Annotated in this window: 105 protein-coding genes, 2 pseudogenes and 1 riboswitch (1 of these 108 running past the window's edge); of the genes and pseudogenes, 55 read left to right on the top strand and 52 right to left on the bottom strand. The window is 72.4% G+C overall.

The genetic code is table 11. The features are described from left to right. The 3 genes in view from typA to ACT3TZ_RS09865 are tightly spaced (at most 10 nt apart) and all read left to right on the top strand, a layout consistent with a single transcriptional unit that may run on beyond the window. Positions 1-1,763 carry the 3' portion of a translational GTPase TypA gene (gene typA / locus ACT3TZ_RS09875; RefSeq protein ID WP_444583241.1) on the top strand. It extends 160 nt beyond the left edge of the window, so only the last 1,763 of its 1,923 coding nucleotides appear in the window; its start codon lies beyond the left edge, outside the window; the stop codon is at positions 1,761-1,763. A 10-nt stretch (positions 1,764-1,773) separates the two neighbouring features. Further along, on the top strand, positions 1,774-2,241 hold the full coding sequence (locus ACT3TZ_RS09870) for a hypothetical protein (RefSeq protein WP_444583240.1): 468 nt from the start codon (positions 1,774-1,776) through the stop codon (positions 2,239-2,241). Continuing rightward, positions 2,238-2,840: a CDP-alcohol phosphatidyltransferase family protein gene (locus ACT3TZ_RS09865; protein ID WP_444583239.1), complete on the top strand. Its 603-nt coding sequence runs from the start codon at positions 2,238-2,240 to the stop codon at positions 2,838-2,840. Before ACT3TZ_RS09870 ends, ACT3TZ_RS09865 begins: the two co-directional genes overlap by 4 nt. On the opposite strand, the gene ACT3TZ_RS09860 is transcribed toward ACT3TZ_RS09865, so the two are convergent. Continuing rightward, on the bottom strand, positions 2,785-3,069 hold the full coding sequence (locus ACT3TZ_RS09860) for a putative acetyltransferase (protein WP_444583238.1): 285 nt from the start codon (positions 3,067-3,069) through the stop codon (positions 2,785-2,787). The genes ACT3TZ_RS09865 and ACT3TZ_RS09860 overlap by 56 nt on opposite strands. Positions 3,070-3,215: 146 nt before the next feature. On the opposite strand from ACT3TZ_RS09860, the gene fdxA reads away from it, so the two are divergent. The 6 genes and pseudogenes from fdxA to pflA all read left to right on the top strand — a co-directional run bounded on the left by fdxA (position 3,216) and on the right by pflA (position 9,584). Beyond that, complete coding sequence (fdxA, locus tag ACT3TZ_RS09855) at positions 3,216-3,542, top strand: ferredoxin (protein WP_444583237.1); 327 nt, start codon at positions 3,216-3,218, stop codon at positions 3,540-3,542. Positions 3,543-3,546: 4 nt separating this feature from the next. Beyond that, positions 3,547-4,728, top strand: coding sequence for a succinyldiaminopimelate transaminase (gene dapC / locus ACT3TZ_RS09850; protein ID WP_444583236.1), 1,182 nt, complete (start codon positions 3,547-3,549; stop codon positions 4,726-4,728). Positions 4,729-4,742: 14 nt separating this feature from the next. Beyond that, the gene (locus ACT3TZ_RS09845) at positions 4,743-6,140 is read left to right on the top strand and encodes a citrate synthase (RefSeq protein WP_444583235.1); all 1,398 of its coding nucleotides are present in this window, start codon (positions 4,743-4,745) and stop codon (positions 6,138-6,140) included. Between the two features lie 180 nt (positions 6,141-6,320). Continuing rightward, the gene (locus ACT3TZ_RS09840) at positions 6,321-8,441 is read left to right on the top strand and encodes a pyruvate formate lyase family protein (protein ID WP_444583234.1); all 2,121 of its coding nucleotides are present in this window, start codon (positions 6,321-6,323) and stop codon (positions 8,439-8,441) included. 122 nt (positions 8,442-8,563) lie between these two features. Continuing rightward, positions 8,564-8,749: pseudogene (locus tag ACT3TZ_RS09835) on the top strand (glycine radical domain-containing protein); the annotation flags it as partial. A gap of 1 nt (position 8,750) precedes the next feature. Beyond that, entirely contained in the window at positions 8,751-9,584 is an 834-nt protein-coding gene (gene pflA, locus ACT3TZ_RS09830; protein WP_444583233.1) for a pyruvate formate-lyase-activating protein, read from the top strand. 7 nt (positions 9,585-9,591) lie between these two features. Here the strand turns inward: pflA and ACT3TZ_RS09825 are convergent, their stop codons facing one another. The 4 genes from ACT3TZ_RS09825 to dapD form a co-directional block, all read right to left on the bottom strand. Continuing rightward, entirely contained in the window at positions 9,592-10,176 is a 585-nt protein-coding gene (locus ACT3TZ_RS09825; RefSeq protein ID WP_444583232.1) for a DUF4276 family protein, read from the bottom strand. After that, positions 10,173-11,357 (bottom strand): AAA family ATPase, encoded by a 1,185-nt coding sequence (locus tag ACT3TZ_RS09820; RefSeq protein WP_444583231.1) that lies wholly within the window; start codon positions 11,355-11,357, stop codon positions 10,173-10,175. The genes ACT3TZ_RS09825 and ACT3TZ_RS09820 overlap by 4 nt, the downstream gene beginning before the upstream one ends. A gap of 378 nt (positions 11,358-11,735) precedes the next feature. Beyond that, positions 11,736-12,692: a hypothetical protein gene (locus ACT3TZ_RS09815; protein WP_444583230.1), complete on the bottom strand. Its 957-nt coding sequence runs from the start codon at positions 12,690-12,692 to the stop codon at positions 11,736-11,738. 27 nt (positions 12,693-12,719) lie between these two features. Further along, positions 12,720-13,709 (bottom strand): 2,3,4,5-tetrahydropyridine-2,6-dicarboxylate N-succinyltransferase, encoded by a 990-nt coding sequence (dapD, locus tag ACT3TZ_RS09810; protein ID WP_444583229.1) that lies wholly within the window; start codon positions 13,707-13,709, stop codon positions 12,720-12,722. Positions 13,710-13,868: 159 nt separating this feature from the next. On the opposite strand from dapD, the gene ACT3TZ_RS09805 reads away from it, so the two are divergent. After that, a complete protein-coding gene (locus ACT3TZ_RS09805) occupies positions 13,869-15,644 on the top strand; it encodes an FAD/NAD(P)-binding protein (protein WP_444583228.1) in 1,776 nt (591 codons plus the stop codon). A gap of 21 nt (positions 15,645-15,665) precedes the next feature. Here ACT3TZ_RS09805 and ACT3TZ_RS09800 read toward each other — a convergent pair whose 3' ends face one another. Beyond that, a complete protein-coding gene (locus tag ACT3TZ_RS09800) occupies positions 15,666-16,535 on the bottom strand; it encodes an endo-beta-N-acetylglucosaminidase H (protein ID WP_444583227.1) in 870 nt (289 codons plus the stop codon). A 216-nt stretch (positions 16,536-16,751) separates the two neighbouring features. On the opposite strand from ACT3TZ_RS09800, the gene ACT3TZ_RS09795 reads away from it, so the two are divergent. From ACT3TZ_RS09795 to ACT3TZ_RS09775, 5 genes are all read left to right on the top strand, one after another. Next, positions 16,752-17,489: a peptidyl-tRNA hydrolase gene (locus ACT3TZ_RS09795; RefSeq protein WP_444583226.1), complete on the top strand. Its 738-nt coding sequence runs from the start codon at positions 16,752-16,754 to the stop codon at positions 17,487-17,489. Then, the gene (dapE, locus tag ACT3TZ_RS09790) at positions 17,477-18,607 is read left to right on the top strand and encodes a succinyl-diaminopimelate desuccinylase (RefSeq protein WP_444583225.1); all 1,131 of its coding nucleotides are present in this window, start codon (positions 17,477-17,479) and stop codon (positions 18,605-18,607) included. Before ACT3TZ_RS09795 ends, dapE begins: the two co-directional genes overlap by 13 nt. 9 nt (positions 18,608-18,616) lie before the next feature. Continuing rightward, positions 18,617-19,378, top strand: coding sequence for an LOG family protein (locus ACT3TZ_RS09785; RefSeq protein WP_444583224.1), 762 nt, complete (start codon positions 18,617-18,619; stop codon positions 19,376-19,378). Continuing rightward, positions 19,375-19,779 carry a hypothetical protein gene (locus tag ACT3TZ_RS09780; RefSeq protein WP_444583223.1) on the top strand — a complete coding sequence of 135 codons (405 nt, stop codon included), beginning with the start codon at positions 19,375-19,377 and terminating at the stop codon, positions 19,777-19,779. Before ACT3TZ_RS09785 ends, ACT3TZ_RS09780 begins: the two co-directional genes overlap by 4 nt. Before the next feature lie 110 nt (positions 19,780-19,889). After that, on the top strand, positions 19,890-20,060 hold the full coding sequence (locus ACT3TZ_RS09775; protein WP_444583222.1) for a DUF3117 domain-containing protein: 171 nt from the start codon (positions 19,890-19,892) through the stop codon (positions 20,058-20,060). A gap of 127 nt (positions 20,061-20,187) precedes the next feature. Here the strand turns inward: ACT3TZ_RS09775 and ACT3TZ_RS09770 are convergent, their stop codons facing one another. Beyond that, positions 20,188-20,841 (bottom strand): O-methyltransferase, encoded by a 654-nt coding sequence (locus tag ACT3TZ_RS09770; RefSeq protein ID WP_444583221.1) that lies wholly within the window; start codon positions 20,839-20,841, stop codon positions 20,188-20,190. 172 nt (positions 20,842-21,013) lie between these two features. On the opposite strand from ACT3TZ_RS09770, the gene ACT3TZ_RS09765 reads away from it, so the two are divergent. Beyond that, a complete protein-coding gene (locus ACT3TZ_RS09765; protein WP_444583220.1) occupies positions 21,014-21,424 on the top strand; it encodes a twin-arginine translocase TatA/TatE family subunit in 411 nt (136 codons plus the stop codon). 105 nt (positions 21,425-21,529) lie between these two features. Here ACT3TZ_RS09765 and ACT3TZ_RS09760 read toward each other — a convergent pair whose 3' ends face one another. From ACT3TZ_RS09760 to ACT3TZ_RS09745, 4 genes are all read right to left on the bottom strand, one after another. After that, on the bottom strand, positions 21,530-22,666 hold the full coding sequence (locus ACT3TZ_RS09760) for an Mrp/NBP35 family ATP-binding protein (protein WP_444583219.1): 1,137 nt from the start codon (positions 22,664-22,666) through the stop codon (positions 21,530-21,532). After that, entirely contained in the window at positions 22,663-23,373 is a 711-nt protein-coding gene (locus tag ACT3TZ_RS09755; RefSeq protein ID WP_444583218.1) for a DUF1003 domain-containing protein, read from the bottom strand. The genes ACT3TZ_RS09760 and ACT3TZ_RS09755 overlap by 4 nt, the downstream gene beginning before the upstream one ends. A gap of 2 nt (positions 23,374-23,375) precedes the next feature. Next, positions 23,376-24,695 (bottom strand): magnesium transporter MgtE N-terminal domain-containing protein, encoded by a 1,320-nt coding sequence (locus tag ACT3TZ_RS09750; protein WP_444583217.1) that lies wholly within the window; start codon positions 24,693-24,695, stop codon positions 23,376-23,378. Positions 24,696-24,858: 163 nt separating this feature from the next. After that, the gene (locus ACT3TZ_RS09745) at positions 24,859-26,412 is read right to left on the bottom strand and encodes an aminopeptidase P family protein (protein WP_444583216.1); all 1,554 of its coding nucleotides are present in this window, start codon (positions 26,410-26,412) and stop codon (positions 24,859-24,861) included. A gap of 87 nt (positions 26,413-26,499) precedes the next feature. Between ACT3TZ_RS09745 and ACT3TZ_RS09740 the strand changes: the two genes are divergently transcribed. From ACT3TZ_RS09740 to ACT3TZ_RS09730, 3 genes are read left to right on the top strand one after another with little or no spacing between them, the layout of a single operon-like run. Continuing rightward, on the top strand, positions 26,500-27,384 hold the full coding sequence (locus ACT3TZ_RS09740; RefSeq protein WP_444583215.1) for a PHP domain-containing protein: 885 nt from the start codon (positions 26,500-26,502) through the stop codon (positions 27,382-27,384). Further along, the gene (locus ACT3TZ_RS09735) at positions 27,381-28,010 is read left to right on the top strand and encodes a MarC family protein (RefSeq protein WP_444583214.1); all 630 of its coding nucleotides are present in this window, start codon (positions 27,381-27,383) and stop codon (positions 28,008-28,010) included. Before ACT3TZ_RS09740 ends, ACT3TZ_RS09735 begins: the two co-directional genes overlap by 4 nt. Then, a complete protein-coding gene (locus tag ACT3TZ_RS09730; protein WP_444583213.1) occupies positions 28,007-28,723 on the top strand; it encodes a Type 1 glutamine amidotransferase-like domain-containing protein in 717 nt (238 codons plus the stop codon). Before ACT3TZ_RS09735 ends, ACT3TZ_RS09730 begins: the two co-directional genes overlap by 4 nt. 116 nt (positions 28,724-28,839) lie before the next feature. Here the strand turns inward: ACT3TZ_RS09730 and ACT3TZ_RS09725 are convergent, their stop codons facing one another. The 4 genes from ACT3TZ_RS09725 to ACT3TZ_RS09710 all read right to left on the bottom strand — a co-directional run bounded on the left by ACT3TZ_RS09725 (position 28,840) and on the right by ACT3TZ_RS09710 (position 33,527). Continuing rightward, complete coding sequence (locus tag ACT3TZ_RS09725; RefSeq protein WP_444583212.1) at positions 28,840-30,636, bottom strand: DEAD/DEAH box helicase; 1,797 nt, start codon at positions 30,634-30,636, stop codon at positions 28,840-28,842. Between the two features lie 179 nt (positions 30,637-30,815). After that, positions 30,816-32,513, bottom strand: a complete 1,698-nt coding sequence (locus ACT3TZ_RS09720) for a metallophosphoesterase (protein WP_444583211.1) — start codon at positions 32,511-32,513, stop codon at positions 30,816-30,818. Between the two features lie 19 nt (positions 32,514-32,532). Further along, positions 32,533-32,754 carry a DUF3107 domain-containing protein gene (locus ACT3TZ_RS09715; protein ID WP_444583210.1) on the bottom strand — a complete coding sequence of 74 codons (222 nt, stop codon included), beginning with the start codon at positions 32,752-32,754 and terminating at the stop codon, positions 32,533-32,535. A 122-nt stretch (positions 32,755-32,876) separates the two neighbouring features. Next, positions 32,877-33,527: a TetR/AcrR family transcriptional regulator gene (locus ACT3TZ_RS09710; RefSeq protein WP_444583209.1), complete on the bottom strand. Its 651-nt coding sequence runs from the start codon at positions 33,525-33,527 to the stop codon at positions 32,877-32,879. Positions 33,528-33,927: 400 nt separating this feature from the next. Between ACT3TZ_RS09710 and ACT3TZ_RS09705 the strand changes: the two genes are divergently transcribed. Together ACT3TZ_RS09705 and ACT3TZ_RS09700 are read left to right on the top strand one after the other, a co-directional pair. Beyond that, complete coding sequence (locus ACT3TZ_RS09705; RefSeq protein ID WP_444583208.1) at positions 33,928-37,236, top strand: PD-(D/E)XK nuclease family protein; 3,309 nt, start codon at positions 33,928-33,930, stop codon at positions 37,234-37,236. Beyond that, a complete protein-coding gene (locus ACT3TZ_RS09700; protein ID WP_444583207.1) occupies positions 37,233-40,646 on the top strand; it encodes an ATP-dependent helicase in 3,414 nt (1,137 codons plus the stop codon). Before ACT3TZ_RS09705 ends, ACT3TZ_RS09700 begins: the two co-directional genes overlap by 4 nt. A 60-nt stretch (positions 40,647-40,706) precedes the next feature. Here ACT3TZ_RS09700 and ACT3TZ_RS09695 read toward each other — a convergent pair whose 3' ends face one another. After that, the gene (locus ACT3TZ_RS09695) at positions 40,707-41,921 is read right to left on the bottom strand and encodes a phosphotransferase (RefSeq protein ID WP_444583206.1); all 1,215 of its coding nucleotides are present in this window, start codon (positions 41,919-41,921) and stop codon (positions 40,707-40,709) included. Between the two features lie 46 nt (positions 41,922-41,967). Between ACT3TZ_RS09695 and nudC the strand changes: the two genes are divergently transcribed. The 3 genes from nudC to ACT3TZ_RS09680 all read left to right on the top strand — a co-directional run bounded on the left by nudC (position 41,968) and on the right by ACT3TZ_RS09680 (position 45,897). Continuing rightward, positions 41,968-42,954, top strand: a complete 987-nt coding sequence (gene nudC, locus ACT3TZ_RS09690) for an NAD(+) diphosphatase (RefSeq protein ID WP_444583205.1) — start codon at positions 41,968-41,970, stop codon at positions 42,952-42,954. Positions 42,955-42,995: 41 nt separating this feature from the next. Further along, on the top strand, positions 42,996-45,173 hold the full coding sequence (locus ACT3TZ_RS09685; protein WP_444583204.1) for an ATP-dependent DNA helicase UvrD2: 2,178 nt from the start codon (positions 42,996-42,998) through the stop codon (positions 45,171-45,173). Between the two features lie 376 nt (positions 45,174-45,549). Further along, on the top strand, positions 45,550-45,897 hold the full coding sequence (locus ACT3TZ_RS09680) for a WhiB family transcriptional regulator (protein ID WP_444583203.1): 348 nt from the start codon (positions 45,550-45,552) through the stop codon (positions 45,895-45,897). A gap of 106 nt (positions 45,898-46,003) precedes the next feature. On the opposite strand, the gene ACT3TZ_RS09675 is transcribed toward ACT3TZ_RS09680, so the two are convergent. Beyond that, positions 46,004-46,162, bottom strand: a complete 159-nt coding sequence (locus tag ACT3TZ_RS09675; protein WP_444583202.1) for a DUF5679 domain-containing protein — start codon at positions 46,160-46,162, stop codon at positions 46,004-46,006. Positions 46,163-46,766: 604 nt separating this feature from the next. Between ACT3TZ_RS09675 and ACT3TZ_RS09670 the strand changes: the two genes are divergently transcribed. Beyond that, positions 46,767-47,276: a M48 metallopeptidase family protein gene (locus tag ACT3TZ_RS09670; protein WP_444583201.1), complete on the top strand. Its 510-nt coding sequence runs from the start codon at positions 46,767-46,769 to the stop codon at positions 47,274-47,276. A 25-nt stretch (positions 47,277-47,301) separates the two neighbouring features. On the opposite strand, the gene ACT3TZ_RS09665 is transcribed toward ACT3TZ_RS09670, so the two are convergent. Together ACT3TZ_RS09665 and ACT3TZ_RS09660 are read right to left on the bottom strand one after the other, a co-directional pair. Beyond that, positions 47,302-47,991 (bottom strand): NUDIX domain-containing protein, encoded by a 690-nt coding sequence (locus tag ACT3TZ_RS09665; RefSeq protein ID WP_444583200.1) that lies wholly within the window; start codon positions 47,989-47,991, stop codon positions 47,302-47,304. Further along, entirely contained in the window at positions 47,988-49,598 is a 1,611-nt protein-coding gene (locus ACT3TZ_RS09660) for a zinc-dependent metalloprotease (protein ID WP_444583199.1), read from the bottom strand. The genes ACT3TZ_RS09665 and ACT3TZ_RS09660 overlap by 4 nt, the downstream gene beginning before the upstream one ends. 239 nt (positions 49,599-49,837) lie before the next feature. Here ACT3TZ_RS09660 and ACT3TZ_RS09655 point away from each other — a divergent pair, with 239 nt between their 5' ends. The 7 genes from ACT3TZ_RS09655 (at position 49,838) to ACT3TZ_RS09625 (ending at position 59,580) form a co-directional block, all read left to right on the top strand. Beyond that, positions 49,838-50,956 carry a YlbL family protein gene (locus tag ACT3TZ_RS09655; RefSeq protein WP_444583198.1) on the top strand — a complete coding sequence of 373 codons (1,119 nt, stop codon included), beginning with the start codon at positions 49,838-49,840 and terminating at the stop codon, positions 50,954-50,956. An 8-nt stretch (positions 50,957-50,964) separates the two neighbouring features. After that, positions 50,965-51,651, top strand: a complete 687-nt coding sequence (locus ACT3TZ_RS09650) for an HAD-IA family hydrolase (RefSeq protein ID WP_444583197.1) — start codon at positions 50,965-50,967, stop codon at positions 51,649-51,651. Between the two features lie 198 nt (positions 51,652-51,849). Next, positions 51,850-53,532, top strand: coding sequence for an energy-dependent translational throttle protein EttA (ettA, locus tag ACT3TZ_RS09645; protein ID WP_444583196.1), 1,683 nt, complete (start codon positions 51,850-51,852; stop codon positions 53,530-53,532). 325 nt (positions 53,533-53,857) lie between these two features. Further along, entirely contained in the window at positions 53,858-56,428 is a 2,571-nt protein-coding gene (gene glgP / locus ACT3TZ_RS09640; RefSeq protein WP_444583195.1) for an alpha-glucan family phosphorylase, read from the top strand. Then, complete coding sequence (locus ACT3TZ_RS09635) at positions 56,425-57,288, top strand: carbohydrate ABC transporter permease (protein ID WP_444583194.1); 864 nt, start codon at positions 56,425-56,427, stop codon at positions 57,286-57,288. Before glgP ends, ACT3TZ_RS09635 begins: the two co-directional genes overlap by 4 nt. A 13-nt stretch (positions 57,289-57,301) precedes the next feature. Next, positions 57,302-58,132, top strand: coding sequence for a carbohydrate ABC transporter permease (locus ACT3TZ_RS09630; protein ID WP_444583193.1), 831 nt, complete (start codon positions 57,302-57,304; stop codon positions 58,130-58,132). 128 nt (positions 58,133-58,260) lie between these two features. Then, positions 58,261-59,580, top strand: a complete 1,320-nt coding sequence (locus ACT3TZ_RS09625) for an ABC transporter substrate-binding protein (protein WP_444583192.1) — start codon at positions 58,261-58,263, stop codon at positions 59,578-59,580. Between the two features lie 114 nt (positions 59,581-59,694). Here the strand turns inward: ACT3TZ_RS09625 and ACT3TZ_RS09620 are convergent, their stop codons facing one another. Continuing rightward, positions 59,695-60,609, bottom strand: coding sequence for an acyl-CoA thioesterase (locus ACT3TZ_RS09620; RefSeq protein WP_444583191.1), 915 nt, complete (start codon positions 60,607-60,609; stop codon positions 59,695-59,697). A gap of 18 nt (positions 60,610-60,627) precedes the next feature. On the opposite strand from ACT3TZ_RS09620, the gene ACT3TZ_RS09615 reads away from it, so the two are divergent. Then, the gene (locus ACT3TZ_RS09615) at positions 60,628-61,110 is read left to right on the top strand and encodes an acyl-CoA thioesterase (RefSeq protein ID WP_444583190.1); all 483 of its coding nucleotides are present in this window, start codon (positions 60,628-60,630) and stop codon (positions 61,108-61,110) included. A 171-nt stretch (positions 61,111-61,281) separates the two neighbouring features. Here ACT3TZ_RS09615 and ACT3TZ_RS09610 read toward each other — a convergent pair whose 3' ends face one another. Then, a complete protein-coding gene (locus ACT3TZ_RS09610) occupies positions 61,282-62,751 on the bottom strand; it encodes an MFS transporter (protein WP_444583189.1) in 1,470 nt (489 codons plus the stop codon). A 109-nt stretch (positions 62,752-62,860) separates the two neighbouring features. Between ACT3TZ_RS09610 and ACT3TZ_RS09605 the strand changes: the two genes are divergently transcribed. Continuing rightward, complete coding sequence (locus ACT3TZ_RS09605; protein WP_444583188.1) at positions 62,861-63,583, top strand: TetR/AcrR family transcriptional regulator; 723 nt, start codon at positions 62,861-62,863, stop codon at positions 63,581-63,583. On the opposite strand, the gene ACT3TZ_RS09600 is transcribed toward ACT3TZ_RS09605, so the two are convergent. The 6 genes from ACT3TZ_RS09600 to ACT3TZ_RS09575 form a co-directional block, all read right to left on the bottom strand. After that, complete coding sequence (locus tag ACT3TZ_RS09600) at positions 63,571-64,035, bottom strand: globin (protein WP_444583187.1); 465 nt, start codon at positions 64,033-64,035, stop codon at positions 63,571-63,573. The genes ACT3TZ_RS09605 and ACT3TZ_RS09600 overlap by 13 nt on opposite strands. Before the next feature lie 100 nt (positions 64,036-64,135). Next, a complete protein-coding gene (locus ACT3TZ_RS09595) occupies positions 64,136-65,071 on the bottom strand; it encodes a mechanosensitive ion channel family protein (protein WP_444583186.1) in 936 nt (311 codons plus the stop codon). Positions 65,072-65,253: 182 nt separating this feature from the next. Beyond that, positions 65,254-67,812, bottom strand: coding sequence for an aminopeptidase N (gene pepN, locus ACT3TZ_RS09590; RefSeq protein ID WP_444583185.1), 2,559 nt, complete (start codon positions 67,810-67,812; stop codon positions 65,254-65,256). Positions 67,813-67,846: 34 nt separating this feature from the next. Continuing rightward, a complete protein-coding gene (locus tag ACT3TZ_RS09585; RefSeq protein WP_444583184.1) occupies positions 67,847-68,500 on the bottom strand; it encodes a DUF402 domain-containing protein in 654 nt (217 codons plus the stop codon). A 213-nt stretch (positions 68,501-68,713) separates the two neighbouring features. After that, complete coding sequence (locus ACT3TZ_RS09580; protein WP_444583183.1) at positions 68,714-70,603, bottom strand: ABC transporter ATP-binding protein; 1,890 nt, start codon at positions 70,601-70,603, stop codon at positions 68,714-68,716. Then, a complete protein-coding gene (locus ACT3TZ_RS09575) occupies positions 70,600-72,375 on the bottom strand; it encodes an ABC transporter transmembrane domain-containing protein (protein WP_444583182.1) in 1,776 nt (591 codons plus the stop codon). The genes ACT3TZ_RS09580 and ACT3TZ_RS09575 overlap by 4 nt, the downstream gene beginning before the upstream one ends. Before the next feature lie 150 nt (positions 72,376-72,525). Here ACT3TZ_RS09575 and ACT3TZ_RS09570 point away from each other — a divergent pair, with 150 nt between their 5' ends. From ACT3TZ_RS09570 to ACT3TZ_RS09560, 3 genes are all read left to right on the top strand, one after another. Next, complete coding sequence (locus tag ACT3TZ_RS09570; RefSeq protein WP_444583181.1) at positions 72,526-73,134, top strand: mycothiol-dependent nitroreductase Rv2466c family protein; 609 nt, start codon at positions 72,526-72,528, stop codon at positions 73,132-73,134. Between the two features lie 97 nt (positions 73,135-73,231). Then, positions 73,232-73,705, top strand: coding sequence for a ribose-5-phosphate isomerase (locus ACT3TZ_RS09565; protein WP_444583180.1), 474 nt, complete (start codon positions 73,232-73,234; stop codon positions 73,703-73,705). Next, positions 73,698-74,795 (top strand): Fpg/Nei family DNA glycosylase, encoded by a 1,098-nt coding sequence (locus tag ACT3TZ_RS09560; RefSeq protein WP_444583179.1) that lies wholly within the window; start codon positions 73,698-73,700, stop codon positions 74,793-74,795. The genes ACT3TZ_RS09565 and ACT3TZ_RS09560 overlap by 8 nt, the downstream gene beginning before the upstream one ends. Before the next feature lie 10 nt (positions 74,796-74,805). On the opposite strand, the gene ACT3TZ_RS09555 is transcribed toward ACT3TZ_RS09560, so the two are convergent. Then, positions 74,806-75,351, bottom strand: coding sequence for a TspO/MBR family protein (locus tag ACT3TZ_RS09555; protein ID WP_444583178.1), 546 nt, complete (start codon positions 75,349-75,351; stop codon positions 74,806-74,808). 186 nt (positions 75,352-75,537) lie between these two features. Between ACT3TZ_RS09555 and ACT3TZ_RS09550 the strand changes: the two genes are divergently transcribed. The 3 genes from ACT3TZ_RS09550 (at position 75,538) to ACT3TZ_RS09540 (ending at position 77,713) form a co-directional block, all read left to right on the top strand. Next, positions 75,538-76,437 (top strand): SDR family NAD(P)-dependent oxidoreductase, encoded by a 900-nt coding sequence (locus ACT3TZ_RS09550; protein ID WP_444583177.1) that lies wholly within the window; start codon positions 75,538-75,540, stop codon positions 76,435-76,437. 16 nt (positions 76,438-76,453) lie between these two features. Continuing rightward, positions 76,454-76,927: a MerR family transcriptional regulator gene (locus ACT3TZ_RS09545; RefSeq protein WP_444583176.1), complete on the top strand. Its 474-nt coding sequence runs from the start codon at positions 76,454-76,456 to the stop codon at positions 76,925-76,927. Positions 76,928-77,023: 96 nt separating this feature from the next. Further along, positions 77,024-77,713 carry a metal-dependent transcriptional regulator gene (locus ACT3TZ_RS09540; protein ID WP_444583175.1) on the top strand — a complete coding sequence of 230 codons (690 nt, stop codon included), beginning with the start codon at positions 77,024-77,026 and terminating at the stop codon, positions 77,711-77,713. On the opposite strand, the gene ACT3TZ_RS09535 is transcribed toward ACT3TZ_RS09540, so the two are convergent. The 3 genes from ACT3TZ_RS09535 to ACT3TZ_RS09525 are packed head-to-tail and all read right to left on the bottom strand — an operon-like array spanning position 77,710 to position 80,251. Then, positions 77,710-78,594, bottom strand: a complete 885-nt coding sequence (locus ACT3TZ_RS09535; protein WP_444583174.1) for a metal ABC transporter permease — start codon at positions 78,592-78,594, stop codon at positions 77,710-77,712. The genes ACT3TZ_RS09540 and ACT3TZ_RS09535 overlap by 4 nt on opposite strands. Beyond that, positions 78,591-79,331: a metal ABC transporter ATP-binding protein gene (locus ACT3TZ_RS09530; RefSeq protein WP_444583173.1), complete on the bottom strand. Its 741-nt coding sequence runs from the start codon at positions 79,329-79,331 to the stop codon at positions 78,591-78,593. The genes ACT3TZ_RS09535 and ACT3TZ_RS09530 overlap by 4 nt, the downstream gene beginning before the upstream one ends. Next, entirely contained in the window at positions 79,328-80,251 is a 924-nt protein-coding gene (locus ACT3TZ_RS09525) for a metal ABC transporter substrate-binding protein (RefSeq protein WP_444583172.1), read from the bottom strand. Before ACT3TZ_RS09525 ends, ACT3TZ_RS09530 begins: the two co-directional genes overlap by 4 nt. Positions 80,252-80,432: 181 nt before the next feature. Here ACT3TZ_RS09525 and ACT3TZ_RS09520 point away from each other — a divergent pair, with 181 nt between their 5' ends. Both ACT3TZ_RS09520 and ACT3TZ_RS09515 read left to right on the top strand, forming a co-directional pair. Beyond that, positions 80,433-80,774, top strand: coding sequence for an ArsR/SmtB family transcription factor (locus ACT3TZ_RS09520; protein WP_444583171.1), 342 nt, complete (start codon positions 80,433-80,435; stop codon positions 80,772-80,774). Positions 80,775-80,776: 2 nt separating this feature from the next. Then, positions 80,777-81,073: a hypothetical protein gene (locus ACT3TZ_RS09515; RefSeq protein ID WP_444583170.1), complete on the top strand. Its 297-nt coding sequence runs from the start codon at positions 80,777-80,779 to the stop codon at positions 81,071-81,073. Between the two features lie 122 nt (positions 81,074-81,195). Here ACT3TZ_RS09515 and ACT3TZ_RS09510 read toward each other — a convergent pair whose 3' ends face one another. Then, complete coding sequence (locus tag ACT3TZ_RS09510) at positions 81,196-82,224, bottom strand: CobW family GTP-binding protein (protein ID WP_444583169.1); 1,029 nt, start codon at positions 82,222-82,224, stop codon at positions 81,196-81,198. Positions 82,225-82,444: 220 nt separating this feature from the next. Between ACT3TZ_RS09510 and ACT3TZ_RS09505 the strand changes: the two genes are divergently transcribed. Further along, positions 82,445-83,512, top strand: coding sequence for an alpha/beta fold hydrolase (locus ACT3TZ_RS09505; protein ID WP_444583168.1), 1,068 nt, complete (start codon positions 82,445-82,447; stop codon positions 83,510-83,512). Continuing rightward, complete coding sequence (locus ACT3TZ_RS09500; RefSeq protein ID WP_444583167.1) at positions 83,509-84,039, top strand: GNAT family N-acetyltransferase; 531 nt, start codon at positions 83,509-83,511, stop codon at positions 84,037-84,039. Before ACT3TZ_RS09505 ends, ACT3TZ_RS09500 begins: the two co-directional genes overlap by 4 nt. Positions 84,040-84,093: 54 nt before the next feature. Here the strand turns inward: ACT3TZ_RS09500 and ACT3TZ_RS09495 are convergent, their stop codons facing one another. Continuing rightward, the gene (locus ACT3TZ_RS09495; RefSeq protein ID WP_444583166.1) at positions 84,094-84,501 is read right to left on the bottom strand and encodes an ankyrin repeat domain-containing protein; all 408 of its coding nucleotides are present in this window, start codon (positions 84,499-84,501) and stop codon (positions 84,094-84,096) included. A gap of 91 nt (positions 84,502-84,592) precedes the next feature. Between ACT3TZ_RS09495 and ACT3TZ_RS09490 the strand changes: the two genes are divergently transcribed. After that, positions 84,593-84,796 (top strand): hypothetical protein, encoded by a 204-nt coding sequence (locus tag ACT3TZ_RS09490; protein ID WP_444583165.1) that lies wholly within the window; start codon positions 84,593-84,595, stop codon positions 84,794-84,796. Between the two features lie 120 nt (positions 84,797-84,916). Here ACT3TZ_RS09490 and ACT3TZ_RS09485 read toward each other — a convergent pair whose 3' ends face one another. From ACT3TZ_RS09485 to ACT3TZ_RS09465, 5 genes are all read right to left on the bottom strand, one after another. Next, positions 84,917-87,217, bottom strand: a complete 2,301-nt coding sequence (locus tag ACT3TZ_RS09485) for an ATP-binding cassette domain-containing protein (RefSeq protein WP_444583251.1) — start codon at positions 87,215-87,217, stop codon at positions 84,917-84,919. A gap of 110 nt (positions 87,218-87,327) precedes the next feature. Then, positions 87,328-87,981, bottom strand: coding sequence for an ECF transporter S component (locus ACT3TZ_RS09480; RefSeq protein ID WP_444583164.1), 654 nt, complete (start codon positions 87,979-87,981; stop codon positions 87,328-87,330). Between the two features lie 63 nt (positions 87,982-88,044). After that, positions 88,045-88,150, bottom strand: a riboswitch (TPP riboswitch). Positions 88,151-88,179: 29 nt separating this feature from the next. Continuing rightward, positions 88,180-88,782: a hypothetical protein gene (locus ACT3TZ_RS09475; RefSeq protein WP_444583163.1), complete on the bottom strand. Its 603-nt coding sequence runs from the start codon at positions 88,780-88,782 to the stop codon at positions 88,180-88,182. Positions 88,783-88,786: 4 nt separating this feature from the next. Continuing rightward, positions 88,787-90,805, bottom strand: coding sequence for a M13 family metallopeptidase (locus ACT3TZ_RS09470; RefSeq protein WP_444583162.1), 2,019 nt, complete (start codon positions 90,803-90,805; stop codon positions 88,787-88,789). Positions 90,806-90,897: 92 nt separating this feature from the next. Further along, a complete protein-coding gene (locus ACT3TZ_RS09465) occupies positions 90,898-91,743 on the bottom strand; it encodes a hypothetical protein (protein ID WP_444583161.1) in 846 nt (281 codons plus the stop codon). Positions 91,744-91,875: 132 nt separating this feature from the next. Between ACT3TZ_RS09465 and ACT3TZ_RS09460 the strand changes: the two genes are divergently transcribed. Continuing rightward, positions 91,876-92,955 carry an ADP-ribosylglycohydrolase family protein gene (locus tag ACT3TZ_RS09460; protein WP_444583160.1) on the top strand — a complete coding sequence of 360 codons (1,080 nt, stop codon included), beginning with the start codon at positions 91,876-91,878 and terminating at the stop codon, positions 92,953-92,955. A gap of 17 nt (positions 92,956-92,972) precedes the next feature. Then, complete coding sequence (locus ACT3TZ_RS09455) at positions 92,973-93,710, top strand: endonuclease/exonuclease/phosphatase family protein (RefSeq protein WP_444583159.1); 738 nt, start codon at positions 92,973-92,975, stop codon at positions 93,708-93,710. 18 nt (positions 93,711-93,728) lie between these two features. Here the strand turns inward: ACT3TZ_RS09455 and ACT3TZ_RS09450 are convergent, their stop codons facing one another. The 5 genes from ACT3TZ_RS09450 to ACT3TZ_RS09430 form a co-directional block, all read right to left on the bottom strand. Next, on the bottom strand, positions 93,729-95,768 hold the full coding sequence (locus ACT3TZ_RS09450; protein WP_444583158.1) for a glycosyltransferase: 2,040 nt from the start codon (positions 95,766-95,768) through the stop codon (positions 93,729-93,731). A gap of 9 nt (positions 95,769-95,777) precedes the next feature. Next, complete coding sequence (locus ACT3TZ_RS09445; RefSeq protein ID WP_444583157.1) at positions 95,778-96,566, bottom strand: DUF4184 family protein; 789 nt, start codon at positions 96,564-96,566, stop codon at positions 95,778-95,780. Positions 96,567-96,762: 196 nt separating this feature from the next. Next, positions 96,763-97,179 carry an SRPBCC family protein gene (locus ACT3TZ_RS09440; RefSeq protein ID WP_444583156.1) on the bottom strand — a complete coding sequence of 139 codons (417 nt, stop codon included), beginning with the start codon at positions 97,177-97,179 and terminating at the stop codon, positions 96,763-96,765. 56 nt (positions 97,180-97,235) lie between these two features. Beyond that, the gene (locus ACT3TZ_RS09435) at positions 97,236-98,744 is read right to left on the bottom strand and encodes a DHA2 family efflux MFS transporter permease subunit (RefSeq protein ID WP_444583250.1); all 1,509 of its coding nucleotides are present in this window, start codon (positions 98,742-98,744) and stop codon (positions 97,236-97,238) included. Between the two features lie 231 nt (positions 98,745-98,975). Beyond that, on the bottom strand, positions 98,976-99,482 hold the full coding sequence (locus tag ACT3TZ_RS09430; RefSeq protein ID WP_444583155.1) for a GNAT family N-acetyltransferase: 507 nt from the start codon (positions 99,480-99,482) through the stop codon (positions 98,976-98,978). A gap of 229 nt (positions 99,483-99,711) precedes the next feature. Here ACT3TZ_RS09430 and ACT3TZ_RS09425 point away from each other — a divergent pair, with 229 nt between their 5' ends. Together ACT3TZ_RS09425 and erm are read left to right on the top strand one after the other, a co-directional pair. Beyond that, entirely contained in the window at positions 99,712-100,308 is a 597-nt protein-coding gene (locus tag ACT3TZ_RS09425) for a class I SAM-dependent methyltransferase (RefSeq protein ID WP_444583154.1), read from the top strand. Between the two features lie 219 nt (positions 100,309-100,527). After that, complete coding sequence (gene erm, locus ACT3TZ_RS09420) at positions 100,528-101,319, top strand: 23S ribosomal RNA methyltransferase Erm (RefSeq protein WP_444583153.1); 792 nt, start codon at positions 100,528-100,530, stop codon at positions 101,317-101,319. Here erm and ACT3TZ_RS09415 read toward each other — a convergent pair. Beyond that, complete coding sequence (locus tag ACT3TZ_RS09415; protein WP_444583152.1) at positions 101,276-101,749, bottom strand: DUF1990 family protein; 474 nt, start codon at positions 101,747-101,749, stop codon at positions 101,276-101,278. The two genes, erm and ACT3TZ_RS09415, sit on opposite strands and share 44 nt — an antisense overlap. A gap of 233 nt (positions 101,750-101,982) precedes the next feature. Between ACT3TZ_RS09415 and ACT3TZ_RS09410 the strand changes: the two genes are divergently transcribed. Beyond that, a complete protein-coding gene (locus tag ACT3TZ_RS09410) occupies positions 101,983-102,384 on the top strand; it encodes a VOC family protein (RefSeq protein ID WP_444583151.1) in 402 nt (133 codons plus the stop codon). 139 nt (positions 102,385-102,523) lie between these two features. On the opposite strand, the gene ACT3TZ_RS09405 is transcribed toward ACT3TZ_RS09410, so the two are convergent. Both ACT3TZ_RS09405 and ACT3TZ_RS09400 read right to left on the bottom strand, forming a co-directional pair. Next, complete coding sequence (locus tag ACT3TZ_RS09405; RefSeq protein ID WP_444583150.1) at positions 102,524-103,150, bottom strand: FAD-dependent oxidoreductase; 627 nt, start codon at positions 103,148-103,150, stop codon at positions 102,524-102,526. Between the two features lie 334 nt (positions 103,151-103,484). Beyond that, positions 103,485-103,553, bottom strand: a pseudogene (locus tag ACT3TZ_RS09400) (hypothetical protein); the annotation flags it as partial. 221 nt (positions 103,554-103,774) lie between these two features. On the opposite strand from ACT3TZ_RS09400, the gene ACT3TZ_RS09395 reads away from it, so the two are divergent. After that, on the top strand, positions 103,775-104,326 hold the full coding sequence (locus ACT3TZ_RS09395) for a DUF2087 domain-containing protein (RefSeq protein ID WP_444583149.1): 552 nt from the start codon (positions 103,775-103,777) through the stop codon (positions 104,324-104,326). On the opposite strand, the gene ACT3TZ_RS09390 is transcribed toward ACT3TZ_RS09395, so the two are convergent. The 3 genes from ACT3TZ_RS09390 to ACT3TZ_RS09380 all read right to left on the bottom strand — a co-directional run bounded on the left by ACT3TZ_RS09390 (position 104,319) and on the right by ACT3TZ_RS09380 (position 106,356). Further along, positions 104,319-104,672: a hypothetical protein gene (locus tag ACT3TZ_RS09390; protein WP_444583148.1), complete on the bottom strand. Its 354-nt coding sequence runs from the start codon at positions 104,670-104,672 to the stop codon at positions 104,319-104,321. The two genes, ACT3TZ_RS09395 and ACT3TZ_RS09390, sit on opposite strands and share 8 nt — an antisense overlap. Positions 104,673-105,057: 385 nt before the next feature. After that, positions 105,058-105,780 (bottom strand): DUF899 family protein, encoded by a 723-nt coding sequence (locus ACT3TZ_RS09385; protein WP_444583147.1) that lies wholly within the window; start codon positions 105,778-105,780, stop codon positions 105,058-105,060. A gap of 210 nt (positions 105,781-105,990) precedes the next feature. Continuing rightward, positions 105,991-106,356 (bottom strand): hypothetical protein, encoded by a 366-nt coding sequence (locus tag ACT3TZ_RS09380; protein ID WP_444583146.1) that lies wholly within the window; start codon positions 106,354-106,356, stop codon positions 105,991-105,993. Between the two features lie 234 nt (positions 106,357-106,590). On the opposite strand from ACT3TZ_RS09380, the gene ACT3TZ_RS09375 reads away from it, so the two are divergent. The 4 genes from ACT3TZ_RS09375 to ACT3TZ_RS09360 are packed head-to-tail and all read left to right on the top strand — an operon-like array spanning position 106,591 to position 109,616. Beyond that, on the top strand, positions 106,591-107,430 hold the full coding sequence (locus tag ACT3TZ_RS09375; RefSeq protein ID WP_444583145.1) for an ABC transporter substrate-binding protein: 840 nt from the start codon (positions 106,591-106,593) through the stop codon (positions 107,428-107,430). Beyond that, positions 107,349-108,338 carry an extracellular solute-binding protein gene (locus ACT3TZ_RS09370; protein WP_444583144.1) on the top strand — a complete coding sequence of 330 codons (990 nt, stop codon included), beginning with the start codon at positions 107,349-107,351 and terminating at the stop codon, positions 108,336-108,338. The genes ACT3TZ_RS09375 and ACT3TZ_RS09370 overlap by 82 nt, the downstream gene beginning before the upstream one ends. Further along, entirely contained in the window at positions 108,326-108,739 is a 414-nt protein-coding gene (locus ACT3TZ_RS09365) for a carbohydrate ABC transporter permease (protein WP_444583143.1), read from the top strand. The genes ACT3TZ_RS09370 and ACT3TZ_RS09365 overlap by 13 nt, the downstream gene beginning before the upstream one ends. A 1-nt stretch (position 108,740) precedes the next feature. Beyond that, the gene (locus ACT3TZ_RS09360; protein WP_444583142.1) at positions 108,741-109,616 is read left to right on the top strand and encodes a carbohydrate ABC transporter permease; all 876 of its coding nucleotides are present in this window, start codon (positions 108,741-108,743) and stop codon (positions 109,614-109,616) included. Here the strand turns inward: ACT3TZ_RS09360 and ACT3TZ_RS09355 are convergent. The 3 genes from ACT3TZ_RS09355 to ACT3TZ_RS09345 all read right to left on the bottom strand — a co-directional run bounded on the left by ACT3TZ_RS09355 (position 109,594) and on the right by ACT3TZ_RS09345 (position 112,626). Beyond that, a complete protein-coding gene (locus ACT3TZ_RS09355; RefSeq protein WP_444583141.1) occupies positions 109,594-110,493 on the bottom strand; it encodes an ATP-binding domain-containing protein in 900 nt (299 codons plus the stop codon). The two genes, ACT3TZ_RS09360 and ACT3TZ_RS09355, sit on opposite strands and share 23 nt — an antisense overlap. A 15-nt stretch (positions 110,494-110,508) precedes the next feature. After that, entirely contained in the window at positions 110,509-111,816 is a 1,308-nt protein-coding gene (locus tag ACT3TZ_RS09350) for a hypothetical protein (RefSeq protein WP_444583140.1), read from the bottom strand. Positions 111,817-112,017: 201 nt separating this feature from the next. Further along, positions 112,018-112,626 carry a GrpB family protein gene (locus ACT3TZ_RS09345; RefSeq protein ID WP_444583139.1) on the bottom strand — a complete coding sequence of 203 codons (609 nt, stop codon included), beginning with the start codon at positions 112,624-112,626 and terminating at the stop codon, positions 112,018-112,020. Positions 112,627-112,640: the final 14 nt, after the last annotated feature.

Genomic DNA, 112,640 nt, shown 5'->3' with positions numbered 1-112,640 from the left:
GCGAGAAGGGCATCACGATCCTCGCCAAGAACACGGCGATCCGGTACCACGGCCCCTCGGCCGCCGCCAACGGCGAGCCCGACGGCATCATCATCAACGTCATCGACACCCCCGGCCACGCCGACTTCGGCGGCGAGGTCGAGCGCGGCCTGTCGATGGTCGACGGCGTGGTCCTCCTCGTCGACGCCTCCGAGGGTCCCCTCCCGCAGACCCGCTTCGTGCTGCGCAAGGCGCTCGCCGCGAAGCTGCCCGTGATCCTCGTGGTCAACAAGACCGACCGCCCGGACGCCCGCATCGACGACGTCGTCTCCGAGACCACGGACCTGCTGCTGGGCCTGGCCTCGGACCTCGCCGACGAGGTCGAGGGCCTCGACGTCGACGCCGTCCTGGACGTGCCCGTCGTGTACGCCTCCGGCAAGGCCGGCCGCGCGAGCCTGAACAAGCCCGCCGACGGCGAGCTGCCCGACTCCGAGACCGTCGAGCCGCTGTTCAAGACGATCATCGAGTCGATCCCGGCCCCCGTGTACGACGACGAGATGCCGCTGCAGGCGCACGTCACCAACCTCGACGCCTCCCCGTTCCTGGGTCGCCTGGCGCTCCTGCGGATCGTCAACGGCGAGCTCTCCAAGGGCCAGACCGTCGCCTGGGCCACCCAGCACGGCGACATCAAGAACGTCCGCATCACCGAGCTGCAGGAGACCAAGGGCCTCTCGCGCGAGCCGATGACCCGCACCGCGCGCCCCGGCGACATCGTCGCCGTCGCCGGGATCCCCGACATCATGATCGGTGAGACCCTCACCGACGTGGAGGACCCGCGCCCGCTGCCGCTCATCACGGTCGACGATCCCGCGATCTCCATGACCATCGGCATCAACACCTCGCCGCTGGCCGGCAAGAACGGCAAGGGCCACAAGCTCACCGCCCGCCAGGTCAAGGACCGCCTCGACGCCGAGCTCGTGGGCAACGTGTCCCTGCGGGTCCTGCCCACCGAGCGTCCCGACGCCTGGGAGGTCCAGGGCCGCGGCGAGCTCGCGCTGGCGATCCTCGTCGAGCAGATGCGCCGCGAGGGCTTCGAGCTCACCGTCGGCAAGCCCCAGGTGCTGACCCGCGAGATCGACGGCAAGACCTCCGAGCCCGTCGAGCGCATGACGATCGACGTCCCCGAGGAGTACCTCGGCGCCGTCACCCAGCTCATGGCCTCCCGCAAGGGCCGCATGGAGACGATGTCCAACCACGGCTCCGGCTGGGTCCGCATGGAGTTCGTCGTCCCCTCGCGCGGCCTCATCGGCTTCCGCACCCGGTTCCTCACGGACACCCGCGGCACCGGCATCGCCTCCTCCTACGCCGACGGCTACGAGCCGTGGCTGGGACCGATCGAGCTGCGGTCCTCGGGCTCGCTCGTCGCGGACCGCCCCGGTGCGGTGACGCCGTTCGCCATGATCAACCTGCAGGAGCGCGGCAGCTTCTTCGTCGAGCCCACGAGCGAGGTGTACGAGGGCCAGGTGGTGGGCGAGAACTCCCGCAACGAGGAGATGGACGTCAACATCACCAAGGAGAAGAAGCTGACGAACATGCGTGCCGCCTCGTCGGACGCCTTCGAGAACCTCGTCCCGCCGCGCAAGCTCACCCTCGAGGAGTCCCTCGAGTTCGCCAACGACGACGAGTGCGTCGAGGTCACCCCGCAGACCGTGCGGATCCGCAAGGTGGTCCTGGACCAGGGGCAGCGCGCACGCCTGCGCTCGCGGTCCAAGGCCTCGGTCTGATCGGCATCACGTGACCCGGCCGCCGGCTGCCGCCGACCGTGCCCCCGGAGCCCAGCGCCCCGAGGGCACGGATCCGGCGAGCCGGGCGGTGCAGGTCGTGGCCGCGATCGTGCTCGCGGTCATCTCGGTGCTGCTGCTGGTGACGATCCATCGTCTCGAGCTGCCGGTGGCCGGGATCGACCTGCCGATCGGGCTCGTGATGGGCGCCGTGTTCCAGCTGGCGGCCTCGCTGTTCCTCGTGGCCTCGACCGGGCGGCGCCTGCCGCTGGTGGTGCTGACCGCCGCCTGGGGCGCCCTCGTCATCCCGTTCTCGGGCAACGGTGCGGGCGGCGGCGTGCTCATGCCCGGAGCCCTCGGCGACCAGATCCAGTACCAGGGATGGATCGTCCAGCTGATCGGCGTGGGCGTCCCCCTGCTGGTCCTCGTCGTGATGTGGGCCGTCCGCATGCGGACGCTGCTCGCCGCGAGGGACCGGTGAACGATCCCGCACCCGCCGGTCCACGGGCCGGGGGAGGGCGCCCCGACTGGGCGACGATCCCCAATGCGGTGACCCTCGTGCGCCTGGTGCTGCTGGTCCCGGTGTGCGTGCTCCTCGTCGACGGCGGCCCCGACACCCTCTCCGTCCTGCTCCTGCTGGTCTGGGCGCTCACCGACTGGATCGACGGGATGCTCGCGCGGCTGCTCGACCAGACCAGCCGCTTCGGCCAGGTGCTGGACCCGGTGGCCGACAGGATCGGGCTGATCGGGATCGTGCTCGCCCTCGCGCTCGCGGACCTGCTGCCGTGGGCCGCGCTCGTGGTGGTGGCCGTCGTGGACGTGGTCGTCGCGATCGTGACCTCGCGCGCGGCGCTGCGCAGCACGATCGCCGTCTCCCTCGTGGGCAAGGCGCGCACGGCCCTGCTGATGACCAGCGTGTTCCTCCTGGCGGCCGCGGGAGCCTGGATGCCGGCGGCCCTCCCGTTCGTGCAGGCCCTCCTGTGGATCGCCGTGGCGCTGCACGTGTGCGCCGGGGCGGGCTACGTCATCGGGGCGCGACGCGGCGCACGGGCGCCGGAGGCACCTGCTTCGCCGCGATGACCAGGCCGCGCACCACCCGGTCCGCACCCCGGCGCGTCATCACGGTGACCGTCTCCGCGTCGACCGCCGCGATCGTGCCGAGGGCATCGGTCATCCCCTCGCCGTGCGGCGAGAGCGCGCGGTCGATCCGGTAGCGCAGGACCACCCGCACCCCCGGCTCCAGGAACGGCGCCCATCCGGGGCGCTCACGGGCGGGGCTCGGCCCCGCGACCTCGTCGCGCGCATCCATGGTCCGAGCCTAGCCAGGGGCCGGTGCTGTTCATCGCGTCACCCTCACGCCTCCTCCACGTCCCGGGGCGCCCGTCGTCCCCGGGGCAGTGCGATGATGGAGGTTCGCCCCCTGCCGTACCTGCGAGCATCCGGAAGGACCGCACCATGACCTACGTCATCGCCCTGCCCTGCGTCGATGTCAAGGACCGGGCATGCGTCGACGAATGTCCGGTGGACTGCATCTACGAAGGCAACCGCAGTCTCTACATCCAGCCCGACGAGTGCGTGGACTGCGGCGCCTGCGAGCCCGTCTGCCCCGTCGAGGCCATCTACTACGAGGACGATGTCCCCGACGAGTGGGCCGACTACTACAAGGCCAACGTCGAGTTCTTCGAGGACCTCGGCTCTCCCGGCGGCGCCGCGAAGATGGGTGTCATCGACAAGGACCACCCGCTCATCGAGGCGCTCCCGCCCCAGGGTGAGGGCGACTGACCCCGTGACCGACGCCGCGCAGCCCCGCCGCCGGTCCCTCGCCGCGCGCCTGCCGGAGTTCCCCTGGGACACCCTGGCCGCCCACCGCGCCCGCGCCCAGCAGCACCCCGACGGGATCGTCGACCTCTCGGTCGGGACCCCCGTGGACCCGACACCGCGCCGTATCCAGGAGGCCCTGGCGGACGGCGCCGACTCGCACGGCTACCCGACGACCGTCGGGACCCCCGCCCTGCGCGACGCCCTCGTGCGGTTCGTCCGGCGCCACCTCGCGGCCCCGCCCGAGACCGACCACGCGCACGTCCTGGCGACGGTGGGCTCCAAGGAGCTCGTGGCGCAGCTGCCGTTCCAGCTCGGGATCGGCGCCGACGGCGCGGTCGCCTTCCCCCACATCGCCTACCCCACCTACGAGATGGGCACGATCTTCGTGGGCGCCACCCCGGTGCCCGTGGATCTCGAGCGCCTGGCGGCCGAGGGCGACGCCGCCTTCGAGGGGACCGCGACGGCGGAGCTGATCGGACGCATCGGCCTGCTGTGGGTCAACTCGCCCGGCAACCCCACCGGCGCGGTGCTCAGCGCCGAGCAGCTGGCCTCGATCGTCGCCTGGGCACGGGAGCGCGGGATCGTGGTGGCCTCCGACGAGTGCTACGCCCTGCTGCCGTGGGACGTCACCGACGTGCCCTCGATCCTGGATCCGCGGGTCAACGGCGGCTCCCTCGACGGCGTGCTGTGCGTGTACTCGCTGTCCAAGCAGTCCAATCTCGCCGGGTACCGCGCCGCCTTCGTGGCCGGGGACCCCGCCCTGATCGGCGAGCTCACGGCGATCCGCAAGCAGGCGGGTCTCATGCTGCCCGGGCCCATCCAGACCGCGATGACGACGGCGCTGGACGACGACGACGCGGTGACCGCCCAGCGCGAGATCTACCGTCGGCGACGCGACGTTCTGCGCCCCGCGGTCGAGGCCGCGGGCGGCACGATCCCGCGCTCGGAGGCGGGACTGTACCTGTGGACCACGTTCGGGGAGGACGCCCTGACCAGCGTCGCCCGTCTCGCCGAGCTGGGAATCCTGTGCGCACCGGGGATGTTCTATGGTGGGGCGGGCGAGCGCCACGTGCGGATCGCCCTGACGGCCACCGACGACCGCGTCGCCGCCGCCGCCGCACGCCTCGCCTCCATCAGACCTGTGTGAACGGAGACCCACCCGTGGATCAGACGACGACGTCCACCTCCCTCCGGCACGGCGGCCACGAGCTCGAGCTCGGGACCGTCGAGGCCGTCGAGGGCAATGCCGGGATCGACATCGCCCCGCTGCGCAAGACCACCGGGGACGTCACGTACGACCCGGGCTTCATGAACACCGCCAACACCAAGTCGGCGATCACGTACATCGACGGCGACGAGGGGATCCTGCGCTACCGCGGGTACCCCATCGAGCAGCTGGCCGAGCACTCCAGCTACCTCGAGGTCTCCTACCTCCTCATCAACGGCGAGCTGCCCACCGCCGGGCAGCTGGACAACTTCGTCTCCTCGATCGAGCGCCGCACGCTCCTCGACGAGCGCTTCAAGCGCCTCTTCGACGGCTTCCCGCGGGACGCGCACCCGATGGCCGTGCTGCAGGCGGGTACCTCGGCGCTGTCGACGTTCTACCAGGACTCCCTCAGCCCCTTCGACGAGGACCAGGTGCGCCTGTCGACGTACCGCCTGCTGGCCAAGGTGCCGACGCTGGCCGCGTACGCGCACCGCGTGGGTCAGGGCCACGCGCTCCTGTACCCCGACAACCGGCTCTCGCTGATCGAGAACTTCCTGCGCCTGACCTTCGGGTTCCCGGTCGAGGACTACATCGCCGATCCCGTCGTGGTCCGCGCCATGGAGCAACTGCTGATCCTCCATGCCGATCACGAGCAGAACTGCTCGGCCTCGGCCGTGCGGCTCGTGGGCTCGGCCCAGGCGAACCTCTTCACCTCGATCTCCGCGGGGATCGGCGCGCTGTCCGGCCCCGCCCACGGCGGCGCCAACGCCGCGGTGATGGACATGCTCGACGAGATCCAGACCAGCGGGATGACCCCCGAGCAGTTCATGGAGAAGGTCAAGAACAAGGAGAAGGGGATCCGCCTGATGGGCTTCGGCCATCGGGTGTACAAGAACTACGATCCCCGCGCGCGCTTCGTCAAGAAGATCGCCGACGACGTCCTGGAGCGCCTGGGCGTCCACGACGAGCGGCTCGAGCTGGCGGTCAAGCTCGAGGAGATCGCGCTGGCCGACGACTACTTCATCGAGCGCAAGCTCTACCCGAACGTCGACTTCTACACCGGCCTCATCTACAAGGCGATCGGGTTCCCCACCCAGATGTTCACGGTGCTGTTCGCGATCGGCCGGATGCCCGGCTGGATCGCGCAGTGGAACGAGATGATCCACGATCCCGAGACGAAGATCGGGCGCCCCCGCCAGATCTACACCGGCAGCCCCAAGAGGGACTACGTGCCGATGCCCGCGCGCACCGGCACCACGGAGCTGCGCCTCGAGGAGCTGCAGGCCGAGCTCGACAAGGAGCACCGAGAGGTCCAGAAGCGCCGCGCCGCGGAGCGCCGTCTGGACCACTGAGTCCCTCCGCGCCAGCCCTGCACGAGCCCGAGGCCCCCGTCGTCACGACGGGGGCCTCGGCCGTTCCCGGGGGACCTTCGTCCGGTCGGAGAGCCTCGCGGCGCTCCTAGCCTGGTGTCATCACCTCGAGGCGGCGCCGAGCACAGGGCCCGACGAACCCCCGGGACGAGGAGGCTCACCATGTCGACCACGTTCACCGACCGGATGCCGGCGCACGACGCCACGACCCCGGATCCCTGGAGGGGCTTCCTCCCCGGGCCCTGGCACGAGCGCATCGACGTCCGAGACTTCGTCCAGCGCAACTACGAGCCCTACGGCGGAGGCTCCGCCTTCCTCGCCGGCCCGACCGCCAAGACCCTCGCCGTGTGGAGCACCCTCGAGCGCGACTACCTCTCCGTCGAGCGTCGCCGGCGCGTGTTCGACGTCGACACCCACACCCCCGCGGACATCGACGCCTTCGCCGCCGGGTACATCTGCCCCGAGGACGACGTGATCGTCGGCCTGCAGACGGACGTGCCGCTCAAGCGGGCGATGATGCCCAACGGCGGCTGGCGCATGGTCGAGACCGCCATCCGCGAGGCCGGCAAGGAGCCGGACCCGGAGGTCGCGAAGATCTTCACGCGCTACCGCAAGACCCACAACCAGGCCGTGTTCGACATGTACACCCCGCGGATCCGCGCCGCCCGCAGCTCCCACATCATCACGGGCCTGCCCGACGCCTACGGTCGCGGGCGGATCATCGGCGACTACCGGCGTCTGGCCCTGTACGGGGCCGACGCCCTCATCGCCGACAAGCTCCGGGCCAAGGACGCCGTCGCGGACCAGCCCTTCAGCGAGCACTGGGCCCGGTACCGCGAGGAGCACGCCGAGCAGATCACGGCGCTGACGAAGCTCGTGCGCCTCGGCGAGGAGTACGGACTGGACCTGCGCCGCCCCGCGGCGACGGCCCAGGAGGCGGTGCAGTGGACCTACATGGCCTACCTCGCCTCGGTGAAGAGCCAGGACGGCGCGGCCATGTCGATCGGCCGGCTCTCCCCGTTCCTGGACGTGTACTTCTCGCGCGATCTCGCCGAGGGCACCCTGGACGAGTCGGGTGCGCAGGAGATCATCGACCAGCTCGTCATCAAGTTGCGGATCGTGCGGTTCCTGCGGACCGTCGACTACGACCAGATCTTCTCCGGAGACCCCTACTGGGCCACCTGGTCCGATGCCGGGTTCTCCGAGGACGGCCGCTCGCAGGTGACCCGCACCTCGTTCCGCCTGCTGCAGACCCTGCGGAACCTCGGCCCCGCCCCGGAGCCCAACATCACCATCTTCTGGGACCCCTCGCTGCCCGAGGGGTACAAGGAGTTCTGCTCGGCCATCTCGATCGAGACCAGCTCGGTGCAGTACGAGTCGGACCGCCAGATCCGTGAGCAGTGGGGCGACGACGCCGCGATCGCCTGCTGCGTCTCGCCGATGAAGGTGGGCAAGCAGATGCAGTTCTTCGGCGCGCGCGTCAACGCCGCCAAGGCGCTGCTCTACGCGATCAACGGCGGCCGCGACGAGATGACCGGCAAGCAGGTCACCGAGGCGGGCGCGTTCACCCCCATCACCGGCGACGGCCCGCTCGACTTCGACGAGGTGTGGCTGCGGTACGAGGAGATGCTCGACTGGGTGGTCGGCACCTACGTCGAGGCGCTGAACATCATCCACTACTCCCACGACCGGTACGCCTACGAGGCCGTCGAGATGGCCCTGCACGACTCCGACATCGTGCGCACGATGGGCTGCGGCATCGCGGGCCTGTCGATCGTCGCGGACTCCCTCTCGGCGATCCGGTACGCGCAGGTCACCCCGGTGCGGGACGAGACGGGCCTCGTGGTCGACTACCTCACCGAGGGCACCTTCCCGGTGTACGGCAACGACGACGACCGCGCCGACGACATCGCCGCGACCATCGTCCACACGGTGATGCGCAAGATCGCCGAGCAGCCGATGTATCGCGACGCGATCCCCACCCAGTCCGTCCTGACGATCACCTCGAACGTCGTGTACGGCAAGGCCACCGGGTCCTTCCCCTCCGGCCACGCCGCCGGGACGCCGTTCGCCCCGGGCGCCAACCCCGAGAACGGGATGGACACCCACGGGATGGTCGCCTCGATGCTCAGCGTCGGCAAGCTCGACTACCAGGACGCCCTGGACGGGATCTCGCTGACCAACACCATCACCCCGCAGGGGCTCGGACGCACCAAGGACGAGCAGGTCACGAACCTGGTCGGGATCCTGGACGCCGGCTTCGTCATGGACGAGGACGCCTGAGCGCCCGACCCTCCCACCACCACCCATCAGCATCACCAGCACGAGGAGAACCCGAGATGACCGCCAAGACCTTCGACGAGCGCCTGGCCGACATGACCGCCAGCCGCGCCGCCCACCACATGTCCGAGGGGCTGTACCACGCCAACATCAACGTCCTGAACAAGGAGACGCTGGTCGACGCGATGGAGAACCCCGAGAAGTACCCGAGCCTCACGGTGCGGGTGTCCGGCTACGCGGTGAACTTCGTCAAGCTCACCCGTGACCAGCAGCTCGACGTGCTGGGCCGCACCTTCCACCACGGCGCCTGACATGCCCGCCGCCCCGACGCACGCACGGCGGGCCGGAGCCGGCGTCGAGGGCCTCCAGGAGGCCGAGCTCGGACACAGCGACCGTCTGGCCGCCGTCCGGGCCGGCACCCTGGCCTCGATCCACTCCTGGGAGCTGGTCACCGCGGTCGACGGTCCCGGCACCCGCCTGACCATCTTCTTCTCCGGCTGCCCGCTGCGGTGCGTCTACTGCCACAACCCCGACACCCTGTCCATGAAGGACGGGCACGACATCACCCTCGACGAGGTGGTCGCGATGATCCGGCGCTACCGCAGGGTCTTCCGTGCCACCGGGGGAGGGATCACCCTGTCCGGCGGCGAGGTGCTCATGCAGCCCGTCTTCGCCCGCAACGTCCTGGCAGCCGCCCAGGAGCTGGGCGTGCACACCGCGATCGACACCTCGGGCTTCCTCGGCGCCGCCGTGGACGACGCGTTCCTCGACCTCGTGGACCTCGTGCTGCTCGACGTCAAGAGCGGGATCCCCGAGACGTACCGGGCGCTCACGAGCCGCGAGCTCGCGCCCACGGTCGCCTTCGGGGACCGGCTCGCCGCCCACGGCACGCGCATCTGGATCCGCTTCGTCGTGGTTCCCGGATGGACCGAGGCCGAGGACAACGTCGAGGCCGTCGCCGAGATCGTCGAGCGCTGGCGCCCGGTGGTCGAGCGCGTCGAGGTGCTGCCCTTCCACAACATGGGTCAGGACAAGTGGGACGCGCTGGGGCTCGAGTACCGCCTGCGGGACGTGAAGCCGCCGTCGGCCGTGGTGGTCGATCGCGTCCGGGCGCAGTTCCGCGCGCACGGGCTGCCTGCGGCGTGAGTGCGCACTACAGTCGACCAGCGCTCTCTAGAGCTGAAGTCATCGCTTCAAGGAATCGCTTGAATGACGGAGACTTCGATGCTGCTTCGTCCAGGTCTAAGTGTGCGGTCAGGCTCGCTTGGTGAACCGTCTTCTTGTAGGACTCGGTCATGAGCTCTCGAAGCTTACCGGCAGCGTTTCTTGGCAGTTCCGGATCGCCAGCTAAAGAAGCATCGCCTTTTATCAAGTGAGAGTTCCGCAGGGACTGGATGCCGGCTAGGAGCCAGGCCTCGTACTCGCGGACGGCGACGAGAACAGTTGCCCTGCAAGAACTGTTGCCCAGCTGAGATTCAGTTTCTCTGGAGGCGACCGCAGGATCGTCGTCGTCACTGTCGTAGACGACGATAACTATGCCGTCTTCACCTACGGCGAGTCTTTGCATGCGCACGGCGGCGGCGACTTTTGGGCTCGTCATGTGGGGGCGGCCAATCCGGTGAGGTGTTCGAATGCTTATATCGAACACCCCACGTGTCATTGCAATTCTGCGAATGAGAATCGGGATTGCCTGAACCTCGCCGTGGCCTTCGACTACGGAAGCTATGCGAATGGTCAAATCAGCACCTGCTGCGAGTCGCTATCGCCTGGCTGGAGCTGATCGGTGCGAAGCAAGTCCCCTGCACTGAAAAGGTTCTCTTTCAAGGCCGTCTGGGCTGCCGCGTCGGGTCGTCCAACGTGGGTAGTCCCTTGGGTTGACCTGACTGCCAGGATTTCATATGGTCGAATTGATTCAGAGTCCAGGAGATCAGGGCTGTGACTGGTAACGAGTATTTGGCGCGATTCCGACGCGTCTCGTATCGCTTCGAGCAGCACTCCTGCGGCCGCCGGGTGGAGTGCGGTCTCGGGCTCTTCCACTGCGATGGGGCTTGGTGAGGCTCCGGATGTGTCAAGCATCGCAGTTAGTACGGCGAGTGCCCGAAGCGTGCCATCGCTCACCGATGTTGCCGGAAACTGCCACGCATGTACAGCTCCTTTTACCTCTTGCTGAAAAGTGAGCGTCTCCCATGCGCCCGCAGCTTCCCGCTTCACCGAATGGATACCGGGAACAATTGCGCGCAAATACTCCTCGATGCGCGCTTTCGTGCCGGGGGACTCGGAACCGATCCGCCCTATGACGCTCGCGATGTTTGAAGCGTCACGGTGTAGCGTGTCGCCGGGGTCTGGCGTCTGGGGGAGACGCATGGCGTCCGGGGATGGGCTGAACACCTCTACGCCGGTGAGGCCGTCGAAAAGTGGTCTGAATTGCTCCACACCAGAAAACGCGACGAGCGCAAGCCTGTCATCTTGAACTTTTGGGATCACCGATGCGATCGAAGAATCAACAATTTTTCCATCCTGGACGACGAAGAATGCGTCTTCGCTGCCAAACCCGGAGGTTCTAACTCGGCATGCCTCGCGCGTAACGCGATACCCTTTGTCTTTTGCGGATCCGATCGAGAACTCGTAGCGCATGCCAGCGCCCCGAGACTCGGCGTCGATGCCAATGGTGAAGTGAGCGGGGTGGCCGTTCGATCGACGGCGGACCTCAGCATTTCCTCCGCGTTGCCGAAGGGCGTTATCCAGGTTTTCGTTCAAAGCCTGGCTAATAAGGCGCAGGCTATCGACGACGTTCGACTTTCCGGAGCCATTTGGGCCAACCAGGAACGAAAGGTTGCCCAGCTGAAGATCGCAACTCTTGACACTCCGATAGTTCCTGAGTCGCAGTCTTGTGATAGTGAACGGCGTGACGTTCGGCATGTGGAGAGTGTAGCGGCCCACAACTTCTACTGTCTTCGGGCTGGGGGCTGACGGCAATGTGGTCCAGAACCGCGCCCCGAGCGATGTCCTTGCTGTCAAACGTCGAGCTGTATGAGTTGTGTCGCTGATGGGACGTGTGGATGCGGTCGCAGTCGCTCCGAGTTCGAGAGGCCATACGGGCGAAAGCGCGTCGTGCACGGGTGCTTCCGCGTAACAGGCCAGATGGGTCCCGCGCGGTGGATGCCGGCTTCAGCTGTGCGGGGGGGGGGGGGGCTGTTGCCTTGGTAAGTTGTCCTGTTTCGTCGTGAATCGTCAAATGTGGAAAACGGACTAGCGGTGTGGCTCGTCGCGATCTCCGGCTGGAGCAAGGTGCGCGAGTCAGGACCCCGCGACGAGCACGACGACCTTCGAGGCATCGCCGCCGGCCTGGGTGGTCCAGCTGCCGGGGGTCGTGTTCTCGGTGCCGGTGCGGCCCCACACCCGGCCGCCGTAGGAGACCTGGACGATGCCGTCCTGCTCGGCGCGGGCGACCGCCCAGGAGGCGAGCGCCCAGCCGCGCCCCTCGTCGCCATGGGGGTCGATGACCAGCGCCGTGGCCCCGGCGCCCGAGGGGACCGCGGGTGCCGAGCCAGCGGCGGGGGAGAGCGCGCTGGTCACGGTGCCCGCGGCGCTCAGCCGCGGGAACTCCCGGGCGAGCGAGGCCTGCGCGGTGCGCGGATCCCCGGCTCCCGAGGGTGCGTCGAGGTCGCACACCAGGTTCGCCCCGCTGCGGCCCGTCAGCGCCGAGGCGAAGATCCTGCCCTCGGTCTCGTGATCGGCGTAGGCCTCGGGGAACCCGGACCTCTGCACGGTCTGGGCGGCGTCGTTGAGCGACATCGTCTCGTAGCCGGGCACCTTCGCGAGGGCGTCGTAGAAGGCGTTGGAGGCGTAGACCGGGTCCATGATCTGATCGACCGTCCCCCAGCCCTGCGAGGGGCGCTGCTGGAACAGGCCGATCGAGTCGCGGTCCCCGTGGTCGATGTTCTCCAGTCGCGACTCCTGGAATGCCGTGGCCAGCGCGATCGATGCCGCCCGCGGCGGCATCCCGCGATCCAGAGCCACCGCGGAGATCAGGGCGGCATTGGCCGTCTGCTCCGCGGAGTACCGATGGCTCGTGCCCAGGCCCGAGGCCGTGCAGGTGCCCGTGCGCAGCGTGTCCCCGTAGCGGGACAGCGCCACCCAGGTCCCGCCCGCGATGAAGGCGAAGACGAGCACCAGCACGAGCGGCACCACCACGTGGCGGGTCCGCACGCCGCGCCGCGAGGGGGCGGCGCGATGCGTGGAGCGACCGCTCATCGGCGCCCGCGCGCTCGGCGCGCCCAGTCAGTCGTTGGCATGGAGGGCGGTGTTCAGCTCGACCGTGCGCCCCTCGCGCGCCACCACCTCGACCGCGCCGGTGACGGAGTTGCGGCGCAGCAGGAGGTTGGACACCCCGGACAGCTCGCGGGCCTTGACGATGGTGCCGTCGGCCTCGGTGCCCCGGGGGTCCACGACCGTGACCTTGGTGCCGGCCGTGACGTACAGGCCCGCCTCGACGACGCAGTCGTCGCCCAGCGCGATCCCGATCCCGGACTCCGCACCGAGGAGCGAGCGCTCGCCGATCCGCACCCGCTCGGTGCCGCCGCCGGACAGGGTGCCCATCGTCGAGGCCCCGCCCCCCACGTCCGAGCCGTCGCCCACGACGACGCCCTGGGAGATCCGGCCCTCGATCATCGAGGTGCCGAGCGTCCCGGCGTTGAAGTTCACGAAGCCCTCGTGCATCACGGTGGTGCCCTCGGCGAGGTGGGCGCCCAGCCGCACGCGGTCCGCGTCACCGATCCGCACTCCCGAGGGGACCACGTAGTCGACCATGCGGGGGAACTTGTCGACGCTCAGCACCGTGGGCGTGCGGCCCGCGGCGATCAGCCGCAGACGGGTCTCCTCGAAGCCGGGGACGGCGCACGGCCCCTCGGCGGTCCACACGACGTTGGTGAGCACGCCGAAGAGCCCGTCGAGGTTCTGCTCGTTGGGGCGCACCAGGCGGTGGGACAGGAGGTGCAGGCGCAGGTAGGCGTCGGCGGCGTCGGCCGGCGCGGCGTCCAGCACGGTCGCGGTGACGACCACCTCCTGGTGCGTGCCGCGGACCTCGTCGGCCCGAGCGGCAGAGCTCAGCTGCGCGTGCAGCAGATGGGCGGACGGGTCCTCGGGGGCCTCGCCGAGCTGCGGGGCGGGGTACCAGACATCGAGGGTCGAGCCGTCGGCGGCGAGGGTGGCCAGGCCGATGCCCCACACGGGGGAGTGCTCGGCAGAGGGTGCGGTCGCAGTCGTCGTCATGCCCGAGATTCTACGGAGCCGAGCCCGAGGACGGGCCGGGAGCACGACGTGATCCGGAACCGACCCGGGGCCCCTCGTCCCGCGGCAGGAGCCCGCCGACCATGTCGCGGCGTGACCGCCGCGACCGGGCACGGGACGTCCACGCCCGATACTGGGGGGATGACCGTCCCCTCCGAGCACCCGCCCACCGAGCCCGCGAGGACCGTCGTCGTGATCGGCGCGGGCCCCCGCGGGACGGCGGTCCTCGAGCGCCTGGTCGCCGCCTCGACGACGCCCGGATGGCACGGCCCGCTGGACGTGCACCTCGTCGATCCCGACGTGGGACGCGGCGGCGCCGTCTGGCGCACCGACCAGAGCCACGTGCTGCTGATGAACACCACGACGTGCCAGACCACGATGTACCCGGACGCCTCGTGCCGACCGCTGCTCCCGGTCCCGCACCACGAGACGCTCGCGGACTTCCTGGCCCCCGCGGGCTACGCGCCGGCCGACATCGCCCCGCGCGCCGAGCACGGTCGCTACGTCGCGGCGGTCCTGGAGCGGGCCGAGGCCGATGCGGACCCCGCCCGCCTGCGGATCCTCCGGCACGCCTGCGAGGCCCTCGACGTCTCCGGGGCGCCCGACGGACCCCAGCACGTCACGCTCTCCGACGGATCGGTGCTCGAGGCCGACGCCGTGGTCCTCGCGCTCGGCCACCTCGCGACCGCACCGTCGGCCCGCTCGCAGCGGATCGCGGAGGCGGCGCGGCGCTTCGGCCTCGCCCACCTCCCGGCCTCCAATCCGCTCGAGGTCGCCTACGGGGCGCTCCTGGGCCGCGAGCGCGTCGCCGTCCAGGGGATGGGGCTGAACTTCTACGACGCGATCGGCATGCTCACCGAGCTCGCCCGCGGCACCTTCGTCGAGGACGGGACCACGCCGTCGGGCCTGCGCTACCTGCCCGGCGGCGGCGAGCCCCAGCTCGTGGCGGGGTCGCGCTCGGGCATGGTCTACCGCCCCAAGCCCGACCTGCGCCCGCAGATGCCGTCGACCTATCAGCCGGTGGTGCTCACCGACGCGGTCGTCGCCGAGCTCGCCCGCCGGCCCGGGGGCCTCGACCACGAACGCGACACCCTGCCCCTGCTCGTCGGGGAGCTGGAGTCGGCGCTGACCGCCGCAGGCCACGACGGCCTCGCCCAGGAGGAGCAGATCCTGCGCCTGCTGTTCCCGCTCGGGCGGCGCGCGGTCGCCGTGCCGGATGCCCACGTGCGGACCCGCGCCGTGCTGCGCGAGGCGGTCGCCGCCGCCGGCGCGCCCGATCCGGTGTGGGTGCTCGTGTTCGAGGTGCTCTCGGCCCTGCGCATCCGGATCAACCGGCTCGCAGGGCTGGGCGCCTACACGACCGACAGCTTCACCCGCGACATCGATGGGTTCCTGAAGAACGCCTTCGCCTCCTGGGCCTCGGGGCCGCCCCTGCGGCGAGCCCGCGAGGCCCTGGCGCTCGAGGAGGCGGGACTGCTGGTGTTCACGGGCCCCGGGTTCTCGCTCGGGGTCGACGAGGACGCCGGACGCTTCACGGTGCGGGCCGGGGACGGCCCCGTGCACCGGTGCGACGCCGTGCTCGAGGCGCATCTGCCGGGGGTGGACCTCGAGGCGTACGCGAGCCCGCTGATCCGGGCCTGGCGGGAGCGCCGCGAGGCCGTCCCCGCGGTGCTCCCGGATCTGCACGGCGACGAGCCGCTGGTCACCGGCAGCATCGACGTGGGCCCGGACGGAGCCCTGGTCGCGGGCGACCGCACCCGCTACCGGCGGCGGATCCTGCTGGGGGTCCCCGTCAGCGCGTCCCAGCCCGGGAGCGCGATCTCGGCGGAGCCCCGCACCTCCCCGCAGCTGCTGCGGTACGCCGAGCGGGCGGCCGTCGAGGCCGCCACGCTCGCCGGGAGCCTCGACCGTCCGTGACGGACGAGGCGCCGCGGACGCTCAGGCGTCGCGGACGGCGGCGGCGCCGTACAGCTCCTGCGTGAAGGCCGACAGGTACTCCGAGCGGTCCTCGTCGTCGAGGTCGTAGGTGAGATACACGCCGTATCCCTCGGAGACCGTACGGCGCGCGTAGTCGGCGGCCGTGGACGCCGGGGTGTCGGCGATCTTGACCGCCGCGGGGGAGAGCTGACCCTTGCCCATCCCGGGGATCTGCGGCACGGCCCAGGTGGCGTAGTAGGGGTTCCAGGCGTAGTCGAAGGTGTCGCCCAGGCGCACGTCGCCGTCGACGGTGCGGGCCGCGGACTCGCCGATGTTGTAGAGCGTGATGAGCCGCTCCGTGCCCAGCTCCGCACGCAGGGCGGTCACGAGGTGCACGAACGAGGAGTCGTTGGGCTGTCCCGTGCCGTCGGCCCCGTACTCGGCGAATTCATCGTCGAAGTCGATGCCGTCGAGTCCGTGCTCCTCGACGACCTCGGCGAGCTGGCGGGCGAAGTCCGCCGCGGTCGCCTGGTCGGGGAAGTTCGCGAAGCCGGCGCCCTGGTGGTTCCCCAGCACCGACAGGAGTACCTTGATGCCCTGCTCCTGGAGCGGGCGGATCTGGTGGGCGGCGTCGTGGAGGGTCGCCCGGACCTTCTCGTTGAGGTGGAGGACAGCGTGCCCGTCCTCGCCGCGGTCGATGTTAGCCGCGAAGATGATCGCCACGTCGTAGACCGGCGTGGACGAGCCGCTGAGGGTGTAGCGGCCCACGCTGGCCAGCTCGTGGTCGTTGACCTCGACGTAGCAGATCGAGACGGGCCTGTTCTCGGGGGCGGCGTGCGCCGCGGCGGGCAGGGTGATCGCCGCGGCCCCCGCGGCGGCCGCCGGCAGCACCGCCAGCAGGAGCGGCGGGTGGGTCGCAGGACGGCTTCTCGATGTCCGGACATGGAATGGTCTCCTCGTCGTCGGGTGCGGCGGGAGGATCCCACCGCGTCGTGAGCGCCATCACTTTAGCGCTTCAGTGCCGCCCGAGGTCAAGGGCCGACGCCCAGAACCGGCGCCCTTCCCGCGTCGCGGACCGGTTCGGCGACCGCGTGGCACGATGGCTCCGTGCCCGACGAACCTGTCCTCCCCACCCCTCCGCACGATGCCGACGACGATGCCGCGACGCAGGCTCCGGCCCCCGAGGAGATCCCCTGGGCGATGCAGCTGGTGGTGCTCCGGGACCGCCACCACGACCAGCGCGAGGTCGACGTGTGCGAGACCGCGGCGCGGGCCGTCGTCGCCCTCGTCGACGACGAGCGCTCCCGCCCCGGTGGCCCGTGGCACGAGGCGGTGACGCACTGGACCACGGGTGGGCGGATCCGCAAGCTCGTGCGCCGCGCCGACGGCAAGCGCTGGGACGACGTGCAGGCGCTGCCCGGGGTGACCGTCTCCGACGAGCCCACCGACACCGCCGTGCGTGCCTTCGTGCCCGCCCCGACGCATCCGCTGCCCAAGGCCCTCGACAAGCTCCAGGTGGGCGGGACCACCTTCGTCCCCGGGGGCACCTCCGATGCGGACGGGGCGCACGTGGTCCTCGAGGTCAGCCCGCTCGCGGAGATGACGAGCGGCAAGAAGGCGGCCCAGTGCGGGCACGCCGCCCAGCTCGCCTACGACGCGATGGACACCGCCACCCGCGACGCCTGGCGCGGCGAGGGGTTCCGGGTGCGCGTCGTGACCCCGGACCGCGACGCCTGGGCTGCCGAGCAGGTGCAGGTCTCGGTCGTCGACGCCGGGTTCACCGAGCTCGACGGTCCGACGGAGACGGCTCGCGCGCGGTGGACGGTGGCACCATGGGGGCCATGAGCCCTTCCGCGCCCGCAGCCCTGGACCCGTACGCCGACATCGTCGACCTCACCGCCGCGATCGTCGACATCCCCTCCGTCTCCGGGGACGAGAAGGCGCTGGCCGACGCGGTCCAGGAGACCCTGCGCGTCCACGCCCCGCACCTCACCCTCGAGCGCGACGGCGACACGGTCGTGGCCCGCACGCACCTCGGGCATGCGCGCCGCGTGGTGCTCGCCGGGCATCTGGACACGGTGCCGCTGAAGGACAACCTGCCCTCGCACCGCCGTGAGCGCGACGGCGTGCAGGAGCTCGTGGGCCGTGGCAGCTGCGACATGAAGGGCGGGGTCGCGGTCTTCCTGCAGCTCGCGGTGCTCGCGACCGCCCCGCCCGTCGACCTCACGTGGATCTTCTACGACCACGAGGAGGTCGCCGCCGCCGACAACTCCCTGGCCCGGATCGCCCACACCCACCCGGAGTGGCTCGCGGGGGACTTCGCGATCCTCGGCGAGCCGACGCGAGCAGGGGTCGAGGGCGGCTGCAAGGGGACGATGAAGCTCGAGATCACCGCCCACGGCACGGCGGCGCACTCGGCCCGGGACTGGGTGGGGGACAACGCCATCCACAAGCTCGGCGAGGTGCTGCGCCGGCTGGAGGCCTACCAGGCGCGCACCGCGGTGATCGACGGGCTCTCGTACCGCGAGTGCCTGAACGCCGTGCGGATCGACGGCGGGATCGCCGGCAACGTGATCCCCGACCGCGCCCACCTGACGATCAACTACCGCTTCGCCCCCGACACCGATCCTCAGCAGGCGGAGGCCCACGTGCGCGAGGTGCTCGAGGGCTGCGCCGTGGACATCGAGGTCTCCGACTCCGCCTCGGGCGCCCTGCCCGGACTCGACTCCGCGCCCGCCCAGGAGTTCCTCGCGGCGCTCGGGGACGGCGTGCGGATCGAGGCCAAGCAGGGATGGACCGACGTCGCCCGCTTCTCGGCGCTCGGGGTGCCCGCGGTGAACTTCGGACCCGGGGACCCGCTGCTCGCCCACACCGACGACGAGCACGTGCCCGTCACCGAGCTCCGCGACGCCCTGACGAGCCTGGCCCGCTGGCTCGGAGTGGATGTCACCGCGGCGCGATAGTCTCCGCCCATGACGGACATCGACGAGCGCGACGCCCACCTCGAGGACGAGCGGGGGGAGTACCGCCGCGGACCGGTGACGCTGCGCGGATCCCTGCGTCCGCGCCGCACCACCGACCAGAAGCTCCTGGAGAACGCGGGACCGGCGGACTGGCTGCACACCGATCCCTGGCGGGTCCTGCGCATCCAGTCCGAGTTCGTCGAGGGCTTCGGTGCGCTCGCCGAGCTCGGCCCGGCCATCTCGATCTTCGGCTCCGCCCGCACCGCTCGGACCGACCCCAACTACGCCCTCGCCGAGGAGATCGCGCGACGGGTCAGCGAGCTGGGCCTCGCGGTCATCACCGGTGGCGGCCCCGGCATCATGGAAGCCGGCAACAAGGGCGCCAAGGAGGCCGGCGGCCTGTCCGTGGGCCTCGGCATCGAGCTGCCCTTCGAGCAGGGCATGAACGAGTACGTCGACCTGGGCGTGGACTTCCGGTACTTCTTCGCCCGCAAGACGATGTTCGTGAAGTACTCGAGCGGCTTCATCGTCATGCCCGGCGGCTTCGGGACCTTCGACGAGCTGTTCGAGGCGCTCTGCCTGATCCAGACCCACAAGATCTCGAAGTTCCCGCTCGTGCTCGTGGACACCGCCTACTGGAGCGGCCTGCTCGACTGGTTCCGCTCGACCGTCGCGGACTACGGCACCATCTCGCCCGGCGACCTCGACCTCGTGCAGGTGGTCGACACCGCCGACGAGGTGGTCGAGGTGCTGCGGGCCGTGCGCGCATGAGCGCCGCGAGCCCGATGGTCCTGGTGCTGATCGGCGTCGCGGTGCTCGTCGGCGTCGTGTTCGTCCTCGGAGGGCTCGGCAGGATCAGCCTGTCGATGGAGCCGCCCCACACCTCGCTGTGGACGGCCGTGCGGCAGCACCGGGCCGACCGTGCCCGGCGCCGCGCGCTCGCAGCGGACGATGCCGCGGCGACCGTCACCGCGACCGAGGCGCCGACGGATGAGTCGGGCGACGCCGTCGCCGCGGCCGAGGATCCCGGCGAGAGCATCGGCTCCGTGACGTCCGACGAGGTCGGGCCGCCGGTAGCGACGTCCGCTCCCGCACCGGCGGACGGGTCCCTCACGGGGCCCGGATCCGGGGCGGAGGAGGGCCCGGATCGGCCCTCTCGTGACGAGGTGTGACCGAGCCCTCGCGAAACCTGAGATAATGGGGGTCGTCCGACCTGTTGCGCAGACCCGGTCCGAGGGTCCGGAAGCCGCGGCAGCAGAAGATCCACTCAGGAGGCAGGCCGATGGCCGCAATGAAGCCACGTACGGGGGACGGCCCCCTCGAGGTCGTCGAGGAGAGCCGCAGCATCATCATGCGTGTGCCTCTCGAAGGAGGCGGCCGGCTGGTCGTCGAGATCTCCGCGGATGAGGCCGCGGAGCTGCGCGATGCGCTCGCAGGTGTCGCGAAGTCCTGATCGACGCACCACCTCGGCGCGGACGGGGACGACCGGGCTCACGCCTGGTCGTCCCCGTCCGCTGTGCCGGCCCCGAGGCCGCGGCAGGCGGTCATGCCGGCCCGTGTCATGGGCCGACGGCGGGATCTCAGGGGCGGCTGACGGCCGCCAGGACCCCGTCGCCGCTGGGCAGCAGCGCCGCCTGGAGGACCGAGGAGTCCCGCACCGCGTGCAGCAGCGCACGGATCTGCGTGGTGACCTGGTCCCGGGAGGCCGGGTCCGCGACCCGGTCGTGGTACAGCGCGTTGGTGACGACGAGGATCCCGCCCGGGCGCAGCAGCCGCTCGGCATGGGACAGCAGGTCCAGCGCGTGGCTGCTCTGGGCCGGGAACGTCACCAGGTCGTAGGCGTGGTCGGTGAGCCGGCCGATCACCTCGCGGGGAGCGCCCGCGATGGTCCGCACCCGGACGGACCGGATCCCGGCCTCGGCGAAGGACTCGCGGGCCACGCGCTGGTCCTCGACCTCGGGGTCGATGGTCGTCAGGACGCCGCCGGGGTGCATGCCCGAGAGCAGGTAGAGGGAGCCCACGCCCGCTCCGGTGCCGATCTCCACCGCCGCCCTCGCGTCGACGGCGGACGCGAGGAGGCGCAGCACCTGCCCCGCGCCGGGGAGCGTGGGGGGCAGGCCCAGCTCGGTGCCCCGCTCGCGCGCCCGGTCCAGGACGCGCTCGTCGGAGAAGAGCGAGGTCTCGGACACGAACTCCTCGCTGAACACCCAGCTGGCGATCTTCCCTGACGGCATGGGGACGCGGCCTCCCGGTCGATGTGGTGCGCAGACGCCCGTGTGGGCGGACGCGGCGCCCGCGTGCGCACGCGGGCGGCTCCCAGACTACGGCAGGGCATCGGATGTGCCCCGCTCCCGGCGGAGAATGCCATAATGGCCGCCGTCGTCAAGGACAAGGTCGGGTGTCGCGGTGGGTTCGTCGTTCTTCGGGATCGGTGGTTGGGAGTTCATCATCCTGGCCATCGTCTTCGTGGTGATCGTGGGGCCCCAGCGCCTGCCCGAGTACACCCGGAGCATCATCCGTCTCGTGCGCAAGGCCCGGACCTGGGTGGATCAGTCCCGTGACACCGTCGAGAACGAGATGGGCATCGCGGTCGACGACCTCAAGAAGTACGACCCGCGCCAGTACGATCCGCGTCGCATCATCCGCGAGGCGTGGGGCGACACGAACCCCATCGAGGATCTCGTGACGGACACCAAGGCGGCGATGACCGGGGGAGCCGCGGTCGCGGCCGCCAAGGCCGGCAGCGGCTCGGGTTCCTCGGGCACGGACGGCGCGGCCGACGACGGCCGCACCCCGTACGACCCCGAGTCGACCTGACCGTTCCTCCCGGGGCGGCGACGGAGCCCCGCGTTCTCCTGCCGTGCCGGGCGACTCCTCCGCCCCGCGCGCTCATGCCGTGCCGGGCGACGCCGCTCCGCGCCCTCAGCTGACGCTGAGCGAGAGCTTGCGCCCGGCGAGCCCGCGCGGACGCCGCGCGAGGGTGCGGGCGATCTCGCGCAGGGCCGCCGCGGCCGCCGAGCGCGGATCGCGGATCACGACGGGCACGCCCTCGTCGGCGCCCTCGCGCAGGCGCGGGTCCAGGGGCACCTGCCCGAGCACCGGGACGGGATGACGCACGTGCCCGGCCAGAGAGGCGGCCACGCGCTGCCCGCCGCCGGAGCCGAACAGCTCGGTGCGCGTGCCGTCGGGCAGATCCAGCCAGCTCATGTTCTCGACCACGCCGATCACGTCCTGCTCGACGGACTCGGCGAGCGACCCGACGCGCTCGGCGACGGTCGCGGCGGACGGCTGCGGGGTGGTGACCACCACCATCTCGGCGCGCGGGAGCAGCTGGGCCACGGAGATCGCGACGTCGCCCGTCCCGGGCGGCAGATCCAGCAGCAGCACGTCGAGGTCGCCCCAGTAGACGTCGGAGGCGAACTGCTCGATCGCGCGATGCATCTTGGGACCGCGCCACACGACGGCCTGGCCGGGCGGCACGAACATGCCGATGCTCATGACCTTGACCCCGTACGCCTCGGGCGGCATCAGGAGGTCGGAGACCTTGGTCGGCTGGGCGGTGATCCCGAACATGCCGGGGATCGAGAAGCCGTGGATGTCGGCGTCGAGCACGCCCACGTGCAGCCCGTCGGCGGCCATCGCGGCCGCCAGGTTGGCGGTCACCGAGGACTTGCCCACCCCACCCTTGCCGGAGGAGATCGCGAGCACGCGGGTCAGGCTGGAGGGGTCGTTGAAGGGGATCGCCCGGCGTCCCTCGCGCAGGCGGGCCGTGAGCGCACGACGCTGCTCCTCGGTCATCGCGCCCGTGTCGACCCGCACCTCCGTCAGGCCCGGCACGGAGGCGGCGGCCTCGGCGGTGTCCTTCTCGATGCGGTCCCGCATGGGGCAGCCCTCGATGGTCAGGAGCACGCGGACGCTCGCGACCCCGTCCTCGTCGACCTCGACGGTGTCGACCATGTCGAGCTCGGTGATCGGCCGATGGATCTCGGGGTCGATCACCTGCCCCAGGGCCTCGTGGATGCGTTCTGCGAGCGCGGTGCGCTCCTCGGACGAGATCATGATCGGTGCTCCTCGAGCGCCCGCCGGACCTCTTCGCGGAGGATGCTCCGCAGCTCCTCGGGGTCCACGGACACGGTCGGTGTCACGGGGTGGTCCGGAGCGGTCGGTGCCGCGGCGGGCGCGGTGCCGCGTCCGGCGGCGCGCGCCTCGGCCTCCTCCTCGTCGGAGAGGTCCTGCAGGAGGTCCCTCAGCTCGCCGCGCACGAAGTCGCGGGTCGCGACGTCGCCGATCGCCAGGCGCAACGAGGCGATCTCGCGGGTGATGAAGTCGGTGGTGGCGTGGCTGCGGTCGTTGGACTGGCGGTCCTGCTCTGCCTGGACGCGGTCGCGATCGGCCTGGCGGTTGTCCGCCAGCAGCAGCAGCGGAGCCGCGTAGGAGGCCTGCAGGGACAGGATCAGCGTCAACAGGGTGAAGTTCAGGGCCTGCTTGTCGAACTGCAGCTCCGGGGGTGTCAGGGAGTTCCAGGCCAGCCAGAAGGCACAGACGACCGTCATCCCCACCAGGAACGCGGGGGTGCCCATGAACCGGGCGAAGGCCTCCGCGCCGCGCCCGAAGGCGTCGCCCCGCATGGGGTTGGGCAGGGAGATCCGCCGACGCCGGGGCGCCGGATCGTCCAGGGACGCGGAGCGCTGGGTGCCGCGGTCGCGGCGTCCGGGCTTCCCGCCCCGGGACCGGGGACCGGGTGACGAGCTGGCGTTGTCGGGCATGCTCACCCCTTCCTCGGGCGGGACGACATGGCGCGGGCGATCTCGGACAGGTCGATCTGGCCGGTCGTGGTGACCGGCTCGTCCTGTTCTCGCCAGTCCTCGGGCAGGACGTGGTCCAGCACGTCGTCGACGGTGACGGAGCCCAGCAGGCGGCCCTCCTCGTCGCACACGGGGATCGAGACGAGGTTGTACGTCGCCATCTCGCGGGTGACCTCGCTGAGCATCGCGCTCGGGGCGATGACGTGGCGGTCGGAGTCGACGATCTCGCCGACGGGTCGGTCAGGACGCTCGCGCAGCAGGTGCTGGAAGTGGATGATGCCCAGCATCCGCCCGGTCGGCGTCTCCAGCGGCGATCGGCACACGTGGATGGTCGAGGCCAGCGCCGGGGAGAGCTCCTCGCGGCTGATCATGGCCAGGCAGTGCGCCACGGGCGTCTCGGGGGAGACGATGAGCGGCTCGGTGGTCATCATGCCGCCGGCGGTGTACTCGTCATAGGCGAGCAGGCGGCGGACGTCCTCGGCCTCCTCGGGCTCCATGAGCCCGAGCAGGCGCTGGGCCACGTTCTCGGGCAGCTCCTGGACGAGGTCCGCGGCGTCGTCGGGGTCCATGACCTCCAGGACGTCGGCGGCGCGGGAGGCCTCGAGGTTGGTGACGACCTCGACGCGGGTGTCCTCGGGCAGCTCCTCGAGGACGTCGGCCAGGCGGTCGTCGGACAGCTCCCCGGCGAGCTCGACGCGGCGCTTGGCATCGATCTCCTGGAAGATCTCGCCGAGGTCGGCGGGCTTGAGGTCCTCGTAGGACGCCAGCAGCAGGGCCGCGGACTGCTCGGCCTGGGTGCCGAACAGCCCGGTGACGGCATGGGGAGAGACGGTGAGGGTCTCACCGCGGCCGCCCACGAGCTTGCTCAGGGAGCTGCCGGTGCGACGGCGCCGCACGTGCAGCTTGGAGATCTCCCACTCGCCGTACCGGTCGAGGTCCAGCCCGACGTCCTCGACGGTGGCCTCGCCGGTGCCGTCGACGAACGTCACGACGCGGTCCAGGAGGTCGCCGATCACGAGCTGCTCGACGTTGCGCTTCTCGAAGCGGCGCACGTTGAGCACGCCGGAGCTGATGACCTGACCGCCGGAGATGGCGGTGACGCGGGTGATGGGCAGGAACACGCGGCGCTTGCCGGGGACCTCGACCACGAGGCCCACGGCGCGGGCGGCACGGGCGCGCGGGACCACGACGACATCGCGCACCTTGCCGACGGGATCGCCGATCGGATCGAAGACGGCGGTCCCGGCCAGGCGCGCGGCGTAGAAGCGGTTCGTGGCACTCACGCTCCCAGAGTAGTGGCCGCACCTGATCCGCGGCCCGGGAGAGAGGGTGGCGTTGGTGACCCCCGTCGGCGTCCCCGGGCGTGGGGCGGTGCCGTCGTCGTCCCGGACGACGCGAGCGCCCTCCCCTCGGTGACGGGAGAGCGCTCGCGGCAGCCACGCAGGATCAGCGCAGCGACGCCATCCAGGCCTCGACGTCCTCGGCCCGACGGGGCAGCGCCGTCGAGAGGTTCTCGACGCCGTCCTCGGTGACCAGGACGTCGTCCTCGATGCGGACGGCGATCCCGCGGAGGTTCTCGGGAACGAGGGTGTCGTTGGCCTGGAAGTACAGGCCCGGCTCGATGGTGAAGACCATGCCGGGCACCAGCTCGGCGTCGAGATACATCTCGCGGCGCGCCTTGGCGCAGTCGTGGACGTCCATGCCGAGGTGGTGGCTGGTGCCGTGGACCATCCAGCGCCGGTGGTACTGGCCCTCCGGTGCGAGCGACTCCTCGGCCGTGCCCGGCAGCAGGCCGAAGCGCTCGAGGTGCGCGGCGATGACCTCCATCGCGGCCGCGTGGATCTCGCGGAAGCGCACTCCGGGCCGGGCGAGCGCGAAGGCGGCGTCGGCGGCCTCGAGCACGGCGTCGTACACCCGACGCTGGTCCTCGGTGTACCGGCCGGTCACGGGCAGCGTGCGGGTGAGGTCGGCGGTGTACAGGGAGTCGACCTCGACGCCGGCGTCCACGAGCACGAGGTCGCCCTCGCGCACGGGCCCGTCGTTGCGGATCCAGTGGAGGGTGCCGGCATGGGCGCCGCTCGCGGCGATCGTCTCGTAGCCCACGGCGTTGCCCTCACGGCGGGCGACGGCGTTGAAGGTGCCCTCGATGACCCGCTCGCCGCGCGCGTGCTCGACGGCGCGGGGCAGCTCGCGGACCACGTCCTCGAAGCCGCGGATCGTCGCGGCGACGGCCTTGCGCATCTCGGCGACCTCGTGGTCGTCCTTGACCAGGCGCTGCTCGGAGGCGGCCTCGGCGAAGCGATCGGCCTCGCCGGTGGAGGCATCGCCGTCGGGCAGGCCGTTCTGGGCGCGGATCTCGGCGACCAGCGCCTCGACGGAGGCGTCGACGCCCGGCATCACGGTCAGCGACAGCTGGGCTCCGACGTCCTTGGCCAGGGCGTCGCGCAGCTCGTCGATGTGGCGGCACTCGATGCCCAGGCGGCTCTGGACCTCGGCGAGCGTGGGACGGCGACCCACCCACAGCTCCCCGTACGTCGAGTCCGCGTAGAACTCGGTGGAGTCGAAGCCCGCCCGCGGACGGAAGAAGTACGTGGCCCTGGACGTCTCCGGCTCCTGCGGGTCCGGCTCGACGACCAGGACGCTGTCGGGCTCCTCATCGGTGCCCAGCCCCGAGTAGTAGGCGTACGCCGTCTCGGGACGGAAGGGGTAGTCGGTGTCGTTCGAGCGCTGCTTGAGCACGCCAGCCGGCAGCACCAGGCGCGTGGCCGGGAGGGTCCGCACCAGGGCGTCGCGACGGGCGGGCGTGAAGTCGGCGACGTCGCGGCGATCTGCCGGCGGGACCGCATCGTCCCAGCCCTGGGCGATGAAGGAGCGGAACGCCTCGTTGGTGGGCCGCTGGGAGCGGGAGTCCCCGCGGGAGGCGAGCTCTGCGGGGGTGGGCCCGGTGCTGGGCGCGGTGTCGGTGGACTCGGATGCGGTGGTGCTCTCGTGCGTGGTCACCGTGCGATCGTCTCACGCTCGCGGCGGCGAGGTGGGGGCGGGCCCCACGTCCCCGGGCGCCCAGCGACCGGGCGCTACCCTGACCAGATGCCGACGACGTCCGACGATGCACGTATCGATCTGCACACCCACTCCCGCTACTCCGACGGCACCAGCACGGTCGACGAGCTGCTCGGCGCCGCGCGCGCGACCGGGCTCGACGTCATCGCCCTGACCGATCACGACACGATCGCCGGCTGGGACGACGCCCGCGCCCTGTGCTCCCGTCACGGGGTCGCCGTGGTGCCCGGGATCGAGGTGTCCACCGAGTACGGACGCTCGAGCGTGCACGTCCTGGCGTTCCTGCCCGATCCCTCCCCGGACACGGAGCTGGCCGTCGAGCTGGCGCGCTCCCGCGAGGCGCGCATCCACCGCGCCGAGCGCATGGTCGAGCGGATCGCGGCGGACCTCCCGCTGACCTGGGAACAGGTCCTGGCGCAGGTCGCGGGGGAGCAGACCACCGTGGGGCGCCCCCACATCGCCGACGCCCTCGTGGCGGCGGGGCTGGTCGGCGACCGCGATGAGGCGTTCGCGACGATCCTGGCCGACGGGTCCCCGTACTACGTCGGGCACTACGCACCGTCGCCCCACGTCGCGGTCGCGGCGATCCGGGCGGCCGGCGGCGTGCCGGTGATCGCGCACCCCGCCTCGGGCACCCGGGGCGTCGACGTGCCCCTCGCCCTCCTCGAGGAGCTGGTGGCCGCCGGTCTGCAGGGCGTCGAGGTGGACCACCGCGAGCACGACCACCTCGAGCGTGAGCGCCTGCGGTCCTTCGCACACTCCCACGACCTGCTGATCACGGGCGGCAGTGACTACCATGGCCGCGGCAAGCCGAACCGGCTCGGGGAGAACCTCACGAGCCCGCACGTCCTGGACGCGATCATCGAACGCGCCGGGACCCCCACCCGCAGAACTGAGGTCATCCGTCCGTGAACCTGGTCGATCTGCGCTTCCTCGCCGAAGTGTTCGTGACCCTCTTCGTGATCGTCGATCCGCCGGGAACCATCCCCATCTTCATGGCGCTCACGAACACCATGACGGGCAGGCAGCGCAGCCGCGCCGCGCTCGTGGCCACGGGCGTGGGCATGCTCGTGATCGTCAGCTTCGCCGTGTTCGGGCAGTTCATCCTCGGGTACATGCACATCACCCTGCCGGCGCTGCAGGCGGCCGGCGGCCTGCTCCTGCTGCTCATCGCCCTGCAGCTGCTCACGGGCAAGGAGGGCGAGATGGCCGAGTCCAGCGGCGCCAATGTCGCCCTCGTGCCTCTGGGCACGCCGCTGCTGGGCGGTCCCGGGGCGATCGTGGCCGTCATGCTCTTCGTGCAGCGGGCCGACGGGGAGACCCCGCGGCTGCTCGGCATCATCCTGGCGCTGCTGCTCATCGCGCTGCTGATGTACGCCTTCATGCGCTTCTCCGGGCTCATCGCCAAGGTCCTCGGCGACAGCGGCGTGACGCTCGTGACCCGGATCGCGGGCGTCCTGCTGAGCGCCATCAGCGTCCAGATGATCTTCGACGCGATCCGCTCCTTCCTGGTGGACTGGGGAGTCATCGCGGCATGAGCGGCGTCCGGGGCACGATCGTGACGCTGGGCGGCGGCGGCTTCTCGATGTCGGAGGACGGCTCCTCACGGATCGACGAGCACCTGCTCGCGCTGACGGGCACGGAGCGGCCCCGCGTGTGCTTCGTCCCCACGGCCAGCGGTGACGACGCCGGGTACGCCGCGCGATTCCTGGAGGCCTTCGGCGACCGGGCCGACGCCACCGTGCTCTCCCTGTTCTGCCGCGAGCCCTGGGGCTACCGGGATCCGTCTCTGCTGGCCGCACAGGACCTGATCTACGTGGGCGGCGGCTCGACCCTGAACCTGCTGGCCCTCTGGCGCCTCCACGGGCTGCCGGCGATCCTTCGGGACGCCGCCGAGGCCGGGACGGTGCTCTGCGGGATCAGCGCCGGGATGAACTGCTGGTTCGAGGCGTCCTCGACCGACTCCTACGGCCCGCTCGAACCCCTGGCCGACGGGCTCGGTCTCCTGCCCGGCGGAGCCTGCCCGCACTATCGCGGCGAGTCCACCCGCCGTCCGCTCCTGCACGAGTGGGTCGGCGCCGGCACCTTCCCGGCCACCTGGGCCGTGGACGACCACGCCGCAATGGTCTGGCGCGATGGCGAGGTCACGGAGGTCATCGCGGAGAAGGCCGGAGCGACGGCCTGGAGGGTCGAGCGCGATGCCCGCGGACGGGTGCAGGAGACACCGCGCGAGGCGCGCCTGCTGGACTGAGAAGGGACCTCCGGCGGCGTCCCGCCGCCGCCCGTTCGACCGACCGACGAGAAGGGGCCGGTTCCCGCACCGTGATGGTGCGGGGACCGGCCCCTCCTGAGGTCGAGTGCCGGGGCTCAGCCCTCGCTCGAGGTCTCCGAGCCCTGTGCCGAGCGATCGCCCTGGCCGCCGGAGCGGGACCGGCCACGTCCGCCGCGTGAACGGCGGCGACGGTTGCTCGAGGTGCCGGTGCTCTCACCGTGCTCGGACGAGGGGCCGTTCGAGCCCGCGGATGCCGAGGTGCTCTCGCCGCCCTGCTCCTGGCTCACGACCTCGCCGTGCACACGCCGGGTGCGCGAGCGCTGACGGTCGCGACGGGGACGCTCCTCGGAGGCCGGAGCGTCCGAGGACTCCGCGCGCTCGGACGACCGGCGCTCGTCGCCGCGACGCTCACCGTCGCGGCCGGAGCCCTTGCCGTGACGGTCGCCGTCACGACCGCGACCGCCGCCTCGACGATCGTCGCCGCGGTGACCGTCCTTGGACCCGCGACGCTCCCGCGTGCCGTCCGGACCGCCGAGGTCCTCGACGTACTCCGCGTCCAGGCCCGCGCGAGTGCGCTTGTCCCGGGGGAGCTTGCCCTTGGTGCCCAGGGGGATGTCGAGGTCGGAGTACAGGTGGTCCGAGGTCGAGTACGTCTCGACGGCCTCGGTGGACTCCAGTCCCAGCTGCCGGGCGATGAGGGCCCAGCGAGCGAGGTCCTCCCAGTCGACGAACGTGACCGCGGTGCCCTTCTTGCCCGCGCGGCCGGTGCGGCCGGTGCGGTGGAGGTAGGTCTTGTCGTCGTCCGGGCAGTTCCAGTTGATGACGTGGGTGACATCGGTGACGTCGATGCCGCGGGCCGCGACGTCGGTGGCCACGAGCACGTCGACCTTGCCGTGACGGAAGGCGCGCAGGGCCTGCTCGCGCGCGCCCTGGCCGAGGTCGCCGTGCAGGGGCGCCGCCGCGAAGCCGCGCTCGATGAGGTCCTCGGCGACCTTGTCGGCCTGGCGCTTGGTGCGCATGAAGACGATCGTCAGTCCGCGGCCCTCGGCCTGCAGGATCCGCGCGAGCACCTCGATCTTGTCGAGCTGGTGGGCGCGGTACACGACCTGCTTGATGTCGGCCTTGGTGCGGGCCTCGTCGCCCGGGTCATGGGCCCGGATGTGCGTGGGGTGGCTCATGAAGCGGCGGGCCAGCGCCATGATCGGGCCGGGCATCGTCGCCGAGAACAGCATCGTCTGGCGCGTGGTCGGCACGGCGCTGAGCAGCTTCTCGATGTCCTCGAGGAAGCCGAGATCCAGCATCTCGTCGGCCTCGTCGAGCACCGCGACCTTGACCTGGGACAGGTCCAGGTACTTCTGGCGCATGAGGTCGATGAGACGACCCGGGGTGCCCACCACGATCTCGACGCCCTCGTTCAGGGCCTCGATCTGCGGCTCGTAGGCGCGGCCGCCGTAGACGGTGAGGATCCGCACCGGGCGCCCCGTGGAGGCGTCCCGGAGATCCTGGGCCACCTGCACCGCGAGCTCGCGGGTGGGCAGGACGACGAGTCCCTGGGGGGCGCCGATCCGGCGTCCCTGGGGGTTGTCCTCGCCCGGGGCCACGACGCTCTGCAGCATCGGGATGCCGAAGCCGAGCGTCTTGCCGGTGCCGGTCTTGGCCTGGCCGATGATGTCGCGGCCTCGCAGGGCCACCGGCAGGGTCAGCGCCTGGATGGGGAAGGGCGTCGTGATGCCCTTGGCGGCGAGCGCCTGGACGATGTCGTCGCGGACGTCGAGGTCCGCGAACGTCTGCGTCGCGACCTCTTCGGGGGTGATGGTCTCGCCGGAGGACACGGCCTCGACGGCGGGGGCGACGGGCTCAGAGGCCTCCGTCGCGGGAGCGTTCGTGGTCATTTCGGACACTGTTCAACTCTCTATCGGTGTTCGTGGACATGCTAGCCCGGCGCCGTGCGCGGGCCGTGGGTCGTGTGGGGGACGACTCGCCGCGCCGAGGAGACGATCGTGGCGAGCGGGACCCGAGGTGCGGCCCGTGCGGGCACGGACCGTGGTTGAGGGCGCTCTCCGATGACCGGTCATGGTGTCGGTGTCGGTGTCGGTGCGGTGGTCGGCGGGGTCTGCCCCGCCGGGTCCCCATCCGTCGTGGCCGGGCCGGCGGAGGCGTCGTCGCCCGGAGGGCTGGTCACGAGCGGCTGGTCGGTGATCCGCTCGTCGTCGGGGACCGTCTCCCCGGGGGAGATCGACGGCAGCGGGCTTCTGGAGGGGTCCTCGGTCACGGGGGACTCGGCGTCCTCGGGCACCACGAGCGGGTCGTCGTCGTCAGGCATCGCATGGCGCTGGATCGACACGGACACCAGGCCCAGGCCACCCATGGTGATGTCGTCGTAGGCCACGAGCTCGCCGGTGGCGCGGTCGAAGTGCAGGAGCCGCGCGTCCAGATCCAGGGGCTTGCCGCCGTCGGCCACGGGGCGGACCCCGCCCGAGGCGAGCGCCCCACCGGTGGAGCCGACGGTGAACCAGTCGGTGCCCGAGCCGTCCCGGTCCAGCTGGACGTCGTTCTTGTGCATGTGCCCGGACAGCACGAGCGGCGCCCGCCCCAGCAGTCCGTCGGGCTGGGTGGGGTCGTGGATCAGTGCGATGTCGACAGGCGCGTCGGGATGCTCGGCGTCGTACGCCTGGACCGTGTCGCCCAGCTGGCCGGCGGTCGCGGCGACCGCCGCGGTGCCCCGGGCGCGTCCTGCGGCACCGGAGTCGGAGTCGTCGTCGGCCGCGAATCGGGGGTCGCCGATCCCGGCGATGGTGAGGCCGTCCACGGTCGTGACCTGGTTGTTGAGCACCACGGCGTTGGGCTGGGCGGCGATCGTCGAGATCGCGCCCTGGCCGTCGTGGTTGCCCGCGATGAAGACGTACGGGACGCCGAGGCCCCCGATCACGTTCAGCTGGGCGTCCTCCCACGGTGTGCCCCAGGAGACGATGTCCCCGGTGTCGATGATGAACGACACGTCGAACTGCGCGGTGAGCTGGCGGATCACGTCGTAGGACTGCGGGTTGTCATGGATGTCCGAGACGTGCAGCACCGAGACGAGGTCCGCGTCGGAGCGGCCGGCCGAGGGCAGCGAGTCCGCCGCGATGTACAGCGCCGAGACCTGCCCGACGAAGTCCGCCAGGGTCGAACGGTAGGACCCGTAGTCGGCCATCGTCGTGTGGCCGATGTCCGCGACGTAGGCGGCCTGGGACAGCAGCCCGTCGAACTGCGGCTGGCGCAGCGAATCGGGGCGGAACGTCGCCGCGATGAGCCCGCAGGAGACGGTGGTGACGGCCAGCGCGGAGCCGCCGGCGACGACCGCGCGCCGCACGTGGCGGTACGTGAGGCCGACCGCGACCGAGGCGCCGATCATCGCGGCCAGCGCGTTGAGACCCGCGTTGCGCACCGCGCCGTCGGTGATGGCCTCCGGCGCGGTGCGCTCGAGCTCGCGCAGAGCCTCGTCGGAGTACAGCAGGTTCTCGGCCGCGGCGATGTCGACGCCCTGGACGGTCGCCTCGATCTCGACGGGGGCCGTGTGGGTCGCGAAGGAGACCTCGCCCACGGGGGGCAGGAGGATCACCGTGCGCGGGTCCATCGAGGGCCGCAGGTGGATCGTGGCCGTGACCGGACCCACGTCGACCGTGGTCGGCGGGGTCAGGAGGATCCCGACGAGGGCCCCGAGGATGCCGACGACGACGGGCACGAGGCGCCGCCAGGCGACGCCTCGCACACGGTCGATCAGCCGCACGTCGGGACCGGGAGGGGTGTCAGCCGAGGAAGCCGACGCGGCGCGGCTCCTCGGTGGCGAGCTCGGCGTAGGCGATCTTGGCGCCCGGGACGATGACGACGCGGCCCTTGGCGTCCGTGAGGGTCAGGGACTCGTCCTTGTCGATCGCGGCGGCGACGGCCGCGGTCAGCTCCTCGCTGCTCGACTCGGTCTCGATGACGATCTCGCGCGGGGAGTGCTGGACACCGATGCGGATCTCCATGGGTGCGGTCCTTTCGACAGATGTGATGACGGTTCACGATCCTACCGAGCGGCGGACGGTCACGGTCCGGCATCGCTGTCAGCGCAACCCCGGCGCGAGGGCGGCTGCGCGGTGATGTGCGCTCAGGCCTCGGAGGTGCGGCTGTGCCCCTCGGACACCGTCCCGCGGATCTCCGGGCGTGCCAGCGCCGGGAAGGTCGACAGGCCGTGGGTGAACAGGCTCGCGAGCAGGGCGATGGTGTGCCGACGCTCGTCGCGCGAGCCCGCGCGGGCGATCAGCTCGGCCGATTCCATGGCGATCGCGACGAGCGCGTGACCCAGGACCATGCTGTCGCTCTCGCCCATCTCGCGGGACTGGCGCAGCACGCGAGCACTGGCCTCGACCGAGCGCTGCAGGATCACCTCGATCTCCTGGTCCACCGGCTCGGACACCCGCTCGGCGCGATCGAACAGCAGCAGGGCGGAGTCCTGCCTCGCCATGATGTCGGCGAACTGCGACAGGGCATGGGCCAGGCGTGCCTCGGTGCCGCCGAGCCGGTAGGCGATGTCCTCGATCTCGTCGACCACGTCGTTGCCGAGCTCGCGGACGACCTCGACGTAGAGGGTCTCCTTCGAGGGGAAGTGCTGATAGAGAACCGGTTTGGTGACGCCGGCGGCGCGGGCGATGGACTCCATCGAGGTCCCGTGGTACCCGGCCGCGGTGAACTGGGCGACGGCGACCTCGAGGAGCTGGGTGCGTCGCTGGGGACGCGGCAGGCGGGGGACGGGTGCCATGGAAGTCCTTATGCACGGATTCGGGGTAGCCCCGGGCGTGCCCGGCGGTCCGTGCTGACACTGTAACGGCTCGTGCGTGCCTCGCCGGACGATTGTGGACAAGCCCGGGAGCAGGAGGTCGCCTGTGCCTGTGACCTGCGACGTCGTGCTCAGAGAGGGACCTACCGCGCGCTCGGTCCACCCGCGCTGGACCGTCCCTGCGATGTCCCGGCGACGTCCCTGCGACGTCCCTGCGACGTCGCTGCGATGCCGCTGCGACGCCGCGGCGATGTCCCTGCGACATCACTGCTGAGTCTTGTGAACGCATCGGCCGGACCTGCGGGACCCTGCCGATGAGGTGCCCGGAGCCCGGGGCACCCTGTGCGTCGAAGTGTCGGCGGGCCGTGGTCGAATGACGGACATGGCAGCGCAGGCGACGAGTACGCACGGGACACGGGCCGGGGCCTCCCGGGACCGCGGCTCCGTGGCGCGGCGGGTCGCTCTGCTCCCGCCGGATCCCTCGGCCCTCCCGGGGCCGCTCGGCGAGGAGATGACGGCCCCCCAGCGGCGTGCCCTCACGGCGTGGGCACAGGGCCGGGACGTGCAGGTGCACGGGGCGCCGGGCTCGGGCCGCACCCGGCTGGCCCTGGATGCCGCACTCGCCGGTGCCGTCGAGGGCGCGGCCACGGTCCTTCTGGCGCCGCGCCGCACGGCGGCATCCGCCCTCACCGATGTCGTCTCCCATCGCGGTGGTGGCGCCGGGGTCCGTGTGACCACGCCCGCCGGTCTCGCCTTCTCGACGGTGCGCGCGGACGCCGTCGCGCGCGGACGCGGGGAGCCCACCCTCGTCACCGGCCCGGATCAGGATTCCCTCATCCGGGATCTCGTCGAGGGCATCGAGGACTGGCACGTACCGCTCGACGCCGCGACGCGTCGCCTGCCCGGCTTCCGGACGGAGCTGCGGGACGTGATCCTGCGCGCCGGGGAGCTGGGACTGGGGCCCGACGACCTCGACCGCCTCGCCGCGGCCCGCCGCCGCCCTGCCTGGTTCGACGCCGCCCGGGTCCACCGGCTCTATCTCGACGTCCTGGACCTCGAGGCCTCTGCCGCGATCGACGCCGGCGAGCGCCTCGATGCGGGACGCATGCTCCGACGGGCCGCTCGGATCATCGCCGGCGGCGAGGGCCCGAGGATCGGCGCGGTCGTCGTGGACGACGCACAGGACCTCACCGTCGCCGGCATCGAGCTCGTGCGCGCGCTCAGGGCGTCCGGAGCGCACGTGCTCGTCACCTCCTGTCCCGACGCCGTGGTCGACGCCTTCCGCGGAGCGGTCCCGGACGCCGCAGCCCGCATCTTCGCGACGGTCGGCCGGGCAGAGGAGTCGGCGGCGCGCACCGCTGCGGGACGCCCCGGCCTGGACATCGACATGGGGCCCTCGCTGCGCACGCCCGTGACGGCCCGACCGATGATCGCCCACCTGCGTGCACGGCTGCCGCTGGCCGGCGCCGGGGCCGCTGCCCGGCGCGTCGAGCCCCCCGCTGCGCACGCCGGCGCTGAGCCCGCGAGCCCTGCGGTCGCGGTGCTCCGCGCGCCCGGCGAGATCGAGGAGGCCCGCCGGATCGCCTCCGTGCTGCGCGGGCTGCACCATGGTGAGGGCGTGGACTACGAGCAGATGGCGATCGTCTGCCGCTCCGGCTCCGCCGTGGACGATCTCGCGGACCAGCTGCAGCGCCAAGGGCTGCCCGTCTCGACCGCGCAGCGGCTGCGGCCCCTGCGGGAGGAGCCCGTCGTCGCCGACCTCCTGCGGATCGTCGAGCTCGCGGTCGAGCACGCGACGCCCGCGCCGGAGGAGGCCGACGCCCTGCTGCGGGGACCCTTCGGCGACGCCGACGCCCTGCGCCTGCGGCGGATCCGCCGTCTGCTGCTGCACACGGCCCCGCCGAGCACGGCCGACGACGCCTCCGACGGGGCGCCCCCGGATTCCGCCGAGCTCCTCGCACGGGCCCTCGTGGCCGAGCACGTCCCGGTCCTCGACCAGCCCGAGCGGGAGCGCACGGCCGTCCCTCTCGTGCGGATCCGTCGGATGATCGCGGCGGTCCGCGAGCTGGGGCCGCGCCCCGCCGCGGCGGACACGCTGTGGGCGGCGTGGTCGGCGGCACGCCTCGCCGAGGGGTGGCGCGACGCCTCCCTCGAGACCGACGACCTCGATGCGGCCGGAGCCCGCGGGCGCCTCGCGGGACGCCGCCTCGACGCCGTGACGGCGCTGTTCGCGTCGGTGGAGCGGTTCACCGACCGTCGACCGCTGGCCGACGCGCTCGTCTTCGCCGAGCACGTCCGCACCCAGGCCGTGGCCGAGGACTCCCTCGCACCTCGTGGCCGCATGGGCGCCCGGGTCCGGGTGCTGACGCCTGCCGCGATCGCCGGCGAGGAGGTCGACACCGTGGTCCTGGCCCGGGTCCAGGAAGGCATGTGGCCCAACACCCGGATCCGGTCGACGCTCTTCGGGGCGGCGGAGCTGCCGCTCGCCGCGGAGGACCCCGACCTCCCCCTTGATCCGGCCTCGCTGCGCGCCGTCCAGCGCGAGCTGGTGCTGGCCGACGAGCTGCGCCTGGCGGTGAGCGCCCTGTCACGGGCCCGGCGTCGGATCCTCGTCACCGCCGTCGACAGCGACGACCTGGCACCCTCCGCGCTCGTCGACGTGATCGCCCGCACGGGAGGGCCCAGCTGGGTCGATCCGGAGCAGATCGCCGCCGATCCCGGCCCCGCCCCGGACCCCCGGCGGCTCGTCGCCGCCCTGCGCCGCCGCCTCCTGGATGTTGCCGAGCCGCCCGCGGCGCGGCGCGACGCCGCGTCCCTGCTCGCGCGGCTGCGGGACGTCGATGCCCCCGGTGCCGACCCTCGCAGCTGGTACCACCAGAGCGCCTCGAGCGACACGGGGGTGCTCGACGCCGACGGGATCGTCGCCCTCAGCCCCTCGTCCCTCGAGCGCGCCCACGAGTGCCCGCAGGCCTGGCTGCTCGAGCGCGCCGGCGGCAGACCCGCGGCTGGCCCCGCGCAGAGCATCGGCACCGCCGTGCACCGGATCGCCCAGGACCACCCGGCCGGGCCCGCCGAGATCGGCCCCGACGGCGCTCCCCGCGACCTGCTGGCCGAGCTCACCGCGCTGCTGGCACCCCTGCACCTCGACCGCACCTGGTCCACCCGTCGGCTGCTGTCCCGCGCCGAGGACGCCGTCCGCCTGCTGTCCCAGCACCTGCAGGTCACGGGGCTGCCGCTGGCCGTCGAGGCACCGTTCGAGGTGCGGCGCGGCGACGTCGAGCTGCGCGGCTCGATCGACCGGGTCGAGGGGGACGCCACCGGGCTGCGGGTCGTCGACCTCAAGACGGGACGAGCCCCGAAGTCCGCGGCCGACGCCGCCGAGGATCTCCAGCTCGCCGCCTACCAGACCGCGGTCCGTGACGGCGCGCTCGCCGACCTCCTGGGGCAGGACGCGCCGTCCCGGCTGCACGGAGCGCAGCTCGTGTACGTCGGCACGGGAACCGCCAAGCCCTCCGTGCGGGTCCAGGGCGCCCTCGCCGAGGCCGAGAACCCCGCCTGGTTCGACGAGCTCCTCGCGGGCGTCGCCCGCGACGTGCGCGGCAGCCACGTCACGGCACGGCGCAACGCCCACTGCGATCGCTGCCCCGTGCGCCGCACCTGCGCGCTCTGGCCCGAGGGAGCCGAGCTGTGAGCGCCGCCCTCAGCGCCGCACGCCTCGCGGCCCTCATGGACCGACCGTCCCCCACGGCCGAGCAGACCGCCGTGATCGAGGCCGATCCGGGACCCATGCTCGTCGTCGCCGGCGCCGGCAGCGGCAAGACCGAGACCATGGCCTCCCGCGTGGTGTGGCTGATCGCCAACGGGATCGTCGAGCCCCGGCAGGTGCTGGGACTGACCTTCACCCGCAAGGCCTCCATCGAGCTGTCCGAGCGGATCGGATCGCGACTGGCGCTCCTGGCCACGGCGCTGCGAGGCGAGGGGATGGCCCTGCCGCCGGGCCTCGAACGCACCGACGAGGACCTGCTGGGCCAGCGCCCCGCCGTCCGCACCTACAACGGCTTCGCCCTGGACCTCGTGACCGAGCACGCGCTCGACGTGGGGCTGGACCCCGAGTTCTCGATGCTCTCGCCGTCGGCCTCCTGGCAGCTCGCACACGAGATCGTCGAGTCCTCCACGGACGAGCTGGCTCTGGATGCCTCGCCGTCCACGATCACCGCGGCCCTGGTCGCCTTCACCTCCTCCCTGTCCGACCACCTCGTCGCGCCCGCCGCGGCCGACGCCCTCCTGCGCAAGATCCGGGACCATCTCTCGGGCATCCCCCTGCAGGCCGAGGGCAAGCGTCGCGTGACCCCGAAGCCGGTGCTGGCTGCGCTCGCCGCGATCGAGGGGAGGCTCGCGCTGCTGCCGCTCGTCGAGCGGTTCGCCGCGGTGCGCCGCGAACGCGCCGCCCTCGACTTCTCCGACCAGGTGACGCTCGCCGCACGGATCGCCCAGGGTGTGCCTGCCGCAGGCGAGCTCTCGCGGGACCTGCACCGGGTGGTGCTGCTCGACGAGTTCCAGGACACCTCGGTTGCCCAGCTCGAGCTGCTGTCCGGTCTGTTCGGCGCCGGGCACGCGACCTGCGCAGTCGGGGACCCCCAGCAGGCGATCTACGGGTGGCGCGGCGCCTCCAGCGCGTCCCTCGCCGCCTTCGTGCGGGCCTTCGGCACGCCCGAGCGGCCCGTGGTCCAGCGCACCCTGTCGACCTCCTGGCGCAACGACGAGGCGCCGCTGGCCGTGGCCAACCGCATCGCGGGCCCCTTGCGCGCCGACGCCGGGGGTGTGCGGATCCCCGAGCTCGCCGCCCGGCCCGGCGCGGGGGAGGGGGCCGTCGAGGTCATGGAGACCGCCGACGAGGAGTCCGAGGCCCGCGCGATCGCCCGGTGGATCCTCGAGCGCCGGCACGAGACCGATCCACCGCGGGGCACCCCCGCGGCCGACGGCGGAGGCCCCTCCGTCGACCATCCCGCCGATCCCGGTGCGACCGCCGCCGTGCTGGTGCGGACCCGCCGCCAGATCGCCCCGCTCGTCCAGGGACTCGAGGAGGCCGGACTTGTCGTCGAGGTGGTGGGCCTGGGCGGGCTGCTGCACCGGCCCGAGGTGGCCGACGTCCGGGCGCTCCTCGAATGCGTCCACGACCCCGGGCGCGGCGATTCCCTGATGCGACTGCTCGCGGGACCCCGCTTCCGGCTCGGCGCCCGCGACCTCGCGGTCCTGGGGCGGTGGCGCGAGCACCTCGCCTCACGTGCCCGCCGGATCTCCGCGCACGACGCGGACGACGCCGTGCGGCGCCTCGTCGCCGACGACGCCGAGGACGTCACCCTCCTCGATGCCCTCGACGACCTCCCCTCCCTCACCTGGGAGGACAGGGAGGAACGCACGCTCAGTCCCACGGGGCGCCAGCGCCTGCTGGGGCTCCAGGAGGTCCTGCGGGGCATGCGACGACGCACCTCCCTCGCCCTGCCCGACCTCGTGACCGCCGCGACGCAGGCCTTGGGGGTGGACCTCGTGCTCCTGGCCGATCCCGCTCGGGACCCAGCCCGCGCGCTCCACGACCTCGAGGCCTTCCGCGACCATGCGGCCGAGTTCGAGCGGACGGCCCTGCGCCCGGGACTGGGGCCGTTCCTGGCTCTGCTGGACGTCAGCGAGGACAAGGAGGCGGGGCTCGCAGTCACCGCCGGGGAGGCCGCGACGGACCCCGCCGCCGTCACCATCGTGACGATGCACGCCGCCAAGGGGCTCGAATGGGACCTCGTGGTGGTCGCGGGCCTCGCCGAGGGAACCCTGCCCAGCTACGACCTGCGCCGCGCCCGGACGGGCGAGGACGGGGTCGTGCGGGTGCCGAGTCCCGGCTGGCTGGGGCCCCTGTCCGATGCCGCCGTGCCCACCGCGCTGCGCGGGGACGCCGATCAGCTCCCGGACCTCGCCTGGGCCGAGGCCGACACCCAGGTCGAGGCCGAGGAGCTGCTGCAGGACTACTACGAGCGGGCGGGGACCGCCGCGATGACCGAGGACCGTCGCCTCATGTATGTCGCCGTCACCCGCGCGCGTCGCCGCCTGCTGCTGACCACGGCCGCCTGGCGGGGCACCCGCAGGACCCCGCAGCCGCGCTCGCGCTACCTCACCGAGATCCTGCCGCTCGTCCCCGAGCGGTTCCGCACCCAGGAGGAGATCCCCGAGGAGAACCCGCTGGTGCGGGTCGCCGATCACGCGCAGTGGCCCCCGGAGCCCGCCGAACCCGAGAGGCTCCGGGCGGCCGCCGCCGAGCTCGTCGCCGGGGCAGGACCGGTGCCCGAGGACGCCGAGCTCGCCGAGCAGACCCGGCGCGTGATCGCGGACCTGGAGTCGCGTCGAGGCTCGATCCCCGTGCGGGCGCCCTCGCGCATGTCGGCCTCCGAGGTCGTCGCCCGCGCCCGCGATCCCGAGCAGGCCTCGTGGGACCTGCTGCGGCCCCTGCCACGGCGTCCGTCCCCCGCGGCGCGGCGCGGAACCAGCTTCCACGCCTGGCTCGAGGAGCGCTTCGGTGCGGCCACCCTCCTGGACCTCAGCGACCTCACCGAGCTGGCCGACGACTCGGATCCCTTCGAGGTCACGGACCAGGTCGACGGTCACGAGTCCGTCGACGACACGGAGCAGTTCGACGGCACGGCGAGCCGCGGCCGGAGCGACGCCGTGGTGCTCGCCGAGATGCGAGAGGCGTTCGAGCGGTCGCCCTGGGCCGAGCGGACCCCGGTGGCCGTCGAGGAGCCGGTCACCACCACGATCGGCGGCATCGCCGTGCGCGGCGTGATCGACGCGATCTACGAGGACGAGGACGGCGTCGTGATCGTCGACTGGAAGACCGGGCGCCCGCCCACGGGACGCGACCGTCGTGCCCGGGCGCTGCAGCTGTCGGTGTACCGGCTCGCGTGGCACGAGCGCACGGGTACGCCGCTCTCGAGGATCCGGACGATGTTCCACTACGTCGCCGCGGGGGTCACCCACGAGGTCCGCGACCACCCGGATCGCGAGGAGCTCGCCGAGCTGCTCTCCGCGGGGCCGGCCGGCGCCGGAGGGGACTGACCGGAGCTGAGCGGAGTCGGGCGGCGTCGGGCCGAGCCAGGTCGGGCCGAGCGGACCCGGTCAGCGTTCGATCGGACCGCGCTCGACCGGTCCGCGGTTGCGATCTGCGTCCCGATCCGCGACGGCCGGACCGTCGGTCTCGTCGGACACCGCCGTCCCGGCCTTGTGCTCCTCGGGCGCTCGCACCTCGACGTCCACCTCGACCTCGATCTCCTCGACCTCGATCGTCACGTCGCCGTCCTCCCCGGCGTGATCGGGGTCGAGGTCTCGATCGCCCTCGGCGTCCCATCCTGCATCGTCGGCATCGGCCGCCTCGGCGGCGCGCGACCCCGCGGCGAGGTCGTCGTATCGACGTTCGGCCTCCTCGCGGGCGAGCTGGGCCAGGTCGTGATCCAGATCGTCGAGCATCCCGCGGGCGTCCGCGATGATCTCCTCGTCCTCGGAGTCGATGCCGTGCAGCAGCCAGTCGACCACCGCGAACTCCCCGAGGACCTGCGCGCGCTCGAGCGTGCGGGGGTGCGGGGTGACCGGCAGGGCGGCCGTGTAGGCCGCGAACAGGGCGTCGACGTGATCGGGGTCCAGCGCCGAGACCAGCCAGGCCAGATCCGCGGCGGGATCGCCGGTGCTCGCCTCATGCCACCCCGTGACCCCGGTGATCGCCTCGCCGTCCCGGAACAGCGCCTCCTCGCTCAGGGCGCCGTGCACGAAGCAGGGGTGCAGGTCCCACAGGTCGTCGTCGGCCAGGACGGCATCCCAGCGCTGGGCGACCGTGGCGGGCAGCCCGGACTCCTCCCGGGCACGCTCGACGCGCGCGCGGTGCCCACGGCGCAGGGCGTCGGCGGTGAAGGTCTCGACCCCCGCCGACTCGGCGACGTAGGCGGGCACGGCGTGGATCCGGGCGATCACCTCGCCGAGGGATCGCGCCAGACGCAGGCTCGCGCCGAGCCGGTCGAACAGGACGGGCACACCGTGCGGCGGTGCGGTCACGGCGGCGCGGCCGCCCTCGGGCAGACGCGCGAAGCCGATCGCCGTGGTCACGAGGGGAGCCAGCGAGGTGCCCGCGAGGGCATCGGTGACGTGCACGTCCTTCTCCAGGTGCGCTCCGGCGGCGGCGGTCGTCGGGGCGGTCACGAGCACCCGGCGGCCGTCGGTGCCGATGATCCCCGCCACGTCGAACTCGTCGATCGGGGTCGCCACCGGGATGGTCCGCGCGGGCTCGAGTCCCGGGACGGCGGAGACCGCGAGCGCTGCCAGGGTGTAGGAGTTGCGTCGCACGCACCCCACCGTACTGTGTCGCCCCTGCGCCAGTACGGTGGGACACATGCCGACTGCCAGCGATGATCGAGGTTCTCACCCCACTCCCACCTCCGGGGCCCCGGGCCCCAGCACGCCTCGTCCCCGCGGCGCCCATGCGCCCGCGCCGCTCGCCGGGATCCGCGTCGAGCGCGATGCCGCTGAGCGCGAGGACGATGCCGCCCTCGCCCCGGGCGAGGACGTCCGCTACCTCGTGACCAGCGGTGTCTCCGTGAGCATCGAGGACGGAGCCGACGGGTCCCGTCTCGCCTGGGAGCGCGAGGACCCCCGCGGCGGGGCCACGGCGACCCTCGTCTACCTGGGCCGCACCGACGGCCTGCGACGGATCGCCGCGGAGATCCCCGAGCCCGGAGGCGAGCTCGACGACCCGGGCCGCGATCTCCGGGAGCTGCGGCGCGTCGCGGTCGACCTCCCGCGCGAGGAGGCGGGCCTGGCGCTGACGGCCGTGGGCATGGGCGGCTGGCACCGCTCGATGCGTCACTGCCCGCTGTGCGGCGAGCTCCTGGCCCCGGAATCCTCGGGCTGGGTGCTGCGCTGCACCGCGGACGGCTCCCTGCACTTCCCCCGCACCGATCCCGCGGTGATCATGGCGGTGCGCGACGAGACGGACCGCCTGCTCCTGGCGCGCAACGCCGGGTTCCGGGGCCGTTTCCACTCCGTCCTGGCCGGGTTCGTCGAGCCGGGGGAGACCCTCGAGGCGGCGGTCGCCCGGGAGGTCGAGGAGGAGGTCGGCGTGATCGTCGAGGAGGTCGAGTACGCCGGCAGCCAGCCATGGCCCTTCCCCCGCTCTCTGATGCTGGGATTCCGCGCCTGGGCACGGACCTCCGGCGCGCTGCGTCTGCAGGCGGAGGAGATCGCCGAGGCCGACTGGTTCACCCGCGAGGCGCTGACCACGGCGCTCGAGCAGGGGGAGGTGCTGCTCCCCGGATCGGCGTCGATCGCCCGCGCCCTCATCGAGGACTGGTACGGAGGGGCGCTGCCGGGCGAGGAATGAGCCGCGCCGGTTCGTCGGAGTCCGATGGGACACTGGAGACGATGTCCGACACCGAGAACGAGAACGTCACCGTGCACGGCACGCAGGACGTCGACGCCGAGCCCTCCCCGCGCCACGTGGCGACCGACGAGGAGATCCTCGCGGCCCTGGATCCCGAGCAGCGTGAGGTCGCCACCAGCTTCGACGGTCCGCTGTGCGTCCTGGCTGGCGCCGGCACCGGCAAGACCCGGGCGATCACCCACCGGATCGCCCACGGCGTGGCGATCGGCCGGCTGAACCCGCGTCACGTCCTGGCCGTGACGTTCACCGCCAAGGCCGCAGCGGAGATGCGATCGCGCCTGCGCGACCTGGGGGTCCCCGCCGTCCAGGCCCGGACCTTCCACGCCGCCGCCCTGCGCCAGCTGCGCCACTTCTGGCCGCGCGTGGTCGGTGGGGCGATGCCCGAGATCATGCCGCAGAAGTTCGCCGGCGTCGCCGAGGCCTGCCAGCGCCTCCATCTGTCCGTGGACCGTGCGGCCCTGCGCGACATCGTCTCCGAGGTCGAGTGGTCCCGCGTCTCGATGCTGACGCCCGAGACGTATGCCGAGGCCGCGGCCCGCTCGGGCCGGCCCGGTGTCGCGGGCTTCGAGCCCCGCTCCATCGCCCGCATCCTCACGCAGTACGAGGAGGTCAAGCGCGAGCGCCACGTCATCGACTTCGAGGACGTCCTGCTGCACATGGTGGGGATCCTCACCGATCGCCCCGATGTGGCGCGCGAGATCCGCGGGCAGTACCGCCACTTCGTGGTCGACGAGTACCAGGACGTCTCGACGCTGCAGCACGCCCTGCTGCGGCTGTGGCTGGGACCGAGCACGGACCTGTGCGTCGTCGGCGACGCCTCGCAGACGATCTACACCTTCGCGGGCGCCCGGGCATCGTTCCTGCTGGACTTCGCGCGGGAGTTCCGGGGCGCGCGGATGATCCGTCTCGAACGCAACTACCGCTCCACGCCCCAGATCGTGCGGCTGGCCAACACCGTGCTCGACGGCGCCCAGGGCCGCACGCGCGCCCAGCGCCTGACCCTCGTGGCCCAACGCCCCGACGGCCCCCCGCCGGTGATCGAGAGCTATCCGGACGATCCCGCGGAGGCCGAGGGCACCGCCGAGCGCATCGCGCTGCTCGTCGCGGAGGGGCGACCCGCTGCGGACATCGCCGTGCTGTTCCGCACCAACTCCCAGTCCGAAGCGCTCGAGCAGGCCCTGACAGCCCGCAGCATCGGCTATCTGGTGCGCGGCGGGGACCGCTTCTTCGAGCGTCAGGAGGTGCGGCGCGCCCTGATGGCCCTGCGCACCGCGGCGCGGGTCGACGCCGATGCAGAGCCCGGCCCGATGGCCCGCGACGTGCTCTCCCAGATGGGCTGGGCGCCCGCGGCACCGGAGTCCACCGGAGCCGTCCGCGAACGGTGGGACGCGCTGAACGCCCTCGTGGTCCTCGCCGACACGGTGGGTGCACGCCCGGGCGCCTCCCTGGTGGACCTGGTGCGCGAGCTCGACGAGCGCGCCGAGGCGCAGAGCGCTCCGACGGTGGACGGGGTCACCCTCGCCTCGATCCACGCCGCCAAGGGCCTCGAATGGCCCGTGGTGCACGTCGTCGGGGCCAGCGAGGGACTGCTGCCCATCTCCATGGCCAGGACCCGGCCCGAGATCGAGGAGGAGCGGCGGCTGTTCTACGTCGCGCTGACCCGTGCCCGGGACCTGCTGACCGTCTCCTGGTCCCAGGCCCGCACCCCCGGTGCCCGCGGCTCCCGCAAGCCCTCCCGCTTCCTCGACGGCGTGCTCGATGCCCCCGGGCGTGCCACCGGCACGGGACCCTCACCGCGCCGCACCGGACGACGCACGGCCACCCTGCACACCGAGTGCCGGGTGTGCGGGGGAGGGCTCGTGACCCCGCACGACCAGCGCCTGGGGCGCCACGCCACCTGCCCCTCGACCCGCGACGACGCCGTGCTGGAGGCCCTGAGGTCCTGGCGTCAGGACACCGCGGCCGATCACGGCGTGCCGGCCTTCGCGGTGCTCACCGAGAAGGCGCTGGAGGCCCTCGCCGAGCGGGACCCGCGCAGCCGCGCGGAGCTGCTGGCGGTCCCGGGGATCGGCGCGAGGAAGGTCGAGCGGTTCGCCGACGACGTCCTGCGGATCCTCCTCGACCATCGCCAGCGCGACGAAGACGCAGGTCAAAAATAGGTTCCGCAGTTCTGCGACGCGGTGTAGGCTCGCCGTGTCCGATGTCGTCATCGTGGCCCGGGAGACCGGACCACGCGAAGAAGAGAGGAGGTGTCGCAGTGATCGACAACATCAACGAACCAGCCGGCGTGACCACGCCCGCGCGCGCTCGGTATGCCGTCGACGGCGGCGCCTCCGAGCAGCACGGTCGTCCTCGTGGCGGGGAGTTCCTTCCCCTCCGAGGTCAGTCCTGACCCGACCCCCGGCCTGACGGCCACCGGTCCGGTCGCGCGGCACAGCCGCCGCCCTGCTGGTCATCGCACCACCCGCCTCACGGCCGGTCGGTCCCGATGCCCCCTCTCCTCTTCCAAACTCGACGATCCAGGAATCCACGACGATGACCGACGTCATGACCCGTGCCGTGTCCACACGTCCCACGACCGCCATGCTCCCGTGCCAGACCGAGGCGGCGGACCTGTTCTTCTCCGAACGTCCCGCCGACCTCGAGGCCGCCAAGGTCCTGTGCGCCGACTGCCCCCTCCGCCGCGAATGCCTCGAGGGCGCTGTCGCGCGCTCCGAGCCCTGGGGCGTCTGGGGCGGGGCCATCTTCCAGGCCGGCGAGATCATCGCCGTCAAGCGTCCCCGGGGCCGTCCCCGCAAGAACACCGAGATCACCGCGACCGCCACGAGCTCGTCGGCTCCTGCGCCCGCTGCGGCCCCCGCGCTGCACGGGCGGGCAGCCTGAGCCCGAGGCGCTCGTGCGCTCGACCAGGACGCGAGAGGCGGGACACCGATGTGGTGTCCCGCCTCTGGCGTTCCCGGGCGCGGCCCGGGGTCGGCGTGCCCTGCGATCAGGCCTTGCCGAGGATGCGGTTCAGCTTGGTGCCGCACACGGGGCACACGGCCTTGGCCATGCGACGGCCGTTGGAGACGACGACATCGCCCTCGGCCTCGCGCTTCTCGCGGCACTTCACGCAGTAGAACTCGCCGTTGTACTTCTCGTCAGCCATGCATACTCCTTCACTGGGTCCGCGGGAGGTGGCGGGCGGTATGCCTGCCGGTCCGGCGGAAGACGTCCGGCCCACTGTAGCGGCCTCACGCCTGAGCGGCGAAAGCACGAGGGTGCGGGCGCGTCGCCGCAGGCCCGCGCACGCTTCGGGAGAGGTGGCCCGCAAGGGCCGGGGAAGTGCGTGCAGCGGGGTGCCGACGGTCGTCGGGATGGGCCGGGTGGGGACCCGGGATCCGGACGGACCGGCACCGACGATGGTGCCGTGTCCGTGGGACCCCGGGGGCGCTCAGCACCACGCGCACCTTCCCCGTGTACGTCCTGCTAGTTATCCCGGGGTCCCACTGCCCCAGAACGTATGTCCCCTGCTGCTCGACGTCAAAAGAGCCACGGGGGACGACCTGTGGACAACTGCCCCGCGGACGGGGACGCGCTGTGGGCGGGGGTGTGGGTGCACTGTTGACGACACGCCGGAGCGGTCCGGATGCGACGCTGTGACCCGCACCGATCCCGTGCACAGCATGGGGACGACACGCGGGCGTGGGATCGTGGTGATCATGAACGATCGCGTACCACATGATGGGATCACCGGACCGAACGGTGAGCCGGTGTTCGTCCGGCGCTCGGCCCGTCGTCGGCGCACCGTGAGCGTGAGCCGGCGCGGCGGGGGCCTCGAGGTCGCGATCCCCTCGACCTTCTCCCGCCGCCAGGAGGCCGAGTGGGTCCGTACCATGGTCGAGCGGGTCCGGGCGCGTGAGGCCTCCGCGCCCCGCGACGACGCGGATCTCGCGGCCTTCGCGGCGCGGCTGAACGACCGGTACTTCGACGGACGGCTGCGACCGCGCTCGATCACCTGGAGCGTGCGGCAGCAGCGCTCCCGCTGGGGATCGTGCACGCCGTCGGAGCGCACCATCCGCATCTCGACACGGCTGCAGCACATGCCCGAGTACGTCCTGGGCTACGTGCTGGTCCACGAGCTGGCCCACCTGGTCGAGGGAGGCCATGGACCCGAGTTCTGGCGGCTCGTCGAGCGCTACCCGCAGACGGAACGGGCTCGCGGCTTCCTGGACGGCGTCAGCCACGCCGAGGGACACGCCGGGGCCGACCCCGAGGGGTGACGGAGCAGGCCGTGACGGGGCGAGATCAGCCCAAGGCCTCGTCGAGCACGGGGCCCAGGGCCGTGAGGGTGCGCGCGAGGTCCGGGACGGTGCCCGGTGGCACCTGCGGCGTGGCGCGCCGGCCCTGCGCGTCGCGCGGCCACGGGACCCAGATCACCTGGGGCGTCTCGCCGCTGGGTGCCAGCGGCAGGGCGGACGCCGGAGCGGAGCCACGCAGCAGCAGCTGGACGTCCCAGTGCTCGCGGCACCTGCCGAACGCCGCCGAGAGCGCATGGGCGTGGAGCATCGCGGGCCCCCGTCCCAGACGCTCCAGGTCATCCAGTCCGGTCTCCTCGCGCACCTCGCGCCGCGCCGCGGACTCGAAGGTGGTCTCGCCCGGATCCAGGTGGCCGCCCGGCTGGACCCAGAACCGACCCTTGGCGTGCCAGACGAGCGCCACATGCTCTCCCGGTCCGTCGACGACGATCGCGCTCGCGGTGAGGTGACGGGGCCCGCCGTCGCGCAGCAGGGCCTCGGGGTGCTCGCGCACGAGGGCGAGGAATCGCTCACGGAGTGCGGGGTCGATGGCCGGGGACTGGGCACGTTCGAGGTCGTCCAGGGCCGCGGTCGCCGCAGGCGGGTGCGCCCTCGAGCCCTGGGGATCCGCCGCGGGGGAGTGCGCCCTCGGGTCCGAGGGATCCTCCGCGGAGGAGGGCGCGGCGGCCTCAGGGGTCACCGGTACGTGGTGCCGGGGTCGACGTCCGGACGGTCGGCGTCGGGACCATCGGCGTCGGGACCATCGGTGACGGGGCCATCGGCGTCGGGGCCGTCATCGCTCGGGTCCGCGCCGGCGCCCGGGCTCGTCCCGGCGTCGCCGCCCGTGGTCGGGTGGACGCCGCCGATGCCGTCCTCGCGCGGCGCGTCCGCATCGCCCTCACCGGACAGCAGGCGCTCGAGCTCGGCGTCGAAGTCGACGGGGATCTCGACCGCGGCCTCGTCCTCCGCGCCGTCGGCCGGGGCCGCGGGTGCCTGCGGGCGCCCGCTCAGGACCTCGGCCGTGGGCAGCAGGTCGGGGTGCTCCCAGACCTTGTCGCGCCCCTCGACGCCCTCGGTGGCCGTGACGGACTCCCACCAGGCCAGCGCCTCGCGCACGCGGCGCGGGCGCAGCTCGATGCCCACCACCTGGGTCAGCATCTGCTCGGCGGGGCTGCCGGAGGCGCGGCGGCGTCGCACCACCTCGCGCATCGCCTCGAGACCCGGCAGCTTGTCGCCCAGGGCGGTCGCGACGACGTGGTCCACCCAGGCCTCGACGAGGGCCAGGGTCGTCGCGAGCTCCACGAGCGCGCGCTCCTGGGACTCGCGACGGGTGAAGACGAACATGCCCTCGGGGGAGTTCTGCGCCATCGCCTGGGGATCGGACATGTCGAGGTTGCGCACGGTCTCGTCGAGCGCGTCGAGGTCCAGGGTGATGCCCCGGGCGTAGTCCTCGATCGCGCCGAACAGCTGTCTCGGCAGCCAGGGCACCGCCGAGAACAGGGCCGTGTGCGCCAGCTCCCGTGCGGCCAGGAAGATCCGTGCCGCCGAGGGATCGAGCTGGTTGTCGCGGACCAGGTCGTCGACGTTGGCCGCGACCAGCGCCGGGGTGCCGTCAGGGCCCAGCGGGAGGGACAGGTCCGTCGTGCCCGACTCCTCGCGGGCCAGCGAGCCGATGGCATGACCGAACTGGACGCCGAACATCGTCCCGCCCATCCGCTCCATCATCGCGCGGGGGTCACCCGTGGGGAGGTCCGCGGCGAGCTGCTGCATCTGGGCGGCCAGCGCATCCCCGATCGCCCCGGACATGTAGGTCGCGACGGGCTCGACGATGCTCTGCCAGCGGGGGAGCGTGCGGTGGACCCAGGTGCCCCGGCTCCACACCTCCAGGGGACGGGCAGGCATGTCGACCGCGATCTGCGGATCCAGCCACAACGCGGCCACGTGCGCCGCCTCCTGCAGGCTCGAGATCTGCTCGGGCGTGGGGGAGGGGTCGCCGGGCGAGCCCACGACGTCCGGCGCGCCGGGGATCCGGACCTGACCCGAGGCGGTCTGCCGCGCGAGATCGTGGCCGAGCTTCCAGTTCACCGCGCCCTCGCCGGCGCTGTCGAACATGTGCTGCATCTGCTGGGCGGCCGCGCGCAGCTGGTCGGGGTTCTGCGGAAGGTTCGCCTGGCGCGCGAGCGCGGCCAGGTCCACGCCGTCCAGGGCGCCCTCGGGCAGCTGCCCGCCGAAGACCTCCTCGAGGAACTTGCGCAGGTTCTGCTCGTCGTCTCCGGCGCCACCGGCGCCGACGGGGTTCTCGCTCACGGGATCCTCCAGGTGTCGCCATGCGCCGGGCCACGGCGCGGGATGGATGCCTGCACCCTAGCCACGCTCTCTTGAAGACCGCAGGGAGCCGGCCGCATTCCGCGACGGGCGGACGGACGGTCCTCGGGCGGACACCGGGAGACGCGCGTGCCAGAGGATGCCCCGTGCCGGGGCACCGTGCCAGAGCCGCGAGCCAGGACCGCGCGCGGTACCGGACGGCCGTGCGGCACAATGTCCGGGTGGCCACCGCACCTGTTCCCGCCCCGCCCGAGCCGACGGCGACGCCGCCCGCTCGGTCGGAGGCGTCGCTGTCGCGACGACGGGTGGTGACCTCGCTCGTGTCGCTCGGCGTGATGACCGTGATGCTCCTGGTCGCGATGTTCCTGCCGGTCCCCTACGTCATCGAACGGCCGGGGCCCGCGATCAACGTGCTCGGCGACTACGAGGGGGCCAAGATCCTCACGATCGAGGGCCATGAGCAGTACCCCACAGACGGCGAGCTGATGATGACCACCGTCTCCGTGGACGGCGGTCCCGGATACACGGTCACCCCGGCCGAGGTGGTCCTGGCCTGGTTCGACCGCAGCCAGGCCGTGGTCCCGCGCGAGGCGGTGTTCCCCGACGCCGAGACCCGGCAGCAGACGTCCCTGCGCAACGCCACCTCCATGAGCTCCTCCCAGCAGGCCGCTGTCGCCGTCGCGCTCGAGGAGCTCGGCATCCCCTTCACCCCCGAGGTGATCGTCGGCGGCGTCCTCGAGGGCGGCCCGGCCGAGGGGACCCTCGAGGCCGGGGACGTCGTCGTCTCCGTCGAGGGGCAGAGCCGCGGCGACGCCGCCGGGTACCAGGCGCTCAGCCGTGCGGTCACCGCAGGCCAGCCCGTCACCATGGTCGTGCGACGCGACGGCGCCGAGCAGGAGCTGAAGGTCCCCACGAAGGACGTCGACGGACGCACCACCATGGGCATCCAGCTCGCCGCCGGCTACGACTTCCCCGTCGACGTCACGCTCACCGTCAAGGACGTCGGCGGCCCGAGCGCCGGCACGATGTTCGCCCTCGCGATCTACGACGAGCTCACCCCCGGCGCCCTCACCGGCGGCAAGGACATCGCCGGCACCGGGACGATCGACGCCGCGGGCACCGTGGGCGGCATCGGCGGGATCCGGCAGAAGATGGTGGGCGCCCGCGACGAGGGCGCCGACTACTTCCTGGCACCGTCGGCGAACTGCGACGAGGTCGTCGGGCACGTCCCCGAGGGTCTGCACGTCGTCTCCGTCTCGACGTTCCAGGACGCCCTGACCGCCACCGAGACCATCGGCCGCACCGGGTCCACCGACGGCCTGCCCACCTGCACCTCCTGAGGAGACCCGTGAGTCGCAAGCGCCCCCGTCCGTCTCGTGTCGTCGTCGTGTTCGACTTCGGAGGTGTCCTCAGCGCCGGGCACGATCCGATCGACGGCATCCACGCCCTGCTGGGGGGAGATCGCGAGACGCTGGCCACGGCGATCTGGGACGAGCGCCCCGCCTACGACCGCGGCGCGCTGACGGCCGCCGAGTACTGGGGTGCGGTCGCCGCGGGAGCAGGCGTCGACGCGCTCACGCCGAGCGAGGTCGCCGAGCTCCAGCAGGCCGACGACCGCTACTGGCTGCGCCTGGACCCCGAGTCCCGCACCCTCCTGCACGACCTCGCCCGCCACGAGACGCCGCTGGTGATCCTGTCCAACGCCTCCGTCGCCTTCGGTGAGGCGGTGCGCCGCGCCGACTGGTTCGAGGCGTTCGCCTTCGCCGTCATCTCCGGCGAGGAGCGCTGCGAGAAGCCCGATCCGGAGATCTACGAGATCCTGCTGTCGGCGCTGGCCCACGAATCCGGTGGCGTGGCCCGCCCCGGGGACGTCGTGTTCTTCGACGACCGCGCCGACAACGTCGCCGCGGCGCGGGCGCTGGGCATCGACGCCCACCGCTGGGAGCGCAACGACCCGGCCCGGGGCGAGGCGCCCAACCCCGGCGTCGCGATGGCGCGCGAGGTGCTCGCGGGGCGGGGCATCCTCCTGGACTGAGCCCGCCCGCCCCGGGACCGGGAGGGGTGCCCACGGACCGCCCACGGCATCACGGGCTATCGTGGTCCCGCGTGCCGCCCGATCGCGCACGCCCGCACGCCCGGCGCACCGACGCCGGAGACGTCCCGCACACCATCCACGCCCCGGTCCCGCACGCGCACGGCCGGCCGGCACCGCCGCACGACCCAGGGAGAGCAGTTGGCAGAGTTCATCTACACCATGTACAAGGCCCGCAAGGCCGTCGGGGACAAGGTCATCCTCGACGACGTCACCATGAGCTTCTACCCGGGCGCCAAGATCGGCATGGTCGGTCCCAACGGCGCCGGCAAGTCGACGATCCTGAAGATCATGGCCGGGCTCGACCAGCCGTCCAACGGCGAGGCCCGTCTGAGCCCCGGCTACAGCGTCGGGATCCTCCTGCAGGAACCGCCCCTGGACGAGACCAAGACGGTGCTCGAGAACGTCCAGGAGGGCATGGGGGACCTGTACCGCAAGGTCCAGCGCTTCAACGCGATCGGGGAGGAGATGGCGTCCCCGGATGCCGATTTCGACGCGCTCATGGCCGAGATGGGCACCCTGCAGACCGATATCGACGCCGCGGGCGGCTGGGACCTCGACTCCCAGCTCGAGCAGGCGATGGACGCCCTGCGGTGCCCGCCCGGCGACGAGCCCGTCACGCACCTCTCCGGCGGCGAGCGCCGTCGCGTGGCACTGTGCAGGCTGCTGCTGGAGAAGCCCGACCTGCTGCTGCTGGATGAGCCCACCAACCACCTCGACGCCGAGAGCGTGCTGTGGCTCGAGCAGCATCTCCAGCAGTACGACGGCGCCGTCATCGCCGTGACCCACGACCGGTACTTCCTGGACCACGTGGCCCAGTGGATCGCCGAGATCGACCGCGGCCACCTCTACCCCTACGAGGGCAACTACTCCACCTACCTGGAGAAGAAGGAGCAGCGCCTGGCCGTCCAGGGCAAGAAGGACGCCAAGCTCGCCAAGCGCCTCAAGGACGAGCTCGAGTGGGTGCGGTCCAGCGCCAAGGGCCGACAGACCAAGTCCAAGGCCCGTCTGGCCCGGTACGAGGAGATGGCCACCGAGGCCGAGCGCACCCGCAAGCTCGACTTCGAGGAGATCACGATCCCGCCGGGTCCGCGGCTGGGCACCCAGGTCATCGAGGCCAAGGACCTCCACAAGGGCTTCGGCGACCGCGTCCTCATCGACGGCCTCTCCTTCTCGTTGCCGCCCAACGGGATCGTCGGCGTCATCGGCCCCAACGGCGTCGGCAAGACGACCCTGTTCAAGACGATCGTCGGGCTCGAGGAGCTCGACGGCGGCGACCTCAAGGTCGGCGGCTCCGTCAAGATCAGCTACGTCGACCAGAACCGCGAGAACATCGACCCCGACAAGAACCTCTGGGAGGTCGTGTCCGACGGGCTCGACTTCATCCACGTCGGCAAGGTCGAGATCCCCTCGCGCGCCTACGTCTCCCAGTTCGGCTTCAAGGGTCCCGACCAGCAGAAGAAGGCGGGCATCCTCTCCGGCGGAGAGCGCAACCGGCTGAACCTCGCGCTGACCCTCAAGCAGGGCGGCAACGTGCTGCTGCTGGACGAGCCGACCAACGACCTCGACGTCCAGACCCTGGGCTCGCTCGAGAACGCGCTCCTGGAGTTCCCGGGCTGTGCCGTGGTCGTCTCGCACGACCGCTGGTTCCTGGACCGGGTGGCCACCCACATCCTGGCCTACGAGGGCACCGAGGAGAACCCGTCGAACTGGTACTGGTTCGAGGGCAACTTCGAGGCGTACGAGGAGAACAAGGTCCAGCGTCTGGGGGCCGATGCGGCCCGGCCGCACCGGGTCACCCACCGTCGCCTGACCCGCGACTGACCCCCTCCGCGAGCGCTGCGGCGACGGGCCCCTCCTGCTCGGGAGGGGCCCGTCGTGCGTCGTGGACGGACTCGGGCGAGGGGCCGGGCGCGCCGTCCGCCGGTCCACAGCACGGGGTGCGCAGGTCCGCTCGATGGCACGACCGCGAACGTCGGGGGAAGGTTCCGGGAACAGCGACCGCCCGCCGCTGACGCGAGCCGCCCGCCGTCGGCCCAGGTCGCGGGCGATGCCCCGTTCTCCCCCGTCCTGACCTCGCGCGATGGTGCGGCTCCGCGCGGTGGACCGAGGTGCTCGATCGTCCGGTCGCTCCTGTAGCCTCTCGCCCATGAAGCCGCTCAGCACCATCACGGTCGCCTCCGATCTCCCCGAGGCCCTCGCCCCCCTCCGAGAGATCGCCCTGAACCTCCGGTGGGCCTGGCGCCGCCAGAGCGTGGACCTGTTCCGCTCGATCGACGAGGCCGTCTGGCAGGCCAGCGGCGAGAACCCCATCGCGATGCTCCCGCAGGTCCCCGCGAGCCGCCTCGCCCAGCTGGCGCGCGACGAGGACTTCACCCAGCGCATGCGCTCCGAGCTCGGGGACCTGCACACCTACCTCACCTCGGACCGCTGGTTCCAGCGCGCCACCCCGAGCCTGGTCGGCGGTCCCACCGGCGACCGCCCCGCCGTCGCCTACTTCTCCATGGAGTTCGGGATCACCCCCACCCTCCCCATCTACTCCGGCGGCCTCGGCATCCTCGCGGGCGACCACCTCAAGTCCGCCTCGGACCTCGGCGTGCCGCTGATCGGGATCGGCCTGCTGTACCGCTGGGGCTACTTCTCCCAGAGCCTGGACCGGGCCGGCTGGCAGCAGGAGAACTACCGCCGCAACGATCCCGAGCAGCTGGCCGTCGAGCCCGTGCTCGGCGCCGACGGCGCACAGGTGACGGTCTCCGTCACGCTCCCCGGGGACCGCGAGGTCACCATCGCCGTCTGGAAGGCGCAGGTGGGGCGCGTCCCGCTGCTGCTCCTGGACACCGACGTCGAGGGCAACGACGACGCGGCGCGCGAGATCACCGACCGCCTCTACGGCGGGGACCACGAGCACCGCATCCTGCAGGAGATCGTCCTGGGGATCGGCGGGGTCCGCGCCGTGCAGGCCTTCTGCGACGCCACCGGGCACGTCGCCCCGGAGGTGTTCCACCTCAACGAGGGCCACGCCGGCTTCTCGGGCCTCGAGCGGATCGGCGAGCTGATGCAGTCCGACGCCGGCTTCGACGAGGCGCTCGGCGAGGTCCGCGCGGGCACCGTGTTCACCACCCACACGCCCGTGCCCGCGGGCATCGACCGCTTCGACGTCGCCGAGCTGCGCCGCTACCTCGACGCCGACGAGCACGGCGTGTCCCGCCTCGTGGCCGAGCTGCCCGTCGAGGCCGCCCTGGCGCTCGGCCAGGAGAACGGCGGCGCCGTCTTCAACATGGCGCACATGGGCTTCCGTCTGGCCCAGCGCGCCAACGGCGTCTCCAAGCTCCACGGGGCCGTCTCCCGTGAGATGTTCCAGGACCTCTACCCGGGCTTCGACGTGGCCGAGGTCCCGATCGGCTCGGTCACCAACGGCGTGCACCGCCGCACCTGGGTCAGCGACACCATGGACGACCTCTACAAGAAGGCCATGGGCGACATCGACATCTCCTCGACGGGGGACTGGAGCCAGCTGGCGTCCCTCACCGACCACGACCTCATCGACGCCCGGGACTCCCTGCGCGGCCACCTCGTGACGATGACACGACGCCACATGCACGACGCCTGGATCCGGCGCGGCGCCGACGAGGCCGAGCTCGCCTGGACCCGGGACATCCTGGACCCCGAGGTGCTCACCATCGGCTTCGCCCGACGCGTCTCGACCTACAAGCGCCTGACCCTCATGCTCAACGACCCCGAGCGCCTGCGGCGGATCCTCCTGGACCCCGAGCGTCCCGTGCAGTTCGTCATCGCGGGCAAGGCGCACCCGGCGGACATCCCCGGCAAGGAGTTCATGCAGCAGCTCGTGCGGTTCGCCGACGACGCGGGCGTGCGCCACCGGATCGCCTTCCTGCCCGACTACGACATCCAGATGGCCGAGGTCCTCGTCGCGGGCTCGGACGTGTGGCTGAACAACCCGATCCGTCCCGAGGAGGCTTCGGGCACCTCGGGCATGAAGGCCGTCATGAACGGCGGGCTCACCTTCTCGATCTCCGACGGCTGGTGGGACGAGATGGCCACCGACGAGGCCGGTTGGACCATCCCGACGGTCGACACCGAGGACCGCGAGCACCGCGACCGCGTCGAGGCCGACGCCCTGTACGAGATCCTCGAGCACCGCATCGCCCCGCTGTTCTACGACCGCGACGACCAGGGCGCACCGCGCGGCTGGCTCGAGAAGGTCCGCGCCTCCCTGGTGCAGATCGCCCCGCAGGTGACGGCGGCCCGCATGGTCCGTGACTACGTCAAGGACCTCTACCTCCCCGCCGCGGGCGCCGCGCGCACCTTCGCCGCGGATCCCTCGCTGCGCGCCGGCTTCACCGCCTGGAAGGCCGCCGTCTCCGACGCCTGGCCGCAGGTCGCGGTCACCGACGTGCGCCTGACCGGCACGCGCGAGGGCAGGGTCCCCACCGGCAGCGAGCTGACCCTCACGGCGACGGTGGACCTCGCCGGGCTCACCGACGAGGACGTCGTCGTCGAGGCGGTCGTGGGCACCGTGGGCGACGACGGCCAGATCGCCGCGCCGTCCCTGATCCCCCTGCAGCGCGATGCGGAGGGCCGCTACGGCGCCCGCTTCACCCTCGGACGCCCGGGGGAGCTCGGGTACACCGTCCGCGTCACGCCGCAGCACAGCGTCCTGGCCTCCCGCGCCGAGCTCGGTCTGGTCGCCACTGCGTGATCCGTGTCCGCGCCCTCGTCGCCTGGCTGCTGGTGGCGCCGAGCCTGCTCGGCGTCACCGCCTTCCTGGTGGTGCCCGTCGTGCTGGCCTTCGTCGTGTCCCTGTTCTCCTGGGACCTCATCGGCAGCCCGACGTTCATCGGCCTGGGCAACTACCAGGCGCTGCTGTCCACGGGCGCGCTGGCGAACTCCCTGCTGGTCACGGCGGTGTTCACGCTGATCTCGGTGCCCGTCTCCCTCGCGCTGGGGCTGCTGCTGGCCACCCAGCTGCACCGGGCGCTGCCCGGCAGCTCGCTGATCCGGGTGCTCGTGGTGATCCCCTGGGTGTGCGCGCCGTTGGCCCTGGGCGTCGTGTGGACGTGGATCCTGCAGCCCTCGACGGGCGCGCTGAACACGCTGCTGGGGGTGCGGATCGAGTGGCTCACCTCCCCGACGCTCGCGCTGCCCGCGGTCGCCTTCGTCGCGATCTGGCAGAACGTCGGCTACATCTCGCTGTTCTTCCAGGCCGGGATCGCCAAGATCCCGGTCTCGATCTACGAGGCCGCCCAGCTCGATGGCGCGGGTCCCGTGCGGCGGCTGTGGTCGATGACCGTCCCGCTGCTGCGTCCCACCACGTTCTTCCTGGCGGTGACGCAGGTGGTCGCGAGCTACCAGGTGTTCGACACCGTGTACGCGCTGACCGGCGGCGGGCCCGAGCATCGCACCGAGGTGGTGGCGTCGCTGATCTACAACGAGGCCTTCGACGCTTTCCGCGTGGGCCGGGCCGGTGCCGTGGCCGTCATCCTGTTCCTGGTGCTGGTCGTGATCACCCTGGTCCAGCAGCGGTACTTCTCGCGCCGCATCACCTACGACATGAGCTGAGAGGAGGCCGACCATGCGCAGCACCCGGATCCTCGGGCTCGTGGGCACGTACGCGATCCTCGTGGTCGCGGGGCTGCTGACGCTCGCGCCCTTCGTCGTGTCCGTCCTGACGGCGTTCACCACCCCCCAGCAGTTCGCCCAGCAGGGTGCCCTGTCCCTGCCCTCCCCGCCGACGCTCGCCAACTTCGCCGAGCTGTTCGCCGGGGCGAGCGGCTTCGCGACACCCGTCGCGGTCACCGTGCAGATGGTCCTCGTGATCCTGGTGGGCCAGCTGGTGTTCTCGGTGCTCGCCGCCTACGCCTTCGCGCTCCTGCGCTTCCCCGGTCGCGACCTGCTGTTCTGGGTGTACGTCGCCACGCTCATGGTGCCCCAGGTGGTCGTGGTGGTCCCGCTGTACCTGATGCTCTCCGCGGCCGACCTCCGCAACACCTTCTGGGCGCTCGTGATCCCCTTCGTGCTCGGGTCGCCGTACGCGATCTTCCTGCTGCGCGAGAACTTCCGCTCGATCCCCACCGAGCTCGTCGACGCGATGCGGATCGACGGCGCGGGCACGCTGCGCCTGCTGTGGTCGCTCGTCGTGCCGCTGAACCGGCCGATCATCGTCACCCTCGTGCTCATCACCGTGGTGACCCACTGGAACTCGTTCATGTGGCCGCTGGTGATCACCTCCGGACCCACCTGGGCGCCGGTCACGGTGGCCACCGCCAATCTGCAGAGCCAGTACTCGAACAACTGGACGCTCGTGATGGCGGCGACGACGCTCGCGATGCTGCCGCTGGTGCTGCTGTTCGTGGCGTTCCAGCGCCAGATCACCCGGTCCATCGGCGCCTCGACCCTGCGGTGACGGGCGCGAGGCTCCCCGCGGGAGGACATGCGCGGTCACGATGGGCCTCCGGAGCACGCGCCGGCGTTGCACAATGGGGTGTTGCCGAGCGGCCCCGACGCCGCATCAGCCCACGGAAGGAACCGCCCATGCTCTCCCGCCGCCACCTGATCGCCGGACTCGCAGCGACGGGCACCGCCGGTGCTCTCGCCGCCTGCTCCCCGTCCTCGGGCGGCTCCGGGACGGACGATCCCAAGACCCTCACGTTCCGCCTCTGGGACGAGACCGCCAAGCCCGCCTACGAGGAGTCGCTCACGGCGTTCACGGAGAAGTCCGGGTGGAAGGTCAAGATCGACCTCGTGGCCTGGGCCGACTACTGGACCAAGCTCCCGCTCGACGTCGCCAGCGGTGACGCCGCGGACGTCTACTGGATGAACTCGGCCAACTACGTGCAGTTCCAGGAGTCCGGCAACCTCCTGAACATCGACGACACGGTCACCGAGGGCACGGACCAGTGGGAGAAGAGCATCGTCGATCTCTACACCCGCGACGGCGGGCTGTGGGGGGTGCCGCAGCTGTGGGACTCGATCGCCCTGTTCTACAACCGTGCGCTCACCGATGCCGCGGGGATCGATCCTGCGACCCTGAGCTTCGACCCGGCCGCACCGACCGACCCGCTGCGCGATGCCGCGCGTGTGCTGACCGTCGACGGGGCCGGCAAGCACCCCGGTGACGAGGGCTTCGCGGTCGACTCCCGCGCGCAGTACGGGTTCAACTCCCAGGCCGACCGTCAGGCGATCATCGGCCCCTTCCTCGCCTCCAACGGCGCCGACTGGGAGGTCGACGACAAGTTCGCCTTCGCCTCCGACAAGGGCATCCAGGCATTCCAGTACCTCGCGGACCTCGTCAACGTCCAGCAGGTGGCACCGAGCGCCGCGGACAGCAACGAGAGCGGTGACGTGACCCGGGACCTGTTCACCCAGGGCAAGCTCGCGCTGTTCCAGTCCGGGCCCTACAACCTCAAGAACGTCGCCGACGGCGTGGGCGAGTCCTTCCCGTGGGGCATCGCCCCGCTGGTCAAGGGGCCTGCCGGGGGCAAGAGCGTCGTGCACGGCGTGGTCGCCGTGGGCAACGCCAAGGCCGAGGACACCAAGAAGGACGGCATCAAGGAGCTCCTGACGTGGCTGGGCTCGGTCGAGGGACAGACCCCGATCGCGAACCAGGGCGTGGCATTCCCCGGCAACACGGGCGCCCAGCAGGCCTTCGTGGACTTCTGGAACGCCAAGGGTGTGGACGTCCACCAGTTCGTCGAGGCCACGAAGGACACGACCCCGGCGGACACCGGCGCCAAGGCCAACGCGGGCCTGACCGCGGCCATCCCGATCTTCCAGGAGATCTTCATCGGCCGCACCACCGCCGCCGACGGGCTCCCCAAGGCGCAGCAGGCGGGCAACGACGCGATGAAGTGACTCCTGCGGGACGCGAACCTGCGGGCCGCGAACCTGTGGACCGTGACCCTGTGGGACGTGACCCGAGGCCGGGGCCCGGGCCGGCCGCGGACCGGAGCCGGCCGCGGCCCCGCATCAGCCCTTGACGCGGATCATGCCCTCCTGGGTCACCGTGGCCACGAGCTCGCCCGCGCGGTCGAAGAACCGGCCCTCGGTGAGGCCGCGGCCGCCGGAGGCCGAGGGGGAGTGCTGGACGTAGAGCAGCCACTCGTTGACGTCGACGTGGCGGTGCCACCAGATCGCGTGGTCGATCGTCGCCGCGCGCAGGCCGGGCGTCATCCAGGACAGACCCTGACGGCGCAGGATCGCCTCGAAGGGCGTGTAGTCGCTCGCGAAGGCGAGGATCGCGTCCTGGACGATCGGGGCCGCCTCGATGGGGGCGATCGTGCGCATCCACACCATCTGGGTGGCCTGCGCCGATCCCGCCGGGCGCAGGTAGATCGGGTCGGTGACGTGGCGGATGTCGATGGGCCGCTGGGTGGACCAGTACCGCGCGACGGGATGCTCGATCCCCGCGAGGACCTCGGCCGTCGTGGGCAGGCCCTCGGGATCGGGAGCCTCCGGGGCGCGCTCGGAATGCTCGAGCCCCTCCTGGGCCTCCTGGAAGGAGCTGGTCATCGCCAGCAGCGTCGTCTCCGCACCCGCGGCGTCCCGCTGGGAGGCCAGGACGCGGCGCACCGAGAAGGAGCCGCCGTCGCGCAGGGTGTCCACGCTGAACCTGATCGGGAGGTCCGGTGCGGCCGGGGCCAGGAAGTAGGAGTACGAGGAGTGGATGCGCCGCCCCTCGGGCACCGTGTGCCCCATCGCGACGATCGCCTGGCCCATCACCTGGCCGCCGAACACGTGGCCTCCCGGCTGGGGGGCCGAATGGCCGATCAGGACGTCCTCACCCTCGGATGCGCCATCCTCCTCCGGGTGCAGCGTCAGCACGTCCACGAGGCCGGCGGCGACGGCACGGGCCGCGGTGATGTCATCATCCGTCGAGGTCATGCATGCAGGATAGGGGGCATGGCTCATCTCGACATCACCGTCCCCATGCGCTGGGGCGACCTCGACGCCTACGGGCACGTCAACAACGTGGCGATGCTGTCGCTGCTCGAGGAGGCGAGGATCCGGGCGTTCTGGGACGCCCCTCCGGAGCAGGTCGCTCTCGGCGCGGAGGTCGCGCCGACGGCCCTGCCGACGTTCAGCGGCGAGAACGCCCCGCACACGGTGGTCGCCAGCCACCGCGTCGAGTACGCGCGGGAGCTGGGGTTCCGTCGCGACGGCGTGCTGGTGCGGGTGTGGATCTCGCGCCTGGGCGGCGCGAGCATGTCGATCGACTACGTCGTGCTGACCCACGACGACCCCGACGCCACCGCGCCGTACGCGACGGCCCGCACCGTGATCGTGCTGGTCGATGCGGTGACCGGCAGGCCCACCCGTCTGGACGGGGACGTCCGGGACGCTCTCGCGGCCTACGTCGATCCGCCCCTGCGGTTCCGCGACTGATCCGCGGCGCGGCGCAGAGGGGTCGGTGCGCCGCACCGCGGGTCGTGGCCTCGGGTCCGTGGCCTCGCCGGGCCGCCCCCGGGGGCGTATGCCGGACAGTCCCCCGGGGGCCGATGCGGGACGGTCGCCCCCGAGGGGTGATGGCGGACGGGCGGCGCCGGACGGGCGCCGTCAGGCCGGGTGCTCGTCCGTCTCGCGTGAGCTGGTCAGGGTCAGGGCGCCCCACACGGTGATCGCCCCGACGGCCACGGCGAGCACCGCATAGGTGATGCCCTCGCCGCTGAAGAACCGCTCGACGAGTGCGCGGTCCCAGGTCTCGGCCGGGAGCGTCGTGGTCACGAGCACCGCGATGAGGGTGCCCACGACGGCCGTCCCGACGCTGGTGCCCACCTCCTGCGCGGTGTCGTTGAGCGCGGCGCCGATCGAGGTGCGATGGGCCGGCATCTCGCCGATGAGGGCGACGGCACAGGTCGTCATGACGGTCCGCAGGCCGACGGTCATGATCACCATGCACACGGCGATGACGAGGTACCCGTGGCCCACGCCCCAGGCGAGACCCGCCAGGGACACGACCAGGCAGGCCGCGCCGACGAGGCAGGCGCCGCGGTGGCCGAGCCGGCGCACCAGGGCCTCGGACACCGGCGAGGCCGCCAGCATCGTGAGGATCAGCGGGAGGTTGGCCAGGCCCGCCTTCACGGGGCTCCAGCCGTAGGCGTACTGGAAGTGCAGGATCAGGCCGAACATGACGCCGGCCATGGCGATCGAGGTGCCGATCTGGGCCAGAGCGGCCCCCCGCACGGTGCGGTTGGTGAAGAGCGCGAGATCCAGCATGGGCGCCGGGGTGCGCCGTTCGTGGGCGATGAATCCCCAGATCCCCGCCACGGCCAGGGCGACGCAGCCGATGGTCACCCACGAGGTCCAGCCGTTCTCGACCCCGCTGGTCAGGGCGTAGCAGGCGGCGCCGATCGCCACGATGCTCAGTGCCGAGCCGGGCAGGTCCAGGCGGTCGCGGGTGAGGTCCTCGCGGCGGTCGGCCGGGACGCCCAGGCGCACGCCGATCCAGGCGGCGAGGGCGATGGGGGCGTTGATCAGCAGCAGCCATTCCCAGCTCACGTGGGCCAGGAGCGTCCCGCCCACCAGCGGGCCGAGGATGAACCCGCTCATCCCGACGATCATCATGACGGTGATCGCCCGGGCGCGGACCGCGTCGCTGTCGAACAGGCGGAACACGAGGGAGTTGGTGATCGGCGCCATCGCGGCGGCCGCGATGCCGAGTGCCGCGCGCAGGGCGATGAGCTCACCCATCGAGGACACGAGCGCGACGAGCAGGCTCAGGAGGCCGAACACGGCGAGCCCGACGAGCAGCACGCGGCGGCGACCCAGACGGTCGGCCATGGAACCGGCCGTCAGGAGCAGACCGCCGAAGGTCAGGGAGTAGGCGCCGGAGACCCATTGCAGGGCGGTGGTGCCGCCGCCGAGATCACGGGCGATGGTGGGCAGGGCGATCGACATCAGCGTGTTGTCGACCATCTCGACGAAGAACGCGAGGCACAGCGCGAGCATGGGGATCCAGGCGGCGCGGAGGGACGGATAGGCGCGCGACGTGGACGCCGCGGTGGGGGCGGGAGAGGGAGCGGTCATGGGGACCCCAGGTGGATGAGAGCGAATCGAACAGCGTTCGATAACCGAACGATGTTCGATAAGCTAGACCCGTCACCGTGTCCGCGCAAGAGCGCGAGAGGATGAGGACATGCCATCTGCATCACAGGAGAGAACGCCCCGCCGGCGACGCGCCTCCCACTCCTACGAGGCCGTCGTCGGCGAGGCCGTCGCCCTGCTCGACGAGGCGGGGGAGGGGGCGCTGACCTTCCGGAGCCTCGCCGCGCGCCTGGGCGGCGGGGTCGGGAGCATCTACTGGTACGTCGACTCCAAGGACGCGCTCCTGGACGCCGCGACGGACATGGTGCTGGCGCGTCACCTGGAGGACACGGCGGGGCTGGGCAGCGAGAAGGACCCGCTCGCGGCCATGCACTCCCTGGCCGTGGCGCTGTTCGACACGATCCGCGAGCATCCCTGGACCGGCGCGTACATGATGCGCACGGCCGCCGACCAGCCCCACGTCCTCGAGGTCTACGAGCGACTGGGGCAGCCGTCCCTCCAGCTGGGACTGACCCCGCGCGACACGTTCTTCGCGGTCTCGGCGGTGTTCGGGTTCGTGGTCGGCACCGCCATCGACCTCGGACAGCAGCCTCCGGCCGAGGTCATGGACGGGCAGGGCCGGGACGTCCATCTCGAGCGCTACGCCCAGCACTGGCGCGACCTGGATCCCGAGCGCTTCCCGTTCGTACGTCAGGTGGCCGACGAGATGGCCACGCACGACGATGCGGAGCAGTTCCGCGCCGGGCTCGACCTCATCCTCGAGGGGATCCACCTGCAGTCAGGTCGTGCCCGCCGTCGCCGTCAGTCGAGATAGCCGGGGATGGGCATGTCGGGCCGTGGTGCCTGCCCGCCGTCCTCGGTGTTCACGAGCGAGCGGGCGGCCCGTTCGAGGTAGTCCCACAGGGTCTCGCTCTGCAGGGGCGGCAGCTCCAGGGCGTCCACCGCATGGCGCATGTGCCGCAGCCACGCATCGCGGGCGGCGGGGGAGACCGCGAACGGCGCGTGGCGCATCCGCAGGCGCGGATGCCCGCGACGCTCCCCGTACTCCTTGGGACCGCCCCAGAACTGCACGAGGAACATCGTCAGGCGTTCCCGCGCGGCCGCGAGATCCTCCTCGGGGTACAGCGGGCGCAGCAGCGGATCCTCGGCCACCCCGTCGTAGAAGACGTCGACGAGATGCACGAAGGTGTCGCGCCCGCCCACGGCGTCGTAGAACGTCTGCTGGGGGTCCTCGGTCGGGCCCTGGGGTCGCAGCGGGATCGTCATGGGGTTGCCTCGCATCGGGGGTGTGCGGTCACGGATCGGGAGTCGGGGGACGGGCGGCAGGCGGTCGACCGGAGGTGAGCGATGGAGGCGGCGCGGCGGTTCACGGGGCCGTCGGCTCCACGATCCGCGGCATCGCGAACTCGATCCCGGCATCGGAGAACGCCACCCGCACGCGCTGGCGCAGGTCCTCCTCGAGCGCCCACTGCTGGCCTGGCTGGACCTTCGCGACGATCCGCCGCTGATAGCGGGCGCCGTCGACCGCGAGGACCCCGGAGATGCTGGGGCGGTCCAGGAGCACCTCGTGCCAGTCCTGGTCCTCCCACACGGCGTCGACGAGCTTCTGCAGCACCTCGGTGACCTTCGCGTTGTGGGCGGCGTTGGCGATGTCGAGCTGCACCACGGCGTTGGAGTAGCCGCGGGACATGTTGCCGATCCGCACGATCTCACCGTTGCGCACGGTCCACAGGGCGCCGTCGAGGCTGCGGACCTGGGTGACCCGGAGGTTCACGGTGACCACGGTGCCGGTGGCGTGCTCGAGGTCGACCACATCGCCCACGGCCACGATGTCCTCGAAGAGCATCACGAGGCCTGCCACGAAGTCCTTGATGATCGTCTGGGCGCCGATGCCGGCCGCCAGGCCCACCACGCCGATCGAGGCGATGATCGGGCCCACGTTGACGTTGAACTCCGAGAGGATCATGACGAAGGCGATCACGCCGATCACGAGCGCCGCGACGTTCTTGGAGACCGAGGACAGGGTCTCCGCGCGCTGCTCGCGCCGTTCCTTCATCGCCTTCATCGACCGTCTGTCGCGACGGACCATCGTGTTGGTCATCGAGGAGAGCGCGGAGCCGGAGCTGATCATCGTGCGGAAGAACCGCTTGATCAGCCATCCGGCGACGACGCGCGCCACGGCCGCGACGACCACGATCAGCACGATGGTGACGCCGCTGGAGGTCAGCCACGCCATCAGTCGGTCCAGCAGCGAGACGGCCGTGCCCGTCCCGCCCTCTGCGAACAGCCAGGAGAGATCCATGGCCCCGAGCGTAACGATCGACGCTCCATGCTCGCTGGCCGCCCGCGGACGGCGATCGGCCGCATCCGTCGCAGGGACGGACACGGCCGATCCCTGAGGGCGGGAGACCCGGTGCGTCCGGCCCGGTGCGGCCAGCTCGGTGCGATCGACGCCCCGGTGCCGCCGTGGACGGACGCCCCGGGTCAGGCGCGGTCGGCGGCCTGGACCCGCAGGGCCCGCGCCACGCCGTCGCGACCCTCGATCACGGGCCGGCGCAGACCGTAGGCGGCGCCCTCGTGCTCGGCGAGCCAGGTGTCGGCACGGTCCACGACGTCCTGGGACGGGAAGCGGCTCGGGAAGTACCCCAGGATCAGACGGTTGGCGATCTCCTTGGAGCGGTTCTCCCAGACGTCGTCGAGCATCGCGAAGAACGGTCCCGTGTACACGCCGACGAGGGCCTCGTCGTGCACGCGCTCGAAGCCCTGGGTGACGGCGGTGATCGATTCGTTGGCCAGCACGTCCTCCTCGACCGTGAGGCGCCACGCCTCGGCCTTGGCCTCGGCGGTGGGGACCGCGGCGCGGGCCGTCAGGGCGCCCTTGCGCCCGGACTGCGTGTCGTCCTGGGCGAGCACGGCGGCGATCGCGGCCTCGTCCGCCCCGCCGAGCGCCGCCAGTGCGATGAGGAGCTTCCACCGCAGGTCCGTGTCGATCTCGCGTCCGACCAGCGCCACCGTCCCGTCGAGCAGGCCCTCCAGGCTCTTCTGGTGGTCGGCGGAGACGGCCAGGTGCGCGAAGGACTCGAGGAACTGCAGCTGGGCGTCGGAGCCCGGTGCCGCCTGCCGGGTGAGGGCCCACACGGCGTCGGCGGCGGCAGAGGTCCGGTCCGCCCGCTCCTCGGGGGCGGCGTACCGGGTCGCGACGGCCTCGAGCTGGCCCAGCAGCGTGCGCAGCACCGAGGACTGCGGCTCGCCGGTGATGTTGGCGATCACGAGCTCCTGGAAGCGGCGGCTCGCGAGCTCGGCATCGCGCACCATGTCCCAGGCCGCGCCCCAGATGAGCGTACGGGCCAGCGGGTCGTCGATGTCGCGCAGATGCGCGATCGCGGTCGACAGCGAGGCGTCGTCGAGCCGGATCTTGGCGTAGGCGAGGTCGCCGTCGTTGACGAGCCAGAGATCGGCGCGCTCGCCGACGAGACCGGGGACCTCGGTGCTCTCGCCGTCGACGTCGATCTCGACGGAGGTCGTGCGGCTCAGGTGCTCGCCGCGCACCGTGTACCCGGCGATCCGCAGCCGGTGCGGGCGCAGGGTCGGGTGCTCGGGGATCGCGGTCTGCTCGACCGCGAAGGCCGTGACGGTGCCGTCGGCATCGCGCTCGATGACCGGGCGCAGCAGGTTCACCCCGGCCGTCTCGAGCCACAGGGCGGACCAGGCGCGCAGGTCGCGGCCGCTGGTGGCCTCGAGCTCGACCAGGAGGTCCGCGAGCTCGGTGTTGCCCCAGGCGTGCTTGCGGAAGTACGCGCGCAGGCCCTCGAAGAACGACTCCTCGCCCACGTAGGCCACGAGCTGGCGCAGCACCGAGGCGCCCTTGGCGTAGGTGATGCCGTCGAAGTTGGTGGCCACCGCATCGAGGTCGACCATGTCGGCGACGATCGGGTGGGTGGACGGCAGCTGGTCCTGGTTGTAGGCCCACGACTTCTCCTGGGAGGAGAACGTGGTCCAGGCGTCCTTCCAGGCCGTGGACTCGGCCATGCAGGTGGTCGAGGCGAACTCGGCGAAGGACTCGTTGAGCCAGAGGTCGTCCCACCAGCGCATGGTCACGAGATCCCCGAACCACATGTGGGCCAGCTCGTGGAGGATCGTGAGGTCGCGGCGCTCGCGCGTCGCATCGGAGACCTCGGAGCGGAACACGTAGGACTCCACGAAGGTGACCGCGCCCGGGTTCTCCATCGCGCCCATGTTGTACTCCGGCACGAACACCTGGTCGTAGCTGGGGAAGGGGAAGTCCTGGTCGAAGCGCTCCTCGTAGAACGCCAGGCCGCCCGCGGCGACGTCGATGATCCGCTGGGCGTCGAGGTGCTCGACGAGGCTCGCCCGGCAGTACACGCCCATCGGGATCGTGCGGCCGTCGCGCGTGGTGGTGCTGCCCTCGCTGCCGGTGTACCCGCCGGCGATGAGCGCGGTGAGGTAGGTCGAGATCCGCTCGGTGGGGGCGAACGACCAGACGGCGACGCCGTCCCCGACGGCCTCGGGCTCCGGGGTCACGGAGTTGGAGATGACCCGCCAGTGCTCGGGGGCGGTCACCGTGATCGTGAACGTCGCCTTGAGGTCGGGCTGCTCGAAGCAGGCGAACATGCGGCGGGCGTCGGCGACCTCGAACTGGGTGTAGAGGTACACCTCGTCGTCGACGGGGTCCACGAAGCGGTGCAGGCCCTCGCCGGTGTTCATGTAGGCGCCGTCGGCGAGGATGCGCACGACGTTCTCGCCCTCGACGAGGGCGGGCAGCTGGACGCGCGCGCCGTCGAAACGTGCGGCCGCATCGTCACCGGTCAGCAGCGCGCCGTTGACCTCGATCTCGCGCACCGCGGGCGCCAGCAGGTCCACGAAGGTCTCGCGCGCCGCGGTGGAGGTGAAGCGGATGGTCGACTCGGTGCGGAACGTCGTGCCGTCGCCCGTCAGGTCGAGGCGCACGGCGTAGCTGTCGGTCGCGAGGAAGGAGGCGCGCTCGCGCGCCTCGTCACGGGTCAGGTTCTCGGTGGAGGGCATGCGTCCATCCTGCCACCGCCCGGGATGACCGGGCTCAGCGGCGGGTGAGGTCCAGATCCCAGGCGTACTGCTCGGGCAGGCGGGGGATCTCCCACCGCGGGTCCGGGAAGAAGTGCTCGAAGCCCGCGTTGAACGGGTAGGCCCAGCTCTCGATGTCGCGGACGGCGCGGCGTCCGGCGTCGCGGATCCCCTCGGCCTCTGCGGGCGTGAAGTAGCCGACGCGCTCGGCGCCCTCGAGCTCGTCCTCGTCCTTGTAGTGCCAGTCGTGGCGCGGCAGCACCACGAGGTCGAGCACGAGGTCGCGGGTACGCACACCTTCGTCGGTGTGCTCCAGCGGTGTCTCGAGGTTGACGTAGTAGCAGCCCAGGGAGCCGTCGTCCTTGTAGAACAGCCACACCGAGTACGGGCGGTCGGGCAGCCCGATCATGAGGATCCCGTTGCCGGTCCACAGCTGCTTGGACTGCACGCGGCGCTCGGTGAACATGCCTTCGTCACCTGCTCGCCGCAGGGCGGCGCCGTTCTCGAGCACCGGGAGCAGCACCTCGGTGCCGGGGGCGATCCACAGCACCGTGCCGCGGTCGTCGTCGAGCACCACCGTCCCGGGCCGGACGGTCCGGGTCTCGTGCTGGGGCGTGTAGTAGGTCCAGGTCATGTGGTCGCCAGGCGACCGGCGTCGCGTCGTGGGCATGGGGGTTCCTGGCCGGGTCGGCCCGCGCGGGCCGTGCCGGGGCGATCGGCCGGCCGCCTCGACGTGCTTCGCTGCCCGCGCGGGGGAAGGTGTATGCCTCGACCTTAGCGCGTCCCCCCGGCGGGCCGTGGGACCTGCGGCACACCCGCCCGCGGTCTCGGCGCGCCATGCGCCCCGCACGCCCGTGCACCCGGACGGGTGCACGGGCCCGGGTCATCGGCTCCAGGCGGCCCACAGCCCGGCGTACGCGCCGCCGAGGCCCACGAGCTCCTCGTGGGTGCCCTGCTCGACCACGCGACCGTCGTCCATGACGAGGATCCGGTCGGCCAAGCGTGCCTGGGAGAGCCGGTGGGCCACGATCACGGTGGTGCGGCCGCGGGCCACCTCGACGGCTGCCCGCTCGAGGGCGCGGGCGCCCGAGGAGCCCTCGTCGGCGGTCGCCTCGTCCATCACGAGCACGGCCGGGTCCTGCAGGACCACGCGGGCCAGGGCGAGCTGCTGGGCCTGCTCGGGGGTGAGCTGCTCACCCTTCTCGCCGACCTCGGTGGCCAGTCCCTGGGGCAGCGCCTCGACCCAGCCCAGGGCTCCCACCCGCGTCAGCGCCGCGCGCAGCTCCTCGTCGCTCGCGTCCTCGCGGGCCAGCCGCAGGTCCGCGGCGAGCGTCCCGCGGAACACGTGGACGTCCTGGCTGACGATGCTGGCGTGGGTCCGCACCGCCTCGAGGTCCGCGTGGGCCAGGTCCGCCCCTCCATGGAGCACGCGCCCGTGGCGGGGCGCGAGGGTGCCCGTGATGATCGCGGCCAGGGTCGACTTGCCGGCCCCCGAGGCGCCCACCAGCGCGATGGTCTCCGCCGGGGCGATGTGCAGGTCCAGGGGCTGCAGGATGGTGCGTTCGCTGCCGTCCTCGGCCTCGCCGTAGGCGTGCGAGACGCCCTGCAGGTCGATCGACGCGTCCCGCGGGCGCTCGTCACCGGGGGAGGTGGCCGGGTCGATCGTCTCGATGACGCCGACCATGCGGGTCAGGCTCGCCGCGGCCGACTGCACGTCGTCCAGCATGAAGATCATCATCATCATCGGCCAGATCAGCGAGGTGACGTAGATGCCGGCGGCGGTGACCAGCCCCAGCGGCGCGTCGAGGGAGTGGACGAGGAAGTAGCCGATGACCAGGACAGCCGCGATCGCGATGTTCTCGGGCACGTTCAGGCCCTTGACCACGCGGGAGACGAGCACGAGCACCCGCATCCCGAGCACGGCGGCGGCCTTGGACAGCAGCGCGACGTGGGCGGTCTCGCGATGCTCGAGACCGTAGGCGTGGACGGTGCGCGAGCCGTGGATCGCCGACAGCAGCCCCTGCGCGCGGGCGCCCATCGCAATGCGCTCGGCCCGGTAGATGCGGCCGGAGCGCGGGAGGTACCAGCGCCCGGCGAGCACGTACATGGGGACGACGACGGCCACGAGGATCAGCAGCCACGGCGACAGCGTCGCCATGCCCACCAGCGTCAGGATCACGAAGAACGAGATCTGCACGAGGCCCGGCACGACGTTGTTGACGGCACGGGCCGTCACGTCGACGTCGTCGGCCACCCGCGACAGCGCGTCGCCGATCCCGGCCTTCTCCATCGTCTGGGCGGGGAGGTCCAGCGCGCGGTCGATGACGTCCTCGCGCATGCCCGCGAGGATCCGCTGCCCGAGGGCGCTGACCTGCGCCCAGGCGAGCGCCGCGAACACGGCCTGCAGGACGCCCGCCAGGACGATCAGGGCGCCGAGGCGCCACAGGACGTCCCCGTCGCCCTCCTGGACGACGGTCACGGCATCGCCGATCAAGCGGGGGAGCCACGCGGCGCACAGCGCGGCCAGGGTGCTCGAGACGAGCATGAGCAGCGTCTCGAGCCCGTGCCCGCGTAGACGGCGCAGCATGAAGCGCGCCGTCGTGCCACCGGAGGCGATCGGCAGCAGCGCGGCGTGCTCGGTGAGCCGGCGGCGCAGCTCGGCGTCGTCGGTCAAAGCGTCGTCCGCCGAGCCCTGCCAGTCCGCGCGCGTCAGGGCGATGCCCTGGGGTGCGCGCTGCGGTGCGGCAGACACCATGTCCTCCTGGGCGCTCATCGCTGCACCATCTCCCGGTAGTCGTCATGGTCCATGAGGTCGGCGTGCGTGCCGTGATCGGTCACGGTGCCGTCGCGCACGAACACCACCTCGTCGGCCTCGCGCAGGAGGGCCGGGGCCCGCGTGATGACGAGGGTCGCGCGGTCCGGTCCGCGGCGCGCCGCGGCGAGGGCCTCGGCGATCCGCTGCTCGGTGACGGCGTCGACCGCGGTGGTCGGGTCCTGCAGGACCAGGGCGGGGGTGTCGGCGGCGACGGCGCGGGCCAGCGCGATGCGCTGACGCTGCCCGCCGGAGAGGTTCGCACCGCGATCCAGGATCCGGGAGTCGAAGCCCTCGGGCAGGATCCGCAGCATGTCGCTCGCCCCGGCCGCCTCGAGGGAGGCGTGCGCCCACGCGTCGTCCCCGGCATCGGCGACCCCCGCAGGGGCCCGGGTCGCGAGCTGATCGCGCAGCGTCCCGTCGAAGAGGTCCACCCGGTGCGGCTCGACCAGCAGGTCGCGACGCAGCGCGTACCGGCTGTCCGGGGTGATCTCGGTGTCGCCCAGCCGGGCGCCGCGGTGCTCGCCGGAGACCACCTGGACGAGCGCCTCGGCATCGGCCGGATCCGCGCACGCGACGGCGACGATGCGTCCGTCGGGCACGTCGATCGCAAGGTCGCCGAGGGTGTCGCTCGCTCGCCCGTCGATGTGCAGGCCACCGGCTCCGCCGCGGCGCGGCGCACCGGTCAGCGGGTCTGTCGTGCGGTCGGCGGAGAGCCGCGCGAGGCGCGGGTCCTCGACGGTCCAGCCCAGATCGGCCAGGAGATCGCGGACGCGTCGCGCCGAGGTCGACATGCTGGCCCACCAGACCGGGACGCCGGACAGGCCTTGCAGCTGGCCCATCACCGAGCGGGTCACGCCGACCACGGCGATGAGGGTGCCCAGGGTCATCGCCCCGGAGAGGGTGTGCCGCGCAGCGATCACGACGACGGCGGCGAGCATGACCGCCGAGACGAAGGTGGTCAGCCCGCTCGAGACGCCGGAGAAGCGGGCGTTGACGAGGGCGGCGCGCAGCGCCACCCGCGACTTCTGGCGATACCGGGCGCGGGCACGGGACTGGACGCCGAGGCCCTGGAGCACGCGGAGGCCCTGCACGAGGTCCGTCGCGGTCGCGGCGGCCTCGGCGGCCTCGGACTGCTGGGCGTCGTAGCGCGTGGACAGGGCGGGGGTCACGATCCGGATCACGATGATCAGCGCGAGGATCCCCAGGGCCAGAGCCAGGCCCAGCCACACGTCCAGGACCGTGAACCAGACGGCGCAGCCCAGCACGACGGCCGAGGCGGGCACGGCCCAGGGAAGCATGTCCAGGAGGTCCGAGGCCTTGTCGGCGTCGGACGTGGCGATGGACAGGACCTCTCCCGCCGGGCGCTCGGACGGCGTGGACCGGGGATCCAGGACCGCCGCGGTGAGCGAGACCCGCAGGCGGTGGCGCTCGCGCATCCGTCCCTCCTGGGTGCGGAGGAACACGTACACCCAGGTGAACAGGCCCGCGACCCGTGCCGCGACGATGATGAGCGCACCGAGGACGGTGACCAGCAGGCTGCCGCCGACGATCCCGCGGTCGATGACGATCCCGATGCCGATCGGCACGATCACTTCGATGCCCTCGGACATGAGGGACAGGGGCATGGTGCGGGCGAGCATCGAGCGGTTCGAGCGCACGATCGAGCGCATGACCGACGGAGGGGTCGCCGGACGCGAGGAGGCGTCCGCACGGGGCGGGGAGGAGGGCACCCCACGATCCAAGCGCCCGGGCGCGCGGCGTGCAACGGGTTTCCCCTGCGGGCGGACCTCCCGGACCGCCGATGGTCGGGGTGCGGTGACACAATGAGTCCGAACCCACACCGAGATCCGCCGGCGCAGGCCGGCACCACGGAGGCCTCCATGTCCGCACGCCCCGTCACGCTCTACATCGACCCCATCTGCCCCTTCGCCTGGATGACGAGCCGCTGGCTGCTGCACGCCGCCGAGGTCCGCGAGATCGCCCCGACGTTCTCCGTGATGTCCCTGGCCGTTCTCAATGAGGACAAGGACCTCGACGCGGGCTACCGCAGGGCGATGGACGACGCATGGGGCCCTGCCCGGGTGGCCCTGGCGATCGAGCGCACCCGCGGCCAGGAGGACTTCGCCGCGTTCTACACGGCGTTCGGCGAGGACTACCACGTGGGTGGCTCCGGCGACCGTCGCGCGAGCGTCCGCACGGCGCTGGCCGCGGCAGGCCTGCCCGCGGAGCTGAACGACGCCTACGACGTGACGGACCGCGACCAGGATCTCCGCGACTCCCAGGCCAAGGTCATCGACCTGGTCGGAGACGACGTCGGCACCCCCGTGATCTCCTTCGGCGAGGGCGTGGCCTACTTCGGTCCCGTGCTCTCCCCGGCGCCCCGCGGCGAGGACGCCGGAAAGCTCTTCGACGCCGTGTCCGCCGCGAGCGAGGTGCCCGGGTTCTTCGAGCTCAAGCGCTCGCGCACCGGCGGCATCGACTTCTCCTGACCCGTCGTCCGCGGCAGGACCATCATCGACCCGGACGTCCGACGACGTCCCCCGACCCCGGAACCCCGGGATCCCGAGCGAAAGGCATTCCCCTCCCATGCACGTCCACATCGGGACCGACCATGCGGGCTTCGAGCTGAAGAACAGGCTCGTGGCTGTGCTCACCGAGAAGGGCCACGAGGTCACCGACCACGGCGCCCACAGCTACGAGCCCCTCGACGACTACCCGCCGTTCTGCACCGCCGTCGGCCAGGGCGTCGTCGCCGATCCGGGCTCGCTCGGCATCGTGATCGGCGGCAGCGGCAACGGCGAGCAGATCGCCGCGAACAAGGTCCACGGGGTGCGGGCCGCGCTCGTGTGGAACGAGGACACAGCGCGTCTGGCGCGCGAGCACAACGACGCCAACGTCATCTCGGTGGGCGCCCGCCAGCATTCCGAGGACGAGCTCGTCCACCTCATCGACCTGTTCCTCGCGACCCCGTTCAGCCACGAGGAGCGCCACCAGCGGCGCATCGACCTGGTCACGCGGTTCGAGGAGACCGGCGGGTACGACGACCCGATCGATGCCTGAGGGGCATACCGTCCATCGGCTCGCCCGGGCCTTCGAGGCCGCCTTCGCGGGACACCGGGTGCGCCTGGCCAGTCCGCAGGGACGCTTCTCCGCGGAGGCGGCACGCCTGGACGGGCGCGTGATGCTCTCGGCGGAGGCCGTGGGCAAGCACCTCCTGCTCGCGCTGGCCCCCGAGGCGGACGTCGACCCCGCCGATCCCTCCGTCGCCTTCGTCCACGTGCACCTGGGCCTGTACGGCGCGTGGACCTTCGCCGGCGACGAGGGCTTCGCGGTCGCCTCCGCGATCGGGGCGCCGCGCCGGCGGATCGGCGAGATCGAGGTCGCCGGGGACCCCGAGGGCACCGCGGACTGGCGCCGCCTCGTGCCGCGGGAGACCGTGCGGCTGCGGATCATCGGTCCCTCGGGTCTGGCCGATCTCACCGGCCCGACGGCCTGCGAGGTCTACGACGCCGCCCGGCGCGCCGAGCTCCTGGCACGGCTGGGGCCCGATCCGCTGCGGGCCGACGCCGATCCGGTGCGGTTCCTCGCCCGGGTCCGTGCTTCCCGCACCGCGATCGGGGTGCTCCTGATGAACCAGGAGGTCATCTCCGGGGTAGGCAACATCTACCGCGCCGAGGCCCTGTTCCGTGCGCGGCTGGATCCGCAGGTCCCCGGGCGCGACCTCACCGTGCCGATGCTCGAAGGGATCTGGGACGACCTCGCCGAGCTCATGGCCTACGGGGCGCGCACCGGCAGGATCGTCACCACCGAGCCCGAGGACCGCGACATCGAGGCGCGCATCATCGAGCGCTCCCGGGGTCCCCACCAGAACGGCGACGAGGACCCGTCCGTGGTGCCCCGCGAGAAGTCCTTCTACGTCTACCACCGGCAGACCCTGCCCTGCCGGATCTGCGGGACACCCGTGCGCTCCGCGGACCTCGCCGGCCGCACGCTGTTCTGGTGCCCGAGGTGCCAGAGGCGCCGGGTCCGACGCGCGGCGTGGAGCCGTGAGCACCCGGCGGCACGGTGGGCGGGGCCGAGCTCGGGGTCGACGCCGCCGGGCGGATCGCTCCCCGACGTCGCCCGCCGGGAACGGCCCGCGGACGCGTGACCGCGAGGCGTCAGTCCTCGGGATTGCGGGCCGAGATCGCCAGGCTCAGCACGGTCGCGAAGGCGCACCAGGCGGGGTAGGGGGCCAGGGCGACGCCGTACCGGGCCTTGGCCCGCCCGACGCGGCGCACCAGCCGCGCGCTCGAGATGGTCAGGGCCGCCGCGACGGGGACCGACAGGGCCACCTCGCGCCGGCCGAAGAAGGTCCAGCACCAGGCGGCGTTGAGCCCCAGGTTCAGGGCGAGGGAGCGCAGCAGTGCCGCGCGCTCCTCGCGGGGTAGCGCGTCCAGCGCCTTGGCGGTGGTGACCGCGATGTCCGCGAACAGGGCGCTCCACACCGCCGGGAAGGCCCAGGTGGGCGGGTAGAAGCCGGGCTTGTCCAGCGCCTCGAACCACGCCGAGTCCACGCTCTCGCGGGTCGCGAGGGAGCCGGCCGTCGCGCAGGCCGCGGTCGCGAGCGCCGTGGGCACGAGATGGCGGGCGCTGGGGATGAGGTGAGGACGAGAGGCCGGATCGATGGACGGCCGCCCGTGACGGGTGCGAGGGGTACGGGACATGAGGGCTCTCCTGGACTCGTCGGACGGTCCGGATCGCTGTCTCCGGCCGGATCGTGGCCCGACCCTACTCGCGCCGTGCGCCACCGCGCGGATCGGGGAGTACACGGGACGCTGCCGTGGTCCCCGGCGCCCTCGTGCACTCGAAACCTTGCGTTCGAGCGCACTCGACCCCCTAACGTCCTGGGCATGAACACAGAACCGACCATGAACGCCGACCGGGGCACGACATCCGAGAAGACCTGGATCATCACGGGCGCGAGCTCCGGACTGGGGCGTGCGCTGGCGGAAGCCGCTCTCGACGCCGGAGAGCGCGTCGTCGCGACCGCACGTCGGCCCGAGCGCCTCGAGAGCCTCGTCGCCCTCCATGGGGAGCGACTTCTGATCGTCGCGCACGACGTGCGGGACACCGACACGGCGCCTGCTCTCGTCGAGCGGGCGATGGATGCCTTCGGTGGTGTCGACGTGCTGGTGAACAATGCGGGGGTCGGCCAGGTGGGCACGGCCGAGGAGGTCTCCGACGGCCAGCTGCGGGACATGCTGGCCCAGCATCTGCTCGGCCCCGCGGCCCTCGTGCGGGCGGTGCTCCCGAGCATGCGGGCCGCCGGCCACGGGGCCATCGTCCAGATGAGCAGCCAGGGGGGTCGGACGTCCTTCGCCGGGGTCGGCAGCTACTCGGCCGGGAAGTTCGCCCTCGAAGGGTGGTCCGAGGCCCTCGCGGCGGAGATCGCACCCTTTGGGATCCGCACCCTGATCGTCGAGCCCAGCCGCTTCCGCACCGGTTTCAACAGCGGGGACGTCCTGCTGCGGGCGCGGCGGAGCGCCGTGTACGACGACGTCGCGGGGGCCGTCCGCACGGACATGGACCGTGCCGACGGCGTGCAGGAAGGCGATCCCGTGCGGGCGGCGCGCGTGATCCGACAGGTGCTCGCCCTGGACGACGCGCCGTTGCGGCTGCCGCTGGGCGCCGAGTCCGTGCGGAGGCTCTCCGCGGTCTACTCGCGGGAGCTGGCGAACGTGGAATGCTGGGCGGAGCTGTCGGCCTCGGCGGATTACCCCGGGGTCGCCCCCTCGGTCCGTCCCGTCTGAGCAGGAGCCGCGCACGATGCCGACCACATCCCTCATCGACACCCTCGTGGCCCGTGTCGAGGGCTCTGACCCCGCCGGGGCCGTCGAGGTCCTGCACCAGCTGCTCGATGACTCGACCATCGAGGACGACGCGCGGCCGGTGGGGATCGCCGCCGCGGCGACGCTCGTGGGACTGACACCGCACACCTTGCGCTACTACGAGGGGCAAGGGCTCGTGCGGCCCTCCCGGAGCGCCGCCGGGCATCGCCTCTATGGTCCGGCGGAGCTCCGTCGCCTCGTGTTCCTGGTCCGGATGCGTGTCTCGGGTATGCCGATGCAGGAGCTGACCTCGTACATCGCGCTGGTCGACCAGGGTGAGGTGACGATCCCGGAGCGCCGGACGAAGATGCTCGCCCAGCGCGATCGCATCGATCGGATGCTCCGTGAGCTGACGCTCGCGCGCGAGGCGACCGAGTTCAAGCTGCGGGTCTACGGCGGCGCGCCGGGCTGACGGCGGAGGCATGCCAGACCTCTGGACGCGGCGTGACGCGACCGGCCGTCCGGTCCTCGCCCCCGGGGCCGGGCGCGTCCTTGCTACGGTGCCGTCATGTCGGTCTCGGAGCTCTCGGTGAGCAGCCAGAACTACCTCAAGGCGATCTGGAGCCTTCGGGAGTGGTCCGAGGACCCGGTGATCACCTCGGCGCTCGCCGCCAAGGTGGGCGTGCGACAGTCCACCGTCTCGGACGCCGTCCGCAAGCTCGCGGAGCAGGGCCTCGTCGAGCACGCGCCGTACGGCGCGATCACCCTCAGCACGGCGGGTCTCACGCACGCGGTCGCGATGGTGCGCAGGCACCGCCTCCTCGAGACCTTCCTCGTGGACGTGCTCGGCTACCGTTGGGACCAGGTCCACGACGAGGCCGAGCACCTCGAGCACGCGGTCTCGGACTTTCTGGTCGAGCGCATCGACGAGCACCTGGGCCACCCCTCGCGCGACCCGCACGGAGACCCGATCCCCACCGCGGACGGTGAGGTCGAACGTCCCGACGCGGGCCTCCTCACCGCGGCGCCACCCGGTGGATCGGTGCGGGTCGAGAGGATCTCCGACGCCGATCCCGGCCTGCTCGCGCATCTGACCCGGCACGGGATCGGTGTGGGCACCGTCCTCGGCGTGCTCCCGGCCTCGCCCTACTCCGAGGCGCTCGAGATCTCGGTGCCCGGTGCCGAGGGCGCGATCCCGCTGGGGAGGGCGGCCACCGACGCGATCTGGGTGTCCACCGCCCAGGCGGCCGGCCGCTAGGCCGCGGCGCCGCCGACGGAGGTGCCCGCTCCCCGTCGTCGCGCCCCGAGCACCCTGCGCGCCACGCCGTGACGCGGTGCGAACAGGTACACGAGGGTGAACACGCCGCCCTGGACCAGGACAACCAGGCCGCCGGAGGACGCGTCGACCCAGTAGCTCGCGAGGATCCCGACCATCGAGCAGGCCAGCGAGATCGCCGGGGCGATCACCAGCATCCGGGAGAACCGATCGGTGAGCAGATGGGCGGTCGCCCCGGGGATGATGAGCATGGCGACGACGAGGATCACGCCCACCACCTGCAGCGCCACGACGCAGGTCATGGCAAGCAGGCCCAGCAGCAGGGCCCCGAGGCGTCGCGGGGACAGGCCGATGGCTCGGGCGTGGGTCGCATCGAAGGCGTAGAGCATCAGGTCCCGTCGCGTGAGGAGGACCACCGCGAGCACGCACCCCGAGAGGATCCCGATCTGCGCGAGGTCCGCTGAGGACACCCCGAGGATGTTGCCGAACACGATGTGGTTCAGGTCCGTCTGGCTGGGGGTGATGGAGATCAGCACGAGTCCGAGGGCGAAGAGGGTCGTGAACACGATGCCGATCGCGGCGTCCTCCTTGATCCTGCCCGTCCCGCGCACCGCACCGATGAGCGCGACGGCCAGGAGCCCGAAGACGAGGGCCCCGATCGCGAACGGCACCCCGAGCACGTAGGCGAGGACCACTCCGGGCAGCACCGCGTGGGACACGGCGTCGCCCATGAGCGACCAGCCGATCAGCACCAGCCAGCACGACAGGAGCGCGCAGACGATCGCCGCCGCGCCGGTCGCCGCGAGCGCACGGACCATGAACTCGTACTGGAGGGGTTCGAGGACGAGTCCGAGGACGCTCATGCTCCGGCCTCCCGGGCGATCGGGTCCAGGCCGAAGGTGCGGGCGAGGTTCTCCGGGGCCAGCGCCTGCTCGACGGGGCCGTGGAACAGCACCCGGTGGAGCAGGAGCACGGCTTCGTCGGCCAGCCGGGGCAGGGCGTGCAGGTCATGCGTGGAGACGAGGACCGTGCAGCCCTCGGCGGCGAGCTCGCGCAGCAGCGCGACGATCGTCCCCTCGCTGCGGGTGTCCACCCCCGCGAAGGGCTCGTCCAGGAGCAGGATCCCGGCCTCCTGCGCCAGCCCGCGGGCCACGAAGGCACGTTTGCGCTGACCGCCCGAGAGGCGGCCGATCTGCCGGTCCGCGAGATCGGTGAGCTCGACGCGTGCGAGCGCGTCGTCCACCGCCGTGCGGTCGGCGCCGCGCGCTCGGCGGGTGGGCCCCAGGAGGCCGTAGCGCCCCATCATCACGACCTCTCGCACGGACACCGGGAAGTCCCAGTCGATGTCCTCGCTCTGCGGCACGTAGCCGATCCGACCGCGACGGCGCGCCGCCGCCGGATCCCCGCCCTCGATGGTGACGCGGCCCGCGGCGGGACGCACCATGCCCATGATCGCCTTGAACAGGGTCGACTTGCCGGATCCGTTCATGCCGATGAGTCCGGTGACGCGACCGGCGGGCACCTCGAGGCTCGCGTGGTCCAGGGCCACGACCTCGCCGTATCGCACCGCGAGGTCGTGCACGGCGACGGCCGCGGTCATGCGGCCCCTCCCGTGAGCCCGGCGACGATCGTGTCGGCGTCGTGGCGCAGCAGGTCGAGGTAGGTGGGGACGGGGCCATCGGAGGCGGAGAGCGAGTCGACGTACAGGGTCCCGCCGAAGCGGGCACCGGTGGCCCCGACGACCTGCTGCATCGGCGCGTCCGAGACGGTCGACTCGCAGAACACGGCCGGGATGCCCTCGGCGCGGACGGTGTCGATCACGGCGGAGATCTGCTGCGGGGTGGCCTGCTGCTCCGCGTTGACGGGCCAGATGTAGTGCTCGGTCAGGCCCGCGTCCCGCGCGAGGTAGGAGAAGGCGCCCTCGCAGGTCACGAGCGCACGCTGGTTCTCGGGAAGTGCCGACAGCTCGGAGACGAGGTCGTCCTGGACCCCTTGCAGCTGTGCCTTGTACGCGGCGCCGCGGGCCGCGTAGTCCGCGGCATGGTCGGGGTCGAGGTCGCTGAAGGCCGTGACCATGTTGTCGACGTACACCTGCGCATTGGTCGGGCTCATCCACGCGTGAGGGTTGGGCTTGCCGGCGTAGGCGTCGCCGGTGATGTCCATCGGCTCGATCCCCTCGGAGACGACCACGTGGGGCACGTCGGCGGACTCCACGAACTGCGAGAACCACAGCTCGAGGTTCAGTCCGTTGTCCAGGATCAGATCGGCCTCCGAGGCCTTGGCGACGTCCCCGGGCGTGGGCTCGTAGCCGTGGATCTCCGCGCCGGGCTTGGTGATCGAGCGGACCGTGAGGTGGTCGCCGGCCACGTTCTGGGCCATGTCCTGCAGCACGGTGAAGGTGGTCAGGACCACGGGTCTGTCCTTCGAGGTGCCGGGGGAGACGCCACCGCACCCGGCGAGCACGAGCACCGAGGTGAGGGCCGAGGCGAGGAGGGGGAGGAGCACGCGGGGCCGGGGCATCGAGCAGCCTTTCGAAGATGCGAAGGAGCAAGTTCGGTACGACGAACTTTGAAGATCGTAGCGCACGGCAGATGGCGAGGAGGCGTGTCGCCGCGATCGTCGGCGGGTGCCGCGCCCGTGAGAACCATGCTCATCAAGTAGAAGTATTGCAATATGTCTATATGTATGGTCGGATGGGGTCATGGACGTGGACGACGGACTGGCCCCTGCGGCGCAGCTGTTCAAGGTCCTCGGCAACCCGTCGAGGCTCCGACTCATGCGCCTTCTCGAGCACGCGCCGACGACGGTCGGCGAGCTCGCCTCGAGAGCGGATCTGTCCCAGCCCCTCGTCTCCCAGCATCTGCGGACGCTGCGGGACGCGGGCCTCGTGATCGCCGAGCGTCACGGCAAGGAGGTCACCTACCAGGTGGCCGACGAACACGTGGCCCATGTGATCGCCGACGCCGTCGCCCATGTCCTCGAGCCCGCCGGCGCAGCGGGCCCTTCCGCATCGACACCCGAGAGCACCTCACGAAAGGCCTGATCATGAGCACCACCGACATCCACGCCGAGCACTCCGTCTCCGGGCACCAGCACGGCGAGAGCTGTGGCCACGAGGCCGTCCAGCACGGCGACCACGTCGACTACGTGCACGGCACGCACCACCACGCGCTGCACGGCGACCACTACGACGAGCACGAGTCCGTCGCCGAGCACACCGTGGCCGAGCACACCCACGGCCAGGACTGCGGCCACGAGTCCGTCCAGCACGGCGACCACGTCGACTACGTCCACGACGGTCACAAGCACGCCGCCCACGGCGAGCACTACGACGAGCACTGAGCCGACCGGGCCGACGAGGCCCTGAGCGACGGACGTCGAGCACTCGGCGCCGAGCATCGCACCCCGGGAGCGGGCGCACGGAGGGATCCGGGCGCCCGCTCCTGGCGTCCGAGACCCGTCGTTCAGCCGCTGAGCCGGCGGTAGCGGAACAGGCGCCGCAGATCGTCCGGTGCCGAACGACACGCCGGGGCGAGGGCCCGCCGGAGTGCCGCGCGGACGGCTTCGTGGTCGATGTGCACGCCGATTGCGACGAGCCCGTCCGTGCCGCCCGGCGGCGCGGCGTCGACGTGCACGTGGCGCCCCACCAGATGGACGGCGTACCGGCGCACCGATCTCCCGGTGTCGATCCCGATCAGGCCCTTCAAGCGATGCACCCCCGCGGGCGGGGACTCCAGGAGATCGAGCACGGCCCCGGCGTCGACCGCGCCCGCGGCCGTCTCCGAGACGGCATCGGCGTGGACGTGCGCGGGCAGCGGGTGCTCCGCGCGCAGGAGCTCGGCCAGCGGCAGGGTCCCGGGATCGTCCTGCGCGCTCGCGACATCGAGCACGAGCCGCGGATCGACCGCACCCCGCGGCGCCTCGATCACGGGGAGGTCCGGTCGATGCGCGTGGAGCGCGGCGGTGAGCTCCGTGAGGACACGTCGACGCTCCGCATCCGGCAGGTGCTCGGTGCGCGTGAGAAGGACGAGGGACGCGGCGTCGAAGCGCGCCGTGGCGGTGGGGGAGACCGGGCTGCCGGCCGGTCCCAGGTCCGGCGGTGCGCTGGCGTCGACGAGGTCGACGACGCCGCCCGGACGGGTGCCACGCGCCCCCGTGAAGCGGATCAGCCGGGCCACGGCGCGCGGTTCGGCCACGCCGCTGGCCTCGACCACGATCGCGTCCAGGCGCAGCTCCGGGCGCGCCAGGCGCTCCAGGGCGGTGTCGAGGCCGTCGTGGTCGGGGAGGCAGCACAGGCAGCCGCCGGTGATGGCGCTCGCCTCGTCGATCTGGCCGGTGACCAGCACCGAGTCGACGTCGAGGGATCCGAAGTCGTTGATCACCACCCCGAGGCGCGCACCGGGCGTGCGCAGGACGGTGTTCAGCACCGTCGTCTTGCCGGCACCGAGAGGTCCGGTCAGGGCGATCACGGGGACCCGGGGACGCGCACTCACGCGCGCACCGGAGGATCGACGCGTCGCGGCGCGTGGTGGGCCGGTGCGGCCCGAGCCGGTGTGCGGGGGATCGGAACGGTGCGGGACATCGCCCAAACGATAACCGTTCTCTGCTAGGAGGTCGTGCAGGCGGCTGCTCGGCGCGGGTCGGCCGTACGCTGGCAGCCATGTCGACCCCCTCGTCCCCGGACCTCTCGCACCTCGTCCCGAGAGCCGGCGCATGACCGCACCGACCTCTGCCGAATCCGCTCTCCGCCCGCTTGCCCCGCTGCTGTCCGAGGACGTGCTGACCCTCTCGGACGGCACGTACCTGGCCCACGAGATCTCCGGGACCGAGGACGGAATCCCGGCCGTGTACCTGCACGGCGGGCCCGGCGGGCGCCTGACCCCCGGGTACCGCCGCAACGTGCCGGGGGACCGGTACCGCCTCGTGGGCCTGGCCCAGCGGGGCACGGGCGCCAGCACGCCGGCCGTGACAGACCCCGGGTACGACCTCGCGCGGAACACCACGCCCCGCCTGGTCGAGGACCTCGAGGAGCTCCGCGAGCACCTGGGGATCGAGGCCTGGGTGCTCCAGGGCGTCTCGTGGGGGTCGACGCTGGCCCTGGCGTACGCGCAGGCGCATCCCGACCGGGTCCTCGCGATCGTCCTGATGGCGGTCACCGCGACATCGCGGCGCGAGGTCGACTGGATCACCGAGGGCGTCGGCATCTTGTACCCCGAGGCATGGGACGCCTTCGCCGCCTTCGCCGAGGAGCACGGCGCGTTCGATCGCACGGACCGGGGACCGCACCGCGTGCGGATCGTCGAGGCGTACCGGCGGATGCTGACCAGTGGCGATCCGGACCTCGGGGCCGCCGCCGCGCAGGCGTGGATGACATGGGAGGACGCCCACATCGGGATCGGCACCCCGGCCCCGGGACAGCCGCATGCGTCCCCCGAGCCCTCCGCGGAGCAGGCGCGTCATGCCCTGGGCTTCGCGCGCCTGGTCACGCACTACTGGGCGCACGACGGCTTCGCCCGCCAGGGCGGGATCCTCGCGGGGATGGAGCGGATCTCCCACGTGCCGGCGGTGCTCGTCCACGGACGCCGTGACGTCTCCGGGCCCGCGATCACCCCCTGGGAGCTGCATCGCGCCTGGCCCACGAGCGAGCTCGTGATCGTCGAGGAGGAGGGCCACGGCGGCCCGGAGATGGCCGCGCACTGGCATCGCGCGATGGTCGAGCTCGTCGATCGCCTGGACACGGGGAGGGGCGACCCGCCGGCGAGGGCTACCGTGTCCCGGTGACCGCACCGCGCCCCCTCGCCACCCCGTCCGTCGTCGACCTCCCCGCGCCCGCAGGTGCCCGCGTGCATCGCGCGCGGCTGCGAGAGCTCGATCCCGCGACGCTCTACGGGATCCTGCGGCTGCGCGAGACGGTGTTCTGCCTCGAACAGGGCGCGACCGACGCCGACCTCGACGGGCGTGAGCTCGAGGAGGGCACGACCCTCATGTGGGTCTCGGTGCCCGATCCCGCCGTCCCGGACGGTGCGAGGATCGCCGTGGCCCACGCCCGTGTGCTCACCGATCCCGAGGCCATGCGGATCGGCCGGGTCGTCGTCGCGGCATCACGCCGGCGTGACGGTCTGGGCCGCGTGGTCATGCAGGCCGCGCTCGAGCACTGCCGTGCCGTCGCCCCCGAGCGCGAGGTGCGGATCGACGCGCAGGCCTACCTCGAGCGGTGGTACGCCTCGATGGGCTTCGTCGCCCACGGAGACCTCTTCCTCGAGGCCGGGATCGAGCACGTTGCGATGGTCCGCCCGGCGGACGCCTGACAGGACGGTCGCGCTCGCGGGGCGCGCGCGGGCTCGTGCCCGCGGCAGGACGACTCAGGCCGAGGGCAGCAGAGCGGCCAGCTCGGAACGCCCGAAGTAGGCGGCGGACTCCCGCGCGCTCGGCGTGCCCAGATCGGGGTCCGCCCCGGCCTCCACGAGCGCCCGCACCACGGCCTCGTCGCCCTTGAAGACGGCGCCTGCCAGAGGGGTCTGCCCACGGTCGTTCACGGCGTCGACATCGGCGCCGCGCTGCGCCAGCGCGGCGGTGAGCTCGGCGTGCCCGTGGTACGCCGCGAGCATGAGCAGGGAGTTCCCGGAGGCGTCCTGCATCGAGGCCGGGGCGCCGGCGTCGAGGTAGGGGAGCACGCCGGAGGCGTCGCCCGCACGGCAGGCGTCGAAGAGCGCCTGGGCCAGCGCGACCGCGTCGGCGTCGGGGGCGGAGGAAGCATCGGAGGAGGTCATGGCCACCAGCGTAGGCGTCCTTGCACCGGCCCGGACATCGCGTCCCGGCGCGTGCCGCGCGCCGGCCCCCCGCATATGGCACGGTGGGCGGATGACGAGACGACCCGCATGGAAGCGTGCCCGAGACCTGACGATCACCTTCGGCATCCTGGCCGTCGGCTCCTCGATCGTGCGGTGGCTCCGGCACGACGAGGTGCTGGACATCTCCACAGCCCTGTTCGGCTCCGCGGCCGTCGTCGCACTGGTCGTGTTCCTCGCCACCTGGGTCCGACGTCGCTCGGAGGGCGCTCGGTAGCGCGCGGGGACTCCCGGCGTCGGGTCCGAGAGCGGTCGCGGGACCTGGGTCGCATCGATCGCCGCCGCTCCCTCACGGAGAGCAGGTCGTATGACGGGCTGGGATCCTCGCGCTGCGGCCTCAGCCTCCGGTCGCCCAACGGGCGGCCCACGGCAGCGCCAGCAGCACCACCGCGACGAGCACGCCGATGACATCGGCCCGACCGAACGTGCTGGGCAGCGCCCAGGTCCGGTGCTCGACGCCGGCGAAGCCACGGGCGTCCATCGCGAGCGCCTGCCAGGAGGCGGCGCGCAGCACGTCGACCAGCAGCGCGAAGGTCGCCGAGAACAGGACCGTGACGGTGCTCGTGAGCGTCCGCACGGGATGCCGCCAGGAGCGGGTCGCACCGAGACCGCGCAGGCGACGGGCGGTCATGATGACGTCCCACTGCCGGCCGATGTGCCCCACCCGCACGAGCCCGCCGACCGAGGCCGCGACGACGCGACCGGGCAGGCGCAGCCGTCCGCCCAGCGCGTCTCCCAGCGCCGTGGGGTCCATGCAGCCCAGCACGAGCACACCGGGCAGCACGAAGGCCAGGATCCGCAGGGCCTCCTTGACGCCCAGCAGCCAGGCCTCGGGGGACAGGGACGGCGCCGCAGAGAGCAGGGCCGTCGACCACAGCAGCCCGGCCGCGCTCAGGAGGACGGGGGAGGAGCGCAGCAGCGTGCCGCGGACGGTGCGGGTCGCCAGCGGCGCGAGCAGCAGCGTCGGCAGGATCGCCACGAGGCCGATCTGCCAGGTGTCGACCGCGAAGGAGCCGATGGCGGCGAAGGCGCCGATCAGGCACGCGGTCAGCGGGTTCAGGAGGACCGCCGGGGCGCGGTGGGCCAGGCGGGCGCGCCCGATGGTCGTGTCGACCGACGTCGGGTCCGCGCCGGTCCCGGGAGCCTCGGACCTGCCCGCCGCGGCCTCGGACCGGTGGCGGGTGAGATCGAGGACGTGGTCGGCACGGGCCACGAGCTCGGGGTCGTGGCTCGCCGCGAGCACCGCGCAGCCGTCCTTCCGGGCCGTCGCCAGCAGCCCCAGGAGCGCGTCGAAGCGGTGGGCGTCCAGCCCGACCGTGGGCTCGTCCAGCACGAGCAGGGCCGGACGCTCCGCGAGCGCGGCCACGACGGCGAGGCGTCTCTGCTCGCCCCCGGACAGCGCATAGGGGCTCGCCCGCTCGAGATGCTCGAGGCCTGCCGCAGACAGGAGCGCACGGGCGTGGTCGGGGTCGGTGGCCCGCGGGGAGGCGGTGGCCTCGGCCAGCACGGTCGGGGCCACGAACGAGTGCTCCGGATCCTGGGGCACCCAGGCGATCCGCCCCGCGCCCGGACCGGTGATCGTGCCGCCGCGCGCCCCATCGACCCCGAGCACGACCCGCAGCAGGGACGTCTTCCCGCTGCCGCTGGGACCGGTGACGGCCACGAGCTCGCCGGGGCAGACGCCCAGGTCCAGGTCGGTCAGGAGAGCGGGCCGGGGTGCCCGGCGCGGACCGCGAGAGCCGCGCACGGCCACCGAGAGGCCACGGAGGCTCAGGACCTCGTCGCTCCTGACCGCACCGTCCGGCCCGGCAGCCCCGACCGGCCGGTCCAGCCCGCCCACTGTGTCCGGTCCGCCGATCGCTTCCGGCCCGCCCACCATGTCCGGTCCGCCCACCGTGTCCGCCGTGGCGACCCCGCCCGGCGTCGCCGACGCGCCGGTCGTGCCCGCGTCATCTGCGCTCTCGACCGCTGTGCCGTCGCCGCCCTCGGCCGGCGGCAGTCGCAGACCCGCCTCGAGCAGGAGGTGCCGCTGCGAGGCGAGGAGCTCTGCGGGCGGCCCGTCGGCCACGACGTGCGCCTGAGGGCCGAGCACCACGAGTCGATCGACGTGCGGCAACCAGGGCCCGACGCGATGCTCGGCCACCACCAGGGTGCGGCCGTGCACGGCCTCGAGCACCGCGGTGCGGACGCGGGCGGCCGCCTCGGCGTCGAGCATGCTCGTCGGCTCGTCCAGGAGCAGCGCGCCGGGTGCCAGGGCCAGCGCCCCCGCGAGCGCGATCCGCTGCTGCTGGCCGCCCGAGGCGTCCAGGCACCGGTCCCGGGCCCCGACGTCGACCGAGGCCGCCCGCAGTGCCCGGGTGACGCGGTGCTGGATCCCTGCGTGGTCGGCACCGATGTTCTCGGGGCCGAAGGCGGTGTCGCGGCCCACCGTCTCCCCGACCAGCGCGTGCACGGGGTTCTGCAGCAGCAGACCGCGCTCACCGGGGCGGGACGGCGCGGTCACCGTGCCGGTGAGGTCCCCGCCCGTGGGGTCCAGGAGCCCTGCCAGCGCCGTGAGCACCGTCGACTTGCCGCTGCCGCTGGCACCCGCGAGGAGCACCCGCTCGCCGGGGGCGATGTGCAGGGTGAGGTCGTCGATCGTGGGCAGACGCCGGGTGGCGGGGCGCCACGAGACCCCGTCCAGCGCGAGCTCGACGGGGTGCTCGGCGGCGTCGGGTGCCCGGTGCTCCGCCTCCGTGGTCGGCGCGCTCAGACCAGTCGCTCCTCGGCGCGTTCGGTCCCGGCCGGGAACGCGTCGAGCGCGCCGGTGCGGGCGAGCGCCCGCGTCAGCGCCCAGCCGACCACCCCGGCCAGCACGATGCCCGAGACGAGGAAGAACACCAGCAGCATGAGGCCGAAGAAGGTCGAGAACTCCGGGTAGTAGGCGAAGCGCTCGTAGACCCATTCGAAGGCGGCCGCGAGGACACCGCCCAGCATCGCCACGGGCAGCGTGAAGCGCCGGTAGGCGGTCAGCAGGAAGGCGAGCTCGACGCCACCGCCCTGCAGGAATCCGGAGACGAGGGTGCCGAACCCCCAGTGACCGCCCAGCAGCGCCTCCAGGCACGCCGCGATGAGCTCGGCGAGCAGGGCCGCGCCGGGGCGGCGCACCACGAGCGCGGCGACGATCGCGGGCAGGAACCAGAATCCGGTCAGCAGACCGACCAGCGGTCGGAACGCCGCGAACAACGGGTCCAGGAGGGTGTAGAGCTGGCCGTAGCCCAGGAACGCCACGCCGAAGGCCACGCCGATCGCGACCGTCACGACCAGGTCGATCGTGCGGTACTTCAGCAGGGGGCGCGAGGCCAGACCCGCGCCGCGGGAGGACGGGGGCGCGGTGCGCTCCGTCGAGGTGGTGGTCATCATGAGCTCCTTCCATCGGGGGAAGGGCCGTCGCACACGCGCACCGGAGCCCGGCGCGAGCGTGCCACGAGAGAAATCCCGACTCCCTACGCCGGTATTGACCGGATCAGGTTCGAGGGTCTGCGCCGTTCACGCACTCTCAGCACCTCGTGGTGCTCCCCTGTCAGTGGATGACGAGCAGATCCTACCCCGTGCACGGGGCTACGGGCGGCGACGCCCCCGATGGATCAGGGCGTCCAGCGCCTCGGCGGTCGCCCGGGGGTCGTCCGCCGACAGCAGGTAGTTCTCCGCACCGCGCCCCACGATCTCGACCATCGTCCCGGCTCGGGAGACCACCATCCTGGAGCGGCGGCGCTGGTCCCCGGGTGTGAGGATGCGGCGACCCGGCAGAGCGGTCACGTCCCCGGGCATCGGCGGCAGGAGCAGGCCCGCGCGGCGTCCCACCCCGCCCACGGTCGCGCCGAGCCGCTCCGCGGGGATCGTGCGCAGCTGCACGCCGCGGAAGTCGGGGAGCGGCCAGGTGCGCTGGCGCCAGAACCCGCCCAGGCGCACCGTGACCCCGTCGGTGTCGACGACGAACGTCGTGCGCAGCCCCATCCAGGTCCATGCCGCGATCGACAGGAGCGCGACGAGGGCGAACACCGCGAGCGCCGGCCCGCTGGTCATCCCGCCCAGCAGGGGCACCACCGCCAGGACGAGGGCCGCGCCGACCACGATCCCCACGCGCGTCCAGCCCACCACGCCCGGGGTCGTGGTGCCCCGGTAGACGGCGGAGTCGGCGCCGGACCCGGCGTCGTCGTTCACGCGGTCACCAGATCCGCACGCGGTCGGCGGGGGCGAGGTACAGCGCATCGCCCTCGATCACGCCGAAGGCGTCGTAGAACGCGTCGATGTGGCCCACGGGCACGTTGCACCGGAACTCCGCGGGGGAGTGGGGGTCCGTGGCCAGACGTCGCACGGACTCCTGGGGACGGTTCTTCCCGCGCCACACGGTGGCCCAGGACCAGAACAGCCGCTGCAGACCGGTCAGGCCGTCGAGCTCGACGGCCGCGGAGTCCCCGGCGGTGCGCAGGTAGGCCTTGACGGCGATCGACAGCCCACCGAGGTCGCCGATGTTCTCCCCGATCGTCAGCGCGCCGGAGACCGTGTGCGAGTCGTCCAGCTCGCGGGGGCTGAGCTCGGAGAACTGGGCGATCAGGGCGGCGGTGCGCCGCTCGAACTCCTCGCGGTCGGCCTCGGTCCACCACGAACGGAGGTTGCCCTCGCCGTCGTACTTCGAGCCCTGGTCGTCGAAGCCGTGTCCGATCTCGTGGCCGATCACGGCGCCGATCCCGCCGAAGTTCACGGCGTCCTCGGCGTCGGCGTCGAAGAACGGGGCCTGCAGGATCGCCGCGGGAAACACGATCTCGTTGGCGCCCGGGTTGTAGTAGGCGTTGACGGTCTGCGGGGTCATGTGCCACTCGTAGGGATCCACGGGCCCGGCGACCTTGGCGTACTCGTAGGCGGCGTCGAAGCGGCGGCTCGCACGGACGGTGGCCACGAGGTCCTCGGGGTCCACCGTGAGTCCCTCGTAGCTGCGCCACCGCTCGGGGTAGCCCACCTTGGGGGTGAAGCGCTCGAGCTTGTCGAGGGCGCGCTCACGGGTCTCGGGGGTCATCCAGTCGAGGTCCTGGATGGACGCGCGGTAGGCGTCCAGCAGGGCGGTGACCAGGGCGTCCATGCGCTCCTTGTGGGTGGGCGGGAAGTGCCGGTCGACGTACTGGCGTCCCACGTCGAACCCGACGGCGCCCTCGACGAAGGCGACGCCCCGCTTCCAGCGCTCACGCAGCTCCTCGGCCCCGGACAGCACCCGCCCGGAGAAGTCGAACTCCTCGGCGACGAGATCCGCGGGCAGGTACGGGGCGTAGGCCGAGACGGTGTGCAGCGCCAGCCACGTGCGCAGCACAGGAAGCGGCGTGCCGGCCCACACGGGGGCGGCCGCGGACAGGAACTCGGGCTGGCCCACGTTGACCACGTCGAAGGCGACGGCGTCCGCGCCGGTCCCCTCGACGTAGGAGTCCCAGTCGAAGCCGGGGGAGGTCGCGGCCAGCGCCGCGCGGTCCATGGGGTTGTCGGACTTCTCGGAGTCCCGCACCCGGACGACGTCCACGTGCGCATGCGCGATCGCGGTCTCGAGCTCCAGGACCGCACGGGCCATCTCGTCGGCGTCGCCCTCGAGGAGACCCGGGCGGCCCTCGAGGCCGGCGAGCCGGGCCAGCTGTGCGAGGTGGTGGACGTAGGCCTCGCGGACCTCGGCGTAGCGCTCGTCGCGGTAGTAGGACTCGTCGGGCAGCCCCAGGCCGCCCTGGTGCAGCTTGACCTGGTAGCGCGTGGAATCCCGGTCGTCGGTCCACACGTAGGCGTGGATCAGCGAGGTGCCGGCGTCGGGAGAGGCGGTCAGACGCGTCAGCGCGGCGAGATCGGGCGTGTCCCCGATCGCGGCCAGCAGCGGCTCCAGCGGTGCGGTGCCGCGCGCCTCGATCGCCTCCTCGTCCATGAACTGGCGGTAGAGCGCGCCGATCCGTGCGGTCGCGCCCTCGGCGGCGTCGTCGGCCGCGGCGTCCTCGATGATCTCGCGCACCTGGGACTCCGAGAGGTCCCGCAGGCGGCGGAACTCCCCGTCGCTCGACCGGTCGCCCGGGATCACGTGGTCGCGCAGCCAGAGGCCGTTGACGTGTCCGAAGAGGTCGTCCTGGAGACGCACGGACGGGTCCACGGCGCTGCGGTCGAGGCCCGCGGCGAGGGTTCCGGCGGAGTCGGGTCGGGTGGTCGGTTCGGTGGCGCTCACGGGTTCTCCTCGGTGCTGGACTGCGGGGTCGGTCGGGCGGTTCCGGTGCTCGTGCAGGTGCGGTGCTGCGGGGTCGTGCGCCGCGCCGCGGGTCAGGCGGACAGGGAGGCGAGGAGGGCCAGCGCCGCGGTGAGCAGGCCGATCCCCAGCGGGGCGAAGGCCCAGGGCGATCCGGTCCGTGCCGACGGGGCGCGGCGCTGCAGGGCCAGGGTCGAGAACCCGGTGGCCACCGACAGCACGATCGTCGCGACGACCATCACGGGCGACGCCGCGACCAGGACGGTCGCGCCGAGCTGGAAGAGCATCAGCCCCACCACGTCGGCGGCGCGGATCACCATCGAGCGGCGCACGGACACCCGCTCGAGCAGCAGGGTCGCGACCATCTCCTGGGACCAGGACGACGGGGAGGCGATGCGCTGCCGAGCGGAGGCCAGCTGCACCGTGGTCAGCACCACCCACACGAGCGCGCAGCCCGCGCCGACCCACAGCCCCATGGGACCGCGGGCCTCGGCGGGCCACAGCACGAGCGCCAGCAGCACCGCCGCGACGCGCAGCACCTCCTCGAGCACCGAGCGGGCGGTCAGCAGCCCGGGATGCAGTGCGAGACGGGCGTGCGAGCGGGAGACGAACACGCTGGTGGCCACGAGCACGGCGAGCTGCAGGCCGCCGAGCACGGTGCCCACGAACAGCACCAGCGGCGTCGAGGGGGTCGCGGCGAGGCACGCGATGAGCATGGCCAGACCCAGCGCGGGGACCACGAGGGTCAGGACCGAGAAGCCCCGGATCAGGCCGGTCACGATCTCCGCGCCGGTGGGCGGATGGTCGTGATCGCTGTGGTCGTGGGGGTCGCCGCAGGCGTCGGTCACGGCGTCGTCGGAGGGCGCGGGCGCAGGGGTCCCGTGCGCGCCGTCCGGACGGGGGGTCGAGGTGGTCGACATACAACTCCTTCTGTGCGTGGCCAGACTACCGGGAGGGGCCCTGCGCGTCCCTGTGCCGCCCCGAGCGCGAGCAACGTCTCGCCCGGGTCGCGTCGTTGGTGCCGATCCGTTCTGATGTGGGACGATGTCGCGGTGACGACGCCGACGGACCACGGTGGGGCCGAGGGCCTCACGCCTGCCCAGCGCACCCGCGCCGTGGGCTGCGTGGTCGCCGCCGCGACCGGGGACGCCCTGGGCGCCCCGTACGAGTTCCAGGCACCGATCCCGGAGTCCGACGACGTCGGCATGGTCGGCGGCGGGATCCTGGGCTGGGACGTCGGCGAGTGGACCGACGACACCGCCATGGCGATCGTGCTCCTCGAGGCCGCCGCGGCCGCCCCGCTGCCCCGGGACCTGCGCCTGGCCTCGACACTGGACCACGTGGCCCGCGACTGGTTCTCCTGGTCGCTGGGAACCCCCGATATCGGCCAGCTCACCTCGCACGTGGTGCGCCGCGCGATCGAGGCCGCCCAGGCCCGCGGACGCACCGCGCCGCTGGCAGAGGACTACCGCGAGGCCGCCGTCGCGGCCCACGCCGCGACCACCAGCAACGCCGGCAACGGCTCGCTCATGCGCACCCACGTCGTGGCGCTGCCCTACCTCCTGCGGGCCGACGACGATCTCCACGAGGCGGTCCTCGAGGTCTGCCGTCTCACCCACTGCGGCGACGACGTCGAGGAGGCGTGCCTGCTGTGGACCTTCGCGGTGCGCCGGGCGATCCTCACCGGCGAGATCGACGTGCGTGCCGGCATGTCCCGGATCCGCGCCGAGAGGGTCCCGATCTGGGAGGACCGGATCCTCGAGGCGGAGTCCGCACCGCCTGCGGCCTTCCCGCGCAACGGCTGGGTCGTCCACGCCTTCCAGGCGGCCTGGTCCGCGATCGCCCAGGTCGGCCCGATCCCCGAGGGCAGGTTCGCCCAGCGCGAGTCGATGACGGCGGCGCTGGACGGCGCGGTCCGTGCGGGCTACGACACCGACACGGTCGCGTGCATCGCCGGGGCGCTCATCGGCGCGGCGCTGGGTCCCAAGGCCGTGCAGCCCGAGTGGCGACGCAGCCTGTTCGGCTGGCCCGGGTACGAGGTCGACGAGATCATGCTGCTCGCCGAGCGGGTCGCCGACGGCGGTGCCGCCGGGATCTGCCCGGACGCCACCGGCGGCGCGCTCGCGGGCTGAGCCCCATACTGGTCGCCATGAGCGACCTCGACCGCGGCCCCGTGCGCCGCCTGCGCATCCTGAGCTGGAACATCTGCGAGCTGCGCGGGGACCTCAGCGCCCTCGTCGAGGCCGTCCGCGACCTCGACCCCGATGTGTTCCTGGTCCAGGAGGCGCCGCGCCTCGTGCTGCCGCAGACCCGCCTGGACTGGTTCGCGCGACGCATCGACCGGCGGATCCTGGTGGGAGGCCGCTTCGGGCGCGGCCTCGCGATCCTGGGCACCGACGAGGTGGCTCGGCAGGTGATCCGGCGGGGCATGCACAAGGTCCGCCAGGTCATCACCGACGGCAAGTCCACCTACCCGCGGGGCGTCGCCGCGGTGCGGCTCTCGGTGGGCGACGGCCAGGAGCTCCTGGTCTCCTGCATCCACTTCGCCCTCCAGGAGGACAACCGCCTCACGCACGCGCGGCACGTGGTCGAGCTCATCGAGGGCGCGGGAGCCCCGGTGGTGATCGGCGGAGACCTCAACGAGGTCGCGACGGGACCGGCCCGGTCCCTGCTGGCGGAGGTCTCCCGGGACCCGGCGGAGCCGGCCCAGTGGACGTTCCCCGCCTCCGGTCCCACGCGTCGGATCGACGCCCTCTACGCGACCCCGGGCGTGCGGGTGCTCGACGCGCGACGCGTCACCGAGACGGAGCATGTGCCGGCCGACCGCTTCTCGGCCGCCTCGGATCACCTGCCCACGCTGCTGGACATCGAGGTCCCCGCCTTCTGAACGGCCGGGGCCCCTGGCTCACGCCTCGCGCAGCCGGATCCCCGTGCGCAGGGGCAGCAGGTGCTCCTGCCCGCCGCTGAGCCGCAGCCGGACGCCGCCGGGGTGCCCGGCACCGGGCTCCTCGCGGCCGAGCACGTCGAGCTGCGTGCGGTGGGCCTCGAGCGCGGCGGCGACCGCCTCCATCGCCTCGGGGGTGTCGCGCCAGGAGAACGACGGGTCGGGCGTGTCGTCGTCCAGATAGCTCGCGACCTCGACGAACGGCACCGAGGTGCGGTCCGCGGCCGCGCTCGTGATCGTGTGCACGAGCACGTGGTCGGGATGCCCGTAGGTCCCGTCGTCGTCGTAGGAGACGAGCACGTCGGGGCGGACGTGGTCGATCAGCGCCACGAGGTCCGCGACGGCGTCCTCGACGGGACGCCGGGTGAAGGCGTCGGGGCCGGTGTCCTCGGCGGGCCCCGCGAGCTCGGGCGTCACCCAGCGCATCCCGGAGTCCCGGTAGCGGCGTTCGGGAGCGCCGGGAGCGAGGGCGGGCGGTGTGCCCAGGGTGTGCCGCTCGGAGATCCCGAGGGCGGAGGAGGCGGCGTCCAGCTCGGCCGAGCGCACCGCCTCGAAGGGGCGTTCGTCCCCGTCGGGCCGCGATCCGGGGATCGTCTCGCCCTCTTCGCCGCGCGTCGCGGTCACGAGCACCACGCGGGCTCCGCCGAGGGTCAGGTGGGCCAGGATCGGACCGGTCGAGAGGGTCTCGTCGTCGGGATGCGCCTGGACCGTCAGGACGGTGCGGGCTCCGTCGAGCAGGCTCCACGGATCGTCCGCGGACGTGCCGCCTGCGAGGACGGCCCGAGGGGCAGCTCCCCGCCCGGCGACGACCTCGCGGTACACCTCCGCGAGGTGCTCGGCGCTGGCATCCCAGGTGCGGTGGGTGGCGAACTCGCGCGCGAGGCGGGACCGGCGTCCGTGCTCCGCGGCGTCGCTGAGGATTGTCTCGGTCGCGTGCGCCCAGACGTCGGCGTCGCGGCTGTCCAGGACGATCCCGCCGTCGCCGACCGCCTCGGCGACGCCGCCGGCGCTGCGCCAGGCGATGACGGGGGTGCCGCTGGCCTGTGCCTCGAGGGCCACCAGGCCGAACGTCTCCGACCAGCTGGGCAGCAGCAGCACCGTGGCCCGGCGCATGAGCTCCGAGAGCTCCTCGCGGGAGGCGGGGCCGTGGACGTCGACGCGGTCCTGGACCCCGAGCGCGCGGGCCAGGTCGTGGAGCTCGTCGGTGTACGCGGCGAAGTCCTCCGACGCGGCCCCGGCGAGCACGAGCCGTGCCCCCCGCGTGGCATCGAGGCGCGCGAGCACCTCGATCGCGAGGTCCGGTGCCTTCAGCGGCTGCAGGCGTGCGGCGAACAGCAGGGTGGGCGGACCGTCGAGATCTGGGCGCTCCGCCGGGTGGAACACCGTCGTGTCGACGCCGGGACGCACCACGGCCACCCGGGAGGCGGGGACCTCGTACCGCTCGCGCACGGTGCGGGCCTCGGCCTCGGAGACGGCGACGACGAGGTCGGCCTCCTGAGCGGTGAGGCGCTCCCCGGCGATCCGGCCCCCGGACTCGGCGGGCTCGCCCGCACGGAGGGACGAGGCATCACTCGGTGCCGCGACGGAATGGAAGGACTGGACAATCGGGATGCCGTGCTCGCGGGCGACCGGCAGGGCCGCGACGCCGCTGAACCAGTGGTGGGCGTGCACCACGTCGTAGTGGTCGTCGTGGGCAGCCAGGTGCGCACGGAGGGCGACCTCGAAGGGCGCCACGGCCTGCTCCATGTCGCTCTTGGCCAGGGGGCGCGGCGGGCCGGCGTCGAGGCGGATCAGCCGAATCCCTGCGGAGACATCCTCCACGGCGGGCTCGGCGGTGCCGGTGCGGCGGGTGAAGAGGTCGACGCTGTGCCCGAGGCGGGCCAGAGCACGAGCCTCCTCGAGGACGACGACGTTCATCCCTCCGGCATCGGCGCTCCCGGGACGGGCCAGGGGCGAGGTGTGCAGCGAGATCGCCGCGACGTGCAGGGGCGCCGGTGACATGCGGACATCCTAGGAGGTGCGGGCACCGTCCGCTGTCGCCGTGACCTCCGATGGCGCGGTGCGGGGGAGCGCCCACCACAGCGCGCATGCGGCGAGCAGTCCGATCGCCGCAGCCGTCACGGGGCGCGTCGCGAGGAGGAAGACGATGTCGCGCGGCGGCATCGTCCCCCAGCTCGCCCCGAGCACGGTGCCGGCGGTCCCCGCGGCGAGCACGGCGGGGAGGACCAGCACCAGCAGGGTGGCGTGGGCGTGGAGACGGGGGACCGGACGCGCGACGCCACGACCGAGCGCCAGCACGGCGAGGGCCGCGATCCCCACCAGGCCCACGACGGAGCTGAGGTACTGCAGCCAGGCGTGGACCGGGAGCCCCTCGATGACGGAGGACAGCCACGGCACCCGCTGGACCATCCAGCCATGGGAGTGCGTGAAGGCGTCCCAGGTGATGTGGGTCCAGGCGCCGATCACGAGTGCCACCGCGGCCAGAAGCACGGTGCGCAGCCTCCCGAGGGCGCTGCGATCCGGGGTGCGGAGCGCAGGGAGGCGCTCCCGCACCCAGTCCGGTGCGGCGTCCATGAGGGGCACGCGGAGGAGCAGCCGCCACAGCAGCAGCAACGCGGCACCGAGCACGAGATCCACGCTCACGGTCCCGAGCGGCGCGTGGGTGGTCGAGTAGGCGACGGGCAGGCCGGTGAACAGCACGAGGTCCGGGATCATCGCGCCGATCGCCAGCGCGTCCAGCGGCAGGCCGGTGCGGCGCAGCGGGACGACGGCGAGCGGGTGGGCGAGGGTGAAGGGCACATCGCGATCGTAGGTGGACGCAGGGTGCGGTCACGAGGGAGGGGCGAGATGTGCGCCGCACCTTCACCGGGCCACCACACCCCGCCCTCCCGCGGGACTGTCGGGTGTCGGGTGTCGGGTGTCGGGTGTCGGGTGGTGGGTGCTGGGTGCTGGGTGTCGGGCGCCGGATGTCGCGTTGCGGGCGCGGGGATCCGGGTCAGGCGTCGTGCTCGAGGACCTCGCGCAGGCGCTCGAGGTCCTCGGCGACAGCTGCGGCGTCCTCGTCCAGGGCCTCGGGGGAATCCTGTCGCACCGTGAACACGACCTCGCTGGCCTCGGGGCCCAGCGCCAGGACCCGCATGGGGTTCAGCACGGATGTGCCGTCTGCGAGGGTGACCACGTGATCGAGGACCCCCAGGTCGTTGGGAGCCGCGAAGCGGACCAGCACCCGCCCCATCGGGGAGTCCATCGACCAGGCCTCGGCCTCGCGGCGGACGTCGGATCCGGCCAGGCCGCGAGCCCATCGGGGCAGGTTCTGCGGATCGGCCGCGAAGGCGTAGACCTCTGCGAGGGGTCGCCGGATGATCTGGGTGACGTGGCGGGACGCGGGGGGTCGGGGCGTGATGGGGCTCATCGGCCCGACCGTAGCAGCGGCGCTCCGCGCCGTCCCGGGCCGTCCCGCCCACGCGATCAGTTCTCCGACCACGCTCCGCGGTCGACGGGCCGCCCGATCACCAGGGACGCCAGCATCCCGGCCACCGCCAGGGCGATCGGCAGCAGCAGGGAGTCGCCCATCGCGGTGGCGAACGGAGCGTGGAGGACTGCGGGCAGGACGCCCGTCTGCGCGGCCTCCCCGGCACCGCCGGCGGGCGCCGCGCCGCCGGGGGAGACCGCCGCGATCTGGCTCGCGATGTTCGAGCTCATGATCGAGGCGATCGCGGCCGAGCCCAGCACGGAGCCGATCTGGCGCGTCTCGTTGTAGACGCCGGACCCGGCACCCGCCATGCGGGGTGGGAGGTTGCGGGTGGCGGTCATCGACAGCGGCCCCCAGATCAGGGCGTTGCCCAGGCCCAGCAGCAGGAACGGCAGCAGCAGGAGAAGACGCGAGGTGTCCGGCTCCATGAGTGCCCGCAGCCACACAAGGCCGACGGCGATGCTCGCGAAGCCGCCCACGGCGAGCCAGCGCGGGTTCACGCGGTTGATGAGGCGACCGACCACGGGGGCCAGCACCCCGGACAGCACGGCCATCGGCGTGGTCATGAGGGCCGCACCGGTGGGGGAGAGCCCGTGCACCTGCTGGAAGTACAGGGTGATCGGGAAGGCCAGGGTGAGCACCGTCGCGCCCATCATGGCGATGGCGATGTTGGCGACCGAGAAGTTGCGGTCCCGGAACAGCGAGAGCGGGACGAGGGGCTCGCGCGGGTTGACGGCCTGCCAGAGGACGAAGGCGATCATGACGACGATGCCGGCGATGATGAGCGCGGGCACCGTCACCGGGATGCCGGTGCTCCAGCTGCCGATTTGCAGGTTGCTCGTGATGGTGCCCCAGTCGTAGACGTTGCCCTCCTGCACGCCGAAGACGAGGAGGAACAGGCCGACCGCCGACAGCACCACGCCGATCCAGTCGAACCCGTGGGAGCGGCGTGAGAACCGCGGGACGTTGCGCACGGCGAGGACGAGCGCGACGATGCCCACGGGGATGTTGACGAAGAAGATCCAGGTCCACCCGGGGCCGTCGACGAGCAGGCCGCCCGCGATGGGGCCCACGAGGGTGGCCAGGCCCGCGGTGGCTCCCCAGATCGACATGGCCTGGGCGCGCTGGGCGGGCGGGAACATGCGGGTGATCATGGACATCGTCTGCGGTGTCATCATACCGGCGCCGAGCCCCTGGACCACGCGCGCCACGATGAGCATCTCGACGCTGCCCGAGAGCCCGCACCACAGGGAGGCCGCGGTGAACGTGACCAGCCCGATCAGGTACAGGTTCTTCATCCCGAACCGGTCCCCGAGGCGACCGGTGATCAGCAGCGGGACGGCGTAGGCCAGGAGATAGGCGCTGGTGACCCAGATCAGGGAGTTCAGCGAGGTGCCCAGGTCCTCCTGCATGCGGGGCAGGGCCACCGTGACGATGGTCGTGTCGACGAGGATCATGAAGAAGCCCAGCACGATGGACCACATCGCTGGCCAGGGCCGATCCATCCGCGGGTCGCGGTCGGTCGCGGCCTCCGCGTTGACGTCGGTGGGGGTCGATGGGGTGCTCACGGGCGCCTCCTGGGGAACGGATCGATGCGGCCCTCACGGGCTCCCGGGTGCCGGGGGCAGGTCGCGCAGAGGAAATGTATGCCCCCGCCCCGACATCCGGAACGCCATGGAGGCCGGACGTGATGCGGGAGACGTCCCGGTCGTCCGGAGGTGCTCGGCCCGAGGACCTCAGAGCTCCTGGCGCATCTCGACCACGTCGAGGACGGCCCCGGTGAGGCTGCGGCGGCTGCCGCGGGAGACCACCCGCAGCCCCAGGTGCGTGTACAGGTCGATGTTGCCCTGCTCGGCGGCGCGGACGACGCATCCGAGCTCGGGGGCGCCCATCTCCCGCGCGCGGTCGCGCGCCCAGTCCACGAGGGCACGGGCCAGGCCCGCGCCCCGTGCGTCGGGCACGACCGCCAGACGCGAGAAGTGCGGGATCCGGTCCTCGCCCACGGCGATCCGAACGCTGGCGACGGGCTCGCCGTCGCGCTCGACGATCGCGATGCGCACCCCGGAGGCGAGCGCCTCGCGCACCGAGGACACGGTCTCGAGCATCGCGCCCGACGGTGCTCCCCGGGACGTGTACTCGGCGAAGGCGGCGTGGAGCACCGCGACCGCGAGCGGCACGTCCTCGGGGCCGATCTCGCGCGGTGCGGCGGGCACCGGCTCCTGCGGAGGTGCGGCGTGGGTCACAGGCGGAACGGTCGGGGCCGGACCGGGTGGTCGGGGCGCAGATGACGAGGCTGGGTGCGGCTCGATGGGCGTGTCGTCGTCGTCCGCGCAGGTCATCGATGGATCATAGGGCGGGATGTCCCGAGCCCGCGGACGAGGCTCCGCTCCTCGATGGCCTCGCATGTCGACGTTCGCCCGCGGCGTAGTCACGATGGTGGACAACGACGCCCGTATCGTTACCCTGGAAAACATGCAGACGGCACCAGACATGGATTGGCACGCGTATAATGCGTCGGCTGCGGGGCGTCCCGCGCGACGGCTCGTCGCCAAGGCCATCCTCGCGGCGGGCGGCGGCCAGGGCCGGACGGTCCTCGAGATCGGAGCGGGCGGGGGCGCCGACGCCCTCGAGTTCGCGCGGCATGGATGGATGGTCCACGCCTACGACTCCGACGACACTCTCACGGCCCGCCTGGTCGAGAACACCCGCATGAGCGGCCACGTGCAGTTCCACCACGGCGATGCCGCTCAGGTCGAGACCTTCCCCGAGGCGGACGTGGTCTACGCCGCGTACTCCCTGCCGATGCTCGGCGCGGACCTCCCGGCCGTGTGGGCCCGCCTGCGCGCGGCCCTGAAGCCCGGGGGTGTGGTCGCGGTGGACCTGTTCGGAGATCGCGACACCTGGGCGGGTCAGGACGACGTGGCCACCGTGACCCAGAGCGAGCTCGCATCGATGTTCGAGGACCTCGTGATCCTGGAGCAGAACGTCCGCGACGAGGACGGCCGCTCCTTCCGCGACGACAAGAAGCACTGGCACGTCATCTCGACCCTCGCGCGCCGCCCCCGCTGACCGGGGAGCCCCTGGGGGCGAAAACCCGTGCGCTCGACCTTCCCTGCCCCGTACGGTCGTCCCGTGATGATGACCTGCTCGGCATTCGTGCGGACCCGCCGTCCCTGACGGCGCGGATCCCAGCGACACCCCTGTCCCGACGCTTCCGCGCCGCCCTCGGCCCATGGCCGGGCGGTGCGTCGTGCTGCCCGGCTCCCTCCTTCGGACAGGAGCCATCCCATGTCCCATCCCCATCGCCCCGGCCGCCACGAGCTGGGCCAGAACTTCCTCACCGACCCTCGCGTCATCGCTCACGTGGTGCGCCTCGCCGCGGCCTCGCGCGGGCCGCTCGTCGAATGGGGCACGGGCGACGGAGCTCTGACCCGACCTCTCGGGGAGCTGGGCCGTCCTCTCGAGGGCGTCGAGATCGATCCGGAGCGTGCCGCGCGGCAGCGCCACAGGGTCGGACCCGACGTCACCATCACCGAGGGCGACCTCCTGCGTCATGCCCCGCCCCGCGGCTCGACCGTGGTGGGCAACGTCCCCTTCCACATCACCACCCCCGTGCTGCGCCACCTGTTCCGCCGCCACGGCTGGCACCGGGCGGTTCTCATCGTGCAATGGGAGGTGGCGCGCAAGCGGGCCGGTGTCGGCGGCGCGACCCGCATGACCGCCGCGGTCTGGCCCTGGTTCGAGATGCGGCTCGAGGCACGCGTGCCCGCCCGCGCGTTCCGGCCGGTGCCCTCTGTCGACGGCGGGATCCTGGTGATCGAGCGCCGGAGGCGTCCGCTCCTGCCGCAGGGCGACGCGGGGGCCTATCGCGCCTTCGTGGGCCGGGTGTTCACCGGTCGCGGCCACGGGGTGCGCGACATCCTGGCGCGGACGGGCTGGGGCTCGCGCACGGCCGCCGCCGACGCGTGCGCGCAGCTCGGCATCTCGCCCCGCGCTCTGCCGCGCGATCTCGATGCCCGGCAGTGGGCCGGGCTGTTCAGCGGACGGCCCGGAGGGCCGCCTCGAGGTAGCGCGCGGTGATCCGTCGCTGGACCGCGCGGGCCACCGGCGCGCCGACCCGGGCCCACCACGGGCCGGGGCGGGAGAGGGCGTCCAGGGTGAACCGGACGGTGCCGGCGGCATCGTCGACGGTCACCGCGAACGTCTCCTCGCCCTCCTCGGGATGTCCGGGCAGCGCCCGGTAGGTGAAGGCCGCACGCAGGGAGGTCCGTTCGACGGCGACGAGTCGGACCGGTGCACGCATGGTCACGGGCCCGCACCGCACGTGCAGGGTCGCCGTCACCTCGCGGGATCCGAGCGGCTCGACCCGTGCCGGACCCTCGACCCGCAGGCCCGCACTTCGGTGGAACTCCCAGGAGAACAGGGCGCGCGCGGCGCGATCGAAGACCTCCGGTCCGGAGCCCAGCGCGATGGACTCCTCGGTGCGGGTCCACCGCCGTGCGCGCGTCATGGCGCGATCGTAGGCACGTAAGCACGTAAGCCCGTAAGCCCGTGTGCTCGTGAGCTCGTGAGCTCGTGAGCTCGTGTGCCCGTGTGCCTGTGATCCCGTCGGCGCCGGCATGCTGCGATTTCGGTCCGAGGACGTCCGACTTCTCCGGAGGCGCCACGTCCGTCGGGCTCCGACGGTACGGTCGGGTCACCCGGGCCGTTCCGGGCGCAGGGACAGAGCCCGGGAGGGACACCATGCAGCTGCGCTTCTACACCGTCGTCATCGACTGCCGCGACATCCACGCCCAGGCCCGGTGGTGGGCCGAGGCCCTGGGCTGGCGCATCGTCTTCGAGAACGACGAGGAGGTGGCGGTGATCCCGCCCGAGCTCGAGGACGCCCCGATCCCCGCCGCGGCCTGGGCGAGCGCACCGCCCGGGCTCGTGTTCGTCCATGTCGACGAGCCCAAGACGCTCAAGAACCGTCTCCACATCGACCTCGCACCGCATCTCGAGGACGATCGCGACGCCCAGATCCAGCGACTCCTGGACCATGGCGCCACCCGAGCCGACGTCGGACAGTCCGCCGACGTGAGCTGGGAGGTCCTCGCCGATCCCGAGGGCAACGAGTTCTGCGTGCTGTCCTCCCGGGAACGCTGAGCGCCCCGCATCGCGAGCCGACCGCGCCCGGGCGGTCCGGCGCCCAGGACGTGACGCCGATCCTCGCGCGCCCGCCGGCATCGAGGGCGTCGCGGGGATCCTCGCGTGGCAGCGCGCCGAGCCCGCGGACCCTCGCGTGTCACCGCGCCGAGCCCTCGGCCACCGTAGCGGCGCGCCCGGTGCCGACGAGCAGCGAGATCGCACGATCCCGGAGCCCGGCACCGCGTCGGGCGGTGCCCAGCCCCAGCACCGCCGTCGAGCCGATCCTCCATGCCTGGTCCGGGAGGTGCCGGGCCACGGCGTAGGAGGCGAGGGCTCCGGGCACGGTCCGCGCGGTGCGCAGACGATCGGCGAGCACGCGGGCGTCGACGAGCGCGGTGTTCGCGCCGTGTCCGAGGTTGGGGGCCATCGCGTGGGCGGCGTCCCCGATCAGCACCACGTTCTCGCGCACGGGCACGACGCCGGGGACGGTCGCGATGCCGTGGACCACGGTGCAGGCGGGATCTGCGGCCGCCGGCGATGCCGCGCAGATGCTCGATGGCCTCGGTGATGCGCGCGGACCGGTGCTCGGGGACGGCCGCGAACCAGTTGGTGCCGCCGTCGGCCAGGGGCGTGATCCCGAACAGGAACCGAGGGTTCCAGGTCTCGGAGATCTCCGGAGGAGGGATCGTGGCCGTCCCCCGCAGGACCGTCCGTCCGCAGTTCCGCACCCGTGCGCGATCCCCCCAACCCGAACGCCGCACGAGGGAGTGCAGGCCGTCGGCACCGACCAGGACGTCCGCGTCCGCGCGGAGGGGGCGGATGTCCTCGATGCGCTCGTGATGTCTCCGCACCGTCGAGGGCAGGGCCTCCAGCAGGAGCCCGACCAGTTCCGTCCGCGCCACGAGGAAGGCGCCGCCGGCCGGGATCCGGGCGATCACCTGGCCCCGCGCGCCTCGCACCACACCTGATCGGGGGCGCGCCGAGATCTCGCGGACCTGCTCGAGGACGCCGAGGCGGCGCAGGACCTCCTGCGCCGCGCCGAACAGTCCCAGGGAGGTGCCCACGGACGGCAGGGCGAAGGCCTCGTCGTACAGGTGCACACGGTGGCCGTCCCGGGCCAGCAGCGAGGCCGCGGCGAGACCCGCGACGCCCGCGCCGAGGATCCGGATGGTCGAGGACCCGCTCATGCGGCCCGAGTCTAGGGCGAGGGTCCTCCGCGGGAACCCGTTTGACCGCACGGGGCGGCGCGTGACAGGTTCGTGTTCGGCGATGGCTCATCGCCCAGTCGGCGTCCGGCCCCGGACCGCGCGCTCGACGAAGGGGAGCAGATCCTCGGGCCGTCCGATGCTCATGACCGCGTCCGCATGCCGACGCACTCCGGGGGTGCACCCGGCACGAAGGACCCGCCATGACCACCGACCGTGACTTCAAGAGGGTCGTGCGTGCTCGCTCGGCCCGCACCGGCGAGAGCTACACCGCCGCCCGCGCCGCGCTGATCGCCGAGCGCGCCGTCGATCCCGCACTCCTGCCGACCTCGGCCCCGAGCGCTCCTGGCGCTGCGCGGACGGAACGGCCGGACCCGCATCGGGCGCGCGCCGAGCACGAGCGCCTCCTGCGCCCCTTCGTCGTCGACGGGCGGATCGTGCAGATCCCCGCACGACGACGCCCGCTGTTCGCGCTCCTGCTCGAACTCCTCGCGCGCTTCGTGCCGGGGGAGACCGTCTCCGAGAGGGAGGTCGGGCAGATCATCGGTCCGGTGCACGAGGACGTGGCGTTCTGGCGCCGGGAGCTCGTCGACTACGGACTGCTGTGTCGGGATTCCCTGGGGACCTATTGGGTCACCGACACCCTGCCGCTCCGTGAGGGCAACGCGGTCCAGGAGCAGACGGACTGGGAACACGTGTGGCTGCCGGCGTTCCTCGCCCGAGCATCCCGGGGCTCCCCGGACGACGTCAGCTGATCAGGCGCAGCAGACCGAAGGCCAGGGCGGAGACGACGATCCACAGCACGGCGCCCACCACGAGCGGGAGCCACGGGAGCGCCCCGCGGCGCAGGAGATTCCAGGCTCCGACGATGGCCAGCACGCCGACCCCGAGGCTCAGCAGTCCCCAGACGATCGCCACGACGATCAGCGGGACCTGATCCGGGATCAGCCCGGCCTCGTCCCGGGCGGCGCTGGTGAGGGCGACGAGCATGAGGAGCTCGGCGACGACGAGCACGACGCCGGCCACCAGCAACGGCAGCGCGGCGCGCAGGGCCGAGGTGCCGGCTGTGAGGTCATCGGTCCGGGGCTCTGAGCTGTCCACAGGTCCACCTCGCGCTCGGGTGCGGCACCCTGGCCGGGCGCCTGCCGTGCGTCCATCATCGCGCAGCGCCGCGACGGCTCCCGGCAGGGGCCCGCTCACAGCGAGTCCTCGTGGTGGCGGAGGGAGGCAGAAGGGTCCGCCGGTGCTACGGTCTGCATCCAGGGCATCGGCGCAGACGCGATGTCTCGAATCCATCGACATGAGGACGTCCCATGCGGCTCGTCGTTCCTCCCCTGACCGAGGTCCTGTGGGGCCTGGGCATCCTCTTCGTGCTCGCCGTGCTCGCGACCCTGGTCATCGCGGCATGCATCGGCGCCTTCCGATTGCTCGCCCGACCTCGGGCGATGCCGTGTCGCGAGCACACACCGACGGCAACGGAAGATCCTCAGCCGTAGGTGGGGTGCTGGGGCCAGCCCTCGGGGCTGTCCTCCCAGTCCTGTCGACGGCCGTAGACCGTGCGGTCCATGATCTGGGCGACCGGCAGGATCGCCTCGGTCCCGCGTGCCCGCGTCGCGTATGTCAGATGGATCCGGTCGCCGCGCCGCAGGTAGTAGGAGTAGCCGGGCACCGGGCCGGAGTACCCGCCGTCGGGGTTCTCCAGCGTCCATCCCCAGTCCCGGTGGTAGCCCGTGCCCTCGGAGGAGACCCAGGTGTGGGGCCAGCCGCGCCGCGCACGCCAGGCCTCGAGCTTGTCGATGCCCGCCTCGGAGATCAGGGCGAAGGCGATGCCCTCGTCCGCGAGACGGGTCATGTCCGCGGGGAGGTTGTCGACCGCCCACGTGCACGACGGGCAGCCCTCGTCCCAGTCGGGCGCGAACATCACGTTCTGCACGAGCAGCACATCGTGCTCGCCGAACAGCTCGGACAGGTGCACCGTCCCGTCCGGGCCGGTGAACGCGTAGTCCTCCACCTCGACCATCGGGAGCCGACGGCGCGCCGCGGCAGCCGCATCGCCGGCCCGGGTGACCTGCTTGTCCAAAACCACCTGCTGGGCCAGAGCGGCCTCGAAGGCGGCGCGATCGACCACGGGCGGTGCCGCAGCGGGGGCCGAGGTCCCGGGGGTCGTGGCCTCCGGCTCGGGGTTCGGGTCCTGCGCGGTCTCAGCCATAGCTGCTCCTCGTCGTCGCGGGACGTGCGCCCCTCGGGGGTGGTCGGAGCGCGCCGGACGCGGCGTCACCGGCCTGTGCACCTACGGTAGGGCCACGGGTGCCCGGTGGAGGCGGGAATGGGCAGAATCCGAACGGGAGCCCTTCCGGGCGCACGTCGGGTGCCACCGCGGTCCCGATACCTGGCCTGTGGGGGCCGTGGACGGCGGTGGTCAGGGCACCGCGCGCAGCGTCCCGCGCCGGGGCACGGGTCCAGGGTGCTCCTCACAGAGGCCCTCCGCGCAGGCCCGGGTCGCCGACCAGCGGGCCAGCGCCCCCAGGGCCAGGTCCGCACAGTCCTCGAGCGACCGCGGGCGGAGCACCCGCACTCCGTCGGCGACGGGTTCGACGACCACCCACGTCGGGACCCCGCTCTGCGGCAGCCGGCCGAGCTCGATCGCGCGCCCTGCCGAGACCGGCAGGGTCAGGGACCCGCTGGGCCCCACGACCAGACGGTGGGTGAGAGCGGGCCGGGCATCGACCAGCCGTGCACGGATGCGTTCACGCTCGCACAGGGCTGTGCTTCGAGGGTGGGCCATCGGACCTCCAGGGGAGCGCCGACGATGGAGGGCATCGCCGGGACGTCGGGACGAGCTCGACCGTAGGGGGAGGGACCGACAGACGAGCAGACCGGCACATCAGGTAACGAAGCGAGCACCGGAGCGGCAAGGCGTGGTTACCACCGAGGACCGTTCGAGGCCGCTCCTACATTGACCGCAATCCGCAACGGCGCGGACCCCGCACACAGGCGGGATGACGAGGAGACGAATCTCGTGGATCGACGGACGTTCTTCTCCGGTACGGCAGGACTCATGGGCGGAGCCCTCGCGTTCAGCGCCTGCGGCGGCGAAGGGGGCGACGGCGGCGGCATCGACGGGGCGGGCAAGACCATCTCGGTCCTCATCGCCGCCAACTCCAACCTCCCCGAGCAGCAGCGAGACTGGTTCACCGAGATCTCCACCGAGTTCGGGGAGCAGACCAAGGCGAAGGTCTCGTTCGACACCTTCGCGAGCGCCAACGACGAGCTCCAGCACATCCGGACCGCGGTCACCTCGGGACAGGCCCCCGACGTCTACATGCTGGGGACGACCTTCACCGCGCTCGCGGCGTCGACCGGCGCGTTCGTGCCGCTCGACGACGCGGCGTGGACGAAGGTCGGGGGCGGGGATCGCTTCGATCCGGCGTCCCTGGGCATCTCCGGCAAGGACGAGGACAACCTCGTCGCGGTCCCCCTGCGCAGCCACCCCTTCGTGCTCGCCTACAACACCGAGCTCTTCTCGCAGGCCGGGATCACCGACGTGCCCACCAGCTGGGACGAGCTGCGCGAGGTCGCCAAGGACCTCACCAAGGACGGCGTGTACGGGCTCGCGGTCGCCTACGCCGACACGTTCGATCCGTGGAAGTTCATCTGGGCGATGGCGCTGCAGGCCGGCACCGAGATCGTCACCAAGGACAAGAAGGCCCAGCTGGACGACCCGGCCGTGCTCGCGGCGTACCAGACCCACTTCGGTGGCTCACCGACGACAAGGTCGTGGACCCGGCATCGATCGGCTGGACCAATGCCCAGGCGCTCGCCGAGTTCGCCTCCGGCAAGGCGGCGATCATGCTCATGACGACGGCCACCTCGTTCCCCACGCTCGAATCCTCGGCGGTCGCCGGCAAGTACGCCTACGCGCTCATGCCCACGATCCCCCCGGGCGCGACCGAGCTGCCCTCGGGCGGCAGGGAGGTGGCGTCGATCCTCTCCGGCGACAACGTCGTGGTCGCCGACTACTCCGAGGTCAAGGACCTGGCGTTCGCCTTCCTCAAGCTGCTGACCGACAAGGATCCGCAGATCGGCTACCAGAAGACCTTCGGCGACTTCCCGACCAACGTCGAGGCCCTGGCCGCGGTGTCGGCCGAGACGGAGGCGTTCGGTCCCATCGCGGCGGCGGCCAAGCAGTCCTTCGGCACCCCGTTCGTGGGGTCGTGGTCGCAGATCCAGGTGTCGCTCACGGAGATCTCGACCAAGAACTGCCCGAGCTCGCCAAGGGCCCATCCCCGAGAGCACGCTCACCCAGCAGCTCTCCGACGCGCAGACGGCCGCCCAGAAGGCGCTCGACTCCGAGCCGACGTGAGTGCCACTGTCCGTCCCGCGGAGGTCACCCCCGACCTCCGGAGATCCGGGTCCCGGACCCGCCGGGACCGTGGTCGACGGGAGCCTCGACCCTGGTGGATGATCGCGCCGCTGGGGGTCCTGCTCACCGTCGTCATCCTGATCCCGGCGGCGATGGCCGTGTGGTTCTCCCTCCTCGGCCTGAACCAGTACACGCTGCGCACGTGGACGCGATCGGCGTTCGTGGGTCTCAGCAACTACCAGGACGCCTCCACGAGCTCGCCGCGTATCGACAGCAACGGGACGAGCGTGTTCATCGCGGCCACCGCGCCGATCATCGTCATCCCCCTCGGGGTGGCGGGGGCGCTGGCGACCCACACGGCCTTCCCCGGTCGCGGACTGGTCCGCTCTCCGTGCCCGCCCTGATCTTCGTGACCGCCTGGTCCAGCTGGCCGTTCGTCTACCTGCTGGTGCTCTCAGGCCTGCAGTCGATCCCCGTCGAGGGGCACGAGGCCTCGGCGCTGGATGGTGCCGGCTACGGGAAGAAGCTGCGTCGGATCGTCCTGCCCTATCTCAAGGGCCCCGTCGGCCTGGCCTCGGTGATCTCTGTGCTGCACGACTTCGACGCGTACACCCTGCCGGCGCTGATGTTCGGCGTCCCGGCCCCGGATGCCGTCAACGTGCTGCCGGTCCTCACCTTCACCACCACCTTCACCACCTCGCAGTTCGGGCTGGGCGCCGCGATGTCGATCGTGTCCCTGATCCTCGTGCTCATCCCGCTGCTGGTGTGCCTGCGCATCATCACGCTCGACAAGGGGGATGGCTGACATGGCCGCATCTCGCGTGGGCTCCCGGGCCACCGAACGGATCCTCCCGGGCTGGCTGCGGGTCGTGGTGCTCGCGGTGCTGCTGGCCTTCGCCCTGGTCCCGGTCCTCTACGTGATCATCGCGTCGATCTCCTCGGACGTGGACGTCGCCGCGGGCAACCTCTGGCCCGAGGACTTCAACTTCGGCAACTACCAGCAGATCTGGAACACCGTTCCCCTCGCCCGGGGGCTGGCCAACTCCTTCCTCGTCGCCGGCGTCGTGGCGATCGTGTCCTCCCTGCTCGCCGCCGCCGCGGCGTACTTCCTGGTGCGCTACCGCTTCCGGGGGCGCCTGACGGTGCTGCGCTCGCTCGTGGGGCTGCAGTCGATCCCCGGCACCCTGCTGCTCGTGCCGATCTTCGTGCTGTTCGCCTTCCTCGGGAGCAAGATCGGGATCTCGATCATCGGGACCACTTGGGGCCTGATCATCACGTACCTGACGTTCGCGATGCCGTTCGCCACCTGGGTGATGGTCACCTACATGCGGGGCCTGCCGCGCGAGCTCGACGAGGCGGCGCGGATCGACGGGGCGAGCTCCTTCACCCTGTTCCGCACGGTGATCCTCCCGTTGAGCTGGCCGGGGATCGTCGTGGCCGCCGTCTTCAGCTTCCTGCTGGGCTGGAACGACGTGATGTACGCCCAGATCATGACCAAGCCCAGCAGCCGCACGGTCGCCGTCGTGCTGCAGGTGTTCAGCACCGGCAGCGAGGGCGGGGCGCTGCCGCCCTACGGGCAGATGATGGCGGCCTCCCTCGTCTGCGCGATCCCCGTCGTGGCCCTCGACCTGGGCTTCCAGCGGTTCCTGGTCACGGGGCTCACCGCGGGGTCGGACAAGTAGTGTCCGTGAGCTCGTCCTCGACGACGACGAGCTCGCGGGTCGCGCGGGTCATCGCGACGTAGCGCGCCGCGGCGCCGTGGCGCCCGGTGCCCAGGGTCCCGGGCTCCACGAGCACGACCGTGTCGAACTCGAGCCCCTTGGCGAGGTCGGGGGTCGTGACCTGGAGGCGATCGGTCCCGAGCCTCTCGGCGAGCTCCCGGACCTCGGACGGAAGCGCCAGGCCGATGATCGCGGTCGTGCCCTGGTGCCCGGCCTCGATGCGGAGGCGCACCTCGTCCAGCACCCTCGACAGGCCGTCCCGGGGGACCCGCCGCACGGGCACGCCGCTGCGGCGGATCGAGTGGGGCACGTTCGCCTCGGGGACCGCCGCCCGGATCTCCGGCCCCGCGATCTCCATGATCTCGGCAGGAGTGCGGTAGTTGATGGAGAGAGGGGAGACGGTCACCCGGTCCAGGCCCACCCGGGACAGGCGCTCGGCCCAGGTGCCCTCGAAACCCTCCGCCGCCTGGGCGCGATCGCCCACGATCGTCAGCGACCGCGAGGGGCAGCGGCGCAGGATCACCTGCCAGGCGGTGTCGCCGAGCTCCTGGGCCTCGTCCACGACGACATGCAGGAACGGCCCCGCCAGGGCGTCCAACTTGGGCGGTGCGGTGCCGACCGCGGCATCGAGATCGGCGCGCAGATCCTCGCCCCGCAGCATCGACATCTGCAGCATCTCGGTGTCGTCGCTCGCGATGAGGTCGGCGACGACGTCGTCCAGCTCCGTGCGAGCCCGCACGCGCGCGGCCTCCCGGCGGCGGTCCCGCGTCTCGGCGTCCGGGTCCCCGAGGCGGTCTCGCGCCGCATCCAGCAGGGGCAGGTCCGCGATCGTCCACATCTGCGGGGACTGCCGTCACAGCAGGGAGCGGTCCTCGGGCGAGAGCCACGGCGCGCAGTGGCGCAGCAGTGCGGGGACCTCCCACAGGTCGGCCACGACCTGCGGGGCGCGCAGGGTGGGCCAGTCGCGCCGCAACGAGGCGGTCACCTCCTCGTCGCGTGCGAGCGCCGCCTGGACGGCGTCGGCGCCGGGGGCGTCCTCGTCGTCCCCGAGACGTTCGACGACGATGGCTGCCAGCTCGGCCAGGATCAGCCGCGGTGCGAGGTTGTGGGGCGTGCCCTCGGGGACCCCGTCGATCGCCAGGGTCCAGTCCGTTGCACGCACGGGCACCGGCCCCGTCCCGGGGCCGACCTCGTGCGGCGAGGTCGGTGCGTCCTCGGAGAATGCGATCGCGCGCTCGACGGCCTCGAGCATCCGCGGATCCTCCTTGAGATCTCGCACCCGCGGGTCGGTCTCGGGCTCGGCCCGGGCGCCCTCGGGCACGAGATCGGCCAGGGTGCAGGTCACGACGTCGTCCTCGCCGAGGCCCGGGAGGACGTCTGCCACGTAGCGCAGGTAGGGCCGGTGCGGGCCGACGACCAGCAGGCGGCCCCGGCCCTCGCGCAGGCGCGGGTCGAAGTACTGCAGGTACGCGGCGCGGTGCAGGGCGACCACGGTCTTGCCGGTGCCGGGCCCGCCGTCGACCACCAGGGGGCGCCGGGCATCTGCGCGGACGATCGCGTCCTGGTCGGCGGCGATGGTCGACAGCACGTCGCGCATCCGAGGTGTGCGCACCTCGGCCAGCTGGTCGAGGAAGGAGGATTCGTCGTCCGGAGCGGTGTCCGCGTCGCGGGTCGCGAACCCGAGGGCTTCATCGGAGTAGTCGCGCACGCGGCCGCCGGACCAGCGATACCGGCGGCGGCTCGTGAGCCCCAGGGGCTCGGCGCGGGTCGCCGCGAAGAACGGCTCGGCGGCGGGGGAGCGCCAGTCGACCAGGAGGGTGGTGCCGTCGGAGTCCTGGAGACCCAGGCGGCCGATGTGCACGCGCTCACCGCTGTCGCGCGTCATCCGTCCCAGGCAGGCGTCGTGCCCGACTCCTCGGAGCGACCGCAGACGCGCGTCCAGGCGCCGCAGCTCGGCATCGCGCTGGACGGACTCCTGGCCGCCGCGCACGGGCGCGCGGCGGATGCCGGCGGTGCGGTCCTCGAGATCGCTGACCTCCGCGGCGAGCGCCTGCGCGATGGCGGCGAGGTGGACCTCGTCGGAGGCGACGAGCGCGGGATCCGCGCGGGGAGAGGGGCCGGGGGGCAGGTCGAAGAACCGGTCGGGAGATGCGTGCTGCACAGGTGCTCCAGGGGTGGGGTCCTCGTGCCCGACGGGGCACGAGCGAGTGATCCTCCACCCGGGAGGGGGCCTTGCCGCAAGCCCCCATCTGCGAGATATCCTGGTCATGGCGGACGAGCGGAGCGCCGAGCGGCCAGCACCGAGGCCCGCAGGTCGCACCGGGGGATCGCGCTCGACGGCACCGCATCTGCGCGACGACGTTCAGCCTCGTGCCCACCTCTCGAACTGCTCCTGCGCCTCGTCGAGGAACACGGTCTTGGCGCGGGTGTAGTCGTCGTAGTCGTCCTTGCCGACATTCTGGGCGCTGAGATCCGCCTTGAGCGCCCCGTACCGATCACGCTCATGGGGATGCGCCCGCAACCAGTCCCGGAACCACACGGTGTAGCGGCCCCACGGAGAATCTGTGCGCCGGATGTGCAGGATCACGTGCTGCTCCTCGTGGACGAAGATCGCCTTGGCCCAGACCTCCTGGGGCACGACCTCGTCGCCTCGGGGGATGTCCCGATCGATGCCCGGTGGATCCGCGCGTGCCCCCCGGGCCCGCACGTAGCCCAGGTCCCCGATCCGCGCGTCAACCGCCTCTTCATCGGGCAGGGGCAGGATCCGCACCTGCAGGTCGAGGAACGGCTTGGCCGCGAGCCCGGGAACCGCCGTCGAACCGATGTGGTCGACGAGAGCGCTCCGAGCGCCCGGGAGGTCCGCGAAACGAGCCCGGAGCTGCGCGAGGTGGCGATGGGCCTGCGCGGCCCAGCGAGGATCCGGGGCGCTCAGCGCCGCAGGATTGTGCTCGGGTCCGCTGCGGGCATCCATGGTTCCAGGCTAGG

The organism is Brachybacterium sp. AOP25-B2-12, from assembly GCF_052378625.1.
GTDB lineage: Bacteria > Actinomycetota > Actinomycetes > Actinomycetales > Dermabacteraceae > Brachybacterium.
This window is presented reverse-complemented; position numbering and strand designations above follow the sequence as displayed.

Excerpts from the sequence above, each read along its gene's own strand:
- ACT3TZ_RS09860 (WP_444583238.1), bottom strand. The coding sequence starts at position 3,069 with ATGGATGCGCGCGACGAGGTCGCGGGGCCGAGCCCCGCCCGTGAGCGC.
- fdxA (WP_444583237.1), top strand. The coding sequence starts at position 3,216 with ATGACCTACGTCATCGCCCTGCCCTGCGTCGATGTCAAGGACCGGGCA.
- ACT3TZ_RS09840 (WP_444583234.1), top strand. The coding sequence starts at position 6,321 with ATGTCGACCACGTTCACCGACCGGATGCCGGCGCACGACGCCACGACC.
- pflA (WP_444583233.1), top strand. The coding sequence starts at position 8,751 with ATGCCCGCCGCCCCGACGCACGCACGGCGGGCCGGAGCCGGCGTCGAG.
- ACT3TZ_RS09820 (WP_444583231.1), bottom strand. The coding sequence starts at position 11,357 with ATGCCGAACGTCACGCCGTTCACTATCACAAGACTGCGACTCAGGAAC.
- ACT3TZ_RS09815 (WP_444583230.1), bottom strand. The coding sequence starts at position 12,692 with ATGAGCGGTCGCTCCACGCATCGCGCCGCCCCCTCGCGGCGCGGCGTG.
- dapD (WP_444583229.1), bottom strand. The coding sequence starts at position 13,709 with ATGACGACGACTGCGACCGCACCCTCTGCCGAGCACTCCCCCGTGTGG.
- ACT3TZ_RS09805 (WP_444583228.1), top strand. The coding sequence starts at position 13,869 with ATGACCGTCCCCTCCGAGCACCCGCCCACCGAGCCCGCGAGGACCGTC.
- dapE (WP_444583225.1), top strand. The coding sequence starts at position 17,477 with ATGGGGGCCATGAGCCCTTCCGCGCCCGCAGCCCTGGACCCGTACGCC.
- ACT3TZ_RS09785 (WP_444583224.1), top strand. The coding sequence starts at position 18,617 with ATGACGGACATCGACGAGCGCGACGCCCACCTCGAGGACGAGCGGGGG.
- ACT3TZ_RS09780 (WP_444583223.1), top strand. The coding sequence starts at position 19,375 with ATGAGCGCCGCGAGCCCGATGGTCCTGGTGCTGATCGGCGTCGCGGTG.
- ACT3TZ_RS09775 (WP_444583222.1), top strand. The coding sequence starts at position 19,890 with ATGGCCGCAATGAAGCCACGTACGGGGGACGGCCCCCTCGAGGTCGTC.
- ACT3TZ_RS09770 (WP_444583221.1), bottom strand. The coding sequence starts at position 20,841 with ATGCCGTCAGGGAAGATCGCCAGCTGGGTGTTCAGCGAGGAGTTCGTG.
- ACT3TZ_RS09760 (WP_444583219.1), bottom strand. The coding sequence starts at position 22,666 with ATGATCTCGTCCGAGGAGCGCACCGCGCTCGCAGAACGCATCCACGAG.
- ACT3TZ_RS09755 (WP_444583218.1), bottom strand. The coding sequence starts at position 23,373 with ATGCCCGACAACGCCAGCTCGTCACCCGGTCCCCGGTCCCGGGGCGGG.
- ACT3TZ_RS09740 (WP_444583215.1), top strand. The coding sequence starts at position 26,500 with ATGCCGACGACGTCCGACGATGCACGTATCGATCTGCACACCCACTCC.
- ACT3TZ_RS09730 (WP_444583213.1), top strand. The coding sequence starts at position 28,007 with ATGAGCGGCGTCCGGGGCACGATCGTGACGCTGGGCGGCGGCGGCTTC.
- ACT3TZ_RS09725 (WP_444583212.1), bottom strand. The coding sequence starts at position 30,636 with ATGACCACGAACGCTCCCGCGACGGAGGCCTCTGAGCCCGTCGCCCCC.
- ACT3TZ_RS09715 (WP_444583210.1), bottom strand. The coding sequence starts at position 32,754 with ATGGAGATCCGCATCGGTGTCCAGCACTCCCCGCGCGAGATCGTCATC.
- ACT3TZ_RS09710 (WP_444583209.1), bottom strand. The coding sequence starts at position 33,527 with ATGGCACCCGTCCCCCGCCTGCCGCGTCCCCAGCGACGCACCCAGCTC.
- ACT3TZ_RS09705 (WP_444583208.1), top strand. The coding sequence starts at position 33,928 with ATGGCAGCGCAGGCGACGAGTACGCACGGGACACGGGCCGGGGCCTCC.
- nudC (WP_444583205.1), top strand. The coding sequence starts at position 41,968 with ATGCCGACTGCCAGCGATGATCGAGGTTCTCACCCCACTCCCACCTCC.
- ACT3TZ_RS09685 (WP_444583204.1), top strand. The coding sequence starts at position 42,996 with ATGTCCGACACCGAGAACGAGAACGTCACCGTGCACGGCACGCAGGAC.
- ACT3TZ_RS09680 (WP_444583203.1), top strand. The coding sequence starts at position 45,550 with ATGACCGACGTCATGACCCGTGCCGTGTCCACACGTCCCACGACCGCC.
- ACT3TZ_RS09675 (WP_444583202.1), bottom strand. The coding sequence starts at position 46,162 with ATGGCTGACGAGAAGTACAACGGCGAGTTCTACTGCGTGAAGTGCCGC.
- glgP (WP_444583195.1), top strand. The coding sequence starts at position 53,858 with ATGAAGCCGCTCAGCACCATCACGGTCGCCTCCGATCTCCCCGAGGCC.
- ACT3TZ_RS09630 (WP_444583193.1), top strand. The coding sequence starts at position 57,302 with ATGCGCAGCACCCGGATCCTCGGGCTCGTGGGCACGTACGCGATCCTC.
- ACT3TZ_RS09625 (WP_444583192.1), top strand. The coding sequence starts at position 58,261 with ATGCTCTCCCGCCGCCACCTGATCGCCGGACTCGCAGCGACGGGCACC.
- ACT3TZ_RS09620 (WP_444583191.1), bottom strand. The coding sequence starts at position 60,609 with ATGACCTCGACGGATGATGACATCACCGCGGCCCGTGCCGTCGCCGCC.
- ACT3TZ_RS09615 (WP_444583190.1), top strand. The coding sequence starts at position 60,628 with ATGGCTCATCTCGACATCACCGTCCCCATGCGCTGGGGCGACCTCGAC.
- ACT3TZ_RS09610 (WP_444583189.1), bottom strand. The coding sequence starts at position 62,751 with ATGACCGCTCCCTCTCCCGCCCCCACCGCGGCGTCCACGTCGCGCGCC.
- ACT3TZ_RS09605 (WP_444583188.1), top strand. The coding sequence starts at position 62,861 with ATGCCATCTGCATCACAGGAGAGAACGCCCCGCCGGCGACGCGCCTCC.
- ACT3TZ_RS09600 (WP_444583187.1), bottom strand. The coding sequence starts at position 64,035 with ATGACGATCCCGCTGCGACCCCAGGGCCCGACCGAGGACCCCCAGCAG.
- ACT3TZ_RS09595 (WP_444583186.1), bottom strand. The coding sequence starts at position 65,071 with ATGGATCTCTCCTGGCTGTTCGCAGAGGGCGGGACGGGCACGGCCGTC.
- pepN (WP_444583185.1), bottom strand. The coding sequence starts at position 67,812 with ATGCCCTCCACCGAGAACCTGACCCGTGACGAGGCGCGCGAGCGCGCC.
- ACT3TZ_RS09585 (WP_444583184.1), bottom strand. The coding sequence starts at position 68,500 with ATGCCCACGACGCGACGCCGGTCGCCTGGCGACCACATGACCTGGACC.
- ACT3TZ_RS09580 (WP_444583183.1), bottom strand. The coding sequence starts at position 70,603 with ATGAGCGCCCAGGAGGACATGGTGTCTGCCGCACCGCAGCGCGCACCC.
- ACT3TZ_RS09570 (WP_444583181.1), top strand. The coding sequence starts at position 72,526 with ATGTCCGCACGCCCCGTCACGCTCTACATCGACCCCATCTGCCCCTTC.
- ACT3TZ_RS09565 (WP_444583180.1), top strand. The coding sequence starts at position 73,232 with ATGCACGTCCACATCGGGACCGACCATGCGGGCTTCGAGCTGAAGAAC.
- ACT3TZ_RS09560 (WP_444583179.1), top strand. The coding sequence starts at position 73,698 with ATGCCTGAGGGGCATACCGTCCATCGGCTCGCCCGGGCCTTCGAGGCC.
- ACT3TZ_RS09555 (WP_444583178.1), bottom strand. The coding sequence starts at position 75,351 with ATGTCCCGTACCCCTCGCACCCGTCACGGGCGGCCGTCCATCGATCCG.
- ACT3TZ_RS09550 (WP_444583177.1), top strand. The coding sequence starts at position 75,538 with ATGAACACAGAACCGACCATGAACGCCGACCGGGGCACGACATCCGAG.
- ACT3TZ_RS09545 (WP_444583176.1), top strand. The coding sequence starts at position 76,454 with ATGCCGACCACATCCCTCATCGACACCCTCGTGGCCCGTGTCGAGGGC.
- ACT3TZ_RS09540 (WP_444583175.1), top strand. The coding sequence starts at position 77,024 with ATGTCGGTCTCGGAGCTCTCGGTGAGCAGCCAGAACTACCTCAAGGCG.
- ACT3TZ_RS09535 (WP_444583174.1), bottom strand. The coding sequence starts at position 78,594 with ATGAGCGTCCTCGGACTCGTCCTCGAACCCCTCCAGTACGAGTTCATG.
- ACT3TZ_RS09530 (WP_444583173.1), bottom strand. The coding sequence starts at position 79,331 with ATGACCGCGGCCGTCGCCGTGCACGACCTCGCGGTGCGATACGGCGAG.
- ACT3TZ_RS09525 (WP_444583172.1), bottom strand. The coding sequence starts at position 80,251 with ATGCCCCGGCCCCGCGTGCTCCTCCCCCTCCTCGCCTCGGCCCTCACC.
- ACT3TZ_RS09520 (WP_444583171.1), top strand. The coding sequence starts at position 80,433 with ATGGACGTGGACGACGGACTGGCCCCTGCGGCGCAGCTGTTCAAGGTC.
- ACT3TZ_RS09515 (WP_444583170.1), top strand. The coding sequence starts at position 80,777 with ATGAGCACCACCGACATCCACGCCGAGCACTCCGTCTCCGGGCACCAG.
- ACT3TZ_RS09505 (WP_444583168.1), top strand. The coding sequence starts at position 82,445 with ATGACCGCACCGACCTCTGCCGAATCCGCTCTCCGCCCGCTTGCCCCG.
- ACT3TZ_RS09495 (WP_444583166.1), bottom strand. The coding sequence starts at position 84,501 with ATGACCTCCTCCGATGCTTCCTCCGCCCCCGACGCCGACGCGGTCGCG.
- ACT3TZ_RS09490 (WP_444583165.1), top strand. The coding sequence starts at position 84,593 with ATGACGAGACGACCCGCATGGAAGCGTGCCCGAGACCTGACGATCACC.
- ACT3TZ_RS09480 (WP_444583164.1), bottom strand. The coding sequence starts at position 87,981 with ATGATGACCACCACCTCGACGGAGCGCACCGCGCCCCCGTCCTCCCGC.
- ACT3TZ_RS09465 (WP_444583161.1), bottom strand. The coding sequence starts at position 91,743 with ATGTCGACCACCTCGACCCCCCGTCCGGACGGCGCGCACGGGACCCCT.
- ACT3TZ_RS09455 (WP_444583159.1), top strand. The coding sequence starts at position 92,973 with ATGAGCGACCTCGACCGCGGCCCCGTGCGCCGCCTGCGCATCCTGAGC.
- ACT3TZ_RS09450 (WP_444583158.1), bottom strand. The coding sequence starts at position 95,768 with ATGTCACCGGCGCCCCTGCACGTCGCGGCGATCTCGCTGCACACCTCG.
- ACT3TZ_RS09440 (WP_444583156.1), bottom strand. The coding sequence starts at position 97,179 with ATGAGCCCCATCACGCCCCGACCCCCCGCGTCCCGCCACGTCACCCAG.
- ACT3TZ_RS09435 (WP_444583250.1), bottom strand. The coding sequence starts at position 98,744 with ATGGATCGGCCCTGGCCAGCGATGTGGTCCATCGTGCTGGGCTTCTTC.
- ACT3TZ_RS09425 (WP_444583154.1), top strand. The coding sequence starts at position 99,712 with ATGCAGACGGCACCAGACATGGATTGGCACGCGTATAATGCGTCGGCT.
- erm (WP_444583153.1), top strand. The coding sequence starts at position 100,528 with ATGTCCCATCCCCATCGCCCCGGCCGCCACGAGCTGGGCCAGAACTTC.
- ACT3TZ_RS09415 (WP_444583152.1), bottom strand. The coding sequence starts at position 101,749 with ATGACGCGCGCACGGCGGTGGACCCGCACCGAGGAGTCCATCGCGCTG.
- ACT3TZ_RS09410 (WP_444583151.1), top strand. The coding sequence starts at position 101,983 with ATGCAGCTGCGCTTCTACACCGTCGTCATCGACTGCCGCGACATCCAC.
- ACT3TZ_RS09395 (WP_444583149.1), top strand. The coding sequence starts at position 103,775 with ATGACCACCGACCGTGACTTCAAGAGGGTCGTGCGTGCTCGCTCGGCC.
- ACT3TZ_RS09385 (WP_444583147.1), bottom strand. The coding sequence starts at position 105,780 with ATGGCTGAGACCGCGCAGGACCCGAACCCCGAGCCGGAGGCCACGACC.
- ACT3TZ_RS09380 (WP_444583146.1), bottom strand. The coding sequence starts at position 106,356 with ATGGCCCACCCTCGAAGCACAGCCCTGTGCGAGCGTGAACGCATCCGT.
- ACT3TZ_RS09360 (WP_444583142.1), top strand. The coding sequence starts at position 108,741 with ATGGCCGCATCTCGCGTGGGCTCCCGGGCCACCGAACGGATCCTCCCG.
- ACT3TZ_RS09355 (WP_444583141.1), bottom strand. The coding sequence starts at position 110,493 with ATGTGGACGATCGCGGACCTGCCCCTGCTGGATGCGGCGCGAGACCGC.
- ACT3TZ_RS09345 (WP_444583139.1), bottom strand. The coding sequence starts at position 112,626 with ATGGATGCCCGCAGCGGACCCGAGCACAATCCTGCGGCGCTGAGCGCC.